The organism is Catenulispora sp. GP43, assembly GCF_041260665.1.
GTDB lineage: Bacteria > Actinomycetota > Actinomycetes > Streptomycetales > Catenulisporaceae > Catenulispora.
Window position 1 is genome coordinate 114,672 of the sequence record NZ_JBGCCT010000015.1, and the last position, 112,188, is coordinate 226,859.

Genomic DNA, 112,188 nt, shown 5'->3' on the forward strand with positions numbered 1-112,188 from the left:
CGAGCCAGTCCAGCGCGCTGCCGTGGGACCGGAAGCCCATCGCGAAACCGACGCCGATGATGGCCCCGACGGCGATCACCGCCCGGAAGGTGGTGGCGACCACGTGGCCGGTGAGCACCGCGCCCCGGGAGACGTCCATGGTCTTGAACCGGTTGATGATGCCCTTGGTCAGGTCGTCGTTCACCGAGGCCGCGGTCGGGCCCAGGCCGTAGGTGATGGCCATGACGATCAGGCCGGGCACCGCGTAGTCGACGTAACTGCCGGGGACCTTGAACGCGCCGCCGAAGACGTACACGAACATCAGCATCATGACGATGGGGAACAGGATGGCGTTGAAGACGGTGATCGGGTTGCGGACGGTGTGGCGGAAGTTGCGGCGGAGCATGATCGCGGAGTCGCCGAACGCGGTGGACACGCTGCTCATGATTACTTCTCCTCGCTGACCGCGGTCGCGGCGGTGTCGGTGTTGGTTGCGGTGGTGGCGTGGCCGGTCAGGGCCAGGAAGACGTCGTCGAGGTCCGGCGTGTGCACGGAGAACTCCTCGGAGTCGATCGAGTGCTCGTCGAGCCGGCCCAGCAGTGCCCGCAGGGAGCGCGAGGTGCCGTCGCTCGGCACCCGCAGGGACAGTTCGGCATCGTCGCGCGTGGCTCCGTCCAGGATCCGCGCCGCGCTGTCGAGCTCGGCGGCGGTCGCGAACCTCAGCCGCACGTGGGTGCCGGGGATCTGGCGCTTGAGCTCATCGGCGGTGCCCTGCGCGACGATGCGGCCGCCGTCGAGCACCGCTATCCGGTCGGCCAGGTGGTCGGCCTCCTCCAGGTACTGGGTGGTCAGGAAGATGGTGGTGCCCTCGGCGACCAGCTCGCGGACGATCTCCCACATGGTGCGCCGGCTGCGCGGGTCCAGCCCGGTGGTCGGCTCGTCGAGGAAGATGATCCGCGGGCTGCCGACCAGCGTCATGGCCAGGTCGAGCTTGCGGCGCATGCCGCCGGAGTAGGCCGAGGCCTGCTTGTCCGCGGCCTCGGTGAGCTCGAAGCGCTCCAGCAGCTGCGAGACCAGGTCGCCGGCGGAGCGGATCCGCTTCAGGTCGGCCATCATCCGCAGGTTCTCCCGGCCGGTCAGCAGTTCGTCGACCGCGGCGAACTGCCCGGTCACGCCGATGGCCGAGCGCACCTGCCTGGTTTGGGTGGCGACGTCGTAGCCCGCCACCCGCACGGTTCCGGCGTCCGCCTTCATCAGCGTCGTCAGCACGTTCACCGTGGTCGTCTTGCCGGCGCCGTTCGGGCCGAGCATCGAGAAGACCGATCCCTGGGCGACCTCGAAGCCGATGCCGTCGAGCACGACCTTGTCGCCGTACGTCTTGTGCAGTCCGGTGACTGCGATGGCTGCGTTTTCCATGGCCCCACCATCGCCAGCGGCCCTGACGCGCTCCTGACACGGGCCTGACACGGCCCCAACGGACCATCCCGCATGCCGCGAGACCTGGGGCGGCATAGGACTAGAACATGATCAGAACGGCGCGGACCGTCGCCCTCCTGACGGCCCTGGCCTTCGGCGCCGTCGCCGGCCCGATCGGCGCGGCCACCACGCCCCAGGCCCAGGCGGCGCTTCGCCCCGCGACCACCACCGCGCCCAGCAATCCCGGCCTCGTGGGCGAACTGCTCGAAGGGGTGCTGGCGCCCCTGGCTCCGGTCGTCGACGCCGTCCTCACCGGCTTCGACGAGGCGTTCACCGTCACCGGCAACGCGTTGATCCACATGTTCGTGCCAACCCAAGCCGGGCCCGGATCCTGAACAGGGATGGACCCGCCACACCCCGGCGCTAGTACGATCAACGAATGTCCGAAATGATCGAGACGACCCCGGGCTGGTTCGCCCCGGGCGAGCTGGAGCAGATCCGCGCCCACCTGCCGATCGTCTACGTCCAGGCGGTCCCGGTGCGCGTCGACGCGGCCGGCGAGGTGACCAGCGTCGGGCTGCTCCTGCGCATCTCCCCCGACGGGGAGATCACCCGCAGCCTGGTCTCCGGGCGCGTGCTGCACCACGAGCGGCTGCGCGACGCCCTGCTGCGCCACCTGGAGAAGGACCTCGGACCGGTCGCGCTGCCGAACGTGCCGGCGTCCCTGCAGCCCTTCACCGTCGCCGAGTACTTCCCCACCGCGGGCGTCACGCCGTACCACGACCCGCGGCAGCACGCGGTGGCGCTGGCGTACGTGGTGCCGGTGAACGGCGACTGCTCGCCCCGGCAGGACGCGCTCGACCTGGTGTGGCTCACGCCGCAGGAGGCGAGTTCGGACGCCATCCAGCACGACATGCACGGCGGGCAGGGGACGCTGCTGCGGCAGGCGCTGGCGCACGTCGGGTGTCTGAGCTGAGGCTGTGACACAGCGGGCCGGTGCCGGGACTGCGAATCCCGGCGCCGGCCTTCGCCGCGGCCGCCGGCACTACGGCAGCCGCGCCGCCATGCTCGCCAGGATCGCGGCGTCACCGCCGGTCGCGGTGTCGCCCTGCTCAAAGTTGATCATCATCCAGGCGACATGCGAGCCCTTGATCACGCAGTACAGGTGCTCGTAGCTGGGCCCCGGCGTGTCCGTGGCCAACAGCGAGAAACCGGTGTCGGTTGTGGCGCCGACCGTGAGCTTGCGCCTGGTCTGCCCGCCGGAGCCGTCCGCGAACTGGCAGCCGTGCAGGCCGATGACCACCCGGGCCGAGGTGAACGCCGCCTGCGCCTGCTCCGCGCCGCCCGGGAACGAGACGATGTGCTCGTCCGCGCTGGAGTACAGATAGTTCGAGCCCGGATAGACCGGCGTGGTCGACGGAGTCCCGTGGTAGCTGCGGGTCAGGACGTCGGCGCCGTCCTGGGCGACGAGATCCTCGCCGTCGTCGATCGCCGCGCAGAGGTTCGCCGGTTTCTTTCCCGAAGGGGCCTCCTGCTGGCCGCCAAACGGGACCCAGCCGTGGGAGCGGTCGGCCGTCGCGAACGGGATCTGCGAGGGATCCAGCCAAGCCGAGGCGGGCAGCGTGTTCGCGGGAGGGGCCGTGACCGGGTCCGGAACCGGGGTCCGGCCCTCGAGGCGGTCGGCCATGCGCTGGAGCGCGGCCTGGTCGTCGGAGCTGTCGTAGGGCTTGCCGCTGCCTTGGAAGGCGTAGAACCAGTAGGCGATGTCGCTGCCGGACAAGACGATCATCCTGTGCAGCGACGCCGTCCCCGAGCTGGCGTCCTGCCAGGCGGCGCCGTCGGTGACCGTCGCGGTCACGTGAGCGCTGGAGCAGGTGGCCAGGTCGGGCTTGAGGATGTCGTAGTCCGCGCGCGCCGCCGCGGCCGAGGCGTAGTGATAGATGCTCTCCGACGCGTCCGACTCGTCGGCGGCGGCGGAGTAGTCCGCGCTGTCCTCGGACTGCGAATGGACCTGCTGGAAGTTCTTCAAAGTCGGGTCGAAGCCGCAGACGGACGGTACGGTGCCGCCTGCCCTGGAGCCCAGGTGCGTCCCGACCGAGCTCCACTGGAACAGCGCCGGCTGCGGAAGCTCGGAGGGCTGCATGAGCGCGGACAGGCCGGTGCGGTTCGCCGAGACGACGGCCTGGTGCGGCCCCGATGCCGACCCTGATGCCGATGCCGATGCCGTCGCCGACGGCGGGCTCGGAACCGGCATGGTCGGCGCCGGACGCCCCGCGGCACCGCCGCCGACGCCCAGCGCGACCCCGGCGGCGAGCGCGCAGACCGCGACGGCCGAGGTGGCGGCGGTGAACCGGTGGCGGCGGCGCCGGGCCCGGCCCAGGGTCTCGATCACGGTGGCCGGTGCCGGGCGAGCCAGGCCGCGTCCCTCGGCGTCCAGGGCTTCGAGCAGGGAGGCGAAGTTCTCAGGCACCGGAGACCATTCCCTTCTTCGTGAGGGGCGCCGAGGGCCGGCTGTCGTCCTCGTCGTCGGCGAACTCTGAGACGTAAGGCGCGAGCGCCTTGCGGCCGCGCGAGAGCCGCGCCTTCACCGTGCCGGCCGGCGCGCCGGTCTCGGTGGCGATCTCGGTCACGGTCAGGCCCAGCATGTGGAACAGGACCAGGGCGCGCCGCTGCTCGGCGGGGATCCGGCGCAACGCGTCGACCACGACGAGCCGGTCCGGCGACAGGTCCGGGACGTGCGCGCCGGCACCGCCGCTCGTACGGTGCGCGCTGACCCGATTGCGCGTCTTGCGCCAGGCGCTCATCGCGACGCGGAAGCCGACCGTGCGGACCCACGCCTCGGGGTCGTCGTAGGCCCGGACCCGGGACCAGCGCAGCCAGGCCCGGGTATACGCCTCCTGCGCCGCGTCCTCGGCTTCGGCGACGCTGCCCAGCACCACGTAGAGGTACCCCACGACACGGGTCGCCGACGCCGTGTAGAACCCTGCGAAATCGTTCGATTCAGCCTCTTCGGCCACGGCACCCCTCGCTCCGGTCAGTCCGGCATCCGTACACCGGCTCGGGAAGACACTCCCGAGCCAGCGATCCGGTTGCACGCTCGGCGCCGCGGATCCGACGGCCCGGATCAGGCCTCGGCGGGAAGCGCCGCCGCCTCGGCCGGACGCGCCTGCCCCGCCCGGCGCCGGGCCAGTCTGCCGGAGAAGCGGTAGCCGGCCACCGTCACGGCCAGCACCGCGGCCGTCTCGGCGGTGCCCTCGACCCACGTCGAGGCCGACACATCCTTCTGCCCCAGCTTGGGCAGCGTGGTCGATCGTGGCCGGGTGCGGGCTGGCGGTCAGGCCGACGCTGGGCGGTCTGGCCGTCCAGACGCTGGGGTGGCAGTCGATCTTCTGGGTCAACGTGCCGATCAGCGCGGCCGCGCTCGCGCTCACGCTGCGCCACGTGCCGGAGTCCCGCAACCCGCGGGCCCGCACGCTGGACCCGCTGGGCCAGGTCCTGGCCGTCGTCTCGCTCGGACTGCTGACCTTCCTGGCCGTCCAGGGCCGCGAGCTGGGCTGGACCTCGCCGGCGGCGCTGCTGTGCGCGGCGGGCTGCGTGGCCGGGCCGCTCGCTTTCATCGCGGTCGAGCGGCGGCGGCGCGAGCCGATGGTCCCGCTGCGGCTGCTGCGGCGCGGGCAGCTGCCGGTGGCGGTGGTCGTCGCGGCGGCCATGACCTTCGGCATGTACGGCCTGTTCATGCTGGCCAGCCTGATGTTCCAGCAGGAACGCGGCGCCTCCGCGCTCGGCGCGGGCCTGGCGATGCTGCCGCTGGCGGTGGCCGCGACGGCCTTGTCGCCGCTGACCGGACGCCTGGTCACGCGGCACGGCCCGCGCCTGCCGATGACCGCCGGCATGGCCGCGATGGGATCGGGCGTCCTGATGTTCGCGGTCGCCGGGGCCGATGCGAACCTGCTGGTCCTGGAGATCGCCTTCACCGTCATCGGCGTCGGCCTGGCCCTGAACACGGGGCCCGTGGTCGGGGTCGCGGTGTCGGCGGTGGCGCCGGAGCTGGCCGGGCTGGCCTCGGGCATCGCCAACCTGGCGCGGATGTTCGGCGCCACGCTGGGCGTCGCGGTTCAGGGGACGGTCATGGCCATCGCGTCGGGCGGAACGGCGAGCGGCCCGCATTTCGTGCACGGCCTGCGGGCGGCGGTGACGATCGGGTGCGCTGTGGAGTTCGCCGGCGCCGTGGTCGCGTTCCGGTTCGTGCGCGACGCCCGCGCGAGTCAGTGATCGAGTACCAGCCGGCCGACCAGTGCAGCCGTCAGGGCTTCACTTGCAACCGTCAGCGCTTCACTCCGCGGAAGTCCGGTTGATCTGCTCGACGGTCTCGACCAGCGGCGCCAGCCGCGCATCAGCGCCGGCGGCGTCCAGCGCCTCGCGCAGCGCGGTGTCGTGTGTGGGCCGGGCCTCGGCCAGCAGCGCGAGGCCGGCGGGGGTGACGTTGGTGTAGATGCCGCGGCGGTCGGTGGGGCACAGGTAGCGCTCCAGCAGACCGCGGTCCTCCAGCCGGGTGACCAGCCGGGTCGTCGCGCTCTGGCTGAGCACGACCGCCTCGGCGACCGCGGTCATCCGCAGGTGGCCGCCCTCGCCGTCGTGCTGGTTGCTCAGCACGTCCAACAGGGAGTACTCGCGGGCGCTCAGGTCGTGCCGGGCCTGCAACGCGCGCTCGACGTGGGTCTCGATGCGGCCGTGCAGAAGCGAGAGCGCGTACCAGCCGTGGGCCAGTCCGATCGAGGTGGTGTCGGCGGCGGTCATGGCTCTGGCTCCTTCCGGTCCGGGGTTACCCGGTCTCACAGCGCAATATACCGCGCATGCAATCGTTGCGTTTGCAAGTACATGCGCTTGCAATTATTGTGGGAGCCCGTAAGCCGCTCGAACAACGCTCAACCGCCCGCTCAACCGCCTGGAGGGCCACCCATGCCTCTCGCGCTTCTCGCCCTGGCCATCGGGGCCTTCGGCATCGGCACCACCGAGTTCGTCCCGATGGGCCTGCTCCCGGAGATCGCCGGGGACTACGGCGTCTCGATCCCCTCGGCCGGGCTGCTGGTCACCGGCTACGCGCTCGGCGTGGTCGCCGGCGCCCCGGTGATGACCGCGCTGGGCACCCGGCTCGGCCGCAAGACCATGCTCATGCTGCTCATGGGGCTTTTCGTACTCGGCAACGTGCTCTCGGCGCTGGCGCCGTCCTTCGGGCTGATGCTCGTCGGGCGGATCGTGACCGCGCTGGCGCACGGTGCCTTCTTCGGGATCGGCTCGGTGGTCGCGGCCGAACTGGTCGCGCCGGAGAAGAAGGCCGGGGCGATAGCCGCCATGTTCACCGGGTTGACCGTGGCGAACATCGTCGGCGTGCCGCTGGGCACCTTCGTCGGGCAGGCCGTCGGGTGGCGCGTGACGTTCGGGATCGTGGCGGGGCTCGGCGTGGCCGGCCTGGTCGGCATCGCCAAGCTGGTCCCGCCGCTGCCCCGGCCGCAGGGCGCGCACCTGCGGCGCGAGCTGGCCGCCTTCCGCAATACGCAGGTCGTGCTGGCCATGGCGATGACCGTGCTCGGCTTCGGCGGGGTGTTCGCCGCCATCACCTACATCGCGCCGATGATGACCAAGGTCGCCGGCTACTCCGACGGCGCCGTGACCTGGCTGCTGGTGCTGTTCGGGATCGGTATGTTCCTCGGCAACCTGGTCGGCGGCCGGTACGCGGACCGCAAGCTGATGCCGATGCTGTTCACCGCGCTCGGCGGGCTGGCCGTGGTGCTGGCACTGTTCACCTTCACCGCGCACGACAAGATCCTCGCCGCGCTCACCATCCTGCTGATCGGCGCGCTGGGCTTCGCGACCGTCCCGCCGCTGCAGAAGCGGGTCCTGGACCAGGCGCACGGCGCCCCGACGCTGGCCTCGGCCGTCAACATCGGCGCCTTCAACCTGGGCAACGCGCTGTCGGCCTGGCTCGGCGGCGTCGTGATCTCCGCGGGGTTCGGATACACCGCGCCGAACTGGGTCGGGGCGGTGCTCGCCGGCTCCGCACTGCTCCTGGCGCTCTGGTCGGCCGCGCTGGAGCGCCGGGAGCAGGCGGCGTCCGGGTCGGCCGAGCCGATCGAGCCCGGAGAACTGCTGACCACCGCAGCCGGCTGAGATCAGAACTGCCCCGGCGTTCCACACAAACGCCGGGGCCCTGCTCTGTTACCCCCGTTTGCGCGTCCCGAAAATGCTCCGGGTGATCTCGCGCACCGCCGTGTTCACCGCCCGCTTCATCGTGGCCGACCCCAAGGCCTGGTCGATGAGGTTGGGCGGGGCCTTGGCGGTGCCGGCACGGCTCCGGGATTCCTCGCGCTCGGCCTTCGCCGCTTCCGCGTCGCGGCGCTGGTCCTCGGCGGCCGTCTGCGCCTGCAACTCGCGGGCCGCGAGGACCTCGTACGCCGACTCCCGGTCGATCGCCGGACCATAGGTCGCCAGCAGCGGCGAGGCGTTCACGATCCCCTGCACCACCGCCGGCTCCGCCTCGGCCATCAGCGATTCCGGGGCGCGCAGCCGGGTCCAGGCCACCGGGGTCGGCGCGCCGTTCTCGGACAGCACGGTCACCACGGCCTCGCCGATGCCGAGGTTCTGCAGCACGTCGCCGAGATCGTACGGCGACTTCGGGAACGTCGACACCGTCGCCTTCAGCGCCTTCGCGTCGTCGGGGGTGTAGGCGCGCAGCGCGTGCTGGACCCGGTTGCCGAGCTGGGAGAGCACGTCCCCGGGCACGTCCTTCGGCGTCTGCGTGACGAAGAAGATGCCGACGCCCTTGGACCGGATCAGCCGCACCGCCTGCGTGATCGCCGAGATGAAGTCCTTGGACGCACCGCCGAACAGCAGGTGCGCCTCGTCGAAGAAGAACACGAGCTTGGGCCGGTCCAGGTCCCCGACCTCCGGCAGCCGCTCGAACAGCTCGGCGACCAGCCACATCAGGAACGTGGAGAACAGCTCCGGCCGGCTGGCCACCCCGGGCAGCTCCAGCAGCGACACCACGCCGCGCCCGTCCGGCGTGGTGCGGATCAGATCGAGCGCGTTGAACTCGGTCTCGCCGAAGAACGGCTCGGCGCCCTTGGCCTCGAAGGCCGTCAGCTCCCGCAGGATGACGCCGACGGTCTGCGGCGAGAGCCCACCGATCGCCTTCAGCTCGGCCTTGCCCTCGTCGCCGGTCAGGTAGAGCAGCACGCTGCGCAGGTCCTTGAGGTCCAGCAGCAGCCAGCCCTTGGTGTCGGCGAAGTGGAAGACCAGGCCCAGCGACGACTCCTGGGTGGGATTCAGCCCGAGCACCTTGGCCAGCATCGTCGGCCCGAACGCGGAGACCGTCGCCCGGATCGGGACGCCGGTCCCCTCGCCGCCGAGGGTGTAGAACTCGCACGGGAACGCCTTCGCAGACCACTGCTGGCCCAGCGCCCGGGTCCGCGCGGCCAGCTTCTCGCCGCCCTCGCCGGGCGCGGCCATCCCGGACAGGTCGCCCTTCATGTCGGCCAGGAACACCGGCACGCCGGCCGCCGAGAGCTGTTCGGCGACGCCCTGCAGGGTCTTGGTCTTGCCGGTGCCGGTGGCCCCGGCGACCAGGCCGTGCCGGGTCAGCATGCCCAGCGGGATGCGGATCTGGACGCCGGGGTCCGGGGCACCGTCGACCATCAGGGCGCCGAGGTCCAGGGTCGGGCCGTCGAAGGCGTAGCCCGCGGCGACGGCCTGCGCCTGGTCTTTGTCGGTCTCGGTCTTCTCCATCGTCACCGCACCTCGCTCAGTGGGACAGGCATGTCTGCTCGAACCGCGTCTTCTCGGATTCCTTGAAGAACTTCGTGCCGTCCCCGCTGGCGCACCAGTAGTACCAACGCTCCGTCGCCGGGGTGAGGACCGCCGCGATCATGTCCTTGGAGGGGATGCTGACCGGGGTCGGCGGCAGGCCCTTGTGACCGCCTGTGGCGTAGGGGTCGGTCGGGTCGGAGACCTCCTTGGCGGTCACCGTGATCCGCTTGCCGGCCTGCAGGCTCAGCCAGTACTTGGTGGTCGCGTCCACGCCGACGAAGTCGCCCCGGCTCAGCCGGTTCTGGACCGCCTCGGACACCTCGCGGCCGTCCGGGGTGGCTTTGGTGACCTCGGCCTCGGCCAGCGAGGCGATGGTCAGGGCCTCCTCGGGGGTGCAGGCCCGCGCCGGAGCGCACTTGAGCGCGGCCGCCTTCGCGGGCAGGCCCAGCGCCGTCAGCTCGGCGACCCGGGTCTTGACCATCGCGGTCAGCACGCCCTGCGGGGTGTCGCTGCTGGTGAGGGTGTAGCGGCCGGGCTCCAGCATGCCCTCGGCGGTCCAGTGGCCGTCGGCGCTCTTGGACCAGGACGGCAGACCGATCTGGTTGGTGTCGATGAGCTGCTGCAGGTCGTCCAGGCTCCACTCCCGCTTCTTGGCCAGCTGCCGCACCGTCTCCCAGCTGTAGTCGCCGGGCCGGACCTCGACCAGCGAGTCCGGGGACAGGTTGGAGGACTTCAGCAGCTCGGTGATCGCGGTCGCCGCGCTGATCTTCGGGCAGACCCGGTACGTGCCGGTGCTGATGTCGCGCGCCGACTGGTTGTGCCCGGCGGCGTCGACGAAGGCCTGCGTGCTGCGCACGACGCCGGCGTTGAACAGGGCGTCGCCGATGTCCTTACCGGTCGCCCCGGTCTGGACCTCCACCAGGACCTTGTGCGGGTCGCTCGGGGAGCAGCTGCTCGCCGAGTAGTCCGGGGCGTGCGAGGTCCGGGCCAGGCCGGCGATCCCGGCGAACACGAACGCCGCGATACCGCCGAACACCACCACCGGCACCAGCAGCGGGCCCCAGGACCGCAGCCGGTCGCGGCGCGTCGGCGGCGGGTCCTCGTAGTCGTCCTCGTCGGGCACGGCGCAGCCGGTCCCCGTCTTCCCGCCTTCCGGGTTTCCCACGACGTCACTCCCGATGATCGATCGCTTACTCACAGGGATCATCGCGGGATCGGCGCCCGATCGCAGGTTGAGGGGGCCGGATGGGGATCGCCCGGGTGGCGCAACGAGCAGAGCGGCAGTCAGTATCCTGTTCCATTCCGACCATATAGCGGGGGTGTCGAGCTTCCATGGACGCGAGTGGGTCCCGTCCCGGTTACCAGAGCACCGGGCGCCAGGTGCGCGGACGCTCGCTGCACGACGTCCTGCACGACCCGGGGACGGGCATCGCGCAGCAGGCGGTCATCCCCCTGGACCCGAGCCGCGTGGCGCTGATCGCCCGCGCGATCCTCAACGCGCTGACGACCGGCGCGGTGCACGGGTACATCACCCCGCACACCATCGTGCTGACCGACGACGGGAACGCGCTGCTGGTCCGGGACCGCGTCGCGCCGGGGGCCACGCCGGCGAACGACCTCTTCGCCCTGGGGATGGCGCTGTTCGAGGCGGTGGAGGGCTATGCGCCGCATCCGGCGGAGGCGCTGCCGGCGATGCAGCGGGCCGGGGTGCTCGCGCCGGTCATCGAGGCGCTGACCCGGCAGGATCCGGGGCAGCGGCCCGATGCGGCGGCGGCGCTGGCGCTGCTGAAGGAGGTGACGGCTCCACCCTCGCCGGACGCCATCGAGACCAGGACGTTGCCGCAGGTGCCGGCCGCTGATTCGGCGGACACCTCGGTGCTGCCGCGGGTGGCGGCGACGCCGACGCCCACCGCGGTGGTCCCGGCGGTCGGGCCGGTGGGAGCGGTGGAAACGGGTCGACCGGGCGGATCGGGCGGACCTGGCGGACCTGGCGGACCGGGATCGCCGCCCGCTTCGGCTGCTTCGGTTGGGTCGGCTGCTTCCGCTACTTCGGCTGACTACAGCGCGTCCGGCTATGCGGCATACGACGACTACCCGCAGGCCAACCGCAGGGCACTGCTCATCGGCGGCGCCTTCGCGGCGGTCGTGGTCGTCGCCGGGGTCACACTCGGCGTGACCAGGCCTTGGCACCGGACGGACACCAGCAGTTCGACGGTCCCGGGCGTGCCGACGGCGACGTCCGTCCCGGCCACGCCGGCCGCCGCGGCGCCGTCCACCTCGGCCTCGGCCACGCCCTCCGCGACCACCAGCACGCCGAGCCCGACCCTGAGCCCGACTCCGACCACGACGACGACCTCCGCGCCGGCGGTCTCGAACCCGACCGCGCTGGTGTCCATGTCGCTGTGCCTGAGCGCGGCGGCCGACGGCGGCGGCGTGCACTCCGGCGCGACGGTCTCCGCCGGGAACTGCCAGGGGAGCCCGAACCAGACCTGGCAGATCCACAACGACGGGACGATCCACTCCGTGGCCGACCAGAGCCTGTGCCTGGACGCGGCCGCGCCGAACGGCAAGGTCTCGAACGGGGCGCAGGTCTCGGCGTGGAGCTGCCACGGCGGGCCGAACCAGGACTGGGTGTGGAACGCCAACGGGACGGTGTCGCCGGTGGCCGACACCGGGCTGTGCCTGGACGCCGCGGGGCCGGTGCCGATCAAGGCCGGGGCGAACGTCACGGCGTGGCCGTGCAACGGCGGGCCCAACGAGATGTGGGCGCCGCAGCAGTAGATCAGCGTGCTTGGGCAGTACAGCCGGCAAGCGCGGGGCCCGGCTCACCCCTGCGGAGTCGGGCCCGGCGCTCGTCCCCCGAATCCCCCGCTACTGCGGTGTATTGGCGCCCTGCATCGAGGCGACCGCGTCCGCGACGCCGGCCTCGTAGAGCCCCAGCTTCGGCTTGCCGACCGAGCCGCCGCCGAGCGGGAAGTTCCGGGTGGCCGCGTTCGGCATGGAGTCCGAGGCCAGCTGCGTGGCGGTGTTCTTCGCCGTCGGCCTGGCGAGCGTCTACTCGACGATCCTGAACCCGGTCTTCGTCAGGGCGGTCGACCCGGCCTACCGGGGCCGCGCGATGGGCGTCGCGGTCGCCGGCATCAACCTGGCGCAGGGCACCGCGGCGGTCACCGCGGGCCTGTTCGCCCGGACGTTCGGCGCCGCGCACACCGTCGGCCTGTACGGCGCGACCGGCGCGGCCGTGACGCTACTGGCCGGGGTGACCGTTTGGCGCCGCCGCGAGCGGTAGCCCGGGCAGCAAAAACAGCCGGAGAAAGTCAGGGCTTCACGATCAGGGCTTCACCATCCCGGCCACGGCGAACCGGCCCCACCCGGACCACGCCCCGTTCGCCACGGCCTCGAACCGGTTCCGCACCGACCCGTCGGCCAGCACCGCGAAGACCTCCATGCGACCGTCGGCATGCCGGGTCGCGCAGGCGGCGGTGACCGCGCCGTCCGGACCGAACCCGTCGCGCCACCCCGACCACGCGGCTCCAGGCGCGGCGCCGGGCGCGGTCTCGAACCGGTTCCGGATCCCGCCGCCCGGTGTGACGGCGAAGACCTCGACCCGGCCGTCCTGGTGCGCACCGGCCGTGACAGTGCCCGGAGTCCCGTACCCGTTCGCACCGCCGGTCGGGCCGTAGACGCTCCAGTCGGACCACGGACCGTTCGGCACCGTCTCGGACCGGTTCCGCATCGAGCCGTCGCTCATCACCGTGAACACCCCCAAGCGGCCGTCCGCGTGCCCGGCGGTGCTCAGGGTTTCCGTGACGCCGTCTGGTCCGAACTCGTTCCAGCCCGACCACGGACCGTTCAGGGCCGTCTCGACTCTGCTCATGACCGCGCCGGCCGGCGTCACCGCGAACAGCTCCAGGCGTCCGTCGGCATGCACCCCGACCGTCAGCGCCCTGGCGGTCTGCGACGCCGCGAACAGGTTCCAGCTCGACCACACGCCGTTCGCCGTGGTCTCGAAACGGTTCTGCACCGAGCCGTCGCTCATCACGGCGAAGACCTCCAGCCGGCCGTCCGCGTGCCGGCCGGTCGCCACCGAACTCGTCAGCGCGGCGAACCCGAAGCCCTTGGCCGGGCTGAAGTCGCCCCAGCCGGTCCACAGGCCGTTCGGGGCCGGCTCGAACCGGTTCGCGATCCCGCCGGCCGGCGTCACCGCGAACAGCTCGACCCGGCCGTCGCTGTGCACGCCGCCGGCGATCCGGCCCCCGCTCCCGGCCTGATAGACGAACGCGTCGGCGCCCCACTGCCCGAAGTCCGGCGCCAGCGCCTGGTCGCCGTCCACGTCAGCGCCGTCGAACGTGAACGGCGTCCGGTTCTGCCACAAGTGGATGCCCGGATAAGGCAGGCGGTTGCGGCCCTCGGAGAACGCGGTCGAGCACGACTGCCAGGCCCAGCGGATCCGGCCGGAGGCCAGCAGCCAGCCGAGCGCGTCGTAGCTGCTGTAGGCACCGGTGCGAGCGACGCCGATGACCGAGGCGACGCCGTCGAAGTACGCGGTGACCGCGTCCATGTCGGCGGCCTGCACGTCCCAGTCCACGCTGAAGTAGATCGGCCGGTCCGCCGGCATCCCGCACGCCGCGGCCTGCCGCTGCGCCTCGGCCGCGTCCGCGGCCCCCTGCCCGAAGCCCTGGCGCGGGCCGTCGGCGGCCGCCTCCCAGTTGCAGACCACTGCGATGCCCGCCGTGGTGAGCGCCCTGGCCTCGTCGGCGGTGAGGTTCTTCGCGGCACTGTGGCTGAGGTAACGGATCGCGAAGGTATAGCCGGCCGCGGTCATCGCGCCGACGGACGGATACGGCGCCCAGGCGTAGTCCAGACCGGTCGCGACCAGTGCCGGCGGATCCTGCGCCTGCCGGGGCGCGGGCACCGAATCCGCGCTCGCCGGCCGGACGCCCGCCGTGCTCACCAGCGTGGCGGCGCCGAAGGAGGTCAGCAGTCGGCGCCGCGACACACCGGGATCGTCAAGGTTCGCATTCGTCACGCGGACCATTTCATCCCGGTCACGCCCGATGAGCGATGATTTGGGCCCGCGCCGTCAGATCTCCAGCGCCCGCATGAAGGCGTCGGCGATCAGCGCGTGGCCCGCCAGGTTCGGGTGGATCCGGTCGTTCGCCCAGTCCTTCGACGCCGTGCTCTCCAGCGCCACGTCGAACACCCGCTGCGTGGGGATGTGCACCGCGTCGAACTCCTCGGCCAGGCCCGCGACCGCGGTCACGAACCTGTCGCTGGCGGCGCGCTGCGGCTCGGCGGGGTCCGGCTCGATGATGTAGGGATCGGCCAGGATCAGGCGGCAGCCGGTCTCCTCGACCGCCTGGCGCAGAAGCGTGCGCAGAGTCTGGATGTATTCCTCGAGCGGGACGGCGTTCTCCGGGTGGCCGTCGAAGGCGCGCCAGACGTCGTTGATCCCGATCATCACCGACAGCCAGTCCGGGCGCGGGGCCAGCGCGTCGGCCTCCCAGCGGCCGGCCATGTGGCGGACCGTGTTCCCGCTGACGCCCCGGTTGGTCCAGGTCAGGCGGGCTTCCGGGTGCCGGGCGGTGGTGAACGCCCGCAGCAGGCTGACGTATCCGTCGCCGTAGGGGGCATTCTCCTCGCGGCGCCCGCAGTCGGTGATGCTGTCGCCGATGAGAAGGATGTGCTGGCCGTCCTTGAAGAACACAGGTCTTGCCTTCCGATGCGCGCGCGGATTGGAACATCCGATCTTCTCCCGGCGTGACCCGATCAGGCGAGCGTGTCGATCCAGCCTTCGAGACGGCGGCCCTGCGTCGTCATCACTTCCGGGTCGCGCAGCGCGTTGGCCAGCACTGACATGCCCTGATAGGCCGCGACGAGCTCCACGGCCAGATCGTGCGCGTCGGCCCGGCCGAGCTCGGCGAACTGCGCCTCGGCCCAGTCGATGAGCGCGCGCAGCACGCCGGCGGCGGTCTGGTCCAGGCCGTCCTCCCGCTTGTCGAGCTCGGCGGCCAGGGTGCCGAACGGGCAGCCGTAACGGGCCGCGACCTCGCGCTGCGCCACCCAGCCGGCGATCAGGGCCTTGAGCCGGGCAGCTGGGTCGGGCAGCTGGTCGAGCTGCGCGGTGAGGTCGGCCAGCCGGCCGCGGTGCGCCCCGAGGGCGGCCTCGATCAGCTGGTCCTTGGTCTTGAAGTAGTAGTAGACGTTCCCGAGCGGGACGTCGGCGGCCTGCGCGATGTCGTTGAGCGTGGTGCGCTCCACGCCCTGCTGGTGGAAGACCTCCGCGGCCGCCGAGGCCAGCCGCTCGCGCTTGCCGCCCCGGGACGCCGTCTTCCGCGGCTCTGAGTCAGTCACCTGACTGAGGATAGACAACCCGCGCCGGGATCGGCTAGCGTTCAACTCAGTTAGCCAACTAACTCACCACTGCCTCACGCCGCGGAACGTGGTCTGAGCTGCTGAATTGGGGACGAGAAATGATCGTTGTGACAGGTGCCACCGGGAACGTCGGCCGGACTCTCGTGCGGACGCTGGCCACCGCCGGACACGCGGTGACCGCCGTCTCGCGGCATATTCAGGACGCCGACGTCCCGGCCGGCGTCCGCGCCGTCGCCGCCGACCTCGGCGAGCCGACCGGCCTGACGGACGCGCTGCGCGGCGCGAAAGCCCTGTTCCTGCTGGTCGCGGGCGACGACCCGGCCGGAGTGCTGGCGCAGGCCGAGGCCGCCGGAGTCACCCGGGTGGTGCTGGTCTCCTCGCAGGGCGTCGGCACCCGCCCCGGCGGCGCCTACGAGCACGCCGCGCGGTTCGAACAGGCCGTCGCCGCGTCAGGACTCGGCTACACCATCCTGCGCTCGGGCGGCCTGGACTCCAACGCCTTCGCCTGGATCGAGCCGATCCGCGCGCAGCGCATCGCGCCGGCCCCGTTCGCCGAGGTCGGGCTGCCGTTCGTGGACCCGGACGACGTGGCCGCGGTGGCCGCCGCGGTCCTCACCGAGGACGGCCACACCGGGGCCACCTACGTGCTCACCGGCCCGGCGCCGACCACCCCGCGGCAGCGCACGGCGGCCATCGCCGAGGCGATAGGCGCGCCGGTGACGTTCGTCGAGATGTCGCGCGAGGAGGCCGCCGCCCAGATGGCGCAGTTCATGCCGCCGGCGGTGGTCGAGGGGACCCTGACGATCCTCGGCGAGCCGACGGCCGCGGAGCAGGGCGTCAGCCCGGACGTGGAGCGGATCCTCGGGCGGCCGGCGGCGGCGTTCAGCGTGTGGGCTGAGCGGAACGCTGCGGCGTTCCGCTGATCAGCCTGGTCCCCGACATCGTCGATCAGTAGTCTGAGCTGCTGCGGCGTTCGCGAACACGTCGCAGAGGCGTGGGGACGACGGGGTGGAGGCACTGGCGCCGCAGATGATCGGCGGCCGCTACCGGCTGGATCGGGAACTGGCCGCTGGCGGATTCGGGGCGGTGTGGCAGGCCTACGACAGCGTGCTGCGGGTCGAGGTCGCGATCAAGCAGGTGCGGATCGATCCGTACGCCACCGGCGCCGATCGCGCGAAAGCCGTGGCCCGGGCCGAGCACGAGGCGCGGAACGCCGACTGCACGATCGACAGCCGCTCGGCGGCGCGGCCGAAGTGCAGCTCCTCGGCCACGGCGAGGAAGTACTTGAGTTGGCGCAGTTCCACAGTCCCCTGAGCGTACGCGGGTCGCGGTCGACAAGAAACCGGCCAGCCGGTATTTTTTGTCGAGCGGCATCAGCCGCGGCACCGACACGGGAGGGGACCCATCATGAAGGCCATCCAGTTCAGCGCACCCGGCGGCCCGGAGAACGTCGCAGAGGCCGACATCGCCGCGCCGGCCCCGGCTGCCGGGCAGCTCGCGATCGCCGTGCGCTTCGCCGGCTTGAACTTCGTGGACGTACTGGCGCGGCGCGGGGCGCCGGGGTACGCGAGCAGTTGGCCGTTCGTGCCGGGCATGGAGGTCGGCGGTGAGGTGACCGCGCTCGGGGAGGGCGTGAGCGGCTTCGCGGTCGGGGACGCCGTCGTGGCATTCACCGTGGACGGCGGCGGCCTGGCCGAGACCGTGGTCGCCGAGGCCGGGCTGGCCGCGCGGGTGCCGGACGGACTGGCCCTGGAAACCGCCACCACCGTCCCGCTCACCTGGGCCACCGCGGTCGGCCTGGCGCGGGCCGCGCACGTCGCCGCCGACGACCGGGTCCTGGTCACCGGCGGGGGCGGCGGCGTGGGCGAGGCGCTGGCCGCGGTCCTGGCGCTGCGGCAGCCGAAGGCGCTGGTCGGCGGCACCAGCGCGCGCTCGGCCGGCTCGCTGGCCGCCGCCTACCGGCCGGCGATCCGCGACGCCGAGTTCGTCGCCAACGCCCGCAAGGCCGCCGACGGCGCGCTGTTCGACGTGGTCCTGGAGTCCATCGGCGGCGACGTGTCCGCCGCGATGCCCGGCCTGCTCGCCCCCGGCGGCCGGCTGGTCAGCTACGGCGCCGCCGCCGGCCAGCCCGACCCGGACGCCCCGACGCTGGCCGAGCTGCGCCGCAACAACTGGACCACGGCCGGCTTCAGCATCATCAACCGGGCCCGGGGCGACGCGAGCGCGGTCGGCGGCCTCATCGCGGGGGTCTTCGCCCTCACCGCCGAGGGGCTGGCCATCCCGGCGCCGCGGGTCATCGGCTGGGACGAGGCGATCGAGGCCCACGTCGCGCAGGCCGAGAACCGCAGCCCGGGCAAGACCGTCGTCGCGGTCCGGGGCTGAGCACGTGACGCCGCCGCCGGCCGACCCCCGCTCCCGCTCCGACCACCGCTCGCGCGCCGAGCCCACCCAGGAGCGGGCCCGCCGCACCCGCCGGGCCATCGTGCTGGCCGCGGCGGAGTGCTTCGCAGAGGTCGGCTATGCGGCGGCTACCACCAGCGAGATCGCCGCGCGTGCCGGCGTCACCAAGGGCGCGCTGGCTTTCCACTTCCCGGCCAAGGCGAGTCTGGTCGTGGCGATCCTGCGCGAGTGCTACGAGCAGTGGCCCGCGGTGATCGCCGAAGCCCGGCCGGGCAACGACCGCGTGCTGGACCTGCTCGGCGAGATCTTCGCCCGGGTGGCGGCGCAGATCCGCGCGGACCCGGTCGTCCGCGCGACCGTCCGCCTGCAGGCCGAGCGCTCGCAGATCGCCGAGCCGGTGCCCCTGCCCTTCGTGGACTGGATCGCCACCGCGACAGGGCTCTTCCGCACCGCCGCCGAACAGGGCGAACTGCGCGCCGACGCCGATCCCGCGGCCCTGGCCCGGGCCTCGATCGCCGGCTTCCAGGGCGTCCAGCACGTGTCCGGCATCCTCGCGGGCCACGCCGACGTCGCCGACCGGGTCGCCGAGTGGTGGGCCGTGATGCGCACGGGCATCGCAGCCCCCGGCGATCACGATTCGTGATCCCAGCAAGTCCGACTCTCCCCTTGCCCGTTCCCGCACACCGCGTTGGAGTAGAGCCATGTCCGTCATCCCCGATTCCCACGCCGACCTGCTCGAGCGCCCGGTCTTCTGCCACCTGGCGACCATCCGCGCCGACGGCACCCCGCACGTGAACCCCATGTGGTTCCTGTGGGACGGCGAGTTCCTGTCCTTCACCACCTCGACCAAGCGCGCGAAGTACAAGGAGCTCAGCGAGCGCCCGAGCGCCGCGGTCTCCATCAACGACCCCGACGCGCCGTACCGCTACCTGGAGCTGCGCGGCACCGTGGAGCGCATCGAGCCGGACCCGGAGGGCGCGTTCTTCGGCGTGCTGGCCGACCGCTACTCGCTGCCGATGGACGGCACGGTGGGCGACGCGCCGACCCGCGTGCGGATCTACCTGCGGCCGGTGCACGCGACCTTCCAGTAGTCAGCCCGCTGATCGGCCCGTCGGTCAGCCGGTGACGGCGTAGCGCAGGAAGACGACGCCGCCGGCGAAGCGGCGCTCGTCCACGAGCTCGAGCCGCATGCGCACATCCTGGGGCAGGGCGGCCTTGCCGCCGCCCACCAGGATCGGGTTCAGCAGCAGCTGGATCTCGTCCACCAGGCCCGCGGCGATCGCCTGGCCGGCCAGCTCGGCGCCGCCGATGGTCAGGTCGGTCGGCGAGGTCTCCTTGAGCTGCTGGACGGCGCCGACGTCGAACTCCCGCTCCAGCCGCGTCCGGGCGGTCGGAACGGATGCGAGCGTCCGCGAGTAGACGATCTTCTCGGCCGCCCGCCAGATCCGTGCGTAGTCACTCGACACGGGACCGGCGTCGGGCCCGGCGCCCTCGGTCTCCCAGTACCGCATCGTCTCGTACATCCGGCGGCCGTAGAGGTAGGTGCCGATGCCGCGTTCGAGGTCGTTGACGAACGCGTGCACTTCCTCGTCGGGCGCGGCCCACTCGAAGGCGCCGCCGGCGTCCTCCACGTACCCGTCGAGCGAGGCGATCGCCGAATAGATCAACTTGGCCATGCTCCATCTTCGCAGAAGCCCTCTGACATACAGCATGTTGATTGGAGATTCCGACCCGCCACAAGATATGGTGTCCGACGCAGCTGGTTCGGCCACCACCCCAAGCAGGGCGGCGGCCGAGGCAAGAGGGAACCCGGTGGGAAACCGGGACTGCCCCGCAGCGGTGAGTGGGAACGACCGCCGTCGTGCACACTGGGCCACCGAACGCCTTCGGGCGGGCCTGGGAAGTGACGGCCAGTAGGGTCCCGGAGCGGATTCGCCCGCCCCCGGGAACGCCCGCGAGTCCGAAGACCTGCCAGCCGTGCCGTGCCCGGACGTGGGGCACGGCTGGTCCGAGGCCGCGTGGGACGGCTGACGGCGGAACGCGTCGCGGCTTTCGCGCGCCTTCCGGTGTCTGCTCGCCCTGGGTCCGGACCGGACCTACGACTGGCGAGGAGAAGGTTGTGACGGTCACCCAGGTCGGCCCCACGGAGCTCGGGCTGCCGGAATCGGGCCCTGGTCAGGGGACCGCGGCGGCACCGGTCGCCCTGGCAGCGGTCCCCACACCAGCGCGCGCGGGGGCGCAGCCGGCGTCGCAGGACCAGTCCGCCGAGCAGGCGCTGGAACAGCGGATCGCCGCCTGGTCCGCGGACCTCCCCGATGTCGACGCCGCCCGCGTCGCGCGCAAGACGTTCGCCGGCCTGCCGCCGGCCGCGACCGCCGGCCAGATCGCCGACCTCGCCGTCCAGAGCGCCGCCGAGCTGATCGGCGAGGAGCCGCAGTACTCGAAGCTCGCCGCCCGCCTGCTGTCCGGGGTCGTCGCCGGCGAGGCCGCGGGCCAGGGCGCGACCTCCTTCAGCGCGTCCATCGCCGTCGGGCATCGGGAGGGCCTGATCGGCGACGAGACCGCCGCCCTGGTCGCCGCCTCGGCCGCGGCGTTCGACGCGGCCATCGACCCCGACGGCGACCTGCGCTTCGAGTACTTCGGCCTGCGCACCGTCTACGACCGCTATCTGCTGCGCCACCCGGTGACCCGCCGCGTCATCGAGACGCCGCAGCACTTCCTGCTGCGCGTGGCCGCCGGGCTGTCGCAGGACCCGCAAGAGGCCGTCGGCTTCTACCGCCTGATGTCCTCGCTGGCCTACCTGCCCAGCTCCCCCACGCTGTTCAACTCCGGCACCCGGCACACCCAGATGTCGTCGTGCTACCTCGTGGACTCCCCGCGCGACGAGCTGGACTCCATCTACGACCGCTACCACCAGGTCGCACGGCTGTCGAAGTTCGCCGGCGGCATCGGCATCGGCTTCTCCCGGGTCCGCTCGCGCGGCGCGCTGATCCGCAGCACCAACGGCCGCTCGAACGGCATCGTCCCGTTCCTGCGCACGCTGGACTCCTCGGTCGCCGCGGTGAACCAGGGCGGCCGGCGCAAGGGCGCGGCGTGTGTGTACCTGGAGCCGTGGCACCCGGACATCGAGGAGTTCCTCCAGCTACGGGACAACACCGGCGAGGACGCGCGCCGCACGCACAACCTGAACCTGGCCAACTGGATCCCCGACGAGTTCATGCGGCGCGTCGAGGCCGACGGCCTGTGGTCCCTGATGGACCCCGACCAGGTACCGGAACTGCCGGACCTGTGGGGCGCGGAGTTCGACGCGGCGTACCGCGCGGCCGAGGCCGAGGGCCGCTACGTCCGGCAGGTCTCGGCGCGTGAGCTCTACGGCAAGATGATGCGCACGCTGGCGCAGACCGGCAACGGCTGGATGACGTTCAAAGACGCCTCGAACAAGCTCTGCAACCAGACCGGCGTCCCCGGCCCCGGCAAGAGCCAGAACACAGTGCACCTGTCGAATCTGTGCACTGAGATCATCGAGGTCTCCTCCGACGCCGAGACCGCGGTCTGCAACCTGGGCTCGATCAACCTGGCCGCGCACCTGACCCCGGCACGGGACGCGGTCGACTGGGACCGGCTGCGGGCCACGGTCCGCACCGCCGTGGTCTTCCTGGACCGCGTCATCGACATCAACTACTACCCGAGCGAGCAGACCGCGGCGTCGAACCCGCGCTGGCGTCCGGTCGGGCTGGGGCTGATGGGGCTGCAGGACGTGTTCTTCGCCCTGCGGCTGCCGTTCGACGACCCGCGGGCCCGGGAGCTGTCGACCCGGATCTCCGAGGAGATCTACCTGACGGCGCTGGAGACCTCGGCCGGGCTGGCCGAGGAGTTCGGCGCGCACCCGGCGTTCGCGGACACGCGGGCGGCGAAGGGCGACCTGCAGCCGGACCTGTGGAACGTCGCCACCTCGCCGGAGCTGGCCGCGCGCTGGAACGCGGTGCGCGGACGGGTCACCGCCACCGGCCTGCGCAACTCGCTGCTGGTGGCGATCGCCCCGACCGCGACCATCGCCTCCATCGCCGGCTGCTACGAGTGCATCGAGCCGCAGGTGTCGAACCTGTTCAAGCGCGAGACGCTCTCGGGTGAGTTCCTGCAGATCAACAGCGCGCTGGTCGGCGAGCTGAAGGCGCTGGGGCTGTGGACCCCGGCGGTGCGCGAGGCGATCAAGCGGGCCGAGGGGTCGGTGCAGGGCGTGGAGGCACTGCCGGCTGAGATCAGGGCCCTGTACCGGACGGCCTGGGAGCTGCCGCAGAAGGCGCTGATCGACCTGGCCGCCGCGCGCGGGCCGTTCGTCGACCAGTCGCAGTCGCTGAACCTGTTCCTGGCCGCGCCGACGATCGGGAAGCTGTCGTCGATGTACATGTACGCGTGGAAGGCCGGGCTGAAGTCGACGTACTACCTGCGCTCGCGGCCCGCGACGCGGATCCAGCAGGCGACGGTCGCCGCCACGGCCGCACCCGCCGACCTGCCGGTGATCGCCGATGACGACGCGATCGCCTGCTCGCTGGAGAACCCCGAAGCCTGCGAAGCCTGCCAGTAAAGGAAATCTGTCTCATGCTGCTCGACCCGGGTCTGGACCTGACCCTGCGCCCGATGCGCTACCCGCACTTCTTCGACCGCTACCGCGACGCGATCAAGAACACCTGGACCGTGGAGGAGGTGGACCTGCACAGCGACCTCACCGACCTGGACCGGCTCTCGCCGGCCGAGCGGCACCTGGTCTCCCGGCTGGTCGCGTTCTTCGCCACCGGCGACACGATCGTCGCGAACAACCTCGTGCTGAACCTGTACCAGCACGTCAACAGCCCCGAGGGCCGGCTGTACCTGTCGCGGCAGCTGTTCGAGGAGGCCGTGCACGTCCAGTTCTACCTGAACCTGCTCGACACCTACGTGCCCGACGAGGACGAGCGCACGGCGGCGTTCGCGGCCGTGGAGAACATCCCGTCGATCCGGCGCAAGGCAGAGTTCTGCTTCCGCTGGATCGACTCCCTGGGCGACCTGAAGCGCCTGGAGACGCGGGACGACCGCCGGGCGTTCCTGCTGAACCTGATCTGCTTCGCGGCGTGCATCGAGGGGCTGTTCTTCTACGGGGCCTTCGCCTACGTGTACTTCCTGCGCTCCCGGGGTCTGCTGCACGGCCTGGCCTCCGGCACCAACTGGGTGTTCCGCGACGAGTCGATGCACATGGCCTTCGCCTTCGACGTGGTGGAGACGGTGCGCGCCGAGGAGCCGGACTTGTTCGACGAGCAGATGGCGCAGCAGGTGCGCGAGATGCTCGCCGAGGCCGTGGAGTGCGAGACGCAGTTCGCCCAGGACCTGCTCGGCGCGGGGGTGTCGGGGCTGCCGGTGGCGGACATGCGCGCCTACCTGGAGCACGTCGCCGACCGGCGGCTGGAGCAGCTCGGGCTGGAGCCGGTGTACGGGACCGCGAACCCGCTGGGGTTCATGGAGCTCCAGGACGTGCAGGAACTGTCGAACTTCTTCGAGCGGCGGGTCTCGGCGTACCAGGTCGCGGTCGGCGGTAGCGTCTCGTTCGACGACGAGTTCTAGCAGGACGCGTTCTCAGCAGGACGCGTTCTAAAAGGAGGTCCGCATGCGGGTGGTATCCCTGGTGCCGTCGTTGACCGAGGCGATCACGGCGACGGCGCCGGGCCTGCTGGTCGGCGCGACGGCCTGGTGCACGCATCCGGCGGATCTGGACGTGGAGCGGATCGGCGGGACGAAGAACCCTGATGTCCCGCGGATCGTCACGCTGGCGCCGGATCTGGTGGTGGCGAACGAGGAGGAGAACCGGGAGGCCGACCTCGAGGCGTTGCGCGAGGCCGGGATCGCGGTGCTGCTGACCCGGATCCGGACCCTCGACGAGGCGTTCCGCGAACTGGACCGGATGCTGACCGATGGATGTGGGCTCGCCCGGCCGAGATGGCTGGACGAGGCGGAGGCCGCGTGGGCGGTGGCGACGGGGCTGGGGCCGACGCCACCGCCCGTCCCATCGGTCGTCCCGATCTGGCGGCGGCCGTGGATGGTGCTGGGGCGCGACACGTTCGCCGGCGACGTGCTGGCGCGGCTCGGCGTCCGGAACATCTACGCCGACCACGCCGAGCGCTACCCGAAGATCCCGTTGCCAGAGTTGGTCGCCGGCGGGGCCGAGCTCGTCGTGCTGCCCGACGAGCCCTATGCGTTCAGCGCCTCCGACGGCCCTGAAGCGTTCCCCGGCCTGCCCGCGGCCCTGGTCTCCGGACGGCATCTCACCTGGTACGGGCCCTCGCTCGTCACCGCCCCCGCCGTCCTGCGCCGCCAGCTTCGCCTTTCCGCTGCTGAGAGCTGATCCGCCCACAGCAGCAGCGCGTTCTCTGCCCGCCTTCCCCGGGGCACGGTGGAGGCATGGCAGAAGAAGAGAAGACGCCCCACTTCGGTTGGCGCACCCGCGAGCAGCTGTTCAGCCGGCGGATCGTGGTCCTGGACGGTGTGCTCGACGACGACAACGGGACGCTGCTGGCCACCCAGCTGCTGTCGCTGGCCACCGAGGACCCGGAGGCCGGGATCTCGCTGTGGATCCACTCCCCCGGCGGCTCGGTCCCGGCGATGCTGGCGATCCGCGACGTGATGCGGCTGGTGCCGTGCGAGGTCTCGACGCTCGCGCTGGGGCTGGCGTGCAGCGCCGGCCAGTTCCTGCTCTCGGCCGGCACGCCCGGCCGCCGCTTCGCCCTGCCGCATGCCAGGATCCTGATGCACCAGGGCTCGGCCGGCATCGGAGGCAGCGCGGTGGACGTCGAGGTGCAGGCCGACGATCTGCGGCACATGGTGAACACGGTGCTCGGCCTGATCGCCGCGGACACCGGCCAGCCCTACGACCGGGTCTTCGAGGACTCGCTGCACGACCGCTGGTTCACCGCGCAGCAGGCGAAGGACTACGGCTTCATCGACCACATCGTGGACTCGTTCGGACAGGTCGTGCCCGAACGCCGGCGGATCGGGATCTCGGCATGAGCAGCAGCGCGGCCACCATGAACTACGCCATCCCCTACGTGACCACCCAGCGCCCCGGCGGCGAGCGCGTCACGGACATCTACTCGCACCTGCTCTCAGAGCGCATCATCTACCTGGGCACGGCGATCGACGCCGGAGTGGCCAACGCCCTCATCGCCCAGCTCCTGCACCTGGAATCCGACGGCCCCGACCGCGAGATCAGCCTCTACGTGAACTGCGAAGGCGGCGACCTCACCTCAATGCTCGCGGTCTACGACACCATGCAGCACATCAAGGCCCCGATCCGCACCACCTGCGTCGGCCAGGCGATCGCCGTCGGCGCGGTCCTGCTGGCCGCCGGCACCCCGGGCCTGCGCTCGGTGCTCCCGCACGCCCGCGTGGTCCTGCACCAGCCGGCCGCCCGCGGCCAGGGCGCCATCCCCGACCTGATCATCCAGGCCGACGAACTGGTGCGCATGCGCAGCGAACTGGAGACCATCCTCACGCAGCACACCGGCCAGAGCGCCGAGCGGCTCCGCCACGACACCGACCGGGACCGGGTGTTCACGGCCGCGGCGGCGGTGGAGTACGGGCTCGCGGACCAGGTGCTGGGGCCTCGGGAGTAGAGCGGGGCGGCGGGGGGCTGGGGTCTGGGCGGGTCTCGGCGGCGGTCTCGCCGGCGCGGTGTCTCAGTCGGAGGACGGCGCGGCTTGCGTCCTCCCAAGAAACTGCTGGTGCCGCTGCTGCATCACGGCGAGGACTTCCTCCAGCGAGTCCGGCAGCGCCACGGCGGAGATCGTGACCGGCGAGAACCCCCAGCGCTCGTTCGTCCTGGCGAGCAGCTTCGCCGAGGCCGGACGACGGGCCAGATACCGGTCCGGATCGTGCAGGACCACTTCGATGACGGTCTTGGTCGTCGCCCGCACGGTGAAGCTCCGCATGGCGACGACTTCGACCTCACTCCAGGCGACACGGCCCAGCTGCCGGTGCTCGAACCCCTCGTCGGTCACCGTCAGCTCGGGCCCGCGCCGAACGAGCCGCAGGGCGGACAGCACCCCGGCATAGCCGAAGAACGGCACCGCGACGACAGCGACGGGCACCGTCCGGATCCCCGGATCCGCGACCGCCAGCCCTCCACTCACCACGACGAAGCCGAGCGCCCCGAGCGTCAGGAGCACCAGGCGCCCACGCGAAGGCAGAAAGATGGTAGGCGGCACAATCGCTCCCCCGGTCCGGGTGGAGGACCAGGGTAGCGTTCGAAGAAGAGCGCTGGAACACCCTCTGATCAGGCCGCCAGCGCCAGCATCACCGGCCCGCTCGCCGAACGGCGCGCCGCCAGCTCCCGCCGCACGGCCAACGCCTGGCGCGCCGCCGCATCCCGCTGCGCCACCATCACCGCAGCCTCCCGCCGCGCCCGCAGGTCATAGGCGACCGCCTCGGCGAGCCCGCCGAGCGTCGTCCCGAGCGCCCCGGCGACCGCCGCGATCATCTCGCTCGACGGCTCCTTGAGCCCGCGCTCCACCTCCGAGAGGTACTGCGGCGAGATCCCGGCCCGACGGGCCGTCTCGGCCAGACTCTCCCGATGCTGCCGCCGCAGCTCACGCAGCTGCTCGCCCAGCACCTCGCGCCACAGCGGCTCAGGCTTCGCCGGCTGCTCGGGCGTCGTCGGCTGCTTGGGCTTCGCCGGCTGATCGGCGCGGCCGCCTTGGATCACGTGCAGTCTCAGAGGCTCGGTCATACTTCGAGCGTACGGATCACAGGCGAGCGGAGTCCCGCTTGTCTGCTCTCAGCAGACACCGCTGCACAGAACGGGTGAGTTCAGGATGCGCGCATGACTCCCGAACCGGCAGAGCACGCCCGCTACCGCGGCTACCTGGAAGCCCTGTCGCAGGCGGCCGGCCCTGACGAGTCATCCGTGATCGCGGCGGTCTTGGGCGATCCCGACCAGGTCATGGCCGAGGCCGCAGTTCTCCGCCACCTGGATCTCAGGGCGGCGCGACTGGACGACGACGCCGCCTTCACAGCCTGGTCCCGACAGGTCGCCACCGCGATCCACGGACGCGAGCTGCTCGAGCGCCGGCTGCGCGAGTGGTCGCTGTCCGCGGACATCGACGCCGGGCGCCCCTGGAGCACAGCGGATCTGGGCGAAGCCTCGAACTGGCTTCAACTCCGAACCGCCGAGCACTCCAGGTCCCACCGCGCTCTGACGGTCCTCGCGTGCCAGGGGCGAACCCGTCGCATCAGGAGCGCGGCTCATGAGCGCCTCGATCGAGCCGATGAGCCACTCGCACGCCGATCGACCCAATGACGGTCCGCTGAGCTGCCCGCTGGCTGACTCGCTGGTCGACAAGCCAATCGGCCCGCTCAGCCACCCGCTGGCCGACTCGCCGACCGGCCCGCCGACCGCCCCGTCCCCTAACCCCCCAGCTTCTCCAGAATCCGATGCATCCCGCTCTCCCAGTTCCCCTTCAAAGCCGCCACCGCCCCCGCCACATCCCCGCCGACCAGGCACTCCGCGATCTTCTCGTGCTCCACCGCCGAGCGCTCCAGCACCTGGCGGTCGCCGACCACCACGCGCTCGTAGCGGTGCATCGTCAGCTTCAGGGTGGTGATCAGGTCCATCAGGCGGTCGTTGCGGCAGCCCGACAGGAGCTGGTCGTGCCACTCGTCGTCGTAGCGCTCTATCACGCCGAGCTCGGCCAGGGGCGCGGAGAAGGCGTGCGCCTCTTCCAGCAGGCGCGGCGCGATCTGCTTCAGGTGCTCGGGCGGCGAGAGTTCCAGGGCCAGGGACTCCAGGGTGGCGATGATCGTGGTCAGGTCGCGGAACTCCTGCGGGCTCATCGGGGCGAAGCGGAAGCCCTTGCCGCGCTCGCTGATGATGATGCCCTCGCGCTCCAGGCCGATCAGCGCCTCGCGCAGCGGGGTGCGGCTGACGCCCAGGTCGGCGGCCAGGTGCACCTCGTTGATCGGCTGGTCCGGGTCGAATTCGCCCCTGCCGAGGCGTTCCAGGAGCACGTCCTTGATCTGCTCGCGGAGCGGCCGCCGCTCGATCGCCATCCCGATGTCACCTCTCCCGCACAACCCGTCGCCCACATTGTTCCGCACCCCGTGCGGTTTTCCCTCACGCCGTCCCCGCGCCGTCCACGGTGATCACCGCCCCGCTCACGAAGGCCGCCGAGTCGGAGGCCAGGAACGCCACCATCTGCGCGATGTCCCGCGGCTGCCCGATGCGCCCCAGCGGCCGGTCGGCGGCGTCGGCGTAGAACGCGTCGACCGCCTCCCCGAGCTGGCGCGCCTCGTCGGCCAGCATCCCGGTGGCCGTGTCGCCGGGGCACACGCAGTTCACCCGGATGTTCTGCGGCCCGTGGTCGATGGCCATGGCCCGCGTCATGTTCACCACGGCCCCCTTCGACGCGCAGTACGAGATCGCGCTCGCCCCGCCCTTGATCCCCCACCCCGACCCGGTGTTGACGACGCTCCCGCCCCCGGCCGCCGCCATCAGCGGCACCACCCGCCGGCTCATCAGCAGGATCGACTTCACGTTGACCGCCATCACCAGATCCCAGTCGTCCTCGGCGATGTCCAGCACGGTCGAGCGCCGGATGATCCCGGCGTTGTTGAAGAGCACGTCGACACCCCCGTACGCGGCGACCGCCGCCGCCACGACAGCATCGCACTCCTCGGCGCGCGACACATCGCAGCGCACGAACACACCCCCGACCTCCTTCGCCGCCTCCTGCCCGCGCTCGGCGTCGAGGTCCGCGACCACCACCCCGGCGCCGAGCTCGGCGAGCACCGCGGCGGTGGCCCGCCCGATACCCGACGCGCCGCCGGTCACGATCGCGCTCCTACCGGTCAGGTCGATCATCATGACTGCCTTTCGCTCAGGGGATAAAGGATCGTACGGCGCCACCCCGTGACGACCCGCACATACCGGGGAAACTCCTGGTCAAGCGCATCATCGCCGGTGTCGACGAGCAGCGGACGCCCGCCGAGCGCCGCGACCTTCGCCTCGGTCGCGACGACGTGCAGCCGCTCCAGGCCCACCGCCCGCAGCACCTCGGGCGAGAGCTGCTGATTGCCCCGCCCGAGCAGGAACCCCTGCCCGCCGATGGGGGTCAGCGCGATGTGCGCGTGCGCCGGCCGGCCGGAGACGAGGTCGAGAAGCTGGTCCGCGCCGGCATCGGGGGCCAGGAGCTCATCCCCCTCGATGACGTTCACGCCGAGCACCGGGACCTCCAGGCCCCAGACGGCGGCGACCGCGCGGGTGGTCGTGCCCGGACCGAGGACGAGCAGGTCGCCCGGGCTCAGCAGCGCACGAAGCTCGGTGGCGATGCCGGCGACCGCATCGGGCGTGACACTGGAACTGCCGGTCTTGCGCTGCTGAACGCGCGCCGGAACGTCGGGCACCCGAAGGCAGCCGAACAGCCGCGGCGACCCGTCCACGCGATCGACGACTTCGGCGTCACGCAGCCCCGAGGCGATCGCCGCCACCTCCCCGGCCGCCCGAGGATTCACGGCGAACACCGCCGAGTGCATCTTCACACCGGTCGGAATGCCGAGCACCGGCACCGAATCGCCGACTGCTTCGAGGACATCGCGCGCCGTCCCGTCGCCACCGGCGAACAGCAGCAGATCGACGCGCGGCGCCAAAGCACGCGCCGCCGCGACAGTATCGGCGGCCGAAGTCGGCTCACCGGCGGCGAACACCACCTCGGGGACCAGTCCGGCAGCACGCGCCGCCTCCTCGCCCATAGCTCCGGCGACGGTCAACACTGCGACGTCCGGCCGCCGCGCCGCCAATTCGGTCAGCGCGACCGCCGCACGCTCCGCGGCCCGGGGCACCGCGCCCAACGCGAACGCCCGCGCCTGGACCTCCGCGCCGTCGCTGCCCTTGAGGCCGACCCGGCCGCCGACACCGGCGACCGGGTTCACCACCAGCCCCACTTTCACGAGCGGGCTCTCCGTGCCGGATGTGATCGACGGTTCACGCCGCACCCCCCACCTTCCGCCGATAAGCCCGCCACGTCACCGCCCACGTCCCCGGGTCCTCCAGCGAAGCGTCCCGCATCTGATGGATCGGCCCGTTGTGCGGCGCCGTGCGCACCACCTCAGGGTCCTCATAAGCCTCGCGCGCCACCGCCGCCAGGATCGCCGCGTACTCGTCCAGGTCCGCCTGCGAGTAGGACTCCGTCGGCTCCAGCGTCATCGGCTCCGGCACCAGGTACGGGTGGTGGCTCGTCCAGTAGTGCGTGCCGAAGTCCGAGACCCGGTACCCGATCTGCTCCGAGTGGACGCCGGTGTCCGCGTTCAGCTTCTCCCAGCTGTACCGGGCCTGCTCCACCCGCCGCCGCCCGCGCGCGTAGGGCAGCGACACCCCCTCGATCTCCAACACCTTCGAGATCAGGTAGTTGTTGTTCAGCACCGATGTCTCGGCGACCGCCCGCAGACCCTCCGCGCCGAGCGCCATGATCCAGGCGTAGGCCCGCACCAGGTTCGGGACCACACCGTAGAACGGCCGGATCTTGCCGATCGACTCCGGCCGGTCGTCGTCCAGCCGGTACCGGGCGCCGTCGAACTCGATCGTCGGCCGGGGCAGGAAGGGCGCCAGGGCCGAGGTCACCGCGGACGCGCCCGCCGCCGGGCCGCCGCACATGTGCGGCGTGGAGAACGTCTTGTGCAGGTTGAAGTGGCACAGGTCGAACCCGGCGTCGCGGGCCCGGGTGATCCCCAGGATCCCGTTGGCGTTGGCCTGGTCGTAGCAGCACAGCCCGCCGACGCCGTGCACCAGCCGCACGAACTCCTCGATCCGCGGGTTGAAGATCCCCGTGTCCTCGGGGTTCGTGATCAGCAGCGCGGCGGTACGCGGCCCGACCGCGGCCCGCAGCGCCTCGATGTCCGGGTACCCGTCTGCGTCCGGCATCAGGGTGATGACCTTGTAGCCGGCGGTCTTCGGCGCTGCGGCGTTCGTGGGGTGCGAGAACTGCGTCGTGATGATCTCGTCGCGCTGCTCACCCTCGCCGCGCGCGGCGTGGTACGCCCGGATCATCGACACGTTCGTGTAGATCGCCGAGGACCCGGACCCGGGCTGCAACGACACCCGGTCCATCCCGGATATCTCCTTCAGCAGCCCTTCCAGCCGGTACAGGATCTCCAGCACGCCCTGCACCGTTCCCTCGTCCTGCAACGGATGCAGCTCGGCGATCCGCGGATCCCGGACGAAGGAGTCGTTCACCTTCGGGCTGTACTTCATCGTGCACGTGCCCTGCCCGATGTCGACGTTCAGGTCGACGCCCAGCGTCTCCTGCGAGAGCCGCATGTAGTGCCGCAGCACGTGCGGCTGCGACATCTCCGGCAGCGCCGGCGCGGCGGCCCGCGCGAGCCCGGCGGGCAGCGTGGGCACCGGAAGGTCCGTGATGGGGACCTCCACACCCCGCTCCCCGGGGCTGTCCAGCTCGAAGATCAGCGGCTCGTCCCACCGGGCCTGGTGGAACCGCCGCAGCCGAGGCTTGGGTGCGATCCGCGCGTCGGCGGGCGAAACAGGGGTGTGCGGCGACGGCGCGCTCACTTGGCGATCTCCTCAAGAACGGCGGCGAGGCGGTCGATGTCCTCGCGGGTGTGAATCTCGGTCACGCAGAACAGCGCGTCGGTCTCGGACAGCACCTTGCCGCCCTGGATGCCCTGCTCCAGAAGCAGGGCGTTGACCTCCGACGCCGTGCGCGACCCGGTGAAGCGGACCACGAAGTCGGCGAACGACACCAACCCCGATCCGGCGTTCGGCACCGAGACGGACGGCACCGCCGCCAGCCGTTCCTGTGCGTAGGCCGTCAACGCGAGGATCGTCTCCCCGATCTCCCGCATCCCGCGCGGTCCCATCAACGCGAGGTAGACGCCGGCCATGATCCCGTTCAGGGCGGCCGCGGTCCCGACCCACTCCTTGCCCTGCTCGCGCAGCGCGAACGACGTCCGGTCGTAGTACACGTCGCCGAACCCGTACTCGCCCTCCACCACCGTCGGCACCACGCCGAACAGCCGTGACGGGAATTCCCGCACCAGACGCTGCTCGTCCCGCGTGGCGATGAACCCGGCGGCACCGCCGCCGAAGCTCATGCGGATGCCCAGCGGCTGGATGTCGCCGCAGACGATGTCCGCGCCGTAGGACGCCGGGGAGGCGACCACGCCCAGCGAGATCGGATTGCAGCCGACCACGAACAGCGCCCCGACCGCATGCGCGCGCTCGGCCAGCAGCGGCAGCGCCGGATCCAGCACACCGTGGTAGTTCGGGGCCTCGATGTAGACGGCGGCGACGTCGGCGCCGACCACCAGGTCGGCGGCCTGCCAGCCGTCGTGGGAGCCGTCCAGGACCTCGACGTCGTGGTCGGGGCGGACGAAGTCCTCGAGCTTCGACAGCTTGTCCGGGTCGACCGGCCCGACGATCAGCAGCCGCCGGCGGCGGGTGGCGCGGCCGGCCATGCGCAGCGCGGTGCCCGCGGCCTGGAAGCCGTCGTAGGTCGGGACGTTGACGACGTCCAGCTCCAGCAGTTCGCCCATCAGGGACTGGTACTCCCACAGCGCCTGGAAGCGGCCGTGGTCCTCGTACGGCTCGCCGGCGTAGGCGGTCAGGAACTCGCTGCGGTTGCCGACCTCCTCCACCACCGCCGGGACGTGGTGCCGGTAGCAGCCGGCGCCCAGGAAGCTGAGCTCGGCCGGCTTGTTGCGGGACAGCAGACGGTCCATGTGCCGGACCAGTTCGGCTTCCGAGCGCAGCGGCGCCGGCAGGTCCAGGGGGCGGTGCAGCCGGATCGCGTCGGGGATGTCGGCGTAGAACTCCTCGACACTCGACGCGCCGATCGCCGCCAGCATCCGGGCTCTGATCTCGGGGTCGCTGTTGGGGATGTACGGGTGGCCCACAGGTTGCCTCGCTCTTACCTCTTGACGGATGGCCGTCATACAGTGTGCTGTATACAGCATTCAGTATTGCGGCAAGGGAGGGCACGGTGTCAATGTCAATGCGGACAAGTCGGCGTTCGGTGCTGCGGGCGGGCGTCGGGGCCCTCGCGGTCGCGGTGACCGGCGGATGCGCGACCGGCGGCGGGAAGAAGACGCCCGCGCCGACGGTCAAGACCGGGGCGCAAGCCCAGGTCGGCGGAAGCATCACGGTCTGGTCCTGGGACGTGGCGGCCAAGGCCCTCAAGCGCCTGGCCCCGGCCTTCGAGCAGCAGCACCCGGGTGTGAAGGTGAACGTGGTCGACATCGGCTACGACAACGCCTACGACAAGATCACCGTCGGTCTGAAGTCGGGCGCCGGACTCCCGGACGTCCTCCAGGTCGAAGGACCGAAGATGCAGAGCTACATCGGCACCTTCCCCAGCGGCTTCTACGACCTGAGCACCCTGGCCGGCCCGCTGAAGTCCCAGTTCAACGCCGCCGCCTGGGCCACCGGCACCGACACCGCCGGCAAGGTCTACGCGCTCCCGTGGGACATCGGGCCCTGCGGCGTGTTCTACCGGATCGACATCTTCCAGCAGGCCGGCGTCGATCCGGCGTCGATCCAGACCTGGGACGACTACGTCGCGGCCGGTGTGCAGATCAAGGCCAAGACCGGCAAGAAGCTGCTGGTGATGGACCCCACCGGGGACAGCACGTTCCCGATGATGCTCCAGCAGGAGGGCCAGGGCTACTTCGTCGACGGCAAGATCGCGGTGGACACCCCGGCGGCCCTCAAGGCGATGGGCGTCCTGAAGGAGCTCAGCGACAAGGGCCTGGTCGACTTCGAGAAGGGCTGGGACGCGCTGGTCGCGGCCACCAAGGACGGCAAGGTCGCCACCACCCCGACCGCGGTCTGGTGGTCCGGCACCCTCACCGACGAGATGCCCGAGCTGAAGGGCAAGTTCGGCGCGATACCGCTGCCGGCCTTCACCGCCGGCGGCGTCCGCACCTCCAACAACGGCGGCTCCCTGCTGAACATCTCGGCGCAGAGCAAGAACTCGGCGACGGCCTGGGCCTTCATCCAGTTCTGTCTGGCGAACGCCGACAACCAGGTCTCGATGCTGAAGAACGAAGGCATCTTCCCCGCCTTCGAGCCGGCCCTCTCAGACCCCTACATCACCGGCCCCCAGGACTACTACGGCGGCCAGACCACCTTCAAGACCTTCGCCGACCTGGCCGAGGACATCGCCCCGGTGGAGTACACCGGGGACTACTCCAAGGCCGGCGACCTGGTCACCGACGCCACGAACTCGGTGCTGCAGGGCGGCAAGGACCCGAAGTCGGCACTGGACTCGGCCGCGCAGCAGATCGCCTCCGCGACCGGCCGGCAGATCGCGCAGTAGCACCATGGCCACCGCCACAGCCGCACCACAGCGCCGCCGCTCGCCGACCGAGCCCGCAACTAAGTGGGGAGTTCCCCACTTCCGGATCGTGCACTGGGCCTTCGCCGGCCCGGCAGCGGCCTTGTTCGTCTTCTTCTTCGCCTATCCCCTGGGCGCCAGCCTCTATCAGAGCTTCACCAGCGACGACGGCGGCGTTCAGACGTGGGCCGGCCTGGCCCAGTACCGCCGCATGCTGCACGACCCGGTCTTCTGGAAGTCGCTGTGGAACACCGGCCTGCTCCTGGTCTTCCAGGTCCCGCTGATGATCGGGCTGGCGCTGGTCCTGGCCTGCGTGCTGAACCAGTCCTGGCTGCGCTTCAAGGGGACCTGGCGCATCGCCTTCTTCCTGCCGTCGGTGACGATGCTGGTCGCCTACGCCGTCGTCTTCCGCGTCCTGCTCAAGACCGACGGCGGCATGGTCAACCAGGCCCTGGGCTGGTTCGGGGTGAGCCCGGTGGACTGGCTGAACAACCCTGTGTGGGCACGGGTGGCCCTGATCGGCACCATCACCTGGCGCTGGACCGGCTACAACGCGGTGATTCTGCTGGCCGGGCTGCAAGCCATCCCCAAGGAGCAGTACGAGGCCGCCGCGATCGACGGCGCCGGCGCGGTGACCACGTTCCGCAAGGTCGTCATACCGCAGCTGCGGCCGGTGATCCTGTTCTGCTCCATCACCTCGACCATCGGCACGCTCCAGTTGTTCGACGAGAACTTCGTCCTCACCAAGGGCGGGCCGGACAACGCCACCATGACCCCGGTCCTCTACCTCTACAAGGTCGGCTTCGACCAGATGGACTTCAGCTACGCCTCCGCCATCGCCTGGGCCGTGGTGCTGATCATCGGCGTGCTGTCCGTCATCCAGTTCAGGTTCTTCGGCCAGTCGGACAGAGCCGCGAGCACGGCCAGATCGGAAAGGAGGCGGGGATGACGCTCGATCCGAGGCTCCTGCGCCGCTGGGTCATCCTGCTGCTGCTGACGGTCGGCGCGCTGATCAGCATCCTGCCGTTCTACTGGATGGTGGTCGCCGCCACCCACAGCAACGACGAGCTCTTCCACTCCCCGCCGCCGTTCGTCCCCGGCGGGCACTTCATCAGCAACATCAAGGCCCTGGAACACTCGATCGGGTTCAGCCGGGTGATGCTGAACAGCGTCGGCATCGCCGTCGTCTACACCCTGGCCAGCGGCCTGATCTCGGCGATGGCCGGCTACGGCCTGGCCAAGTACCGGTTCCGGGGCCGCGGGCTGCTTCTCGGGCTGGTGCTGACCACCATGATGGTGCCGTTCCAGGTGCTGCTGGTCCCGCTGTTCCAGATGATGTCGAACCTGGGCTGGGTCAACAGCTACCAGGCGGTGATCGTGCCGTTCCTGGCCAACTCGTTCGGCATCTTCCTGATGCGCCAGGCCTTCCTGGACTTCCCCGACGAGCTGATCGAGTCGGCGCGCATCGACGGCTCCGGCGACATCCGGACCTTCTACCGGATCGTGCTCCCTGTGGTGAAGCCACAACTCGGGGCGCTGGCGATCTTCACCTTCATGAGCCAGTGGAACGCCTTCCTGTGGCCGCTGCTGATGCTGGACTCACAGGACAAATACACGGCACCGGTCGCGCTCTACACGTTGGTCGGCGGGACGCATGTGGACTATTCGGGCCTCATCCTCGGCAGTTTCCTGGCAACCCTGCCTCTGATGCTCATTTTCCTTATCTTCCAGAAGCAGTTCGTATCCGGCTTGTTGGGAGGAGCGGTCAAGGAATGATCACACGCGTAGAAGGTCTTTTGTATGGAGCGGACTACAACCCGGAGCAGTGGCCGGAGTCCGTCTGGACGCAGGACGTCAACCTGATGCGGGACGCCGGCGTCACGATGGTGACGCTCGGGGTGTTCTCCTGGGCCCGCCTGCAGCCCGCGGAGAACGAGTGGGACTTCGCCTGGCTGGACCGGCTGATGGACCTGTTCGACAGCCGCGGCATCGCGGTGGACCTGGCCACGGCCAGCGCCTCGCCGCCGGCCTGGTTCGTCCGCCGGTACCCGGAGACGCTGCCGGTCACGGCCGACGGCGTGCGCCTGGAGTTCGGCTCGCGGCAGCACTACTGCCCGTCGTCCCCGGTCTACCGCGAGGCGGCGACCAAGCTGGCCCGCGCGATCGCCGAGCGGTACGGCGAGCACCCGGCGCTGGCGCTGTGGCACATCCACAACGAGTACGGCGACCACGTCACCGAGTGCTTCTGCGACGTCTCGGCCGCGGACTTCCGCCGCTGGCTGCGCGAGCGCTACGGCGACGACATCGCGCAGCTGAACTTCGCCTGGGGCGCGGAGTTCTGGTCCCAGCGGTACTCGGACTTCGCGCAGATCGAGCCGCCGCGCAAGGCCCCCGGCCCGATCAATCCGGGACAACTGCTGGACTGGCGCCGGTTCAGCTCCGACGCCCTGCTGGCCTGCTTCCTCGCCGAGCGCTCGGTCCTGAAGGAGGTGACCCCGGAGATCCCGGTGACGACCAACTTCATGTCGATGATGAAGGACCTCGACTACTGGAAGTGGGCCGCGCACGAGGAAGTGGTCTCCGACGACGCCTACCCGGACCCGGCGGACTCCACCGCCCACGTCCAGGCCGCGATGAACTACGACCTGATGCGCTCGCTCGGCGGCGGCAAGCCCTGGCTGCTGATGGAGCAGGCGCCCTCGGCGGTGAGCTGGCGCGACGTGAACGTGCCCAAGACCCCGGAGCAGCGGCGGCTGTGGTCGTTGCAGACCGTCGCACGCGGCGCGGACGGCGTCATGCACTTCCAGTGGCGGGCCTCGCGCGCCGGCGCGGAGAAGTTCCACAGCGCCCTGCTCCCGCACGGCGGCACCCAGTCGCGGGGGTGGCGGGAGACGGTGCGGTTCGGCGAGGAACTGGCCAAGCTCGGGGAGGTCGCCGGGAGCCGGATCGAGAGCACGGTCGCGATCGTCCTGGACTGGAACTCGTGGTGGGCGCTGGAGGCGGAGGACCACCCCTCGGCGCGGGTGCGGCTCAAGGAGCAGATCCTGAGCTGGTACTCGGTGCTGCACCGGTGGAACCACGTGGTCGACTTCGTGCCGCCGGACGCGGATCTGAGCCCTTATAAGGTGGTGCTGGCACCGAACCTGTATTCGGTGAGCACCGAGAACGCTTCCCGGCTGTCCGACTACGTGTACGGCGGAGGGTACCTCGTCGTCGGCTACTTCAGCGGGATCGTCGACGAGCTCGACCACATCCATCAGGGTGTCGACGGATCCGGCGGCGGCTACCCCGGGCCGCTGAGGGAGGTGCTCGGGGTCACCGTGGACGAGTGGTGGCCGATCCCGGCCGGCCGCTCGGTGGAGGTCGCGTTCGTCGCCGACGAGGAGTCCACACAGGCGAAGAAGAAGCACCGCCACAGCTACAGCGCCGGTTATCACCGCACGCCCGTGGCATTGGGCTGGAGCGAGTGGCTCAGCACGACCACGGCCCGGGCCGTCGCGCACTACACCGACGGCGCGCTGAAGGGCCGTCCGGCGGTGGCCTGCAACGACTTCGGCGACGGCCGGGCCTGGTACGTCAGCTGCGATCTGGGCGGGGACATCGAGAAGGTCCTCGCCGAGGCCGTGCGCCCGGCCGTGGTGTGGCCGTCCCTGGCCTCGTCGCTGGCGTTCAGCGGGGTCGAGGTCGTCTGCCGCAGCTCGGAGTCGCACCACTACTACTTCCTTCTCAACCACGGCGACAAGCAGGTCGACCTGGGCTCGGCCGTGCCGTACAGCGCGGTGAACCTGCTGACCGGCAGTCGTCCCACCCATCTGGCCGCGCAGGGTGTCGCGGTCCTGAAGGTAGGAAGGTGATCATGTCCCGAACGCTTCGGGCCCTGGCCGGGCTGGCGCTCGGCGTGGGTCTCGTGCTGCCCGTAACGGCCGCTTCGGCCGCGCCGCCCAAACCCGACTCCCCGGCGTCCTTCGCCAACGTGCTGGACCTTCAGGGGGTGCCGAACGTGGCGCTGCCCGGGGATCCGGCGACCGACGTGAACCCGATCGGCGTGTTCGCCGACCGCGGTGCGTGGCACGCCTACGCCCTGCCGAAGGCCGGCGACACGTCCTCGTACGGGGCCTTCACCGGACCGCTGTACATCACGCAGGAATACCCGTGGTGGCTGAGCAAGGGAATCAGCCATCTGATGCTCTCGGAGAACGGCCGCGCCATCGACCTGGCCTCGGCGACGGACCCGGTGTTCACGTCGCTGCCGGGGATGTTGCAGCAGAGCTTCGACGTGGACGGCCTGCACGTGGTGATGCAACTGCGCTACGCGAGCGACCGGACGGCGCTGGTGCAGGCGTTCGTGGAGAACACCAGCGGCCGCGCCCGGCAGGTCGGCGCGGGCTGGACCGGCTCGCTGCTGCGCCCGGACACCGAGCCGATGAAGAGCGCGCCCTCGCTGCACGCGACGTCCACCGGCATCTCGGTGGGCTTCGCGAAGGTGCGGCAGACCTGGGACTACCTGACCGACGGGACCGAGAAGTTCCAGGTGGCGCACGCCGAGCCGGTGACCACCTCGGTGGCCGGCGACGCGTACACGACCGCGCTGGACGCCCCGCTGAAGCTGGGCCCGCACGGCCGGCAGACGCTGACCTGGACCGAGTCCTACACCTTCACCGGCACCGACTACGCCGCCGAGCAGCCGGTGATCGCCAGGACGCTGCGCTCCCCCGGCGCCGTCGTGGCGGCCGACGAGCAGCGCTGGCGCGGCTACGTGGCTTCCGCGGTCCGCGGCGTCCCGGCCGCGCGCCGTGCGCTGGCGGTGAAGTCGGTGGAGACGCTGACCACGAACTGGCGCAGCGCCGCCGGATCGTTGCGACACGACGGGATCACGCCGTCGATCTCCAACAAGTGGTTCAGCGGGTTCTGGGCCTGGGACACCTGGAAACAGGCGGTCGGCACGGCGGTCTTCGACCCGGCCCTGGCCGAGTCGCAGATCCGCTCGATGTTCGACTACCAGGTCACCAGCACCTCGGCGGACCGGCCCCAGGACGCCGGCATGATCCCGGACTGCATCTTCTACAACGATCCGGCGCAGGGCGGCGGCAACTGGAACGAGCGCAACTCCAAGCCGCCGCTGGCCGCGTGGGCGGTGTGGGCGGTGTACGAGCGCAGCGGGGACGTCAGCTTCCTGAAGGAGATGTACCCGAAGCTGGTGGCGTACCACGACTGGTGGTACCGGAACCGCGACCACAACAACGACGGCCTCGCGGAGTACGGCGCGACGGTCGACCCGCAGAACGTCACCGCGGAGGACAAGCGCCAGGCCGCGGCGTGGGAGAGCGGCATGGACGACGCGCCGCGCTTCGACGCCGCCCTCGGCGCCGGCGTGGTGGACAACACCGACGCGGCGGGGAACGTGGTCGGCTACTCGCTGACCCAGGATTCGGTGGACCTGAACTCCTACCTGGCCGCCGAGGACGGCATCCTCGCGCAGATGGCCGCGCGCCTGGGCCACCCCGCCGACGCCGCGCGCTATCAGGCTTCGGAGAAGCAGGTCGCGACGGCCGTGCAGCAGAAGATGTACGACCCGGCAACCGGCTGGTTCTACGACGCCTCCCTCACCACCGGCCAACCGCTGACGGCGCGCGGCCGGGGCATCGAGGGCGCGATCCCGCTGTGGGCGGGCATCGCGACCCCGGCGCAGGCGGCGGCGGTGCGGGCGAAGCTGGTGTCGCCGACCGAGTTCGACACGCGGCTGCCGTTCCCGACGGTCGCGGCGAGTTCGCCGTACTACGACCCGACGGGCTACTGGCGCGGCGCGGTGTGGCTGGACCAGGCGTACTTCGCCCTGGAGGGCCTGAAGCGCTACGGCTACACCGCGGACGCGACGGCGCTGGCGGCGAAGCTGCGCACCAACGCCGAGGGCATGATGGGCGACGGCCCGCTGATGGAGAACTACGACCCGGCGAACGGCTCGGCGATGAACTCGCGCGGGTTCAGCTGGTCGGCGTCGCTGCTGCTGGAGTTGGATCACCAGAGCTAGACGGTCCGGTCGTCGAGCCGCGGATTCCCACCTCGGGAGTCCGCGGCTCGGTGCTTTCGCGAGCGGGGCGTTCGCTGTGGCGAACGTGGCGTTTTCGGCGGCGGCGGCGCGCCGGAATACTCCCCGGCCCCCTCCGGTTATACCCTGCGGGGTATCCGACCGAGACCCCTTCGAGCAGCGAGGAGGCACGGCTGTGGCCGTCGTGGAACTGACCAAGGACACCTTCACCGAGACGATCGCCGGCGAGGGCATCAAGCTCGTGGACTTCTGGGCCGACTGGTGCGGACCGTGTCGGTCGTTCGCGCCGGTGTACAAGAAGGCCGCCGACAAGCATGAGGACATCGTGTTCGGCAAGGTCGACACCGAGGCCGAGCAGGAGTTGGCGATGGCGTTCGACATCCGGTCGATCCCCACGCTGATGATCGTGCGCGACGGCGTCACCCTCTACCAGCACCCGGGCGCGCTGCCTGAGGCGGCGCTGGAGGACCTGATCGCTCAGGCCCGCGCGCTGGACATGGACGAGGTGCGCAAGGCACTGGCCGAGCGGGCCGCCGAGGCTGAGGCCGCCAACACCGAGAGCACCGACGCCGAGAGCGCCACCGTCTGATGACCGCCGTCGAGGGCCGCGGACAGTGGGAGCGGTACTACGACCAGGCCCAGTCCGTGTGGGGCTGGGCTCCGAACCGCTTCGTGGCCGAGGTCCTCGGCCCGCTGCCGGCCGGCCGGGCGCTGGACCTGGGCGCCGGGGAGGGCCGCAACGCGCTGTGGCTGGCCGGCCTCGGCTGGCGCGCCACGGCCGTCGACTTCGCCGAGAACGCTTTGGCGCGCGGCCGGGCGCAGGCCGCCGAGCACGGCCTGGACGTCGAGTGGGTCCTGGCCGACGTGCTGGAGCACCGGCCCGAGCCCGGCGCCTACGACGCCGTCGTGGTCGCGTACCTGCACCTCGACGCCGAGCCGCTGGCCGCCGTGCTGCGCGGCGCGGCGAACGCCCTGGCGCCCGGCGGCACGCTGGTCGTCGTCGGCCACGACCTCACCAACATCGCCGACGGCGTCGGCGGCCCGCAGGACCCCGCGATCCTCTACACCCCCGACCGCGTGGTCGGTGCGCTGGAGCTCGTCGGCGACCTGAAGATCACCCGCGCCGAGCGCGTCCACCGGCAGACCGACCGCGCCCCGCAGCCGGCGATCGACACGCTGGTAGTGGCCCAGGCGGCAGAGTCGCGGGCCTCGGCGGGCGACAGCTAGTCCTCCACAACGCACAGCAGTGCGGCCGGCGCGGCGTCGGGTCCACCATCCGCAACCGCACCGACCGCACTGCCGGCTTGAAGGGCGCCACGCCGCCCCGGAACCGGGCGGACCGCGCCGTGTGCCCCCGCACACCAGGCACCGCCGCCTCGGGTTCCCATTTCAACACATTGACTACGGCACACTGCGGACGAGCGGCAGCGGCCGCGTGTCGACGAGCGCCGCCGTCCACGCGCCGCCCCCGTTTCCGCCCCATCGCAACCTCCCGCACGCGCCGTCTCGTCCTCCAGGAAACGGGGGCGGCACCGGCCGAGTCCACGCATTCGAACGGGTTCGAAGATGATCAGGATCCAGTTGGGCTCGGACGGCCTGGCCCGCTCGCGGTTCGCGCTGTCGCCGGTCGCCGGTCGCCGGTCGCCGAAACCATCAATATGCTGATAGCGGCGACGGCCGGCACCCTCCCGCCGGCGCTGCGCGCGCCGCTGCGCCAGACGTTCGCCACCCGCCGCCTGGACCTGCTGGCGGCGCTGGTCCGCGTGGACCGCGACGCCGGCCACTACATCCCCGACTTCCTCACGCCCCTGCCGCCCGGCTTCGAGAGCCGGACGGCCGAGGAGCTCCACGCCGTCGCCACCACGCCGACCTGGCGCATCGCCGGCGAGCTGAACGTCGCGGCCTGCGGCGAGCTGGCCAACACGGTGGGCCGCACGCTGCCCCGCGGCCTCATCGAGACCGACGAACAGCAGACGGCCGAGCGGCTGGCCACCGAGCTGGAGCAGGTCTGGCTGCACGTGCTGGCGCCGCGGTGGCCGCGCATCAGGGCCCGGTTGGAGGCCGACGTCGCCGACCGGCTCCAGACGGTCGGGAGACAGGGCTTCGCGGCGGCGATCGAATCGCTCGACCCGCGCATCGACTGGCACGACGGCGCGGTGCGGCTGCACGGCCGGTTCGAGGTCGAGGTCCGCGAGGCCGCCGTGACGTTCCTGCCCAGCGTGTTCATCACCGGCGCGGCGACGGTCATCGATCCGGTGCCGCAGCGGGCCGTCCCCGGCTACGACCCCGAGCAGCCGGGCCCGTGGCCGTATCCGCAGCGCCGCCCGCCGATGTTCGTCTACCCGGTGGCGCCCCGCAAGCCCGGCACGCCGGCTCAGGCGGCGCGCGAGGCCGAGCTCATCGGCCGGACCCGCGCCCGGATCCTGGCCGCCGTGGCGGACCCGGCGACGACCGGCGAGGTGGCGGGCCGACTCCGGCCGAGCCCGTCAACCGTGTCGTACCATGTGCAGATTCTGCACCGGGCCGGGTTGGTGCGGCGGACGCGGGACGTTCGCAGGGTCCTGTATCAGTCGACACGTGGTGCCGGATAACCGCCGAGGAGGACGGCAAACGCGGCGCTGGTGAGGGCAGGTGGAAACGCCGGCCGGCGCCGGCACCCCGCCACTCCCCCGATCAGTCAGCAGGCCCCGGCCGCAGCTCGTAGATCGGGTTGTACACCGAGCGCTGCCCGCCGGTCGTCGTGATCCGGCCGCGCACCATGATCCGCCGCCCGGGCGCGATCCCCGGTATCTGGCGGCGTCCCAGCCAGCTGACCGTCACCGAGCCGGTGCCGTCCCACAGGTCGGCCTCCAGCACCGGCACACCCGCGCGCGGCCGCAGCCGCACCGTGCGCAGCGTGCCGGCCAGGACCACCGGTTCGCGGTCCGGGCAGTCGGCGATGGCCGTCGCGCCGCAGGGGACCACCTCCTGCGACAGTTCGGCGGCCTCCAGTTCCTCGTTCTCCAGCGTCAGGTTCTGCAGGCGGGTCCTCTGGCGCGGCGGTTTGGGCTCGGTCATGGTGCTCCCCTGATACGCGCTCTGCGCCTTCGCCGCCTCGATGCGGGCCGTCGCCGACTGGAGCTGGTACGGCACCGCCGCGACCACGACCCGGCGCTGGAACAGCAGCCGGCTCTTCAGGCGCAGCGCGGATTGGTTGTGCAGTACCTGCTCCCACCAGTGGCCGAGCACGTACTGCGGGATGTAGACGGTCACCACGTCGTCGGGGTTCTCGGTGCGGACCCGTTTGACGTACTCGATGATCGGGCGGGTGATCTCCCGGTAGGGCGAGGCGATCACGGTCAGCGGGACCGGGATCGAGCGCCGCTCCCACTCCGCCTTGAGGGCCTCGACTTCGGCGTCGTCCAGGTTCACCGTGACCGCTTCCAGGCTGCTGGGGCGGGTGGCGCTGGCGTAGCCGATCGCGCGCAGGGTCGGCAGGTGCAGCTTGGAGACCAGGACGATGGCGTGGTTGTTGGCGGGCAGGCTGAACACGGCGTCGTCCGACGGCGTCAGCTCGCGGGCCACCGCGGCGTAGTGGCGGTTGATGGCGCGCATCACCAGCCAGATGATCGGCATCGCCAGCACCACGATCCAGGCGCCCTTGGCGAACTTCGTCACCAGCACGATCACCAGCACCGCGGCGGTCACGCCGGCGCCGACGGCGTTGATGACCCGCGACTGCATCATCCGGCGGCGCTCCACCGGGTCGGCGGTGTCCCGCAGCAGCCGGTTCCAGTGCCGGATCATGCCGGTCTGCGAACAGACGAAGGACACGAACACCCCGACGATGTACAGCTGGATCAGCCGGGTCGGCGAGGCGTTGAACGCCACCACCAGCAAGGTGGCGAAGCCGGCCAGCAGCAGGATGCCGTTGGAGAAGGCGAGCCGGTCGCCACGGGTGTGCAGCTGGCGCGGCAGGTAGCCGTCCTTGGCCAGGATCGAGCCGAGGACCGGGAAGCCGTTGAAGGCGGTGTTCGCGGCCAGCACCAGGATCAGTGCCGTGACGAACTGCAGGATGAAGAAGAACGGCGAGGATCCGCCGAACACCGACCGCGCCACCTGGGCGATGACCGTGCGCGGCTGCTGCCCGGCCGGCAGGCCGGACAGGTTCGCCGCGTCCGCCGCGTGGACGTGGCCGGCCAGCGCCAGCGCGGTGACGCCGGCGAACATCGCGACCGCGATGCCGCCGAGCAGCGCCAGGGTCGTCGCGGCGTTCTTGCTCTTCGGCGGCTTGAACGCCGGGACGCCGTTGCTGATCGCCTCGACGCCGGTCAGCGCGGTGCAGCCGGAGGCGAAGGCGCGCAGCAGCAGGAAGACCAGCAGGACGCCGTTGTAGTGCCCGGCGTTGGTGATCGTGTAGTGCTCGCTCTCGGCGTGCAGGCCGTGACCGGAGACCACGCGGATCAGCCCGGTCACGATCATCACGCCGACCGCGGCGACGAAGCAGTACGTGGGGATGGCGAACGCCGTGCCCGACTCGCGGACGCCGCGCAGGTTCAGCAGCGTGATCACGGCGATCACGACCACCGCGATCAGCACCACGTGCGAGTTCAGCGCCGGGAAGGCCGAGGCCAGGTTCGCGACACCGGAGGACACCGACACCGCGACGGTGAGGATGTAGTCGACCATCAGGGCACTGGCGACGGTGAGCCCGACCTTCGGGCCCAGGTTCGTCGTGGCGACCTCGTAGTCGCCGCCGCCGGAGGGGTAGGCGTGCACGTTCTGCCGGTAGGAGGCGACCACGACGAGCATCAGCAGCCCGACGGCCGCCGCGATCCACCACGTGAAGTGCAGCAGCGCCAGCCCCCCGGCGGAGAGCACCAGCAGGATCTCCTCGGTGGCGTAGGCGACCGACGACAGCGCGTCGGAGGCGAACACCGGCAGCGCGATCTTCTTCGGCAGCAAGGTCTCGCCGAGCATCTCGCTATGCATCGGCCGGCCGACCATGACCCGTTTTGCGATCCCCAGAGCACTTGGCACGATCGCGAGCCTACGGCCGGGCCACCCGGAAATCACTAGCGTTCGGCGGATTATTTCTCACGTGCTGCTCACGCCGCACATGCCGGCTACCACGCCTCACTCACGAGTTTCCAACGGTTGGAAGCGATAGCCCATCCCCGGCTCGGTCAGCAGCTGCCGCGGGCTGGAGGGCTCGGGTTCCAGCTTCTGCCGCAGCCGCGCGAGGTAGAACCGCAGGTAGCTGCTCTCCGGCTCGTGCTCGGTCCCCCACACGTGGGCCAGCAGCTGCTTGCTGGAGACCAGGCGGCCGGAATGGCGCAGCAGCGTTTCCAACACCGCCCACTCGGTGCGGGTCAGGCGCACCGACTCCGGCACGTCCGAGGGCGCTCCGGGGGCGCGCGTCACCGTGCGCGCCGCGAGGTCCACGAGGTGGTGGCCGACGGGGATCACCGGCCCGGTCGTGTTCTCCGGCTCCGAGCGCCGCAGCAGGGACCGCACGCGCGCGGCCAGCTCGTCCATGTCGAAGGGCTTGGTGACGAAGTCGTCGGCGCCGGCGTCCAGCGCCTCCACCTTGTCCCAGGACTCGGTGCGGCCGGAGAGCACCAGGATCGGCACCGTGGTCCAGCCGCGCAGGCCGTTGATGACCCGGACGCCGTCCATGTCCGGCAGGCCCAGGTCCAGGACCACCAGGTCCGGGGGCCGGCGGGCGGCGGCGGCCAGGCCCGCGGTGCCGTCGGCGGCGACCGTCACGTCGTAGCCGCGCGCCGAGAGGTTGATGCGCACGGCCAGCAGCAGCTGGGCCTCGTCGTCCACGACCAGCAGGCGCTTCACCGGACAGACTCCTTCACCGGACAGCCTCCTTCGCCGGGCCGGCCGCCTCACGGGCCGGCACCGCAACCACCATCGTCAGCCCGCCGCCGGGGGTGGCCTCGGGGCGCAGCTCCCCGCCCATCGCCTCGACCAGCCCGCGGGCCAGGGCCAGGCCGAGGCCGACGCCGGCGGTGTTGTCGTGGTCGCCGAGCCGTTGGAAGGGACGGAAGACCCGTTCGTGGTCGGCGGCCGGGATGCCGGGGCCGTGGTCGATCACGCGGATCTCCACTTTGTCGCCGTGCGCGCGGTCCGGATCACCGGTACCGCTCGCGTCACGGGGAAGGGTCATGCTGGGAACGGTCGTGCTGGTCCCGCCGTGCACCCCGTGCACGCCATGCACCCCGCGCGCCGTCAGCTCGATGCGCGAGGCGGTGTGCTTGGCCGCGTTGCCGATCAGGTTGGCGACCACGCGCTCCAACAGCGCGCCGTCGGCCAGCGCCGGCGGTACGCCGCCGGGGCTCGCGGCGTACGTGACCCGGCCGGCGGCGGCCGGCACGTCGTCCAGGGCGCGCGGGATCACCTCGTCGACCGAGACCGCCTCCAGCCGCGGCTTCAGCGCGCCGGACTGCAACCGCGACATGTCCAGCAGATCCTCCACCAGCCGCGAAAGCCGGCCCAGCGAGGTGTGCGCGGCGCCGAGCAGCTCGCCGCGCTCGTCCTCGGTCAGGGCGAAGCGCGGGTCGCGCAGCGTGTCCACGGAGGCCAGGGCGGCCGCCAGCGGGGCCCGCAGATCGTGCGAGACCGCGTTGAGCAGCGCGGTGCGCATCCGGTCGGCCGCCTCCAGCTGCGCGGCCTCGGCGGCGGCGCGGGTGGCGCGGCGGAACTGTTTGCCGGAGTACTCGACCACCGAGGCCACCGTCACCGCGACGATGACGAAGGCCAGGAACGCGATCACGTCGTTGGCCACCGCGATGCGGAAGGTGTGGATCGGCGAGATGAAGTAGTAGTCGAGCAGCATCGCGGCCCACACCGCGGCCACCAGCGCCGGCACCATCCCGCACACCCGCGCGATCGCGACCAGGGCGACCAGGTAGATGAGGACCTGGCTGCTCAGGTTCAGGCGCTCGTTGAAGGTCGTCAGCACGGCCGTCAGCAGCGGGGGCACGACGAGCGCCGCGGCCAGCCCGCGCCACCGGCGTCCGAAGTCCGGCATGGTCCTCCCTGGCTCCTCGCCTCGCCGCTGCGCCCCGGGCCGACGTGCCCGGGGATATCGTGAGCAGCATATTGCGAGCGCGGTATCACGCGCGATCATGTGCTTCTGGCGTGAAGCGGGGGGATCATGGGACGCGGTGCGGCGATATCGGTCACGATCAACCGGATCCAGTCCGCCACCGTATCCGCAGGGCAATCCCGCGAGCGCGCGAACCCCCGGTCGGGGCCTCAGAGTCGGTCAGCCGGTCCCACGCGCATCAGGGTGCCATCGGGGTCGGCGACGGCGAAGACCGTCGGCCCGAACACCGCCGGGACCGGCACGTCCGGGCACTCCACCCCGTCGTGGGACCACTTCTCCCGCAGTTCCTCGGGCTCCTCGACCCGCAGGTACCAGCCGGAGGGGTTCTCGGCGGGGTCGGTGTCGGGGGCCGGGTAGAAGTGGACCTCCGCGTCGTCGTAGCGCAGGCGCAGGTACTCGTCGGCGGCGTCCACGACGGTGAAGCCCAGGAAGCAGTAGAACGCGCGGGTCCGTTCGAGGTCGGCGCTGGGCAGGATCGGGACGCTTGTCGCCACGTATTCCAGCGAAGTCCCTGTTCGGCGCGGTGACCATGGCTTCTCACGGAGCTCTCACGCTCAGCTGCCGCATCCTCACATTGCGCCAATGTCCAGTCCGTCGGGCGTTCGCCGTAACCTGCGTCCATGAGCAAAGGCGCGTCCATGAGCATCCGCGCAGTGCGTCCGACCACCGGCGTCACCGCTGCCACGCTCCGGGAGATGAACATCCGGACCGTGTGGTCGGTGATCGAGGGCGGCCACCCGATCTCCCGCGCCGAGATAGCCCGGCTCACCGGGATCTCCAAGCCGACGGTGTCGGTGCTGCTGGAGGAACTGCTGGCCACCGGCCTGGTGACGCAGTCCCCGGACTCGGCGCGCGACCCCTCGCACGGCGCGGTGTTCTTCGGCCCCAAGCCCGACGGCGTGCACGCGCTGGCCCTGGACCTCGGCGCGCACCGGCTGCGCGGCGTGCTGGCCGGGCCCGGCGCGGCGATCGCGGCCCGGCAGGACGTGGACGTGCACGGCCTGGACGCCCCGCGCATGGTCGCGGCGGCGGCGCGGCTGGCCGGCGAGCTGGTCGAGGCGGCCGGGGTGGACGCCGCGACGGTCCGGCACGCGGTGGCCGGCGTGCCGGGTGTCGTGGACCGGCACACCGGCCGGGTCTGGCAGGCGCTGAACATCCCCGCCCTCAACGGTTTCGCGATCGCCACCGAACTGGAGGCGGCGCTGGGCTTCCCCTTCACCGTCGAGAACGACATCGACCTCGCGGCCCTCGGCGAGAACACCCACGGCACCGGCGCCGCCGCCGAGAGCTTCGCCTTCCTGTCGGTGGGCACCGGGGTCGGCGCGGGCCTGGTCCTGCACGGCCACCTGCACCGCGGCCACTCCGGCGCGGCCGGCGAACTGGACAGCGCCTTCGACGCCGCGGCGTTCGCCGCGAACGATCCCTGCGCCGCGTCGATCGTCGAGTTCGCAGCGCCGTTCGCGGCCGAGCTCACGGCCGGCGGCGCGCCGCTGACCACCGAGCTGATCTTCGACCGCGCCCGGGCCGGGCACGCGCGGGCCATCGAGGTCGTCGAGGAGGTGGCCCGGCGCATCAGCGCCTATATAGGGGTGCTCGCTGCCGTCGCGGATGTGGAGCTGGTCATTCTCGGCGGCGGGATCGGGCTGAACGGCGACCTCTTATTGGAGCGCGTCGCACATCGCCTGCAGGAGCGGCTGCCGTATCCGCCGCGGCTGGAGGTGTCGGCGCTCGGGGACAGCGCGGTGCTGACCGGGGCGGCGGCCGTGGCCGCGTCCGTGGCGGTCGAGCAGGTGATCCGGGAGCGGACCGGCTGAGTGCCGTACCGGGTGTCCGGCTACCGCTTCCCCTCCTCGCCGAACATCGCGAAGCCGATCGCCGCCAGCGTCACGAAGATCAGCCCCGCCACTCCGACGGTCCGCCACGGACCGGAGCCGAGGACGACCATCAGCACCTGCGTCGCCGCCACCATCGCGCCGGCCGCCCACGGCAGCCATCCGTACCCGGCCAGGCGGGCACGCGAGGGTGCGGCGGCGGGGTCTGGCCCGCCGCCGGCCTCGTCGGGTCCGGGGACCGGGTGGTCCGTACTGCTCACTCCACTGAAGGACCCGGGCCGACGGGGCCGGGGCGCGGCGACAACTGGTTGAGCTGCCGATCCTAGCCGTCGGTGACGGCGAAGGGCGGATCCGTCACCCCTTCGCCGCGCCGGCGAACCGGAACGCGCCTCCCATCGCCCGCGAGACGATCAGGTACAGCACCACGACGGGCATCGAGTACAGCACCGAGTACGCCGCCAGCTGGCCGTAGGCCACCGCCCCGTACTGCCCGAAGAAGGTGAACACGGTCACCGAGGCGGGCAGCTTCTCAGGGCTCTGCAGCAGGATGAAGGGCACGAAGAAGTTGCCCCAGGCCTGGATGAAGGTGAAGATCAGCACCACCGACATGCCCGGCGCGATCAGCGGCACCACGATGTGCCGCAGCGCGACCATGGGCGTCGCGCCGTCCACCCACGAGGCCTCTTCCAAACTGATCGGGACGTTGTCGATGAAGCCCTTGATCAGCCAGATCGCGAACGGCAGCGAGGTGGTCGCCAGGAAGACGGCCGTGGCCGGCATCGAGTCGATCAGCTGCAGCCGCACGAACAGGCCGTAGACCGGGACCATGATCGCGGTGATCGGCAGGCCGGTCGCGAACAGCACGGTGTACAGGAACGGCTTGCGGAAGCGCGTCTGGTACCGGGACAACGGGTACGCCGCCAGGGTCGCGATCACCACCGTGATCAGCGCCGAGCCGCCGCACAGCAGCAGCCCGTTCCACAGCGGCCGCCACAACATGTCGGTGTTCGTCACGGCGCTGAAGTTGTCGAAGCTGAAATGGTCCGGCAGCTTCACCGAGGTCTGCGCCGCGGTGTCGAAGCACGACAGCACCAGCCACACCAGCGGCGCCAGGAACGCCACCGCGACGAGCACCAGGATGCCCGCGGCGACCAGGCCGGCCGCGCGCCGGCGCGGCGTGTCGATCCCCATCGCCGCCATCTCAAGCCTCCGGTTTCAACACGCGCACGTACACGAACGAGAACACCGCGCCGATCGCCAGCAGCAGCAACGAGATCGCGGTGCCGTAGCCGACCTCGGAGAACTTGAAGGCCTGCTGGTACATCAGCACCGGCAGCGTCGAGCTGGCGAAGCCGGGGCCGCCGGCGGTCATCACGTAGATCAGCGTGAACACCGACAGCGTCTGCAGCGTGATCAGCATCAGGTTGGTCACGATCGAGGGCCGGATCAGCGGCAGGATCACCGACCACAGCCGGCGCACGCCGGTCGCGCCGTCCAGCTCGGCGGCCTCCTGGACGTCGGCGGGCACGTCGTCCAGCGCCGCGTTGTACACGAGCATCGAGAACGCGGTGCCGCGCCAGGTGTTCGCGATGATCACGGCGAGCATCGGGCTGCTGTAGAGCCAGTCCTGCCCGCCGAGCCCGAAGGCCTTCAGCACCTGGTTCAACGTCCCGTCCGGCCCGAGGAACGCGTACCAGATGAACGCGCTGACCACCTCCGGCAGCACCCAGGCCGACACCACGATCGCCCCGACCGTCCCGCGCAGCCAGCGGTTCCGGCCGCGCATCAGCAGCGCGATCGCCAGGCCCAGCAGGTTCTGGCCGATCACCGCCGAGCCCAGCACGAACACCACGGTGAGCCAGATCCCGTTGGTGACGTTGGGGTCGGAGAACAGCCGCCGGAAGTTGTCCAGCCCGACCCACTGCGGGTTCTGCGCGCCGTCGCCGGTCAGCGCGGCGTTCGTGAACGAGCTGTAGATGCTCCACAGGACCGGGCCGAGGAAGAACAGGAAGAGCATGATCAGGGCCGGCGCCAGCGGCAGCTGCCGGGTGGCCCGGACCGCTCGGGCCGCCCTGTCCCCACGGCCGCGGCCGCGGCGGGGGGAGTCCATCCGCCCCGCCGCGACTGCCAAGTCCTCGCCGGCGATTGACGTGCGGAAGCCCATCAGCTGGAGCCCGCCGCCACGTTGCTGGAGCCGACGATGCCCTTCAGCGTGCTGGTGTAGGCCTTCATGGCGTCCGCCGGCGACGACTGTCCGGTGATCACCGCCTCCATCGCCACCTGGATCGCGTCGGACACCTTCGGGTAGTCGGGGTAGGCCGGGCGGTAGTTGGTGACCGGGACCAGGCCGGTGAAGAAGGCCGTGGTGGGGTTCGAGTTCTGGTACGCCGGATCGGCGGCGACGTCGTCGCGCACCGCGATCTGGCCGTCGGCGTCGTCGTAGGACGCGGAGTTGTCCTTGTTCAGCGCCAGCTCGACGAACTGCGCGGCCAGGTCCTTGTTCTTGGACTTCGCGGTCACCGACAGCGTCCAGCCGCCGGACATGCTGGTCGTGCCCTTGCCGCCGCCGTCCTGGGTCGGCATCGCGGCCTCGCCGAGCGCGCTGGACCACTCGGGCCAGGGCTTGGCGCCGGTCGCGGTCCAGGTGCTGGTGACCCAGGAGCCGTCCAGGTCGATGGCGAGTTTGTCCTGCGGCAGCAGCTGCCCGCCGACCACGTTTCCGACGTTCGGGTCCAGCTCCTGCTGCGGCGGGAGGGTCAGGCCGCCGCTGTAGGCGTCCTTGAGGAACTGCAGCGAGTCGGAGAAGCCCTTGCTGGGGGCGATCCACTTCTTGCTGGAGCTGTCGTAGAGCGTGTCCTGGGTGCCGTACAGCAGCATCTCGAAGCCCTGCATGGTGCTGCCCTCGCCGTCGGGCTTGCCGGCGTAGACGTTGAGCGGGGTCACGCCCGGATCGGCCGCCTTGATCGCTTTAGCCGCCGCCAGGACGTCGGCCCAGGACTTCGGCTGCCACGGCACCGTGATCCCGGCCTTGGTCAGCAGCGCCTTGTTGTAGTAGAGCGCCCGGGTGTCGGTCCCCATCGGGACGCCGTAGGTCCTGCCGTCCAGGCCGCGCGCCGCGGCCTTGGCGGTGTCCGGGAACTGGGACCAGTCGCTCCAGGCCGACAGGTACGCGTCCAGCGGCGTCAGGTAGCCGGCCTGGATGTCGGAGTTGATCAGGAAGGTGTCCTCGTACACCACGTCGGGCGCCGTGGAACCGGAGCCCATCATCAGGTCGATCTTGGTGTAGTAGTCGTTCTCGGCCACGTTGATCGGGTCCAGTTTGACCGTGACCCCGGGATGCGCCGCCTCGAACTGCTCCTTCACCTTCTGCATGTGCGCGTCGACGTGGATCTCGTTGCCGAACTTCTGATAGGCGACCTTGAGCGTTTTACCGCCGCTGCCGCCACTGGAGGAGGACGACGAGCAGGCGGTCAGGGCGAGCGCGGCGGCCGCGCCGGCGCACGCGATACGTATACCCGTGGACAACATCCTGACTCCTTCGCGACAGAGTCTCCGCCGCGTGGGCGCGCGGTGGAGGGGGAGGAGGGAGAGGCGCCGTGCTTTGAGAAAACGTTATTTTCGCGTTAATCTAGGCGCGTGGTCCGGGGCATCGTCAAGCCCTGCGAATGTCTCGATCAGGTCACGGCGGTCCGTGGAGCGGATATTCCATGACGAAGGCTTCAGGGCGCCGGTCCAGACGCCCGACAATGGTGGACGTCGCCCGCGAGGCCGGCGTCGCGGTGAGCACCGTCTCCCGCGTGGTCAACCAGGACCCGACGGTCGGCCCGGAGTTCGCCCGCCGGGTGCAGACGGCCATCGACACCCTGGGCTACCGCCCCGACGAGCAGGCGCAGCAACTGCGCCGCGGCACGAGCCGCACCATCGGCGTGGCGGCCCGCGAGATGTCGGCCCGCAACCCGCTGCTGGCCGAGTTCGAGCGCGGCGCGTACGCCGCTGGCCTGACCGTCTTCGCCGCGTCCACCGCGGACGACGTCGAGCGCGAGCGCACGGTGGTGCTGTCGATGGCCCGGCGCGGCTTCGACGGCGTGGTGGTCGAACCGATCGGCCCGGACCACTCCTACCTCGCCCCGGAGATCGCGACCGGCCTGGCGGTGGTGGCGGTGGACCGCCCGGTCGCCGGCCCCGAGACCGACGCGGTTTTAGCCGACAACACCGCCGGCATCCGCATGGCCTACCGCCAACTCACCGCCCACGGCCACACCCGGATCGCGTACATCGGCGACCACGAGCGCATCTTCACCGGCCGGGAACGCGCAGCGGCGTTCCGCGCCTGCCTGAGCGCCGACGGCCGCGCGGTGACCGGGCTGGTCCACACCGGCGAGACCGTGCAGAGCCGCATCAGCGCGGCGATGCGCGCCGTCCTGTCGGCGGACCCCCCGGTCACCGCACTGGTCACCGGCAACGTCACGACGACCCTCGGAGTCCTGACCCACCTGGCCGCCGAGGTCCCGCCCGAACACCGCCCGGCCCTGGTCGGCTTCGACGACTTCCCGCTGGCCGGCCTGCTCGACCCGCCGGTGACGGTGATCTCCCAGGACAGCATGGCCATGGCGCACGCCGCCCTGCACCTGATGACCGCCCGCCTGGCGGAACCGGAACGAGCCCCCGAGACGATCACGGTGCCGGTGACCCTGACAGCCCGCGGATCGGGAGAACGACCGCCCCGGCCACCCGGGCCGCCCGGGCCGCCCCACTAAACGGAGCCACAGTGCCGTTAAAATACCCCCGATGACCACCGAACCCCCACCCCCCGGCACCCTCCGCCCCGGCGGCCGCACCGCCCGCACCCGCACCGCGGCCCTGCACGCCGCCGAGGACGCCCTCATCGAGCACGGCTTCGACGCCCTGGACCTGGCCGACATCGCCCGCCGCGCGGACATCGGCAAGACCACCGTCTACCGCCGCTGGGGCACCCCCGCCGCCCTGGTCGCGGACCTCCTCATCGACATGGCGGAACAATCCCTGCCCCGCACCGAGACCGGCACCCTCGACGGAGACCTCCGCGCCAACGCAGCCCTGGTCCACAAGACCCTGACCGAACCCCGCTCCAGCGCTCTGTTCAAGGCGGTGATCACGGCAGCGGCCGGCGACCCGGCCACCGCCGCCGCCCTGCACAGGTTCTACGCGACACGGATCGCGGAGTGGGCGCCGTGCGTCGAGCAGGCAGCCGCCCGCGGCGAGGTCCCGCAGGACACTGACGCGGCGGAGGTGATCCGCGCGGTCTCGGCGCCGCTGTACTACCGCTTCCTGGTCAGCGGCGACGCGCTGGACGCGGCGAGCGCCGAGCGGGCCGCGGCGGCTGCGGCGGCGGCTGCGCGGGCGGGGGCTTTTGTGGTGCGGGGCGGGGGTAGCGGCGGGGGTGGCGGCCGGGGAGGGTCCGGCTGATCATTCGGCCTGCCTGCCTCGCGCGACAGCCAGCCTCAGCGCTCGCCGCCGCCGATCGGAACCGAGCCAGCGCCGCCAGCCAGATCGGCCAGCCGCCAGCCACCAGCCACCAGCTTCAGCCTGCGTTACTGCTAGCCGGCGCAGATCGGAACCCTGCCTCGCCGACTTTCGGCCACCCTCACCGCTCCCCGTCCTCGCCATCCCCCTGCGCCAGCGAAGCGACCTGCCCCCGATCCACCTCGAACGCCAGGCTCAGCTCCGCCACATGCCGCGGGTCCGAAAGCGTCCGGCCGGTCCGCTCCTCCAGCCGCCGCAGTCGGTACCGCACCGTGTTCGGGTGCACGTACAGCCGCCGCGCGGCCTCGTCGGCGGAGCCGCCGTGGTCCAGCCAGGCGCCGAAGGTGTCCAACAGGATGGCGCGGTCCTCCGCCGTCATGCCCTCCAGGCCGGACAGGATCCCGCGCGACAGCCGCGCCATCACGTCCGGTGCGCTCGCCGCCGCCACTGACAGGGAGTCGCGGCCGAAGACCACCACCTTGCCGGGGCTGGCCGCGCCGCGCAGGGCGATGCGGGCCAGGCGCAGGGCCTGGGAGGTGCCGGTGAGGTCGTCGAACAGGGGGCTGATGCCGACGCGGCCCACGCTGTCGGCGGCCAGGGCGTCGATGAGGACGTCCAGTTGGTCGGCGGGGTGCGGGAGGCTGGCCAGGCCGATCTCGACGTCGTGCAGCAGCCGCCAAGCCGAGGTGATGCTGCGGCGTTGCAGTCCCTCCTCCATGCCGCGGGTCAGGCCGTGTTCGCCGACGCCGGCGACGCGGGCGGCGATCACCACGTACGGGCCCTGGTGCGGCAGCCGCAGCGCGTCGGCGGCCTCCCACACCTGGGCGTCGGACAGGTGCCCCTCCAGCAGGGCCTGGATCAGCGCCGAGCGGCGCTGCTCCTCGCTGCGGATCCGGGCCGCGAGTTCGGTGCGGTAGCTGTCCGACATCACGTCGGTGAAGCCCGACAGGCGGCGCCACAGGGCGGAGGCGGCGCGCAGGGCGACCCGCGGGGCGACCTCGTCGCGTTCGGCGGCCTCGGCCAGGTGCTCCCAGATGTACGCCAGCGAGATCTGATACGCCTCGAACACCGCCGACATCGGCACGCCCTCAGCGGCCCGGGCGCGGCCGGCGAGGTCGGCCGGGGCGTTGCCGTCCAGGGCCGGGTCCAGCAGCCCGTCGAAGATCACCCGGAAGTGTTCGACGACCGAGCGGTGCAGGTCGGCCGGGGACACCCGTTCGGCGTAGACCGGAACCAGGGCGGTGATCCGGGCGGCGACGCCCGCCGCGAACTCCTCGGTGCGCTCGAGCATCCGGTTGGCCAGCGCTTCGGCCCCGGCGTCAACCTGGTCGTCGTCCGCCATAGCTACGCATCGTAGCGATCCGGGTATCTCCCGGAATGGGTTTTCCCAGTTCCGGGAGTTCCCACTTCGATCACCGCGCTCCGGGGTCGGCGTCGATCAGCCACCGCGTCGCGGCCCGCGGCCGCAGATACAGCACCCAGTACAGCGCAGCCACGGCGGTCGCGCCGAGCGTCCAGTAAAGATCCGAGGGCTGGGTGCGCCAGAGTTCGAACAGCACGCCGGCCAGGCTGCCCACGACCAGGATCGGCACCGCCGGCCACAACGGCATCCGCCACGCGCTCTTCGCCTTGTGCGCCCCGCGCCGTCCGACCAGCGCGGCGACCGCGACGATCAGGTACAGCCCGGTCACCGCGACGCCGGTGATCCCGTTGAGCGTGTCGACCGGTGCGAAGCACAGCGCCGTACCGGGCGCGCCGACCGCCAGCGTGGCGACCCACGGCGCCCCGAAGCGCCCGGACACCGTGCCGAGCGCCCGGTTCACCGGCTCCGGCCACGCCTTGTCCCGCGCCGAGGCGAACAGGATCCGCGAGTTCTGGATCACCATCACGATCGCGGCGTTCACGATGGCCGCGGCGATGCACAGCGCGACGAAGGCGCCGACCGCCGAATCGCTCCAGCCCTTGACCATCCCGATCAGGTCGAAGTTGTCGCCGGTCAGCGCACTGGCACCGCTGGCGCCCAAGGTGATGGCCACCGTCGGCACCACGACCACGACCGCACCGAGCCCGAGCGTCCACAGCACCGCGCGCGAGACGTTGCGCCGCGGCTCCTGGATCTCCTCCGACAGGTAGACGGCGGTCGCGAAACCCTGCAGGGCGAACAAGGCGACGGCCAGACCGACCATCACGGTCGCGAACGGCAACGCCCCGGTGTGGTGCCCGTCGGAGACCACCGGATGGATCAGGACGCCGGCCCCCTGGTGCGTGTGCGCGAAACCGAGCACCGCCACCACCCCGGCCGCGATCACCTCCAGGACCAGGAACACGCCGGTGATCCAGGCGTTGGCACGCAGGTCGAAGACGCCCATGATGGTCGACGCCGCCATCACGAACGCCCCGGAGTACGCCCCGCTGACCGGCAGCGCCGGGATCGCGGCGTGCAGGTACTCACCGGTCCCGATCGCGATGATCGGCGGGATGATGAACGCCGCGACCCCGGCCAGGAAGAACGTCAGCCAGCCCGAGACCCGGCCCAGCAGCGACCCGACCATGGCGTACTCGCCGCCGGCCGAGGGGATCAGGGTGCCCAGTTCGGAGTAGCAGAAGGCGACGCCGACGCACAGCACCCCGGCGATCGCCAGCGTGAGCGCGGTCCCGGTGCCCTGCGTGGCGAACAGGCCCGGCACGATGACGAACAGCGAGCTCGCCGGGGTCAGGCAGGACAGGGTGAGCAGGACCGCGCCGACCAGGCCCAGCGAGCGGGCCAGTTCGGGCTTGCCGGCTGTGGCAGTGGCAGTGGCAGTGGCAGTGGCAGGAGTACTCGATGTCGCACTCTCGGAAGTCGAGGGCCGGGCCAGGATCTCGGTCATACTCGACTACCGCCTCCACACCGATCGGCCACGGGTCATGAGCGACCCGTGTGTTCGGGCTATGAAAAGTGATGGACGTAACGGGCGTCAAGGCTGGTCAGCCGCGGAATCCGCAGTAAAAGCGGACATAGCGAAGCCCACGCCGACGCTATTTGATCAAGAGCGGTCAGAGATCTTCTCCAACAGCGGCCACCGCCATCACATTCGCAGGCACACCGACCCCAGAGCCTTGGATCACCAGGCGACGGAAACACGCGCGCTCCACAGAAAATCGACGCCGCGCACCGGTACGGTGGTCCGTCATGGAGGGGTCCGAAGCATGGCCGCGCGTGACTCGGCGTCGTGAGACGAGCACCTTCAGTGCCCGATCACTGTTGATGACGCTCCTCGGCGAATACGTTCTCCCCCGCGAACGCCCACCATGGACCTCGACCATCGTGGAAGCACTCAGCGCGGACGGCGTCGAGGAGAAGGCCGCCCGCCAGGCACTCGCCCGCACCGCCGCGGAAGGCTGGATCGCCTCGGAACGCCTCGGCCGCCGCGTGCGCTGGACACTCACCCCCGAGGGGCGCCGGCTGCTGACCGAAGGCGCCGAGCGCATCTTCGGCTTCGGACGCACCACGCCCGCCTGGGACGGCCGCTGGCTCATGCTCCTGGTGACGGTCCCGGAGACCCGCCGCGATCTGCGCCAGCGCCTGCGCACCCGGCTCACCTGGGCCGGCTTCGGCACCCCCGACCCCGGCGTCTGGATCAACCCGGACCCGGCCCGCGAGGACGAGGCCCGGCAGGTCCTGCACGACCTGGACCTGGAGCAGGCCGCGATGTCGTTCACCGCGGCCCACGGCACCGTCGGCAGCCAGACCGCGATGGTCGCGCGCGCCTGGGACCTGCGCACCCTGGAAGCCGAATACGAAGCATTCGTCACGGCTTTCGGCGCCCTCGCCCCCGACACCGACACCAACACCGACGCGGCCGCCCTGCGCGCCCAGAGCCGCCTGGTCCACGAGTGGCGCCGCTTCCCGTTCCTCGACCCGCACCTGCCGCGCGAGCTGTTGCCCGCCGACTGGTCCGGCGTGAAAGCAGTCGAGGTCTTCCATGCGCGGCACGCCGAATGGAACGAGGCGGCGCAACGGGGATGGGACACCCTGGACGGCGAGTGAGGACGCCACCCCCGGTCACACCCGCCGATGATCGAACTCCGCCGCCACCCCCGAGCCGTATCGCGACAGCGCACCGTCCGGGCCCGAGGCGTTCGGCCGCACGAACACCCAGTTCTGCCATGCGGCCAGCCGGCCGAAGATCTTCGTCTCCATGGTCTCGGGCCCGGGGAAGCGGAGATTCGCCTCCATCCCGGTCAACGCGTCCGGCGACAGCGCGGCCCGTTCTTGCAGCGCAAGGCGGAGCTCGTCCTCGAAGTCCAGATCGTCGTGCGCGTAGGTCACCAGCCCCAGTTCCACCGCCACGTCGGCGTTCAGCCGTTCCCCCACGTACGCCGCGGCTTCCAGGCCGCCGTCGTGGCCCCAGAAGCGCATCGCCAGGCGGCTCAGCCCGTTCGCCGTCGGCCACGCGGCCAGGTTCGCGGCCGTCACCATCAGCACGGCGGGCTCGGCGTCCGGATCGATGTCCTCGAACACGCCGTCCAGCATGTACTGCCGGTCCGCGGCCAGCGCGGTCTCGAGCAGCAGGCCGGCGAAGCAGCTTCCCGGGTCGATCACCGCCACCAGGCTTCGGCTCGTCATGTCCAGCCGCTTCAACGTCCGCTTGCAGTAGTGCCGCACCTCGTTCACGAACCAGTCGTCGGCCAGGGTGGTCAGCTGCGCGTCGTACGCCGAGACCATGTCCACCGAGCCGCGGGTGCGCAGGACCCACGTCCCGATCTCCGGCTCGTTCGTACGCAGCCGCAGTATCGCGTCGTCGAGCGCGCGGGTCAGGGCCAGCGGCCAGTAATCAGCACCCTGAGTGTGGACGTCGGCGGGCGGCGCTTCGCCGGGTCCGAACAGGGTGAGGTCCGCACGCCGTGCGGCACGGTCGATCCGCACCGCCAGAAACGGATACGTCAGCGAGTCCTCGGTCACGACCCGCGCCAACGGCGTCAACGCGATGCCTTTCTCAGCCCCGGCGCCGATCCCCTCGGCCCGGCGTGACCGGCGCACCGCCTCCTCGGCCACGCGTGCGACGTCCGCCGTGAACCGCGCCGGCGCGGCGATCGTGTCGACCAGTCCCCAGTCCAGCGCGGTCGTCCCGCGGAAGCCCTCGGTCTTGGTGGCGAAGACGTCCGCGCGGTCGCGGCGCACGTGCCGCTTGTCCGTCAGCCTGGTCAGCCCGCCGGTGCCCGGCAGCACGCCCAGCAGCGCCACCTCGGGCAGCGACACGGTCGTGGAACCGTCGTCGACCAGCACGATGTGCTCGCACGCCAGCGCCAGCTCGTAGCCGCCGCCGGCCGCCGGGCCGTTCACCGCGGCGATCCAGGTCTGCCCGGAATGCGCGCTCGCGTCCTCGATCCCGCAGCGGGTCTCGTTGGTGAACTTGCAGAAGTTCACCTTCCACGCGTGCGAGGACTGAGCCAGCATCCTGATGTTCGCGCCGGCGCAGAACATCCTCTCCAAGCCGCCGGTGAGCACTACGGCGCGGACCTCCGGATGCTCGAAGCGCAGCCGCTGCACGGCGTCGTAGAGCTCGATGTCGACGCCGAGGTCGTAGGAGTTCAGCTTCAGCGCGTAGCCCGGCACCAGGCCGCCGTCCTCGGCGACGGCCAGCCGGAGCGTGGCGACCGCGCCGTCGATCTGCAGCGTCCAGTGCCGGTACCGGTCCGGCGCGGTGTCGAAGTCCACGCCGGTCATCCGATGCCCTCCTCGGCCAGGTGCACGTAGTCGAACTCGACCGGCTGCTCGTTGATGCCGGTGCGCGGCGGCGTGATCCAGGCCGCGAAGCGTCCCGGCTCGTACTCCGGCTGCATCAGCGAGGCCACCGCCGCGCGGTCCTCCGGCGTCGGCAGCCAGTCCTTCGACCGTGCGTCCCAGGTGGCGGCGTCGAGGACTTCGCCGTCCGGGCTGATGTGATGACCCGCGTAGGCGCCGACCTTGCGGTGGAATCCTTCGTGCGGCAGGGACAAGCGCCGCGGAAGCCCGGCCTCGGCGAGTACTTGGTTCCAGCGCTTCACCCCGCGTGCGCAGTCGGCGATGTACTCGTCGCGGAGGTCCAGATTCAGGGCGTTGAGCAATGGGACCGGCTTCGACGTCAGGCGGCCATCCTCGACCACTGTCATCGAGCGTTCGGCGCCGATCAGGACGTGGTCGTCGTCACGGCGTGCCTCCTGCCAGCGGCCTTTCACCCCGGCGCTGAAGTAGGTGCCGGCGTTCGTGGACTGCTCGGAGCCGAACAGGTCCAGCGACACCGATAGTTGAAAGTTCAGATAACGTTGGATGATCGGCAAGGGTATGGCGCCGTACGGGAGGACGTCCTCGGTGTCGTGCGCGGCCATCTGCTGCGCGGTCCGTTCCACCACCCGCTGCACGCCGGTCGTGCCGACGAACATGTGGTGCGCCTCTTCCTTGAGCATGAACTCGCAGGTGCGGGCCAGGGGGTCGAAGCCCGATTCCTTCAGGGTGCCGAGCTGGTACTTGCCGTCCCGGTCAGTGAAGTAGGTGAACATGAAGAACTGGAGCCAGTCGGTGGTCGCCTCGTTGAAGGCTCCGAGTATCCGGGGGCTGTCGTGGTCGCCGGAGTGCCTGAGCAGCAGCTGGTCGGCCTCTTCGCGGCCCTCGCGCCCGAAGAAGGCGTGCAGCAGGTAGACCATCGCCCACAGGTGCCGGCCTTCCTCGACGTTGACCTGGAAGAGGTTGCGCAGGTCGTACAGGCTCGGCGCGGTCCGGCCGAGGACCCGCTGCTGCTCGACCGAGGCCGGCTCGGTGTCGCCCTGGATGACGATCAGGCGCTGCAGGACGGCCCGGTGCTCGCCGGGGACCTGCTGCCACGCCGGTTCGCCCTTGTGGCGTCCGAAGCCGATGACCCGGTCCGGGTCACGTTCGGCCAGGAAGATGCCCCAGCGGTACTGCTCCATCGGGACGTGCGCGAAGTGGGCCCAGCCGTCCCGGCCGACAGCTGTGGCAGTGCGCAGATAGACGTCCTTCGTGGGCAGGGCCGGGCCGAGGTCGCGCCACCAGTCCAGGAACCGGGGCTGCCAGCCCTCCAAGGCGCGCTGCAGGCGCCGGTCGCCGGCCAGGCCGACGTTGTTGGGGATGCGTTCGCTGTAGTCGATCGGCACGGGCATGGGCCCTCCTTGCGCTGCGCGAAGCCGCCGGGCTCTTCGGCGGTGTGTCGGAGCCCTGCTAACGTTCTACACTTGCCGCGCGCGACTGCCAATACGCTGTCGAATATCATCGTCCACTACTATTCTCCAGATCTTTATGTTCGGGGGGACTGGGGCGGCTGCGATGACGATCGTTCAGAACACGGCCAAGATCCTGGTCGCCGGCGGGTTCGGCGTGGGCAAGACCACGCTGGTCGGCACGGTGTCCGAGATCGAGCCGCTGACCACCGAGGCCGAGATGACCTCGGTGGGGCGCGGCATCGACGACACGGTCGGCGTGCCCGCGAAGACCGCGACCACCGTCGCGTTCGACTTCGGGCGCCTCACCCTGGCCGAGGACCTGATCCTGTACCTGTTCGGCACCCCCGGCCAGGAACGCTTCTGGTTCCTGTGGGAGGAACTGGCCCGCGGCGCCATCGGCGCGGTGGTCCTGGCGGACGTGCGCCGCCTGGCCGACGCCTTCGCCGCCATCGACTTCTTCGAGCACCGCGGCCTGCCGCACGTGGTGGCGGTGAACCAGTTCGACGGCGCCCGCAGCTACAGCCAGGACGCCCTGCGCGAAGCCCTCGCCATCCCGGCCTCGACCCCGGTCCTGATCTGCGACGCCCGTGACCGCACCTCCACCGTCACCGTCCTGCTGGCCCTGGTCGAACACGCGGTGAAGTGGCACGCCGACGAGGCGTGAGCACCCGATCGCCCCGAACCTGTCGGACCCCGCGCCTACGATGGGCCCCGTGCAAGATCTGGTGACTGGCGAAGACGGCCTCCCCCGCTGCGGCTGGGCCGGCACGGGCGGCGACTACGCGGCGTACCACGACACGGAGTGGGGCCGCACCCTGCACGGCGACGACGCGATGTTCGAGCGCCTGAGCCTGGAGGGCTTCCAGGCCGGCCTGGCCTGGATCACGGTCCTGCGCAAACGCGAGGCCTTCCGCAAGGCGTTCCACGGCTTCAGCATCGACGCCGTGGCCGCTCTGACCGAGGCCGACGTCGAGCGCCTGCTGACCGACCCCGGCATCATCCGCAGCCGCGCCAAGATCGAGTCCGCGATCCACAACGCCCGCATCGTCCGCGACCTCCCCGAGGGCCTCGACGCCTACCTGTGGAGCTTCGCCCCGGCCACCCACCGCCGCCCGAAGTCCTTCACCGAGACCCCGACCGAGACCCCGGAGTCCAAGGCCATGGCCAAGGCCCTGAAGAAGACCGGCGTGAAGTTTGTCGGCCCCACCTCCGCCTACGCCCTGATGCAGGCCACCGGCATGGTCGACGACCACCTGAAGGGCTGTTTCCGCGCCGCGGGGTGAGGGCGCCGGGGCCGCGGATACGTGGTCAACAAGGCCCCGGAGATCTGCTAATGTTTCACCCGTCAACGCGACACCAGCAAGATCAAGCGCCGCTAGCTCAATAGGCAGAGCAGCGGACTCTTAATCCGCGGGTTCGGGGTTCAAGTCCCTGGCGGCGCACCCGTAGCAAGACCCCTGGCAGCTCAACTGGCCAGGGGTTTTCTGTGTTTCCTCCGACCTTGCCAGGCGCTTCGATGTCCGACACACTGGGAGCAGCGCTTCTGATTTCGAAGCGATCCGGGAACACAGGAGGTTCCATGGCCAAGGGCTACTGGGTCAGCGTCTACCGCACCATCTCAGACCCCGACAAACTGGCTGCCTACGACGAGCTGGCCCGTCCGGCCGTCCAAGCCGGAGGCGGACGAGTCCTCTCCCGTGGCGAACGCGTCGTCGGATACGACGCCGGCATCGCCGAGCGCACCATCCTGATCGAGTTCGACAGCTTTGAGCAGGCCGTCGCGGCACGTGAGAGCGAGGCCTACCAGAAGGCGCTGGTCGCTCTCGGAGACGGCGTCGAGCGCGACTTCCGCGTCATCGAAGGCCTCGACTGACCGGGGGCTCACCCCTGGTCGAACGCGATACCCCCCGGGCCGAACAGCTCCCCCGCCGAAGTGTTGTTCCCGGTCGTCGCGGCGCACGCCATCGCGGCGGCCGCGGCCTGCCCGGCCGTGCGGGGAGGCACGACGAGCAGGAGCCGCTGGTCCAGGATCCCCAGTCTGAGACTTATGGTCTCCGCGCTGGCGGTCAGCCCGCCGATCCTGACGATCTCCCCGTTCACCGTGATCGAGCGCGGCACGTCCGCCCAGCACGCGGTGTCGAGGGCGACCCGGCGGATCTGGCCCAGATGCGCGCCGAGCGCCGTGATCAGGTCCGGCAGCTCGGCCGCCAGGGCGTAGGACCGGGGCCACCAGGCGCCGTCGAAGAGCCCGGTTCCCGCCATCGTCGGTTCCAGGGCCAGACGCGGCAGACAGCCGGAGGCGAAGTGCCGGAGTTCTGGTTCTGGTTCTCGTTCATGGGTTGCGGGGATGAAGTGCTCCGACATACCGGAGGCCGCCCGTCTGATCCGATGAGAGATCGGTTGTGACCCCAGGCAGACACCGATTCGGATATCGGTGTACGGAAATAGCCTCGGCCACCCCCATGCTACGCCCGGTCGCCGCCTTACCGGGTGCGTTTTTTTCGTCCTCTTACCGCCAGAGTGAAGACCGCACGGGTCGGCGAGAGCTGAATCGCGCGTGGGAGGCGTACTGTTCGTCACAGCGGAACGGTTCGCTCAGCTGAGCTCAGAGCCGGCCGCGGCAAAGGAGGCTCCAAAATATGGGACGTAGCGGGATACGCGGGAGCAGAATAGGCGCAGGCCCCAGCGGCGAGAACGAACGCGGCGCGTCAGTCGCACAGGTCAGGGTGACCTTCTGGTGCGCGATCGGCCATTCGACCAGTCCGATCTTCGCGGCTTCAGCGGATACCCCCACGACTTGGGACTGCCGCGATTGTCACCGTCCCGCCGGCTTGGACCCCGACAGCCCTCCGGCTCTGGCGCCGGCGGTCCCGTTCAAATCCCACCTGGCCTACGTCCGCGACCGGCGCAGCGACGCCGATGCCGAGGCGATCCTCGCCGAGGCGCTCACCAAACTCCGTACCGCCGCCTGACGCAAAAGTGCGGCCCGACACCTGGAACAGGTGTCGGGCCGCACTTGAGAATCACCCGGAATCCCGGGAGATCCGTTCGGCTATCGGGCCGGAACGATGTTCACAGCCTGCGGGCCCTTCTGGCCCTGCGTGATCTCGAAGCTGACCCGCTGGCCCTCCTGGAGCTCGCGGTAGCCGTCGGCGGCGATGTTCGAGAAATGCGCGAAGACGTCGGGGCCGCCGCCGTCCTGCTCGATGAACCCGAAGCCCTTTTCCGCGTTGAACCACTTCACGGTACCGTCAGTCATGATTTCCTCCTCGGTGTGGGGAACGATGGGGTCTCCGCACCGCGCGGAGTCCCGGTCGCCGAAATGACCCCAACCGGATGACTCCGGAAAAACAAAAGGCGCCTGGGGCCGCAAAGCATCAGGCGCACACTAAGTTCATGGGTACCACTACTGCAACAAGATCACTGTAGCACGGATTCGAACGCCGCCAAAACGCGTCACGAATCCGGGCCGGTCGATCCGCCGTCGAGAAGTCCCTTCCCCTGCCTTCGGCCGTGCTGGAATGTCGAGATCAGCGCGAGGGTCGATTCCGCGCCCTGGTTCTCGTTGCGTCCGCCGTTCTCCAGGCCGTCGCAGCAGCCGCCGGTGGCCTGGTCCGCGAGCGGGACGCCCGAGTCGTTCATCCCCAGGAACCAGGCCATCGTGCTGGCCAGACCCGACTCCCAGCGGTCGGCACCGGTGACGGCGAACGCCCGGGCACACGCGTCGGCCAGCGCGGCGGCCTCGATCGGCTGCTGGTCGAAGCCCGGGCCGGTCCAGCCCCGGCCGCGGCCGCCGGCCGGGGTCGGGGACAGGTGCCCGTCCCGGGTCTGCTCGTCCAGCAGCCAGCCCAGCAAAGTCAGACCGTCGGCGAGCAGCCGCTCGTCCGCCAGGAGATGCCCGGCGGCGATGAGGACCTCGACGGGAGCGGCGTTCGCGTAGCTGAGCCACGGCTCGGGCCACGGCCACGCGGGGTCCGGCCGCGGCGCTCCGATGAGTCCGGCGGCGTCGGCGAGCAGGGCCCGCGCGGCTTCGTGCCCGGGATCGGCGGCCAGGATCTCCGCGGCGCCCAGCGCCGCGAAGGTGTTGCTGCGCGACCAGGGCGAGCGCAGCGCCGCACCGCCCTCGAACAACTCCAGGGCCGCACTGCGGATCCACGGCCGCGGGCCACGGCCCGCGGCGGTGCCCAGACCCCACAGCGCGCGTCCCCACCAGTCGCCCACGCCGGGTTCGTCGTGCCAGAGCCGGTCCAGGCCGAGCCGGTTGTGGAACGCGCCATCAGGGTCCTGAGCGTGAGCGATGAAGGCCAGGTAGGTCTCGGCCAGCGCGATCAGGCCGGCGTCCGGTTCGGGTTCGCGGCAGATGACGAGCAGGCCGCGGGCGACGTCGTCGAGACAGTACCCGTGCTCCCGGCGCGGCACGGTGCCGCGGGCGTGCTCGAACAGGCCGGTGTCGTCGCTGAGCCGGTGGAGGTGGGCGAAGGAGACTCCGGGCCTCATGCCGTGGCCGTGGCCGGGGCTGTAGCTGTGGCAGTGGTCGTAGCCGTAGCCGTAGCCGGGGCCGTGACCGGGGCATCGAGCAGCGACTCGGCCAGGGCCCGGTACGCGTCCGCGACGGAGGACCAGGCCAGGTCGGGCGCGATCCGGCCGCAGGCCTCGGTCATGGACGCGGCCAGGGCCGGCTGGGTGAGGACCGCCCGTAGCGCCTCGGTCATGGCCGGGATGTCATCGTGGGCCACCAGCAGACCGGTGCCCCCGTCGAGCATTTCCACGGCGTGCGGGAACCGGGTCGCGATGATCGGCCGGCCGGCGGCCACCGCCTCGACGAGCACACCGGAGGTCGCCTGCTCGGTGGAGTCGTAGGGCAGGAGCACCACGTCGGCGCTGCGCACCAGGTCCATCAGGACATCGGGATTGCGGTATCCGGGATGGAATTCGACGTCTGCCGAGATACCGAGTTCCTCCGCCCGCGCGCGCAAAGAGCCCCGGTAGGTCTCGCCCTCCCGTGCCAGGACCTTGGGATGCGTCTGGCCGGCGATCACATACCGCGGCGCCGGATCCATGCTGCCGAGCCCGGCGAAGGCCTCGATCGCCCGCTCGATGCCCTTTCCCGGCCCGAGCAGACCCCAGGTGAGCACTATCGGGCGTCGCGCGGCGGCGGCCGGCGCCGGCGGGGCGAACGGATCGTGGGACGCCACCGGCGACAGGCGCCGGCTGCTGTGCACACCGTGCGGGATGACCGAGACCTTGGCGGTGTCGACCAGGTACCCCTCGCGCAGCCGATCGGCGGCGGTCCGGGACATCACCACGACCGCGGCGGCCGCGTCGGCGATCCGCTCCAGCAACTGGCGCTGGTGCGCGGTGGGGGCGGCCAGGACGGTGTGCAGCACCACGATCATCGGGACCTTCGTCTCGTCCAGGACGCGCAGCACGTCCTCGCCGTCCCGGCCGCCGTAGATGCCGTACTCGTGGTGCACCACGGCGACGTCGCAGCGGTTCAGCACCGCCGCGGCCGTGGCCGGACCGCCCGCCGAGCCGTTGACCAGTTGGGCGACGACGTCCGGATAGACGGCCGGCTGCACGGTCTCGACGACCCGGACCACACCGGCCCGGTCACCGGATTCCTGGCCGGTCAGCTGGCGCAGCAGGGCCGCGCTGAAGGTGGCCAGGCCGCATTGGGTGGGCGGGTAGGTGCTCAGAAAGCCGAAACTGGTCATGGGGAGCCCTCACTTCGTCGATCGGCTGAAGGGCGAGCACGGCGTATCGTCGCTGCTCGCGGTTGAGCATTTCGAGGCGATCGCGTTTTCGAAGGGCGACCACGACCCTGACCGGAGACCAAGACGCGGAGCACGATGCTGCGCTGTGCCGGTGGGCTGCACCGCCGCTGGAGGACGGTGTCTCTACCGAGGGTACCAGCAGGAAAACTCGCGGCCCCGTTGCTCAATCCGCCACAGTGAATAAGAGCTCGGATTCACGGACTCACGGATTCACGGAGCCGGCGCCGTCACCGCAACAGTTCGGCGGCGGTCGCGCGGTTGCCGCGCTCGGCGGCTTCGGCCATGGCCGTCCTCGCCGTTCCCGCACCCGTCCACGACGGGACGACCAAGAGCAGGAAGTGGTTCTGGAAGCCGAGGCTGACGCTGATGGTCCGGTCATTGCCCGGGAACCAGCTGATCCTGATCACCCGGCCGTCCACGGTGACGCTGCGCGGCACGTCGTCCCACCCCTCGGCATCGAGACCGACCCGCACGACCCGGCCCAGGTGGGCGGTCAGCGCCGTGATCAGGTCCGGCAGCTCGGCGCGGATGTGGTTCGAGCGCGGCCACCAGGCGCCGTCGAAAACGCCGGTCTGCGACAGAGTCGGCTCCAGGACCAGCCGCGGCAGCAGCGGGGCTCCGCAGGTATCGCCCCGCAGGGGTGGGGAAAGGAGGGTGGGAAGCGCCATAGTGGCCGCCCGTCCGGTCCACGAGGGACCTGTTAAGGCCCAGGGGCGACACCAGCTCGGACGTCAGTGAGAAAACGCTTCCGTGGACATTTCGAATTCTACTCCTATCGCTGAAAAAGGCGCTAATAGTGTGATTTGCGTTTATCCGCTCGCCGGTCGGGCCGGAGGTGGAAGGGCGACGAGATCCCAGGGCCTAATGGGGGAAATCCTAGTCAATCAGTCATCTACTGCCAGGCGCGGGGAATCCGTCTGAAATGATCAAAGGACTATTGCCCAGAGCCGGTGCCCTCGCCGTCACGGCCGTCCTCGGTCTGCTCGGCGTCACGCTTTCGGCGGCACCCGCCGCCGCGGCGAGCAAGAAGGTCGTCTCCATCACCTTCGACGACGGTCCCAGCCTCTACACCCCGCAGGTCCTCAAAGTCCTGGCGCAGTACGGAGTCCACGCGACGTTCTTCGAAGTGGGCCAGAACGTGGCCGCGCACCCCTCGCTGACCTCCCTGGTGTACCGCCGGGGCAACAGCGTGCAGAACCACAGCTGGTCCCATCCCGACCTGCGGCACCTGTCGGCGGCCCAGTTCCAGTACCAGGTGAGCGCCACCGACCGGCAGATCCAGGCGCACACCGGCCACCGCCCCTGCTGCCTCCGGCCGCCGTACGGCGCGGTGGACGCCACCGTGCGGGACCGGGCCGCGGCGCTCGGCAAGAAGATCGCGCTGTGGACGGTCGACCCGCGCGACTGGTCGCGGCCCGGTACGGCCGCGATCCGGGACCGGGTGCTCGGCCATGTCCGGCCGGGGTCGGTGGTGCTGCTCCACGACGGCGGCGGCGACCGCAGCCAGACCGTCGCGGCACTCGGCGGGATCCTCAAGGCCCTGAAGGCACGGGGGTACACGTTCGCGACGTGGGCCCGGTGACCGGCGGCGCGGACGTCCGGCCGGCGGGGGCGTCAGAAGGCCCGAATACTGTGGGCCCATGACTCCGAACGAGCTGAAGACGGCGTGCCTCGCCCTCCACGAAGCCGTCGAGGACTTCCCCTTCGGGGCCGACGTCTCAGTATTCAAGGTCGCCGGGAAGGTGTTCGCGATCAGCCGCCTGGACGGCACGCCGCTGTCGGTGAGCCTGAAATGCGATCCGGAGCTCGCCCTGAGCCTGCGGGCCGCGCACCCCGCGATCCGCCCCGGCTACCACCTGAACAAGCGGCACTGGAACACGGTGACGATCGACGGCTCCCTGAGCGACCAGATGGTCCTGGAGATGATCGAGGATTCCTACGACCTGGTCGTGAAGACGCTCACCCGGGCCCAGCGCGCCGCCCTGGAGGCGTAGCGGCCGACATATCCTGCGCACGTGTCGAATTCAGATCTGTGGAGCCCCATCAACGGCCCCGGCTCCGAGGCCACTGTCGTCGAGGTCTTCTCGGCCTGGCTCGCAGAGCGGGGCTGGACGCTCACGAAGCTCCCGGCGCACGGGAACCACCCGGACATCGAGGCGCGGCATCCCGACGGCCGGCGGCTCGTCGGGGAGGCGAAGGGGTTCAGCCGCGATTCCGGCACCGACCTCGACACCGGCTACGGACAGCTTCTGCGGCGGATGAAGGACGAAGCGGACACCATCTACGTACTGGTGGTGGCCAAGACGGTTGTCCGGTTCGCGCAGCGAGTGCCGTCCGAGGTGCGCAGCAGGCTGGGGATCGCGCTGTACACGGTCGACGCGCAGGGGAAGGTTGAGCACGTCGACGGTCCGGCGCTGGGGTGACTTCCACTATGAGTTCGTTCGAGACACTCAGCTCCTACCGGCAGCGGGTGGTGGCCGGCCTGGCCGCCTACCGCGTGGGCGTGCTCGCCGAGTAACAATGTCCGGCGGCGCCGTCGGACCGGGCACCTACGGCAGATCCCGCAGCCTCGACACCGGCGACAGCGCGACCGGCAGCAGCATGACCGCGGATCCGATCGCGACCGCCGTGATCGCGGTGTGCGCGCCGAGCGTCTGGGCCAGCAGGCCGCCGAGCAGGCCGCCCAGCGAGCCGCCGCCGAACAGCAGTGTCCGGAAGGCCGCCGTCATCCGCCCGCGCAACTGCGGCGGCGTGGCGTTCATGCGCAGGCTGACGCCGACCACGTTGGCGACGCCGAGCCCGAGGTAGGACACGAAGAACGCCGCGGTGAAGCAGCCGAACACCGCGGCCCGGGGCCCGCCGGCGACCGCGATCAGCAGCGGGCCGGCGAACAGCGCCGACATCGACACCGCCCAGACCGGGCCGAGCGGCAGGCGCGCCAGCAGCTTGCGGGACAGCGCGGCGCCGATCAGGCCGCCGATCGAGGAGACCGAGAACACCACGCCGATCAGCCCCGGGCTCAGACCGCGGTCGCGGGAGGCGTAGACGAGGAACATCGTCCAGACGGACACCATGGAGAAGTTCGTGAACGGGCCGATCAGCGCCAGCGATCGCAGCAGCCGGTGTCCGAGGACGAAGCGCAGGCCTTCAGCGATCTCGCCCGGGATGCTGCGCCGCTTGCCGGCCGAGGCTCCCGCGTCGGCATCGGCGCCGGCCGGCTTGGGCTCCGGCGTGCGGATCCACAGCAGCGTCGCCAACGACACCGCATACGAGGCGGCATCGACGGCCAGGGCGATCGGCGCGGTCAGCGCACCGATGATCGCGCCGGCCAAGCCCGGCCCGGCGACGTCCGCGCTGGAGGCCGTCACGCCGGTCTTCTGGTTCGCCTCCAGGTAGCGCGCGGGATCGCCGACCAGCGTCGGGACGAACGACATCCAGCTGACGTCGAACAGCACCGAGAACACCCCGATCGCGCACGCCAGCGTCAGCAGCAGCGGCAAGGTCAGCGCCCCGGTCGCCGACAGCACCGGTATCGCGCCGACCAGCAGCATCCGCGCCGCGTTGGCCACCATCATCACGCGCTTGCGGCGCATCCGGTCCGCCAGCGCGCCGAACACCAGCGCCAGCACCAGATACGGCACCAGTTGCAGGAACCGCAGCACGCCGACCATCCCGGCGCCGGCGTGGAAGGACAGGATCGCGGTGAGCGGCAGCGCGAGGTTGGTGACCTGGGTGCCGAACAGCGACAGGGTCTCGCCGGACCAGAACTTCAGGAAGTCGGCGTTGCGCCACAGGGTGTCGGCGTCACCTGGGGTTCTAACAGGAGTTATGGTCGTCATGCGTGAGAAGAGTGGCAGAGACTTCTAACGGATGCAAGTGTCGAGTACCATAAGAAACATGGAAGCCGGACCCTCGCTCGCCCTCGACCTGGCCAACACGCTCCACATGGTGCGCGGCAAGACCCGCGACGCCCTGCCGGCGTGGCTGGCGGCCCACAGCAATGGGACCGACGCGACCGAAGCGCCCGAGGCACCCGAGGCACCCGACGTGATCCCGCAGACCCGAACGGCCCGGTTCACCGAGCTGCGCGACGGCATCCGGACCCTGATCAGCGCGGCTATCGCCGAGAAGCCGTATCCGGCCGAGGCGCTGCGGGTGGTCAACACGGCCTCGGCAGGCGCGCCCTTCTGGCTCGAACTCGACGGCAGCGGACACGTCGAAGAGAAGGCGGGGGCGGACGGCCCGGAGGCCCTGTTCGGAACCATCGCCCGCCACACCATCACGCTGCTCGGTGGGGCCGAGCGTGAGGCACTACGCGCGTGCCAGGCACCGGGCTGCGTGCAGTTCTTCGCGCGGACCCACCCGCGCCAGGAATTCTGCGGCCCCGCCTGCGGAAATCGGGCGCGGGCGGCGCGACACTACGCTCGGCACAAGGACAACGCTTAAGCCTTGCCTCAGCCGCTCTTCTCCCCCTGATTACCGATGATCCGCGGCAACTCCCCCCGCGACGAGACCCCCAGCCGCCGATACACCCGCCCCAGATGCGCCTCGACCGTCCGAGGGCTGAGGAACAGCCGCTGCGCGATCTCCCGCGACCGCATCCCCTCGGCGGCGAGCGCCGCGATCTCGCGTTCCCGGTCGCTCAGCATGCCCAGCGGCCCGTTGCCTTGCGCCCGCGCCGCGTCGCCGCCGTCCGTACCATCGCCGTCCGTGCCGCCGCCGGCATCCGCGTCCCCGTCGCTCCGGCCGGTCTCCAACTCGGCCCGCGCGCGGGCCGTGTCCTCCTGCACCCACAGCGCGCCGAGCGCGTCCGCTGCGGCCGAAGCCGCGTCCAGCCACACCAGCGCCGCGTCGTGACCCTGCACGGCGTCGGCCGCGGCGGCGCCCATCGCCTGGGTCCAGGCCCGCTGGATCGGTGCGCCGGCGCGGTCGAAGCGGTCCGCGGCCCGTTCGAAGAGGTCCATGGCCAGTTCGGGGCGGCCGTCGGCGAGGTGGAGTGCGGCGCGGGCGCGCATGGCGCTCGCGGTCTGGCCGGGCAGGGCGAGCCGGGCCGCGGCGGACTCCGCGTCCTCGGTCCAGTGGCGTGCCGCCGCCAGGTCGCCGCAGCGGAGGGCGGCCATGGCCATCACGCCCTTGAGCGACGGTTCCAGTGCGGGCTGCGCCGCCGCCACGTCCTGTCCGTCCGCGCGCTCCAGCATGGTCCGCAGGGCGCCCTCGGGGTCGCCGCCGAGCAGCTGCACCTGTGCCGCCAAGCCGAGTGCGCTCAGGGCCCACCAGCTGCGGTGCGATTCGACGTCGGCGATCGCGGACTCGGCGAGCGCCAGGATCTCCCGGACGTCGCGCTGCCCGCGGGTCCAGATCATCGCCGACGCCCGGACCGCCTTGGCCAGACCGACGCCCTCCTCGGATCCGATGGCGGTGGCGAGCCGTTCGGCCTGCACCGCCCACTCCGTGCTTGTGCCCAAGCGGCCGGTGAACAGGTCCACGGAGGCCAGGGCGAGCAGCAGGTGCAGCACCACGTGCAGCTGGGTGCCGCCGCTGGCGACCTTCAGGCCGCGCTTCAGGTGCCGGGAGGCGTCGCCGAAACGTTCGAGGTAGAGCTCGGCGATGCCGAGGGTGGCGAACATCTCAGGGGACTGGCCGGCCTGGGGATCGGCCAGCGCGTCCACGGCGTTCGCGCACTGCCGCATCGCGAGCACGGCGGTCTCGACGTCGCCCAGATACGAGTCCTGACACAGCGCCAGGCAGCGGATCGCGACCTCGGTCGGGTGCACGGGCCGGGCGGTGGTGTCCACCGCCGCGCGGATCATCTCGCGGGCCTGGACGTGGTCCCCATTCAGGGTCTGCACCAGCGCGTACTCGTAGACCATCATGACGGCCTCCAGCGGCAGCGACCCGCCGGGCCCGGGGTCCGGCAGCAGGCTGAGCGCGGTGGCGGCGATGGCCTCGGCCTCGGCGTAGCGGCACAGCAGCCGCTCGACGTCCGCGGCGGCCCCGTACGCGCGCAGCGCCAGCTGCCACGGCAGGTCCGCGACGTGTCCCAGCACGCGGTGGACCAGCGTCCGGGCCTCGTCGAGCCGGCCCACGGCGATGAGGGCCCGGCAGAGCAGGATCTCGAGCTCCGAGCGCGCCGGACCGCCGTGCGGAATGTATTCGAGCGCCAGGCGCGACCAGTGCGCTGCGGCGGCCGGGTCGCGCGCCACCACCTCGGCGGCGGCCCGGGCCAGGATCGGCGCGGCGGTCTCCGAGGCGGTGCCCAGCAGGTTCTCCGCGTGCCGGGCCTGCGCAGTCGCGGCGGCTTCGCGCTTGACGAGCAGGTCCAGCGCACGCCGGTGTCCCGCCGACTGTTCGGAGAAGCTGGAGTGCTCATGGGCGACGTGTCCCAGCACCGGATCGCGGAAGACGAACTCACCGTCGCCGCGCGCCCGCACCAGATCGGCCCGCGCCAGTTCGCCGAGCGCGACCAGGACGCGGTCGGCGGGCAGCCCGCACACCTCGGTGACGTCCTCGGGCCGGAACGGGTCGCCGAGGATGGCGGCGCCGCGCAGGACCACGCCGGCCTCCGGCGACACCAGGTCGAGTTCGGAGGTCAGCGCGGCGGCCTCCCGCAGCAGCCCGCCCGGGTCGCCGCCGGCCTGGAACGGCCACAGCACCGGGTCCCAGCCGCCGGCCAGCAGGATCCTGAGATTGCGCGGGCTGCCGCCGGCCGCCTCGCCCAACCGGTGGTCGCAGACCTCGTCCGCGGCCGTGCCGGAAGTCCCAGCACCCCTGGCCGCCGAACCGCCGGCCCAGCGGACAGCCAGCTCGCACAGGGCGTCGGCGGCCAGCGGCGCGGCCTCGATCCGGGTCACGGTCCCGATCCGGACGCCGTCGTCCAGCGCGGCCAGCAGCGCCGGACTCGTCTGCCGCGGACGGTGGGCCAGCGCCAGCAGGAACGGACCCGGCACGGGATTGCGGACCAGCCCCACGGCGATCTCGACGGACCGCGGGTCGCACCACTGCACGTCGTCGAGCAACACCGCACCGCCGGCCCCGACGGCCCAGCCGGCCGCCAGGGATCTGGCCGACTGCGGATCCAACGCGGCCTCGCGGTCCAGCGTGCCCGGCCCCAGGAGTTCCTCCCACGCGCTGGCGAAGATCTGGCCGGGCGCCGCGTCGCCGCGGACCGCATGACCGCGGGCCAGCCGCGTACCGCTCTCGGACACCAGCGCCGCCAGCGCGGTCAGCAGGCTGGTCTTGCCCATTCCGGGATCGCCGACGATCTCCACGACGGCGCCGTGCCCCGATCGCAGCATGCTGACGGCCTGTTCCAGGCGCACGCTTTCCGCGTCCCGTCCCACAAGGGGCCCGTCGAACCGCGAGGGGCTTATCAGTGGCATCGACACACCATAAGACTCTCCAATCCCGAGAGCCGATATGCCAGAGTGCCTATTTCCCCTTCTGGCGCATGGCAATGACTTCCCGACGGATGAACAGTCACTACGGCGCGATGAACGTGACGTAACGTCGTCGGTGGGCCCGCCACGACGGGCGCACCGACCAGAACCGCCCAGAACCGCCCCGCACCAACCTGCACCAACCCGCACCAAGGAGTCACGCCATGACCCGCGACCTGGCCTCCCTCCACGCAGACCTGCCCGTCTGGGCCGCCCCGATGGCCGGCGGACCCAGCACCCCCGCGATGGTCGTCGCGGCAGCGAAGGCTGGCGGGCTGGGGCTGCTGGCCGCCGGCTACAAGACCCCCGAGGCGCTGGCCGCGCAGATCGCCGAGGTCCGCGGGTCCGGGGCGGTGTTCGGCGTCAACCTCTTCGCGCCGAACCCGGTGCCGGTCGCCGTGCCGGACTACCGCGATTATGGCCGGTCCTTGCAACCCGAAGCCGATCGCTACGGCCTCATCCTGCCGAGCGAGCAGCCCCGGAACGAGGACGACGACTCCTGGGCGGACAAGCTCGACCTGCTCCTGCGCGATCCGGTCCCCCTGGCGTCGTTCACCTTCGGGCTGCCGGGCGCCGACACCGTGAAGGCGTTGCAGGACGCGGGCACCGTGGTCGCGCAGACCGTCACCACGCGCGCCGAAGCCCTTGCCGCCGCCCAGATCGGCGCCGATGTGCTGATCGTGCAGGCCCCGGCCGCCGGCGGCCACTCCGCGACCTTCTCCCCCGCTCAGCCTCTCGTCCCCATCCCGCTTCCCGACCTGGTCAGCGACGTGCGGCAGGCGATCGGGCTACCGGTCGTGGCCGCGGGCGGCATCGCCACCGGCGCGGACGTCGCGGACGCCCTGCGCGCCGGAGCGCAGGCCACGATGGTCGGCACCGTTCTGCTGCGCGCCCACGAAAGCGGCACCTCCACCGCACACCGGGCCGCCCTGGCCGACCCGGCGTTCACGGAGACCACGCTGACCCACGCGTTCACCGGCCGTCCCGCGCGGGCTCTGCGCAACCGCTTCATCGACGCCTACGAAGCCCGCGCCCCGCTCGGCTACCCGGCGCTGCACCACCTCACCACCGGACTGCGCAAGGCGGCCGCCGCGGCCGGCGACACGGACCTGGTCCACCTGTGGGCCGGCACCGGCTGGCGGCAGGCCCGCGAGGAGAGTGTCGCCGACGCCCTCACTCGTCTGGCCGCAGAAGCAGCGGCGTCTTAGCCGCCGAGGAGCCGTCGACCTCGCCGACGAAACTCCGGATCTCCGCCGCGAGCCGGGCCGGCTGGTCAAGCGGGACCAAGGTGTATGAGTCCTCGACCTCGACCAGGCGGGCGCCGGGAATCAGTTCGGCGAGCCGGCGGCCGTGCTCCGGCGGCATCACCCGATCGCGCTGTGCCCACACGATCAACGTCGGACGGTCGAACCGGTCCAGCTTTCCGGCCGCGACGGTGAGCACGTCCCGGTCCGCGGCTGCCGCACGCAGAACCCGAACCGTGTCGCGACGGATCTCCCGCTGCCGCCAGATGGGCCGCATCCACCGCTTGACGACCGTGTCGCCGCGCTTGGTGAGCCAGCCGAACGCCAGCGGGAGACGGCGCACCAGCTTGAGGCGCATCTGCTGCATGAACATCCCGAACAACGCCGGCGGGAGTTTGCCGGTGAGGAACAGCGTGCGTCCGGTCAGCCCCGGCGGGAAGTTGCCGAACGCGTCGCACGACACCAGGACCGCGCCGCCGATCCGCTCCGCCGGCCCGTCTGCCATGAGCAGTTGCACCAGCATCCCGCCGGTGTCGTTGCCGACCAGGATGACGTCGCGGAGGTCGAGGGCTGCCAGGAACTCGGCGACCAGCGCGGCGATGCCGTGCGGCGACAGGTCGGCGTCGGGGTGCATCCCCGTGCGGTGCGCGCCCATCGGCAGGACCGGGATCACGCAGCGCCGACCCGGCGCCAGGTCGTCGGCGACGGCGGTCCACAGCGTCTCGTCCATCAGCAGGCCGTGGAGGAAGACGAGGGCGGGGCCGGGGCCGGCGCGGTCTTCGTACTCGATGACTCCTGCGGAAAGCTCTATCGAGTTCATATCTAAAGTGAACCACATGGTTCACAACTGCGCGCGGCGAGCGGCCGTCAGTCGGCGTCTTCCTCCCGCTCCAGCATCCGCAACAGCGCCGCGAGCCCGGCCTCGCCGCCGCTGCCGCCGTCCGAACCTCCTGTTCGGCGCTGCACCAGGAAGCCGCGCAACGCGGCGAACACCACCTCGGCGATCTCGTCCTTACGCTGGTCGCTCCACTGCGGCGGGCACATGGCCCGCAGCGCCGGCAGAAAGTGGCCCGCGGCGTCGACGGCCAGCGCCGCGTGCCGGTCGGGGTCGTACATCGCCAGGCCGAGCGCCTGGTCCAGCGCCCGCTGTCCCTCGCCGGAGCCGGTCAGCACCGGCCAGACGGCGCGGACCCGGCCGGCCAGCGTCGGGGCCTGGTCCGGGGCGTAGGCGGCGGCCAGCGAGGAGGCCAGGCGCCGCTCCCGCAGCACTTCGACGGCCTCGCGCAACAGGTCCTCGGCGCCGTCAAAGTGGTAGAGCAGCACCTTGTGCGTGGTCCCGGCCGCCTTGGCCGCCCGCCGCAGCGAGAAGTCGACCAGGCCGTGCTCGGCCAGGTCGTCGGTGACGCGGTCGAGCAGTTCGCGCCGGCGCGCCTGGGCACGGGGCGTGCCGGCCGAGCGCCGGTAGCCGGCCGGGGCGGCGGCGGTGTCGGGGCCGGAGTCGGAGTCGGAGTCGGAGTCGGAGTCAGTAGCGCTGTCGGAGTCTTCGTTCACGGCTCAAGCTTCCCTGATCCCGGCGGTGATGCCGGATCATGATGCCGGGATCAGGGAAGCGTGTGAGCTAACTCAGCGTGAGCGTCACGGGCCCGGCCAGGACCGAGTACCCGTCGTTGCTGAAGTAGTAGACCTTGTAGGTGCCCGCGCCGTAGTTCGCGGTGAACGTGGCGCTGCCGCTGGTTCCGGGCGTGTACTGCCAAGCAGTGGAGGCCTGGCTGCCGGGGGTGTCACTCGGCTTGTAGACGCCGATCCAGTTCTTCGCGCTGTTCGTCGCCGGCGGCGTGGTGTAGGAGAACGTCACCGACGAGCCGTTCGCCACATTCGGCGTCGAGGTCGTCAGCGTCGGGCCGGTGTTGGTGGTCCCGCCCCAGGCGTCGTTGACGGTGGCCGCGTAGGCGTCGTTGTTGGTCAGCGGCGCCAGGCCCAGGGCCTTGTCGACGGTGCGCAGCAGGCCGTACTGGTCGGTGCGCTGCGAGCTGGTGTAGCCGGCCTTCACCGAGTTCTGCGATCCGAGCAGCAGGGCCGGGATGCGGTTGGGGTAGCTCGGGCCGTAGGCCTTGGTCGCGCCCTCGTCCCAGGTGAGGATCAGCAGGGACTTCTGCTGGGTCCAGGCCGGGGAGTTGAAGATCGTGGGCAGCGTGGCCTTGAGCCAGTTGTCGCCGGCCGTGACCCCGCAGGACTCCATGTCGTCGCAGTCGTCCGGCTCGAACCAGACGAAGTTCGGGGTGGTCGCGGCCGACTTCAGGTCGGTGGTCATCTGGGTGAGCGGCTGGTCGTGCTGGGCGCAGTAGCCGGTCGAGGACTCGTCGGACTTGAAGTTCTGGAAGAAGGTGAACGGCACGTCGTCCGGGGAGTAGTAGCCGTGCGAGCCGTAGTCGCAGTTCCCGTTCTCGTTCTCCACGTACGTCTTCCACGTCTTGCCGGCCGCCTCGACGCTGTTGCCGACATGCGGGGCGTTGATCGTGGTGGTGGCGATGCTGTTGTCGTGCAGGCCGTACAGGCCGCCGCCGGCCAGGGCGACGTAGTTCGGGTCGGACGGGTGCGTGGTGGCGTAGGCCTGGCTCAGCGACGTGCCCTGGGAGAGCAGGCTGTTGATGTACGGGGCCTGCGAGGTGTTGCCGACGATGCCGGAGTAGTCCTCGTTCTCCATGTACACCACGAAGACGTGGTCGAAGCCCGGCACCGAGGACGGCGGGGCGGTGAGCGCCGGCGTGGGCACGTTCGCGCCGACGGTCAGCGACACGTCGTCGGCGTAGCCGTCAGTGGTGTCCCCGGCGGTCCAGATGAAGCCCAGGTCGACCTTGATCGAGCGGGTTCCGGCCGGCAGCGTCCCGGTGGCCGAGCGCTGCAGGAACTTGGTGACCAGGCCACGGTCGGTACTGGTCACCGGAGCGATGGCGGCGGTCCCGACCGAGGCGCCGGCCGCGTTGAGGAACGTCGCGGTCATCCCCACGCGGTCGTTCTGGCCGGCGTACCCGCCGAGCCAGCCGGACAGGTTGAACGGCACGCCCCCGGCGTCGATCGCCGACGCGGCCGAGGACACGTCGACGGTCTGTGCCAGATCCGAGTTCCCGGTCCCCCCGCCGGCAAAGAACTGGTTCCCGCGCGTGGGCGAACCCGGAGTGCTCGCGTCCGGATAGCCGGACGCGCCGTAGCAGACGGCGTTCGGATCGCCGGAGACGATCGTCCAGCCGGGCATCGTCATGTCGTCCAGGCCGTTGGACGAGCACTGGGCCGCGCTCTCGGCTCCGGAGTCGACGAGCAGGTTGCCGCTCATGGTGGCGGCGTGCGCGGGCCGGGCCGCGGTCACGGACATCACGCCGGAAAGCAGGGCCAGCGCGGCGGTCGAGGCGAGCAGGGCTGTTCTGCCGCCTCCGGCGACGCGGCGCGGGGACAGAGAAGTCATACGGGATCCTCTTCCGTTCAGCGAGTGTGGGCAGGCTACGGACCTGGACTACGTGCAGTAGGACTATGGGTACGCAAGGTTGACGGGAGATCCTTGCCCGATGAACGGATCGAACTTGTATAGCCAACAGATAGTTGTCTGGCCAACTTTGCGCACGGGGGCACCGTAGCTCCGACTGGGGCGGTCGGCCAGGGCCGGGGACGCACTAATCCACCGGCACGAAGATGTCCTCGCATGTCGGCAGCCGCCTCGAAAGACCCTGCTCGTAGTGGTACCTGAGGAAGGTGTCGACGGCCGTGCGATTGGCGTCCACATCTGGTCTTCGAACCGGTCCGGCGCCTGGCCGATGCCACGGCCGCGCCGACCGTCGCCGACCTGGTGGCAGCCTCGCTGGCGACGATCGAGCAGGACACGGTGACCGACGCGGCGGGCCGGACCGTGCCGGTCGAGGAACTGCTGCGCTGCGTGGTCCAGACCTGGTCGGAAATCCTTCGCAGCGAAGAGGTCCGCGACGGCGCGACGGCGGGCTTCGAGGGCGTGCGCCGCAGCATCGCCGACGCGCTGCGGCGCGGTCAGGGTGCCGGCGCGATCCCCCCGGGCGCGGACCCGGACCTCGCGGCCCGCGCGGCGATGGGGCTGCTGCACGGACTGATGCTGCAACGGGTCGCCTTCGGCACCACCGATACCACCGGCCTGGCCGAAGGGATCCGGGCGGTTCTGGGCGGCGGTACGAAGCATGCGGCCGGACGGGCTTGAGAAATACGAAGGCGCTGGCCCCGCCTGGTGGCCGCAAACGACCGGGCCGCCTCAGCCCGCATCGCCCCGCAACTCCGCCGCGACCACACCAAGCGCTTCGTGCCCGGCGACCGGGCCGCCTCAGCCCGCATCGCCCCGCAACTCCGCCGTGATCGCCGCGAGCGCGTCGTGGTCGGCGATGCCCAGCCGCCGCGTGGTGGCCGCGAACGACCGGGCCGCCTCGGTCAGCAGGCGGCGGGTGTCGGCGGCGGTGCGGTCGTCGGGTTCGTGCGGGGCGCGGGGAGCGACCACCGTGCCGGTGCGCACCCGGCTGGCGACCAGGTTCGCGGCCTCCAGTTCGCGGTAGGCGCGCGCCACGGTGTTCACCGCGAGGCCCAGATCGCCGGCGAGTTGGCGGATCGGGGGCAGGCGGGTTCCCGGCGGCAGCGCGCCGGAGCCGATCATCGCGGCCACCTGGGCGCGGATCTGCTCGTAGGGCGGGACCGGGCTGGTGTCGTCGAGTTCGACGATCATGCCGGTTCCGGAGCGGCCGACCCCGGCGAGGCGGTCTCGCGCGCGGGCCGGGGCCAGTAGGCCAGGATCCGTCCGGCGATCGGGAAGCCGATGGCGAGCAGCGCGCCGACGATGCCGGTCTGGTGATTGCGGCCCAGGACGCCGGCCGCGTCGAGCTGCGCGCCGATGCACGAGCCGACCAGCACCATCCCCGCTGCGGCCAGCACGTGCAGCGAGCGCGAGCGGATCGCGTCATCGGCGGCCATCCGGTCGGGCTCGGCCAGCGGCTGCGGGCGGCGCAGGACGTGGCGCTGCGCCGCCAGCGCGACCGCGCCGAGCGCCAGGCCGATCACCGTGCACAGCGCCATGGCCCTGAGATTTCCGTCGGGGTTCGAGCGATGGCGGACGACGCACACCACGGCGGTGAGCACGCACACCGCCATCGTGCCGGGCACGGCCCAGCGTCCGGCCCACGGCAGGTAGTCGGCGGCCCGGCGCGACGCCAGCGAGGCCGACGCCCGCGGCCCGCGGTCCAGGTGCGCGACCCGGAGTTCGGCCACGGCGGCGCCGCCGAACCAGCCGGCCAGCGCCCACTGGAAGTCGACGAAGAAGGACCAGGTGACGACCGCCGAGCCCAGCACCCCCACGGCGAAACCGATCGCGCGCCACCTCCGGGTGGTCGCCCGGTAGGCGATGATCTGGTTCCCGTTGCCCGGGGTCACCCGCAGCGAGTGCAGGCGTGCGAACTCCTCGACGCGCCGGCGCGGCACCGCGCCGACCACGGCGTTCGCCGTCATCAGGAGCAGGAGGGCCGCGCACAGGCCGACGATTGCGATCAAGGACACTGACATGGTGGTCAATGTAGCGAGACATTGCTACATTGTCCACGCCGAGAACGGCTCGGCCGGTTGTGTCAGGGGGCAGACATGAAACCAGGGGCGGTCCTGAAGCAGGGCACCGGCGTCAAGCAGTGGGTCGACGACGATGTGTGGCAGCAGCTCGACCCACACGCCGGCGGCCTGAGCCGACGCCAGCGCAGGCGCGCGGCGGCGGCAGCCACGGCCGCCGCCGTCGTCCTGGTGGCCGGTTTCGCGATCGACCGCTCCGGCCTGGTACGGGCGCAGATCACGTACGACCCCGACACGGGACTGCAGAGCTCGGCGACGGTGAACCCGAAGGTCTTCACACAGCAGGTCCCCGTGAAGAACAACGGCTGGACCACCGTCCGCGTGACCGGCATCGGGCATGACGGCCCGGGCCTGCGCCTGGTCGGCCCGACGGACACCGGGGAACTGAAGCAGGCCTCGGAGATGGGCGGCAGGCAGCCTCCGTTCGACCTGCGCCCGGGCCAGACGGCAATCATGGTCGTCGCCTATCGGGTCACCGACTGCGCGGCCGTCCCGGCCGGACCGCTCCTGATCCCCGTCCGCGTGGAACGACCCTGGGGGACGGAGACGATCAGCCTCTCGTCCGAGGTGCCGATGGACCAGGCGTGCCCTCCGCAGCACTGAGCAGCCGCACGCGATACCGCGAAGGTCCACACCATCGACCACGGCTCGTATGACGACACCGGCACGCGGGCACAACCATCAATCACGACCCGCCAGTCACGACACTGAAGACATCTCAACTAGAACGCGTTACATTCCCGCCATGAGCCTGCCGCCTTCGGTCACCTCTGAACTGCTCGCGAAGCTCACCGGCATGGTCGTGGCCACCAGCGGACGCGTCCACGCGGTGACCGAGGTCTACACCGGCGACGAGGTCGTGGACCTGCCGCAGTCCGATCCCGCCGATGTCCGGACCGCCTATGCCGCAGCCCGAGCGGCGCAGGCGGTCTGGGCTTCCTGGCCGCTCAAGCGCCGGCTGGGGGTGATGAAGCGGTTCCACGCGCTGCTGCTGGAGCGCGGGCTGGTGGTCGCCGACCTGATGCAGGTCGAGACCGGCAAGGCGCGGCGGATGGCCTTCGAGGAGACCTGCGACGTGCTGATGGTGACCAGCCACTACATCAAGGCGGCGCCGCGCATCCTGAAGGAGCGCAAGCACGGCGGGGTGGTGCCGCTGGTCTCCACCTCGACCGAGGTCCGGATCCCCAAGGGGGTCGTCGGCCTGATCTCGCCGTGGAACTTCCCGTTCGCGACCAGCCTGTCCGACGCGATGCCCGCGCTGATCGCCGGGAACGGCGTGGTGCTGAAGCCGGACAACAAGTCCACCCTGAACGTCGCCTACGGCGTCGGCCTGCTCTACGAGGCCGGGATGCCCGCCGGCCTGGTGCAGATCGTCTGCGGTGCGGGCCCTGACATCGGCGCCGCGCTGATCGAGGGCGCCGACTACGTCATGTTCACCGGCTCGACCGCGACCGGCCGGGTGATCGGGGCGCAGGCCGGGCAGCAGCTGATCGGCTGCACGCTCGAACTCGGCGGCAAGAACCCGCTGATCGTCCTGGACGACGCGAACCTCGACGAGGTGATCGCCGGCACCGTCACCGCCACGTTCCTGAACACCGGCCAGGCGTGCATGCACATCGAGCGCATCTACGTCTCGGAGCGGCGCAGGGAGGAGTTCACCAAGCGCTTCGTCGAAGCCGTGCAGGCGATCCGGGTCGCCGCCGCCTACGACTTCTCGCCGGACATGGGCTCGCTGGTCTCGGTCGCGCAGCGGGAGCGGGTGCAGGCGCACGTCGACGACGCGGTCGCGAAGGGCGCCACCGTCCTGACCGGCGGCAAGCCCCGCCCCGATCTGGGCCCGGCCTTCTTCGAGCCGACCGTGCTCACCGACGTCACCCCGGACATGGCCCTGGCCAAGGCCGAGACGTTCGGGCCGGTCACCGCGATCTACCCGTACGCCTCCGTCGAGGCGGCCGTGGCGATGGCCAACGACACCGAGTACGGCCTGAACGCCAGCGTCTGGGGCGGCGACCGCAAGGCCGCCGAGGCCGTCGGCCGCCGGATCGAGGCCGGCAACATCAACGTCAACGACGGCCTGGCCGCCTCCTACGCCTCGAAGAAGAGCACCTCCGGCGGGTTCAAGGCCTCCGGGGTCGGCAGCCGCCACGGCGACGCCGGCATGCTGAAGTACACCGACGTGCAGAACGTCGCCGTGCTCAAGAAGCAGGTGCTGACGAACCCGCCGGACACCGACTGGACCAAGCAGGTCGAGAAGACCATCAAGGGCCTGCGATTCATGCGTAAGCTCGGCATCCGCTGAGCGGAGCGGTTACAGCCAAGGGAGCGGTCAGAGCCGAAGCAGCCGTCGGGCGTTGCCGAAGGCGACCTTCTCCTTGTCGGCAAAGGGAATCGCCGCTTGTTCGAGGGCTGCGACCGCCGCGCTCGTCGACTCGTAGGGGTAGTCGACGGCGAACAACACCGCGTCCGGGCCGAGGACGTCGACCAACGCCTTGACCGCGGCAGGGGCAAGGATGCCGCTGGTGGTGACCTGAACGTTCTCCCCGAAGTACGCCGAGGGCTCGCGGCGCAGCGGTGCGGGGACCGTCAGGGTCGCGTACCGGGAGTCGAACCGGGACAGCTGGAACGGCAGGAACTCACCGGCGTGTCCGAGGATCATCCGGGCCTCCGGATGCCGGTCGAACACCCCCGAGAGCACCACGCGCATCGCGTGCCCGCCGGTCTCGGCCTGCCAGCTCCACAGCGCCCCGTACATCTCCGGATGCCCCGCCAGGACGTGCCACGCGTCGGCCGGCGGCATCCCCGGGTGCAGATACAGCGGCACGCCGAGTTCGGCCAGCGCGGCCCACACCTGGTCGAAGGCCGGATCGTCGAGGTAGCGGCCCTGAACGTGGTCGTTGACCAGGGCGCCCCGAAGACCGAGTTCGCCGACGGCCCGTTGGAGCTCCCGCACCGCCGCATCAGGGTCCTGCAACGGTAGGGCGGCGAAGGCCGCGAACCGATCGGGGTGGTCACGGACGACATCGGCGAGGTAGTCGTTGACGAACCCGGCGTTGGCGACCGCCCGGGCCGCGTTCTCGTCGGCCTCGATCCCCGGGACGGTGAGCGAGAGCACCTGCATGGCGATGCCGTTGGCGTCCATCTCCGGCAGGCGCCACCGGGTGACGTCGGGGAGCCGGGCCAGCATGTCCGCGACGAACTCGGGCTTGACGTTGCCCGGCAACGGGATCGGCGGACGGCGCTCGGCCAGCCCGGGGACCGCGATGGCCTCTTCGATGGCGATGTGACCGCGAAGCTCACTCATGCCTTGCCCACCGCCACCACGATCTCGGCTCCGTGCCCGCCGAGCTGTGCTCCATGCCTGCCAGTCTCCGCCTCGTCGAGGAGGACAGCGGCGGCGGTGGCGCGGGAGATCCTCGGGATCATCAGGGGACGTGGATAGTCGGCGAGTCGGACGGCGCCGCGTCGCGGGCTGAGCGGACCGTTTCCGAGGTCCGGGGCGTGCACGACCGTGGCCCCGGCCCGCATGGCGATGGCGTCCGCCTCGGCCTTCTCAGCGAGTTCCGCGCCGACGAACATGCGCATCACCGTCTGGTAGAAGACGCCGCCCGCGCCGGTGGACCCGCCGGATCCCAGCGCGCCCAGCCACACCGTGCGCACGCCCGTCGCGGCCAGAGCCCGGGCCCCGGCGACCAGCACACCGGGTCCGTCGGCCTTCCTGATGCCGAGGGTGGACACGACCACGTCGAGATCGCCGAGGTCGGGAAACGTCCGCGGGTCCGTGACGTCCGCCCGCCGGACCTCGACCTTCTGGGCGGCCGGCGATGAGGCGGCGAACCGGTCCGGCTCGCGGACGAGGGCCACGACCTGGTGCCCCCGTCCGCCCGCCTGGTCGACCAGCAGGCGGCCGACCCTCCCGGAGGCGCCGAGCACTGCGATGCGCATGGATCCACTCCCTAACTGAACAAGTGTTGGCTAAGTAAGTGAACAACTGTTGGTTAGCGGCTGTCAACCGCGGCGGACCGGGCCCGACCCCGCCCGGCCTGTAGGCTGGACCGTCGTCGCGCACCGTTCACGCTGGCCGGAAAGGGTGGTAATGAGCTCTGCCGGCCAGGAACCGGCCCGCCGCCGTAATCCGCGCGGCCAGGGGCAGGTACTCAGGGACCAGCTCATCGAGGCCGCGGCGCGGCTGCTGGCCACCCTGGACCAGCCCGAGACGATCACCCTGCGGCAGGTGGCCCGCGAGGTCGGCGTCGCTCCGGCCAGCATCTACAGCCACTTCCCGGATCTCAGTGCCCTGATCGAACACGTCCTGCGGCTGCGCTACGAGGAACTGGCGCGGGTCATGGAGCAGGCCGCGGCATCGGCCGCCGACCCGCTCGCCGACCTCGTCGCCCGGTGCGCGGCGTATATACACTGGGGCGTCGACCAGCCCGGTCACTACCGGACCCTGCTCGGCGGGAGGATGCCGGCGGACCTGGTCCCCCGGACCGCGCACGGCGCCGGGGCCGAACTGCTCGACTCCGTCATCACGGCCCTGGCCGCCGTCAAGGGTTCCGACGGTCCGCGCTCCGACGACAAGAGCCAGTGGCAGGCCGGGCTCATGCTCTGGACGGCGATGCACGGCCTGATCAGCGTCTACAACGACCACGGGGACATCCCCTGGCCCCCGCTCGACGAGCTGATCGCGGACCTGCTCAGCCTGCACACCGGGCGCCCCGCCGCCGAGATCGCGGCACTTCTGCCCGAGCGTTAGGACCTGTTCAAGGGCTCTGTCATGTGCACTAAGGTCGCTCCTGTCTGCCACGATCGTGACCGAGGAGACGGGCCTCCTCGGGGCGCGGGGCGTGAGGGGAGCAGGTCGGGCATGGAGCAGCTGAGAGCGGACGATCCGCAGTGGATCGGCGGGTACCGGTTGGTGCGCCGCCTGGGTTCGGGCGGGATGGGCCTGGTCTATCTCGGGCGGACGGCCGGCGGCCGGACCGTCGCGGTCAAGCGGGTGCACGCCGACTTGGCCAACGACAGCGAGTTCCGGGCCCGCTTCCGGCAGGAGGTCGCCGCCGCGCGGCGGGTCGGCGGGCGGTGGACGGCGCCGGTGTTCGACGCCGACACCGAGGGTCCGCAGCCGTGGGTCGCGACCGGGTACGTGGCCGGGCCCTCGCTGCAGGCGGCGGTGCGGGAGTTCGGGCCGCTGCCGCCGGCATCGGTGCGCGCGCTGGGAGCCGGCTTGGCCGAGGCACTCAGCGCGGTCCACGGGCTCGGCCTGGTGCACCGGGACGTGAAGCCCTCGAATGTGCTGCTCGCGCTCGACGGGCCCCGGCTGATCGACTTCGGCATCACCCGGGCCCTGGACGCCGCGGTGCAGCTCACCCGCACCGGCCTGCTCGTCGGCTCGCCGGGGTATCTGTCGCCGGAGCAGGCGCAGGGCACGGCGGCCGGGCGGGCCAGCGACGTGTTCTCGCTCGGCGCGGTGCTGGCGTTCGCCGCGGCCGGGACGCCGCCGTTCGGCGAGAACCAGGCTGTCGCGACGCTGCTGTACCGGGTGCTTCATGAGGCCCCTGATCTGGGGCGGCTCGACCCCGGACTGCGCGCGCTCGTCGCGGCGTGCATGGCGAAGAACCCCGCTGAGCGCCCCACCACCGAGCAGGTGCGGGCCGGGCTGGAGGCCGACGGGGAGACGGCCCGGCTCGGCGCCGCCGGCTGGCTGCCGCCGGCCATCTCGGCCTCGGTCGGGCGGCTGGCCGTGGAGCTGTTGGACCTCGAAGCCGATGCCGGGCACGGCACGGCGCCGGCCGATCCAGTATCCCCGCAGGGATTCGCGACGCCTGTCTACCAACCGCCGCCCCAGACCTTCGCTCCCCCGATTTCGCAGGCACCGCTGACCGCCGTGGCGACGATGACCGGGCCGATACAGACCGGGCCGATGCAGCCTTCCTGGCAGACCGCACCGCTCCCACCGGCAAGTCCCAAACGTCGCGGACCCCTCCTGGCCGCGCTCGGCGCTGGTGCGGTCGTGGTGGTAGCGGCAATCGCGATAGCGATCGCATCTTCTTCTTCGTCCACGGGAACGCCGAGCTCGACCGCGAATGGCACGGCGCCCATCACCTCGATACCCAGCCGCTCAGCTCCGATCAGCTCCTCCCCCAGCCGCTCGGCTGCCAGCGGCTCGATTCCGGGCAAGTACCTCGGGTCCTGGCAGGGCACCGCCACCGGCCCGCTGCTCCCCACGCCTTTGGCCATCGCCGTCACCGTCGCCCAGGGGCATCCCGGCGACGCGGTCGGCACGGTCACCAACGACGGCGGCGACGGCCAGATCTGCCGGATCAAGACGTCCCTGGTGTCCGCCGACGCCGCGCGCATGGTGCTGCGCGTCATCCCGAACACCGCCAGCCTCGGCTGTGTGCCGATCACGGACGACGAGGTCTACACGCTGAACCAGGACGGTTCCATGCAGCTGGCCCTCGGGTCCTTCCAGGCGGAGTTGACCAAGCAGTAACGCGAGGAACGGTTTTCCGCCACCCGAAGCAGCCTCCTGATGTCAGGCCTTGCTCATCGGCTGACGGTCTGTTAAATGCCTATTACAACGTTGTATTCAGCGTTGTCACAGCCACCGGATGGAGCTGAGCAGGCATGAAACCACGCGCTCCCGGCAAGGACTTCCGCGTTCCACCGCCCCGCGGCGCCCGGCGCCGACGACGCGCGGGCCGACTGGCGGCCGCCGTCGGCCTGCTCGCCCTGGCGGGCTCGGCCCTGTACGCACCGGCCGCCGCGACCGCCGCCAGCAGCACCAAAACGCAGGCGACGGCGGCGTCGACGGCCGTCCTGGACGGCAGCGCCCGCTTCGAAGTGCTCACCCCGACCTTGATCCGCATGGAGTACGCCGGGGACAACCAGTTCCAGGACTCCGAGACTTTCAACGCTGTAAACCGCTCGTTCCCCGCGGTGTCCTTCACGACGTCGGTGAGCGGCGGCTACCGCGTCATCACCACCAGCTCGATCACCTTGCGCTACAAGGAGGGGAGCGGGCCGTTCACCGCCGCGAACACCTCGATCACGGTCGCCGGGACCAATACGACGGCCGCGCCGTCGTTCCCGTCCTACTGCGCGTTCGGCACCGCCTGCGAAGCCGAGGACGGACTGCTCAGCTGGGGCGCGATGGCCGCCTACGACCACAACAACTACACCGGGTCCGGCTTCGTCGCCGGCTTCACCCAGGTGCACAGCGCGGTCCAACAGGACGTCTCGGCCGTCCCGTCCGGCGGGACCTACCAGCTCAGCGTGCGCTACGCGAACGCCGCCGGCGGCGACGGCCAGAGCATCACCCGCACCCTGTCGACCACCGTCAACGGCGCGCCGGGTCCGACGCTCAGCATGCCCGTCACCGGTTCCTGGGACACCTGGTCCACGGTGTCCGTCCCGGTCACGCTGAACGCCGGCGTCAACACGATCGGCATCGTGCAGAACGCCTCGGACAGCGCCAACGTGAACGTCGACAGCCTGGCGGTGACCGCCTCCGGCGCCGCCTACCCCGCGCCCGGCGCCTCCAGCGCACTGCTGACCACCGCCTACGGCGCCGGCCCCACCGACACCCTCGGCGGATGGTCCGGCTCGCTGGACAACCAGAACCCGGCCACCGCGACCGAGCGGCCGGGCATCCTGGACCGTGACGGCTGGTACCTGCTGGACGACTCCCGCTCGGCGCTGCTGAACGCGAACGGCACCGTCACCGACCGGCCCGGCCACGGCGGCCAGCCCTATCAGGACGGCTACTTCTTCGGCTACGGCAGCGACTACAAGCAAGGCCTGTCCGATCTCAATGCCCTGACCGGCAGTGCGAACCTGCTGCCGGAATCCGCCTACGGCGTCTGGTACTCGCGCTACTACGCCTACAGCACCTCCGACTACGAGAACACGCTGCTTCCCACGTTCCGCAGCACGCACACGCCGCTGGACTGGCTGGTCGTCGACACCGACTGGAAGTCCCCCAACCAGTGGGACGGCTGGAACTGGAACACCTCCCTGTTCCCCGATCCCAACGCGTTCATGACCTGGACCCAGCAACAAGGCCTGCAGACGGCTCTCAACATCCATACCGCCATCTCCGGCTCGGACCCGCAGTTCTCCGCCGCGAACAGCACCGCCGGAGGCCTGTCCCCCGACGTCACGCGCTCCGGCGACTACGAGTTCGACTGGTCGAACCCGAACCAGCTGGCGGCGTACTTCAACCTGCACAAGCCCTTCGAACAGCAGGGTGTGCGCGAGTGGTGGCTGGACTACTGCGGCGGATGCGGCAACTCCACGGCCAGCGACCCGCACGTCGCCCCCGGCAACTTCATCAACCAGGCCTACGCCCAGGACGGCACCGCCCGCGGCCTGCGCGGCTTCTCCTTCGGCCGCATCGGCTCCTCCTCGCAGGCCGGCGACAACGGCAACTACGCGCTGGGACCGTGGTCGGAGCGGCGCAACACCATGCAGTTCACCGGCGACACCGAGGCCACCTGGGCCATGATGGCGCTGGAGGCGCAGTTCGCCGGGGACGAGGCCGCGGCCGGGATCTCCAACGTCAGCAACGACATCGGCAGCTTCCACGGAGACCACCTGGCCGACGACATGTACGCCCGCTGGGTGCAGCTGGGTGCCTTCCAGCCCATCGACCGCCTGCACTCCGACCACGGCGACCGGCTGCCCTGGAACTACGGCACGGCCGCGGACGCCAGCGCCGAACGGTTCCTGCGGCTGCGCGAGGCGCTCGTGCCGTACACGTACACGCTGGCCGCGCAGGCGCACACCACCGGCGTGCCGATCATCAGGCCCCTGTATCTGGACTACCCCTCGAACAACGAGGCGTACACGTTCAAGCAGGAGTACCTGTACGGCGACAACGTGCTCGTGGCCCCGATCACCACCGCGAGCGACGCCAACGGAAACGGCTCCGTCAGCGCGTGGGTCCCGCCGGGCACCTGGACCGACTACTTCACCGGCACCAGCTACACCGGCCCGACCACGGTGACCATCACCGACCCGCTCAACGAGATGCCCGTCCTGATCAAGAGCGGCGGCATCATGCCCCAGCGCACCAACTACGTGAACGACAGCAACGCCTCGCCGCTGACCCTGGTCACGCTCTCCGTCGCGGCCGGCGCCGACGGCTCGTTCCCGCTCTACCAGGACGCCGGGGAGGGCAACGGCTACCAGAGCGGCCAGTCGACCACGACGCCGCTCTCCTGGAGCGACGCCTCGCGCACGCTGACCATCGGCGCCGACACCGGCGGCTTCACCGGCGCCGCGACTCAGCGCTCGTACACCCTGCGGCTGTCGAACACGGCCGCCCCGACCGCCGTCTTCGTCGACGGCACCCAGGTCCCCGAGACCGCGTGGGCCTACAACCCGAACGAGCGCACGACGACCGTGACCACCGGCGCGCTCCCGGTCGGCGCGCAGCACACGATCAGCCTGACCGGCAGCGCCACCGCCAACCCGACCAGCGGGGAGGTCGTCGGCGACGCCGGCCTGTGCCTGGACACCCGCGGCGGCACCAGCACCGACGGCACGGCCATGCAGCTCTACACCTGCAACCACAGCACCGCGCAGCAGTTCACCCACACCGCCGGCAGCACCCTTCAGGTCCTCGGCAAGTGCGTGGACGCCTCCAACGCCGGCACCGCCAACGGAACCCCGATCCAGCTCTACACCTGCAACACCACCGGCTCGCAGAACTGGGTCACACAGAGCAACGGCGAACTGATCAACCCGCAATCAGGACGCTGTCTCACGGTCACCGGCGGCAACACAACGCCTGGCGCGGTCCAACTGACACTCCAGGACTGCACCGACGCCGCGTCCCAAGTCTGGAAGCTCCCGCCCGGCCCGGTCGTCGGCCCCGGCGGCCTATGCGTGGACGTGGCCGGCGCCGATCCGTCGTACGCGACCGCCACTCAACTGTGGGGCTGCAACCAGACCGACGCCCAGCGCTGGTACACCCCGGGCGACAGCACGATCCGCGTGTTCGGCAAGTGCCTGGACGTCGACAACGGCGGGACCGCCAACGGCACGCAGGTCCAGCTGTACGACTGCAACGGCACCGGCTCGCAGACGTGGGTGACGCAGTCGAACGGGTCGCTGCTCAACCCGCAGTCGGGGCGCTGCCTCGACGATCCCGACAACAACGAGAAGGCGGGCGACCTGTTGCAGATCTACGACTGCAACAGCACCGCGGCGCAGCAGTTCAGCCTCGGGGGCTGATGCGGCGACGGCTCGTACAGCGCGATGACGTGATGGCGTGACGCTGGTCGGCGTCACGCCATCACGCGCGTTCGGCGGTCAGGAGAGCCTGCTCCGGATCCGCCAGAAGCACAGACCCGCCAGCACCACGCCGAACAAGGCGAAGATGCCCGTCTCGTACCACTGGAACGACCAGAAACGGTCGGCAGGCTGGAGTGTCACGTCGACGTGGGCGTTCTCCTTGGCGACACAGTCCGGCAGTTGCGCCGGGGATGCCACGTTCACGCAGTTCGACCACCATGCGGTGTGGCCGACGTCCTTGCCGGAGGCGTCGAGCACCGCGCTGGTCGAGACGATCCACGGGCCGCCGTGGACGCTGACGCCGCCGACCGTGCCGTACTCGCCGAAGAATGACAGGCCGCTGACTTCGGCCTTGGTCAGGGGGACCGTCTGGCTGACCGGGGCGACGTAGTCCGGGCGGACCATCGTCGGTATGACGCCCTGCACGACCGCGAAGACGACCAGGACCGCGGCCATCGCGGGGACCGTGCGCCGGACGAACAAGCCGAAGGTCGTGGCGAGCAGGAAGGCGAAGGCGCCGTAGGCGACCGGGACGATGTCGCGCGCGTCGAAGACCAGCGGGGTGAAGCGGTTGTCGTGCACCTTGTCGATCGGGCTCGCGGCCCAGGTGAGGAGCAGGCTGCACAGGCCGGTGAACGCCACCACGGCCAGGCCGACGAATCCCAGCTTCACCGCCAGCCAGCGGCCGCGCGTCACCGACTGGTTCCAGGCCAGCCGATGCGTGCCCGCCTCTAGCTCCCTGGTGATCAGCGGTACGCCCCAGAACATGCCGACGAGCACCGGGACCACGATCAGCGCGTACCCGAGGACGTCGACCTGGGTGTCGTACCGGTCGGTGAACTCGTTCATCACGCCCGCGCAGGCGCCCTTCGCGCACTGCGCGGCGTCCGCGTCGTACGTGTGGCGGATCTGCTCGCCGAGGATCACGAGGTAGGCCGCCAGCAGTACCAGGGCGCTGATACCGATGATCGCCTGGGTGCGGAACTGGCGCCAGGTCATCCAGATCATCGTCCGGCCTCCCGCGTCATGTAGGCCAGCACGAGTGTCTCGAGGTCGAGGTCCTCGACGTGCCACGGCCCGGTCGGCGGCGCCTGGCCGGCGCGGACGATCGCGCTGCTGCCGGCCGGCGTGTGGTCGATGTGGACGATCCGCGATCCCGGCGGCATGGCCTCGAAATCGGTGCGGCGCCCGGTGAATCGGCGATGGTCCGCCAGCAGCTGTGCCACGTCCCCCGCGATCTGGACCCGGGAATCGGTGAGCACGATCAGGTGGTCGCAGACCCGTTGGACGTCAGAGAGCGCGTGCGAGGACAGGATCGCGCTCGCGCCGAGATCGGCGATGAACTCGATCAGGTTCTCCAGGAACCCGCGCCGGGCCAGCGGGTCGAGCGCGGCGGCCGGCTCGTCGAAGATCAGCAGCTCCGGCCGCTTGGCCACGGCGACGGTGAGCGCCAGCTGCGCGCGCTGGCCGCCGGACAGCCGTCCGGCCCTCTGGTCCGGGTCCAGGCCGATCTGCGCGAGCCGGCGCTGCGCGAGCCGGTCGTCCCAGCCGGGGTTCAGCCGCGCTCCCATCTTCAGGTGGTCGGCGACGGACAGCGCGGCGTACACCGGCGTGTCCTGCGCGACGAAGCCGACCTTGGCCAGCTGCGCGGCATCGGTGCCGGGCCGCTCGCCGAGCACGGTGATGGTGCCCGAACTCGGCTTGATCAGACCGCAGGCCAGTTGCAACAGCGTGGATTTGCCGGCGCCGTTGGGGCCGACCAGCCCGATCACGCGGCCCTGCGGGATGCTCAGGTCGCAGTCGGTCAGGGCGTGGCGGCGGCCGTAGCGCTTGCCGAGGCCCCTGGCTTCCAGAACGGGTGTCATGGTTCTGCCGGCCCCTTCAGCCGCGGGAGCGGCGGTCGATCAGCCTGAGCACGAAGCGCACGATCGTGAAGAACACGATCAGCACCGCGATCACGTCGATCATGATCAGGGTGTAGAAGAGCGGGCTGTAGTGGTTGGGGTCGGCGAGCACGGCACCGGATGCCGGGGAGTTCGAGATCATGCCTCAACGGTGCTGGCCGCAGGCGTCGGCCGGCATCGACCGAAAGCACGGTTCGGCCGCCGCGGGATCGTCCTTTCGGCCGGTTCTGCGCCGGGGGCGGCGTCCCGTAGCGTGGCCGGCGTGAGCGTACAAGATCGGCAACGGCCGACGGGGCGGGCCGGGGCCGCGGCGGACGTCCTGTTCGCACTGCTGGGCGCGGCGGTGCTGGCGTTCACCGCCGACCGCTTCGCGCACGACGGCCGCGCCTGGGTCTTCGACACGGTGGCCGACGGCACGGTGTGCGCGGCCGCGCTGGCCCGGCGGCGTCACCCGCTGGCGGCGGCGATCGCCGGACTCGCGGTGAGCACCGTCGCGGCAGTCGTCGCGACGCTCGCCGGGCTGCCCAGCGAACCGGGCGCGGCCGCGATCCTCGCGCTGGCGGTGCTGGCGATCACGGCGGTCAGGGTGCTGCCATCGGTGCCGGCCACGGCGATCGCGCTGTGCGGCGTGTTCGTCGCCGGAGCCGGCCGGCTCGGCACGGCCCTGGGGTATCAGACCTCGCACGCGGCGTACCGGGTCGGCGCCGAGACCTGGCTGGCCGCGGTCGCGCTGGGCCTGTGGCTCCGCTACCTGGACCGCCGCCGGCACGACACCGCCGAGCGCGTGCGCCGCGACGAGCGGCTGGCGATGGCCCGGGAGCTGCACGACGTGGTCGCGCACCACATCACGGGCATCGTGCTCCAGACGCAGGCGGCGAGGATCACCGCGCGCAGAGGTCAGGACCCTGAGGATCTCGACGACGCGCTGACCGAGATCGAAGCGGCCGGCACCGAGGCCCTGACGGCGATGCGCCGCGTGGTCGCCCTGCTGCGCGATACCGACGACGCGGTCACCACCGCCGCCGGCACCGGCCCGGAGGACCTGGCCGAGCTGGTCGCGCGCTTCGCCGGCCACGGCCCCGCGGTGACCCTGAGCATGCCGCAGCGGAACGAGACGCAGTGGCCGCCGGAGATCGCCTCGACGGTCTACCGCGTGGTGCAGGAGTCGCTGACGAACATCGCCCGCCACGCGATGAACGCCCGCTCGGCCACCATCGCGATCACGCAGGGCGCGGACGGCATCCGCGTCGAGGTCGCCGACGACGCCCCGGCCACGCCGCCCCGCCACCTGCACCGCCCCGGCTTCGGCCTGATCGGCATGCGCGAGCGGGTCGAGGCGCTGGGCGGGACGCTTGAGGCGGGGCAGCGGGCGGGCGGCGGCGGGGCGGGGTGGGTGGTGAGTGCGGTGCTGCCGGTTTCGCGCTCGGGCCCGGACTCGGCTTCGTGCTCTGATTCATCCTCGGACTCGGCTGCCTCGCTCTCCACCCCAACCTCGACCTCCGCCCCAGGAGCCCCCCGTTGACCATCACCGTCCTGCTCGCCGACGACCAGGCCATGGTCCGCCGCGGCCTGCGCCTGATCCTCGAGGACCAGCCCGACATCACCGTGGTCGCCGAGGCCACCGACGGTGCCGAGGCGGTCGGGCTCGCGCGGCGGCTGCGGCCTGATGTGTGCCTGGTGGACATCCGCATGCCGCGCCTGGACGGCATCGAGGTGACCCGCGCGCTCGCCGGGCCCGGGGTGGCCGATCCGCTGCGGGTCGTCGTCGTGACCACCTTCGATCTCGACGAGTACGTCTACGGCGCGCTTCAGGCCGGGGCGCTCGGGTTCGTGCTCAAGGACGCGGGGCCCGCGCTGCTCGCCGAGGCGGTGCGGGCGGCGAGTTCGGGCGATGCGCTCATCTCGCCGTCGGTGACGGTGCGGCTGCTCAAGCACATCGCGCCGCCGCGGGCCAAGAAGGCGGGGCGGCAGCCGGCCCAGCCGTTGTCCGTGCGGGAGGTCGAGGTGGTGAAGTCCATCGCGGCCGGGCGGACCAATCAGGAGATCGCCGCGGAGCTGTTCATCTCGCTGAGTACCGTCAAAAGCCATCTGGCGAGCATCCAGGGGAAGCTGGGGGTCCGGAACCGGGTCGGGGTGGCGGCGTGGGCTTGGGAGAACCGGCTGATGGATCCGGGTCTCTAGCCCTGCCGTACCCTGCCGTACAACACCGCCGGGGCGGCCACTGCCGGTATTTCTACTGACCCCGCTCAGGGGTCCGGATCCGTAACGTGTCTCTATGCTTGCTCGGCTCACAGGTCCCCTACTGGCCGACGCGGACGCTGAGTCCCACCGCGCCGCCCTTCAAGCGTTGGCAGCCCTCGCCGGGGAGCATCCCGAGCAGCGGCAGCCGATCGCCGACGCCGTGTGCCGCTACCTGCGCGAGCCCGCCGAGCAGGCGCCTGCCGGGGAGCAGGCCGTCGCGCTGCTGGCGGCGCTGGCACGTCAGCATCCTGACGCCGACGGGGCCGCGGCGGACGCGCCGTGCGCCGCCGGCTGCGAGCAGTGCCTCGACCTGGTGCTGGACGGTGCCATCCTGCCGGACGTCGACTTCGGCGAGTGCCGCCTGGGCGCCGTCAGCCTCACCGACACCCACTTCCACGGCGACTCCGTCTTCGCCGGCGCCCGCTTCGCCGACCAGGCGCTGTTCCAGCGGTCGGTCTTCGAGGGCGACGCGTCCTTCGCCGGTGCGCGCTTCAACCGCGCGGCGGACTTCGGGCGGGCCAGGTTCCGGGCGGACGCCGACTTCTCGCGCGCCCGCTTCCACAGCATCGCCTGGTTCGGCCGGGGCGAGGAGTCCCTGGACGAGGAGGACGAGGCCTGGGAGGAGATCGAGACGCGGCGCACCGTCGCCTGGGACGAGCTCAACGAGGACGACCCGAACTGGCCGATCGCCGAACTCACCGACGAGTACCAGATGTGGGAGGAGGGCGGCGACGGCACGCGCTTCAACCACGGCGTGTCCTTCGCCGACGCGGCGTTCGCCCGCGAGGCCTGGTTCTGGAAGGCACGCTTCGGCAGCGCGGTGTCCTTCCAGCGCTGTGTGTTCGGCGGACGGGTCCACCTCATCCAGCCCGCGGTCGACCTCACCGGCGCCCGGCTGACCGCGGCCGCCCAGGAGAAGGGGCAGGAGTGGCCGGAGGGCCAGGACTGGCCCCTGGGCTGGACGACCGCCGCGGGCCTGGAAGACGACGGCGCCGCGCTCGTGGTCCTGGACACCTCGCTCACGCCCTACCACCTGCACCTCGCCGATCCCGATCCCGAGGTCCGGCTGGCCGGGCTCCGGATCCTCGGCGACCTCGGCGACGCCGAGCCGGATCTGCGGGAACGCATCGCCGACACGGTCTGCGCCTACCTGCGCACTCCCCTGTCGTTCGCCGTGGCCACCGACCTGTTCGACCTCGCCCCGGCGCAGTTCACCGAGCTGCGGGCCCGCCGCGCCGCCCAGCGCCTGCTCACCGAGCGGACGCGGCCCCGTCCCGGCCGGCCGCTGTGGGAGGACATCGACCTCCAGCTCTCCGGCGCCACCCTGATCGACTTCGACGCCTCCGACTGCCGCCTGGCCCGCGCCGACTTCAGCGGCGCCCAGTTCTACGGCACGACGAGCTTCGCCGGCGCGACGTTCGGCGGCAAGCAGTCCGTGGCCGGCACGGAGGTCAGCTTCGCGCTGAACTCCGGCGGGCAGCAGGGCCGCGCCACCTTCCACGGCACCGCCGACTTCACCGGCGTCGCGCTGCGCTCCTCCGGCCTCATGCGCTGCCGCTTCCACGCCGACAGCTCGGTCCGCGCCTCGGGCACCGACCAGGACCTGATCAGGGTCCTGCTGGGCGCCCGGCTCGCCGGCGACGTGGCGGAGGTGACCGCCGACTTCCGCGAGGCGCTGCGCTCGTTCAGCGAGAACGCGCCGTACAAGCTGAGCCGGGAGGCCTGCGACGAGCTCGTCCAGAACGTGGAGTACGGGACCGTCCCGGGCCCGCCGGACGCCCCGTGGGAGGGCCGGACCGGACTGAAGATCACCGGCACCGACATGCTGCTCACCGACCTGGCGCGACCTCCGGCCGGCGCCGACTGCCTCCCGCTGGTCGGACCCGGGCAGCGGGAGGCGGCGAAGAGCGTCATCAGGGTTCTGCTGGAGGCGCTGGAGGCGGACTAGCCGGTCGCATCGGAAAGCGGCCTCTTTCGCGCCGGGTCGAAACCGGGTCAGAACCAGGTCGGTGCGAAGGGTTGCGTCGGGGTCTTGAACATCCGGTCGGCGACGGCCAGGGCGCCGTGACGCTCCTCCGTCACCAGATCCGCCGACACCAACAGGGAAGGCGCGTACCCGCCCAGGAGCATCGACCCGAGGCTCTGTACCGGAAGCGTCAGATCAGGGCTCTCAGTCGTGCGCTTCACCGTCGCGCCGGCCGGGCCGCCTTCCAGCGCGTAGACGCCGTCGGCGGGGCCGCCCTCGTCGCGGACGGACAGGACGATCCGGCCCTCGCTCTGGTACGTCCGCGCCGACAAGGCAGCGGAGGCATCGAGAACGCGCAGCCACAGCGTGTCGTAGCGGTCGGACTGGCGTGCCGCGCGCGGATTGCTCATGAACAGCCGCCAGGCGGCGTCGGCGCGCTCGGTCTCGACATCGACGCGGACGACCCAGTCCTGCTCCCACAGGAACTGCATCAGCCGCGCCCGCACCGCCGGGGTCTCGGCCAGGACCGACGCGCTGAGGGTCGTGTTCGGGGTGAAGCCGACGCGTTCGCCGGCGGACTTCGCCTGGTAGCTCGCCGAGCCGCGGATGATGCCGGCCTCGTCGCGCAGGACCGCGAACATCGTGCTCTTGTCCTCGGGCCGGCCCGCCGGGCGGACCAGACCGGCGTCCATCCGCCACCGCCACAGCGGCCGCTCGATCGCGCCGGGGGTCGTCGTGCGGATGCGGTCGTAGACGGCGGGCATCTCCTCGCACCACTGCTCGGCGCCGATCAGTTCGACCGTGCCGGGCAACGGGGCCCGCAGGGCGGCCGCGGTGGCGTCGATCTGGACCATGGCCTCTTCGGTCGCCGGGCCGTAGCCGAAGCGTCCGTAGATCGGCCATTCCGAGGGGATCAGGATGGAGGCGGCCTCGCCGCGCTCCGCCGACTGCCGGAGGCCGAGCGCCATCAGGCCTTTGAGGATGCCGCGGCGGCGATGCGTCGCCTGAACGGTCACCGCTGTGACGGCACCAACGCCGAGAGCCGCGCCGCCAGGGACTGTGAGGTCCGTGTGAAAAGTCGCGTGCGTGCCGACGATCTGCTCGCCATCGAAACCCCCGAGTACGCGTCCCTGGGAGATCCCCTCCTCCCACATGAGGCGGCGGAAGTCGCCTTGGCCGCGCTTCTCGTAGTGCAGGAACCCGACGCTGACCGCGTCGGACCAGGTGTCGAACTCCGAGTCGGAGACGGACTTGACGGCTATGGGCATGCTTGGTCCTCCCTGAGTGATCACTCCATGATCACTCAGGGTGCGGGCCCGCGCCCGGATTTTCGCTCAGCCCTGTTCGGCCAGCAGTTCCAGGTCCTCGGCGCTCAGCGTCACCGTCTTGACCAGCTCCCTGATCAGGTTCACGCTCAGCGTCGAGCCGACCGGCTCCCCCACCTCGTCGCGCATCAGCCCGCGCACGCCGCGGCGGTGCAGCCGTTCGCGCACCTCCTCGACCGTGTTCGCGACGGTGCGGAAGTTCCAGGACTTGGTCGTGTACGGCGAGGCGTTCGCCGTCTGGGCGGTGTCCTCCCAGGTCAGCGGGAGCGGGAAGGGCTCTTGGCCTTCCAGGTAGCGGCGGGCCAGCGCGGTGAGGACCAGGCGCTCGGCCGGGGACAGTTCGTAGACGGTCTCCGGGTCGACGGTCGCGGCCTTGGTCGTCGAGCGGGGGTGGCGGTCGTCGTCGTCCACCAGGCGGACCTCCACCAGGTGGGAGCGCTGCTTGGAGGAGTTGATGACCAGCGGGGTGTATCCGGGTTCGATGACGCGGCGGTGGCCGGTGAGCATCAGGGCGCCGTTGGGGAGTTCGATCGGGAGGTGGCCGGTGTTCGTGAGCCACCAGCCGCCGTCCGGGCCGGTGCAGGTGAAGACGCCGTGCCGGCGGCTGACCGTCGGGTCGTCGACGCCGACCGGGACGTGCACGTCCTCGCGGTCGCGGCCGAACAGCAGGGTGTACCGGCGCGCCGGGACCGCGTAGCCGCCTTCCGGGCCCAGCACGAAGATCGTGCCGGGGGGCGCCGCGGGGACTCCCTCGGAGGGACTGCCGGGCGGCAGCATCCGCGGGGGGAAGTGGGCGTTCGCCATGTCAGGGGCCTCCTTTCAGCTGGCGCCAGTGTAGGCGGACGGCGCGAGGACCGGTCCTCAACGATCATCAACAAATTGCCCTCGCACGACAGTGCTCGCTAACCTACGCAGCGTGAGTGCACGAAGCGGCGGGGGCGCCGATGGACACTGACGTCGCCGATCCGGTGGGTCCGGGCGACCCGCGCGAGATAGGCCAGTTCACCATCATCGGCGTGCTCGGCGCCGGCGGCATGGGCGAGGTCTTCCTCGGCACCCGCGAAGGACGCTACGTCGCGGTGAAGCGGGTGAAGCCGCGCCTGGTCTCCGGCGAGCGCTTCAACCGCGAGGTCGCGATCCTGCACCGGGTCCCCTTCGGCGTCGCGCCGTCGCTGCTGGCCAGCGACAGCACCGCGCCGGAGCCCTGGTTCGCGACCGAGTACGTGCCCGGCCTGACCGTGGAGGACGCCGTCCGCGCCTTCGGGCCGCTGGCCGCCGACGCCCTGTGGCTGCTGCTGGCCGAGACCGCCGCGCACCTGCAGGCCGTCCACGAGGCCGGGATCGTGCACCGCGACCTCAAGCCCGGCAACATCATGATGGTGCGCGACGGCGTGAAGCTCATCGACTTCGGCATCGCGCTGGCCGGCGACCAGTCCCGGCTGACGCGCAGCGGCTCGAGTTCGGGCACGCGCGGCTTCACCGCCCCGGAGCAGGAATCCGGCGACCGGGATGTGGCCGCGCCCGCGGACGTGTACTCGCTGGCCGCCACCCTGGTCTACGCGGCCTCGGTCCGGCTGCCCGGCGCCCAGCCCGACATCGCCCCGATCCGCGCCCTGGACGCCGCCCTGACGGGAATCGTCGAACGCTGTCTCGCCGCCGATCCCGACGCCCGGCCGACCGCCGCGGACCTGGTGGCCGCGGCCCGCGCGCACGCCGACTCCGTGAGCCCGTCCTGGCCGGCGGCAGTGACCGAGCGCATCGCGAAGCGCCGGACCTTCGCCTCAACGCCGGTGAGCGTGATCGACACCGTTCTGCCGCCGGAACCGGACGTGGACACGGAGCCGGAACCCGGCCCCCTGCAAGAGACAGCCGCCGGCACCAAGCCGGAACGACGCCGTCCCCGCTTCCTGATACCGCTCGCGGCGGTCACGGCGTTCTGCGCGGTCGTGGCCGGCGCGCTGGCGCTGCTGGCCTCGTCTCATCGGGGCGGTGCGGCACACGCGTCCTCCCCGACATCAGGTATCGGCATCGTGCCGATCGCCGGGACCCAGTCCTCGTCGGCGGGGAGCGGCGGCACTACCCCGCGCCCGCCGACACCGACCACACCCGGCGCGACCACCCCGTCGGCGGGGACGTCGTCGAACACCGCCACCGGGCCCGGCTCCGGGACCACGACCCCGCAGGGGCCCGGCTCGTCGTCGAAGAACGGCGGCGGTGGCAGCAGCTCGGCGGGACGGCCCGTGACCACCGGCACGGCTCCGAGCACTCCCCCGAGTTCGCCCCCGGCTCCCAAGCCCGGCCCCAGCCCGACCGCCTCGTCGATCCCGGGCATCAACAGCGCCGACGATCCGGCACGCGTCTCGAACTCCGAGGTGGACGTCAACTACGTCGCCAACGACGCCGAGTGCTCAGCCTGGCTGGACACCGACGGGTCGGGCAACCTGGCGGGAGTGCTCAACACTTCGCTGTACCAGTCCTGTGTGGCCGAAGTGATCCGCAGTGACGGACTGACCCTCACCTTCAGCGCGTCGCAGTATGCCGAGAAGACGAGCTTCATCGCGGACCAGGGCTACACCATGCAGGTCTGCGTGTGGCACGCGGACGAGAAGAGCAACGAGAAGTGCTCGCCGCTCTACGCCATGAGCGGCACCACCCCGGTCCAGCGCTAAAGCTCACTCTGTTCGGCGGCGACCAGGGCGTCGACGTCTTGCCGGGTGTCCGCGCGCGCCTGGAATCGCAGGTCCACGCTGACGTTCAGGCCGTCGCCGCCGCCGAGCTCCCGCACCACCGAAACGGCGTCAGGGTCCTGACATCGGAACGTCTCGGGCTGGTCCAGCGGGAGCTCGGCGACCACCTCGCACTGGCCCGCCGGCCGGCCGTTCACGCGCACGCTCGCGGTCACGTCGGCGACGACGGATCCGGTCGGGTCCGCGCCCGAGGCGACGACGCCGTCCGCCTCGACCGAGCACGCGTTCTGGGCGCAATTCAGCTTCGGTTCTTGGCCGTAGCGGAAGACGATGCCGAAGTCGAGCGCGCCGGCGAGCGCCTTGGTCTGGTCGACCAGGCCGCCGAGGACGTCCTTCGCAGCGCTCTGTGACACGGTCTCGACATCGGCCGGCTGCCCCGGGCCGGTCGTCGCGGGAACGAGGCGGAGCACGCGGTAGGGCTGCGTCGTCGAGATGTACAGCACGCCCGCCGACGTAGCCACCGGCACCGCCGCATCGCCGTTCACCAGCGTGGTCGGGACGGTCGGCGACGGGAAGCCGGCGTCCGGCGCGGGCAGTGCGGACCGCAGCGAGGCCGCCAGGTCCCCCGCCGAGGCCAGGCCGGACGGCAGCAGCGCTTCCAAGGCGCCCTCGCCGGTGACCCACTCGCCCCGCACCGAATCCGCCGTCACGCCGGACGGCAGCTCCCCCAGGAGACCGGCCGAAGCCGGGTCGTCGGCCTTGAAGTAGGTCCGGCCGCCGACCTGGAGGACGCCGAGCTTCCCGTCGCCGAGATCGAGGTCGCCCTGGGCCTGGCCGCCGGGGGCGATCGTGAGCTGCCAGGAGGCGCGGCCGTCGGGCGAGAGTCCGGAGTAGCGCAGCAGCTGCTGGCCGGACAGGTTAGCGAGGGCTTGCGACAGGAGGCTGGATGCGGCCGGCGGCTTCGGTGCGCTCGACACCGGCGGTCCGCCCACCGCCGGCGGCAAGCTCGACGCTGGCGGCAAGCTCGACACCGGCGGCAAGCTCGGCATGCTGGTCGAAGCCGGAGTGCCCGACCGCATCGCTATCGCCGTCGCAGCGAACGCCACAATGGCGACCAGCGCTCCGGCTCCGATCACGAAGCGACCGCGCTGATGGGCCGGCGATCGCCCAGCGGGAGAATGGCTGACCGGGATAGTCGGCATTCGGGTGTCGCCCCCCGCCGACCGCTGCGCACCGGAGACCCTTCCGGTCGCGACCGATCGGCCGTGCCCGTTCGCCGGATTCGCTCCCCACAGCGTCCGGGGCTGGGGCGCCACCGCCGTCATCGATCCCTGATCCACCCGCGCCCCGATCCGGGCCGGCCGCGTGGACCCGACCGGCGGCGGCGCCCCCAGCGGTGGCGGCACGGAGCGCGGCGTCCGTTCCCAGAGCGGCAGTGGGCGCTCCATCGCACCTCCCAGTCGGCAGTGCACGCGAACTCTGACGGCGAGCGTAGGTCGGCGCGCTCAGGACCGGTCCTCTGCCGGTTTGCCTAGCCTGCTCCCCAGCGACGCCCGTGCGGCGGGCGAGAGGGAGGCGATCGGGATGTCCGAGGCAAGAGGTGTGCTGCTGCCGGCCTACGTGCTGGTCGACGAATCGGCGTCGATGGGTCCCTACGTGGACGACCTCTCCGCCGGGCTGGTCTCGCTGTGCGAGGAGCTGCGGGCCGCGCCGATGCTGGCGGCCAAGCTGCGGTTGGCCGTGCTGGGGTTCTCCGACGACGTCCGGGTGCACCTCGCCGTGGCCGACATGCGGCAGGAGACGAGCCTGCCGCGGGTGACGGTGCGCGGCAGCACCAACTACGGCGCGGCGTTCTCCGATCTGGCCGGCCGCATCCCGACCGATGTGCGCTTCCTTCGCGACGAGGGCTACAAGGTGCACCGTCCGGTGGTGTTCTTCCTCAGCGACGGCCAGCCCACCGACTTCGGCTGGAAGCGGGCGCTGGGCAGGCTGACCGACCGGCAGCGGATGCCGGCCGCGCCGAACATCATCGCCTGCGGCATGGGCTCGGCCGAGCGCCAGACCATCGCCGAGGTGGCCTCCCGGCCGGAGTTCGGGTTCATCGCGCAGCGCGGCGCCGATCTCGGGAAGGCGATCTCAGAGTTCTTCCACGCGCTGACCGCCAGCCTGATCGCCTCCAGCCAGGCGCTGAACTCCGACCACCCGCAGCTGGTGGTGACCAAGCCGGAGGGCTTCTCGATCGTGCTGGACGAGGTCACGCCGTGAGCCCGAGCGTCCTGGCCGCCGGCGACGACACCGCGCCGTGGCCCCGGATCACCGTGGACACCCCCGGCGCCGAGTTCGAGCCGCGACCGCCCGGCCAGTTCGCGTTCGACTTCCCGGACACCGAGTGCGACGGGTGGTCGACCCCTGATTTCACGGTCCGCTCCGCCTCGGTGCGCGGGGCGAGCCACCGCTTCTACCGCAAGCCGCGGCAGGACTGCGCGCGCATCGCCGTGCACGAGGCCTCCGGCACGGTGGTGTTCGCGGTCGCCGACGGCGTCTCCGGCGCCACCGACTCCCAGCTCGGCGCGGTGGAGGCCTGCCGGGCCGCGGTGGAGCGGCTGCTGCACGTGCTGTCGCAGGGCGGGCCGCTGGACCTCGACGGTGTCGCGCACCACGCCGCCGAGCGCCTGAGGCAGCTGGTGGCGTGGCGGCTCGGCAGCACCGATCCGCAGTCCTCGGCGGTGGCCGCGCAGTGGTACGCCACGACGCTGGTCGCCGGGATCGTCCAGCCGGACTCGTCCGGGCCGCACGTCCAGCTGTTCCGGATCGGCGATTCCGGCGCCTGGCTGCTGGACCGCGCGACCGGTTCCTACCACGCGCTGTTCGGGTCGAAGACGGGCGCGGCGGCCGACCTGGTGTCCACCGCGGTCGTGCCGCTGCCGCACGTGCCCGAGGCCGTCGAGGCGGTCGCCGAGCACCTGACGCCCAGCGAGGTGCTGCTCGTCGGCACCGACGGCTTCGGGGACCCGCTGGGCGACGGGGACGGCCGGGTCGGCGCGCTGTTCGCGCGCCACCTCGCGGTGCCGCCGAGCCCGCTGCGGCTGGCGCACGTCCTGGACTTCTCCCGCGAGACCTTCGACGACGACCGGACCCTGGTGGCGGTCTGGCCCGGACCCGCTGGAGCGGCGCCATGACCGGCAGCACAGGCAACACCGGCAGCACCGGCAGCACCGGTAGCACCGGTAGCACCCGGACCGTCGACCACGGCGGCCTCGCCCTCGGCGCCGAGCTGGGCCGCGGCGGCCAGGGCACGGTCTACGCGGTCACCAACCGGCGGATCAACGAGGCGGTCGACGGCGGCTGGGAGGTCGTCTACAAGGAGTACAACGCCGCCACGCTCGCCCAGCTCGACGCCGACGCCCTGCGTGCCATGGTCGATCTGCTCGGCGATCTGGACGCCGACGACGCGCGCTGGCTGTGCGAGAAGACGGCGTGGCCGGTCGCGGTGGTCGAGCGGTCCGGCCGGGTCTGCGGCTTCCTGATGCGCGCCGTCCCCGACCGCTTCCGCTTCAGCGTGCGCAGCCTGTCCGGCGCAGCTTCGCCGAAGCAGGTCCTGGCCACCTTGGAGTTCCTACTCAACGACGAGGCCTACATCGCCGGCATCGGGCTGGCCATCAGCCCGCGCGACCGGCTGGAACTGCTGGCCGACCTGGCCGCGAGCCTGGACCGGCTGCACCGCATGGGCATCGCGGTCGGCGACCTGTCGCCGAAGAACCTGCTGTTCGCTACCGGCCGGGACCCGGGATTCTTCCTCATCGACTGCGACGCCATGCGCCTGCACGGTGTCAGCGCCCTGCCACAGGTCGAGACCCCGGACTGGCAGGCACCGGCCGGCGAGGAGAAGGCGACCCGCGCGACCGACGTCTACAAGTTCGGGCTGCTCGCGGTCCGCATGGCGGCCGGCGACCAGACGACGACGGACACCCTGCGGCTCGAGGCGATCAGCGGCGACCTGGGAGATCTGGCGCGCGCGAGCCTGGATGCGGACTCCGCGCGGCGGCCGACGACGCCGGCGAGCTGGATCGCGCAGCTGAACGCCGCCGCGCACGTCGCGCCTCCGGTTCCGCAGCTTCCGCCGCCAGTACCGTCGCCATCACCATCACCATCGACATCGCCGACACCGGGGACGGCGCCGCAGTACACGGCGCAGAAGGCGGTCGGGAAGATCCTCGCCCGGATCGGCGGGCTGGCGACCGCCCTGGCGATCGTGCTGGCGATCGTCTTGACAAGCAGCCACAACGCGAAGGTCGCGAGCGGCAGCAGCGGCAGCAGCGGCAGCAGCGGCAGCAGCAGCGGCAGCAGCAGCGGCAGCAGCGGGAGCACGTACACGACGTCGACCTCGGGCGGCTACGGTTCGACGGGTGGTTCGAGTGGGTCGAGCGGCACGGGTGGCTCCAGCGGCACAAGCGGTACCGGCGGGGACAGCTCCACCGGGGGCGACAGCACAACCGGCTCCAGCGGCGGCGACAGTTCGAGCGGGGGCGACAGTTCGAGCGGCGGAACCGCCTCGGGCGACACCGGCGGCTTCACCCCGCAACCACCCCCGCCGGACCTCGTCAAGACCCTGCAGATCGGCGACTGCGTCAACGACAGCGACCCGTCGACCTCATCGAGCGCGAACTTGTCCTCGTCCAGCTGTATCCCGGGCTCCTTCAAAATCGTCGGCGCCTTCGACGACACCACGGACATGAAATCCTGCAACAGCGTCGACGACGTCTCACAAAGCGTCGCCTCCCCCTCGGACAACCGTGTGGTGTGCCTGAGCTACCAGGCCGACGGCACCGCCTACTGGGCCAAGCCGGGACAGTGCGTCTACGGCCTGAACAGCTCGGGCAGCACCTGGGACGTCGAGGACTGCCAGACCGGCAACTTCAAGGTCGTGGGCCGCTATCCCCAGACCGTGGACAAGAGCCGCTGCCCGGCCTGGCCGCAGAGCAACGAGGACTACACCTACTCCAACAGCGACTCGGGCCTACAGGTCCTGCTGTGCTTGGTGATGAACTACCCCGACGCCCTGGGCACCGCCACACAGAACGAGTGCCTCGTGAAGAACGGCGACACCTTCACCAACGTCGACTCCTGCCCGAACTCGAACGTCGTGGTCTCCGGCCGCACCGGCACGTATGACGACCCCGGCTTCTGCGGCAACGACGGTGCGCAGTGGTGGCGTCCGACCGACTTCCCCGATCTGGGGTACACCGTGTGCTGGCGCTGGAAGCAGTGAACGACGTCGGCGCCTCGTCACCAAGCGGGACGAGGCGCCACCGTGAGCAAGTGCGACTTCAGCGGACAGGAGAGGACATATGGCTTATGAACATTGCATTCTCGACGTTGTGGTGCGACTTCGCGCCGGCCAGGCCGACGCCGAGAACAGCGGCCACGGACAGCAACGCTGCTGCCGCGATGAACTTGCGCATGCGCTCTCATTTCTCACGGGACATCAGGATTTCGGGACGACCCTCGCCGAGCGTCCATCAATGCGACCGTAGCTTCCGACTCGGCTTCGACTCGGTACCGACGCAGTGCTGCAGATTCGGCGCAGGCGTGCAGTATGTACCCTGAGACCCGTCCGGAACCAATCCTGCTGTTAACAGTTCCGGCACACCCCGGTCACTGAGCGATCAACTCACCATGGTGCCCCGCCCGCGCGCACGGTCGTTCCGGTCGCCCACCCAGCCGGCGCCGCAAACGTCCGGGCCCAGTTCGCATCCGCTTGAATACTCAGACATAGGTATGTATGGTTTCGTACCGTCTTCGAGCGGGAAGATGTGCCACAGTGCTCTTTCGTGACCTTTCGCCCAAATCGGCGCTTCTTGAGCGGATGTCGGCGGTGCGGACATGCGAGGTATGGAATGGAACCGCGGGGCAGCACGGGGGCGCGGCGACGACTGAACGAGATCCAGTCGCAGTTGCTCTCCGCCAGGCACGACGCAGGCCTTACCCAGTTGACCCTCAGTGCCCTCGTCGGCGTCGCGAGCCGGTCCCTGCGGGACTGGGAGAAGGGCCGCGACACACCCAGCCTCAGGCATTTGATCAACTGGGCCAATGCCCTGGAATTCCGCTTGGCCATCGTGGATCCGCTCACGAACACACCGCATTCGCCGGTCGCGTCGCAGGACGACGATCCCTTTGAGATTCACGAACTGCGACGATTAACAATGCCGCTGGAGAGCATCCGGAGACAGCGAGAGCTGTCGCAGGGCGACCTGGCGCTGCTGCTCGGAGTAAGCAGATCGTCTGTGCAGCGCTGGGAAGACGCGGAGAAGTTCCCCCGTCCGGCCACGCTGATCGCCTGGGCCGGCCGGCTGAAGTGTGCCGTCAGGCTGGACCACGTCGGATCAGCGGATTGACGTTGATTTCGCGCCAGTCTGCCTTCCCCCGCCCTTATTTTTTGGCGTGAAATAGCTCTGGAGCCCGATTACAGCAGGTGCAACCATGGATGCTGAGCAACGTCCTGCAGTGCGTGAGGGGAGCACCCATGCAGTACACCGTGCTCGGCCCCGTCGGCATCATCAGGAGCCAAGATTCTTTCCAGACCGCCGGCACCGCCAAGGAACAGGGAGTCCTGGCGATCTTGTTGATGGAGCGCGGGCATGCCGTGTCCGCGGAGACGCTCGCCGATCGTTTGTGGGATGAGCATCCGCCTCAGCAATTCCGTGCCACATTGCAAGCCCATATTTCTCGGCTGAGGAGGCGGTTGCGGGAGAGCGGGCAGGCGGCTGAGGTCATCGCCAACAATCAGGCCGGTTATCGCATCGATGTTCCCGCCGATCAGGTCGACGTGCATCATTTCGATCTGCTGGTATCGAAGGCTCGGGCGCATGCCGCGGTGGATCCGCTTTCGGCGCGCACGTTGCTGCGGCAGGCCGAGGGGTTGTGGAGGGGGGAGCCTCTTGCCGGCCTGGCCGGGAGTTGGGTGGAGACGATTCGGCGCGTCCTCAATGACAAGCTGCGCAGTGTGCTGCTCAAGCGGCTGGAGCTGGATCTGCAGACCGGTGGCAGTGCCGACGACGCCGTCGCGGAGCTGACCGGGCTGGCCGCCGGCAGCCGGATCGACCAGCGCGTCATCGAGATGCTCATGATCGCCCTGGACCGTGCCGGGCGCCCCGGCGACGCCCTGGCCCTCTACCAGGACGTCCAGACCCGGCTTCGCGAAGAGACCGGCACGTATCCACGTGCCGAACTGCGGATGCTGCACCAGCGTCTTCTCAACGGCTCCGCGCAGCACCAGCCGGCCGCCCCGTCCGCCCAGCCGGTCACGCCGCGGGCCGTCGACACCCTCGACCCCGATCCGCCTTACGTGGCCGGACGGGAAGAAGAACTTTCAAGCATTCTCACTGCCGTGACAGAGGATCTGCGTTCCGGGAATCGGGGAGCGATGGTCCTTATCGACGGATTGCCGGGCATCGGCAAGACAACGCTCGCCCTCCAGGCAGCCCACCGATTGCGCGCGCGATGTCCGGATGGCGCTTTGCAACTCAACCTGCATTCGCACGACCCCCATATGCCGCCGCTGGATCCGCGGCAGGCGTTGACCCAACTGCTCGACGCGCTCGGCACGCCCTACCGCGACCTGGCGCGTGCCGACACCGTGCCGGCCCTGGGCGCGCTCTGGCGTAAGCGCACCAACGGCAAACGCCTGCTGATCCTGCTCGACGACGTCCTGAACACCGCACAGATCGAGCTGCTGCTGCCTGCGACCACGGGCACCGTCATGGTCATCACCTCGCGCCGCCGCCTGACCATGACGCCCGGCAACCGCCAGCACACCTTGGGCCCGCTGCCCGATTCCGCCGCCACCGCGCTGCTGGCGCACATCACCGACAGGACCCTGCCGGACGACGAGGACCTCGTCCGGTTCACCCGCTGCTGCGGCGGCCTGGCCCTGGCGATCACAGTGGCCGCGGGCCATCTGCGCAGCCGGCCGGTCTGGACGGTCGGGGATCTGGTCTCCCGCCTGTCCACGACCTCCCAGTCGCTCGCCGACGACCCCCTGACCAGCCCGATCCACACCGCGTTCGCGATGTCCTACCAGACACTGAACAGCACGCTGCGCGACCTGCTCCGCTACATCGCGGCCCACCCCGGTCCCGATATCGGCTTGCCGGCGGCGGCCGCGATGTCCGGCGTGACGCTCACCGACACCGACGTCAGGCTGGACGCGCTGGTGGATCACCGCCTTCTGAATCTCGCCAGCGCGCACCGCTACCGCCTGCACAACCTGCTCCGCCAGTACATCCTGGCCCAGGCCGATGAGCAACAGAACCTTGACAACCATCAGGGAGTCGGGCGCGCCATAACGTTCTACGCGTCCGCCGCCGCGCGTGCCGATCACGCCTTGCACCCACGTCGGCGGGAGCTGGCGTACCCGGCGCCTTCGGCCCAGGTCGAGGGCGTCCGCCTGGACACCGCCGAGCAGGCGCGCACCTGGCTCGACGCCGAGCACCTCAATCTGTCCGCGGTCACCACCTGGTCGGTGCAGCTCGGCCGTGGAAGACAGGTCGGGCTGCTCCCCCACGTCCTCGTTCAGCACCTGGACCGGCGCGGCCGCTGGCCTCAGGCGCTTGAGCACGTCAACGAACTGCTCGGTGCGACTGATCCCCGCTCCCCCGGCGACGGCGACGGCGACAAGCCGGACACCGTCACAGCATGCCTGCTCACGGACCAGGCCGGACTTCTCGTCCGCGCCAACGAGGTCGACAAAGCGTTGGAAGCCGCTGACGCAGCGCTCGCCATATGGGAAGCCGGCGACGACCGCTACGGACAAGCAGACGCACACATCCAGATCGGACGCGCCCACGACGCCTTCGAGCGCCACAATGAAGCCGTCCAAGCCTTCAGCACGGCGGCCGCCCTCTACGAGAGCCTCGGCGACCAGGGCCGGGTGGCGGTGGCCGAAGACCAGTGGGCCGTCTCGGCGTTTCAGCAAGGCCACCGGGACGAAGCCTTCGCCCTCAGCCGCCACGCGCTGGAGATCGCCAGACAGGACAACAACCTGGCGAGCATCTGCGACATCCTCACCAATTTGGGAGAGATGCACCGCAGAGCGGACCAGAATGACGAGGCTCTCGTCTGCTTCCACGAAGCCAGCACTCTGTCGACGACGCTCGGCGACCCGCTCAACAGCGCCGTCCTCGGCCACAACATCGGCGCCATCTACGAAAACGCCGGAGACCACCGCCGAGCCCTGGCATCGACGCGCGCCGCGCTGGTGCAGTTCCGGGAACTCGGCTCGTCTCGCGGAGAGATCGATTGCCTCCTTCTGCTGGCCACCGCGCACACCAACCTCGCGGAGCATGACGCGGCGCGCCAAGAGATCCAACGCGCTGTCGATCTCGCCGAGCAGACCCACGATCAGCGGCGGCTGTCGCAGATCCACCTCGCGCGGGGAGCAGCGCATACGGCTGCAGGGGATTCCCAGGGAGCTATCGACGCCTACGAGTCGGCCCTCCGCATCGCCGAACAGATCGGCGCTGCACCCGAGGTGAGCCAGGCACGAGCCGCTCTGGCCCGTTGGAAGCAGTGAAGCAAGGCGCTGACAAAAATTGTTGACCCAAAGGTGAACCCTTTTATAGATCGACAGCGTCGTAGGGTTCGTGAGAACCATGAGAAGCCATGTCCAGCCGGGCCTGTGG

At 71.0% G+C, this 112,188-nt stretch carries 106 protein-coding genes, 1 tRNA gene, 1 pseudogene and 1 riboswitch (2 of these 109 running past the window's edge); of the genes and pseudogenes, 54 read left to right on the forward strand and 54 right to left on the reverse strand.

What is annotated here, in order from left to right:
• Positions 1-424: the 5' portion of an ABC transporter permease gene (locus ABH926_RS28320; RefSeq protein ID WP_370368862.1), read on the reverse strand. Its footprint begins 341 nt before the window's first position; 424 of the gene's 765 nt are visible here — the first part of the coding sequence; it begins with the start codon at positions 422-424; the stop codon falls past the left edge of the window.
• A gap of 2 nt (positions 425-426) precedes the next feature.
• The gene (locus tag ABH926_RS28325) at positions 427-1,395 is read right to left on the reverse strand and encodes an ATP-binding cassette domain-containing protein (RefSeq protein WP_370368863.1); all 969 of its coding nucleotides are present in this window, start codon (positions 1,393-1,395) and stop codon (positions 427-429) included.
• Between the two features lie 107 nt (positions 1,396-1,502).
• Here ABH926_RS28325 and ABH926_RS28330 point away from each other — a divergent pair, with 107 nt between their 5' ends.
• Entirely contained in the window at positions 1,503-1,790 is a 288-nt protein-coding gene (locus tag ABH926_RS28330; protein WP_370368864.1) for a hypothetical protein, read from the forward strand.
• 53 nt (positions 1,791-1,843) lie between these two features.
• Positions 1,844-2,371 carry an NUDIX hydrolase family protein gene (locus tag ABH926_RS28335; protein WP_370369015.1) on the forward strand — a complete coding sequence of 176 codons (528 nt, stop codon included), beginning with the start codon at positions 1,844-1,846 and terminating at the stop codon, positions 2,369-2,371.
• A 69-nt stretch (positions 2,372-2,440) separates the two neighbouring features.
• On the opposite strand, the gene ABH926_RS28340 is transcribed toward ABH926_RS28335, so the two are convergent.
• The 3 genes from ABH926_RS28340 to ABH926_RS28350 form a co-directional block, all read right to left on the reverse strand.
• A complete protein-coding gene (locus ABH926_RS28340) occupies positions 2,441-3,865 on the reverse strand; it encodes a hypothetical protein (RefSeq protein ID WP_370368865.1) in 1,425 nt (474 codons plus the stop codon).
• Positions 3,858-4,412, reverse strand: coding sequence for a sigma-70 family RNA polymerase sigma factor (locus ABH926_RS28345; protein WP_370368866.1), 555 nt, complete (start codon positions 4,410-4,412; stop codon positions 3,858-3,860). Before ABH926_RS28345 ends, ABH926_RS28340 begins: the two co-directional genes overlap by 8 nt.
• A 107-nt stretch (positions 4,413-4,519) precedes the next feature.
• The gene (locus ABH926_RS28350; protein WP_370368867.1) at positions 4,520-4,672 is read right to left on the reverse strand and encodes a hypothetical protein; all 153 of its coding nucleotides are present in this window, start codon (positions 4,670-4,672) and stop codon (positions 4,520-4,522) included.
• 35 nt (positions 4,673-4,707) lie between these two features.
• Between ABH926_RS28350 and ABH926_RS28355 the strand changes: the two genes are divergently transcribed.
• Positions 4,708-5,667: an MFS transporter gene (locus ABH926_RS28355; protein WP_370368868.1), complete on the forward strand. Its 960-nt coding sequence runs from the start codon at positions 4,708-4,710 to the stop codon at positions 5,665-5,667.
• Between the two features lie 60 nt (positions 5,668-5,727).
• Here the strand turns inward: ABH926_RS28355 and ABH926_RS28360 are convergent, their stop codons facing one another.
• Positions 5,728-6,192 carry a MarR family winged helix-turn-helix transcriptional regulator gene (locus tag ABH926_RS28360; protein ID WP_370368869.1) on the reverse strand — a complete coding sequence of 155 codons (465 nt, stop codon included), beginning with the start codon at positions 6,190-6,192 and terminating at the stop codon, positions 5,728-5,730.
• A gap of 162 nt (positions 6,193-6,354) precedes the next feature.
• Here ABH926_RS28360 and ABH926_RS28365 point away from each other — a divergent pair, with 162 nt between their 5' ends.
• Positions 6,355-7,563 (forward strand): MFS transporter, encoded by a 1,209-nt coding sequence (locus ABH926_RS28365; protein ID WP_370368870.1) that lies wholly within the window; start codon positions 6,355-6,357, stop codon positions 7,561-7,563.
• A 48-nt stretch (positions 7,564-7,611) separates the two neighbouring features.
• Here ABH926_RS28365 and ABH926_RS28370 read toward each other — a convergent pair whose 3' ends face one another.
• A complete protein-coding gene (locus ABH926_RS28370; protein ID WP_370368871.1) occupies positions 7,612-9,177 on the reverse strand; it encodes a helicase HerA-like domain-containing protein in 1,566 nt (521 codons plus the stop codon).
• A 16-nt stretch (positions 9,178-9,193) separates the two neighbouring features.
• Complete coding sequence (mltG, locus tag ABH926_RS28375; RefSeq protein ID WP_370368872.1) at positions 9,194-10,363, reverse strand: endolytic transglycosylase MltG; 1,170 nt, start codon at positions 10,361-10,363, stop codon at positions 9,194-9,196.
• A gap of 167 nt (positions 10,364-10,530) precedes the next feature.
• Here mltG and ABH926_RS28380 point away from each other — a divergent pair, with 167 nt between their 5' ends.
• Positions 10,531-11,979 (forward strand): ricin-type beta-trefoil lectin domain protein, encoded by a 1,449-nt coding sequence (locus ABH926_RS28380; RefSeq protein ID WP_370368873.1) that lies wholly within the window; start codon positions 10,531-10,533, stop codon positions 11,977-11,979.
• Between the two features lie 90 nt (positions 11,980-12,069).
• On the opposite strand, the gene ABH926_RS28385 is transcribed toward ABH926_RS28380, so the two are convergent.
• On the reverse strand, positions 12,070-12,198 hold the full coding sequence (locus ABH926_RS28385) for a hypothetical protein (RefSeq protein ID WP_370368874.1): 129 nt from the start codon (positions 12,196-12,198) through the stop codon (positions 12,070-12,072).
• Between ABH926_RS28385 and ABH926_RS28390 the strand changes: the two genes are divergently transcribed.
• Positions 12,197-12,487: a hypothetical protein gene (locus tag ABH926_RS28390; RefSeq protein WP_370368875.1), complete on the forward strand. Its 291-nt coding sequence runs from the start codon at positions 12,197-12,199 to the stop codon at positions 12,485-12,487. The genes ABH926_RS28385 and ABH926_RS28390 overlap by 2 nt on opposite strands.
• A 42-nt stretch (positions 12,488-12,529) precedes the next feature.
• Here ABH926_RS28390 and ABH926_RS28395 read toward each other — a convergent pair whose 3' ends face one another.
• The 3 genes from ABH926_RS28395 to ABH926_RS28405 form a co-directional block, all read right to left on the reverse strand.
• Positions 12,530-14,227 (reverse strand): glycoside hydrolase domain-containing protein, encoded by a 1,698-nt coding sequence (locus ABH926_RS28395; RefSeq protein WP_370368876.1) that lies wholly within the window; start codon positions 14,225-14,227, stop codon positions 12,530-12,532.
• A 54-nt stretch (positions 14,228-14,281) separates the two neighbouring features.
• The gene (locus ABH926_RS28400; RefSeq protein ID WP_370368877.1) at positions 14,282-14,905 is read right to left on the reverse strand and encodes an SGNH/GDSL hydrolase family protein; all 624 of its coding nucleotides are present in this window, start codon (positions 14,903-14,905) and stop codon (positions 14,282-14,284) included.
• Positions 14,906-14,967: 62 nt separating this feature from the next.
• Positions 14,968-15,552, reverse strand: a complete 585-nt coding sequence (locus ABH926_RS28405) for a TetR/AcrR family transcriptional regulator (RefSeq protein ID WP_370368878.1) — start codon at positions 15,550-15,552, stop codon at positions 14,968-14,970.
• 119 nt (positions 15,553-15,671) lie between these two features.
• Between ABH926_RS28405 and ABH926_RS28410 the strand changes: the two genes are divergently transcribed.
• A complete protein-coding gene (locus ABH926_RS28410; RefSeq protein WP_370368880.1) occupies positions 15,672-16,496 on the forward strand; it encodes an SDR family oxidoreductase in 825 nt (274 codons plus the stop codon).
• A gap of 294 nt (positions 16,497-16,790) precedes the next feature.
• Here ABH926_RS28410 and ABH926_RS28415 read toward each other — a convergent pair.
• Positions 16,791-16,877 (reverse strand): annotated as a pseudogene (locus ABH926_RS28415) (LysR family transcriptional regulator); the annotation flags it as partial.
• Between the two features lie 103 nt (positions 16,878-16,980).
• Between ABH926_RS28415 and ABH926_RS28420 the strand changes: the two are divergent.
• Genes ABH926_RS28420 through ABH926_RS28430 form a run of 3 tightly spaced genes read left to right on the forward strand, consistent with a single transcriptional unit; the run spans position 16,981 to position 19,064 of the window.
• Positions 16,981-17,955 carry a zinc-binding alcohol dehydrogenase family protein gene (locus ABH926_RS28420; RefSeq protein WP_370368881.1) on the forward strand — a complete coding sequence of 325 codons (975 nt, stop codon included), beginning with the start codon at positions 16,981-16,983 and terminating at the stop codon, positions 17,953-17,955.
• Between the two features lie 4 nt (positions 17,956-17,959).
• On the forward strand, positions 17,960-18,616 hold the full coding sequence (locus tag ABH926_RS28425; protein WP_370368882.1) for a ScbR family autoregulator-binding transcription factor: 657 nt from the start codon (positions 17,960-17,962) through the stop codon (positions 18,614-18,616).
• Between the two features lie 58 nt (positions 18,617-18,674).
• A complete protein-coding gene (locus ABH926_RS28430) occupies positions 18,675-19,064 on the forward strand; it encodes a PPOX class F420-dependent oxidoreductase (protein WP_370368883.1) in 390 nt (129 codons plus the stop codon).
• Positions 19,065-19,088: 24 nt separating this feature from the next.
• Here the strand turns inward: ABH926_RS28430 and ABH926_RS28435 are convergent, their stop codons facing one another.
• A complete protein-coding gene (locus ABH926_RS28435; RefSeq protein ID WP_370368884.1) occupies positions 19,089-19,649 on the reverse strand; it encodes a dihydrofolate reductase family protein in 561 nt (186 codons plus the stop codon).
• Between the two features lie 67 nt (positions 19,650-19,716).
• Positions 19,717-19,964, forward strand: a riboswitch (cobalamin riboswitch).
• A 128-nt stretch (positions 19,965-20,092) separates the two neighbouring features.
• On the opposite strand from ABH926_RS28435, the gene ABH926_RS28440 reads away from it, so the two are divergent.
• The 5 genes from ABH926_RS28440 to ABH926_RS28460 are packed head-to-tail and all read left to right on the forward strand — an operon-like array spanning position 20,093 to position 25,613.
• Positions 20,093-22,558 (forward strand): ribonucleoside-diphosphate reductase subunit alpha, encoded by a 2,466-nt coding sequence (locus ABH926_RS28440; protein WP_370368885.1) that lies wholly within the window; start codon positions 20,093-20,095, stop codon positions 22,556-22,558.
• 14 nt (positions 22,559-22,572) lie between these two features.
• Positions 22,573-23,568, forward strand: a complete 996-nt coding sequence (locus ABH926_RS28445) for a ribonucleotide-diphosphate reductase subunit beta (RefSeq protein WP_370368886.1) — start codon at positions 22,573-22,575, stop codon at positions 23,566-23,568.
• A gap of 43 nt (positions 23,569-23,611) precedes the next feature.
• Entirely contained in the window at positions 23,612-24,346 is a 735-nt protein-coding gene (locus ABH926_RS28450) for a helical backbone metal receptor (RefSeq protein WP_370368888.1), read from the forward strand.
• 56 nt (positions 24,347-24,402) lie between these two features.
• A complete protein-coding gene (locus ABH926_RS28455; protein ID WP_370368890.1) occupies positions 24,403-25,008 on the forward strand; it encodes a ClpP family protease in 606 nt (201 codons plus the stop codon).
• Positions 25,005-25,613 carry a ClpP family protease gene (locus ABH926_RS28460; RefSeq protein WP_370368891.1) on the forward strand — a complete coding sequence of 203 codons (609 nt, stop codon included), beginning with the start codon at positions 25,005-25,007 and terminating at the stop codon, positions 25,611-25,613. The genes ABH926_RS28455 and ABH926_RS28460 overlap by 4 nt, the downstream gene beginning before the upstream one ends.
• A gap of 63 nt (positions 25,614-25,676) precedes the next feature.
• Here ABH926_RS28460 and ABH926_RS28465 read toward each other — a convergent pair whose 3' ends face one another.
• Both ABH926_RS28465 and ABH926_RS28470 read right to left on the reverse strand, forming a co-directional pair.
• Positions 25,677-26,204, reverse strand: a complete 528-nt coding sequence (locus tag ABH926_RS28465) for an STM3941 family protein (RefSeq protein ID WP_370368892.1) — start codon at positions 26,202-26,204, stop codon at positions 25,677-25,679.
• A 68-nt stretch (positions 26,205-26,272) separates the two neighbouring features.
• The gene (locus tag ABH926_RS28470) at positions 26,273-26,725 is read right to left on the reverse strand and encodes a helix-turn-helix domain-containing protein (RefSeq protein WP_370368893.1); all 453 of its coding nucleotides are present in this window, start codon (positions 26,723-26,725) and stop codon (positions 26,273-26,275) included.
• Positions 26,726-26,818: 93 nt separating this feature from the next.
• Between ABH926_RS28470 and ABH926_RS28475 the strand changes: the two genes are divergently transcribed.
• Entirely contained in the window at positions 26,819-27,295 is a 477-nt protein-coding gene (locus tag ABH926_RS28475; RefSeq protein WP_370368894.1) for a hypothetical protein, read from the forward strand.
• Between the two features lie 107 nt (positions 27,296-27,402).
• Here ABH926_RS28475 and ABH926_RS28480 read toward each other — a convergent pair whose 3' ends face one another.
• The 5 genes from ABH926_RS28480 to gcvPA all read right to left on the reverse strand — a co-directional run bounded on the left by ABH926_RS28480 (position 27,403) and on the right by gcvPA (position 32,898).
• Entirely contained in the window at positions 27,403-28,044 is a 642-nt protein-coding gene (locus ABH926_RS28480; protein ID WP_370368895.1) for a GntR family transcriptional regulator, read from the reverse strand.
• A 64-nt stretch (positions 28,045-28,108) separates the two neighbouring features.
• A complete protein-coding gene (locus tag ABH926_RS28485; protein ID WP_370369016.1) occupies positions 28,109-28,855 on the reverse strand; it encodes an SDR family NAD(P)-dependent oxidoreductase in 747 nt (248 codons plus the stop codon).
• Positions 28,855-29,940, reverse strand: a complete 1,086-nt coding sequence (locus tag ABH926_RS28490) for an ATP-NAD kinase family protein (RefSeq protein ID WP_370368896.1) — start codon at positions 29,938-29,940, stop codon at positions 28,855-28,857. The genes ABH926_RS28485 and ABH926_RS28490 overlap by 1 nt, the downstream gene beginning before the upstream one ends.
• Before the next feature lie 34 nt (positions 29,941-29,974).
• Positions 29,975-31,555 carry an aminomethyl-transferring glycine dehydrogenase subunit GcvPB gene (gene gcvPB, locus ABH926_RS28495; protein WP_370368897.1) on the reverse strand — a complete coding sequence of 527 codons (1,581 nt, stop codon included), beginning with the start codon at positions 31,553-31,555 and terminating at the stop codon, positions 29,975-29,977.
• The gene (gene gcvPA / locus ABH926_RS28500) at positions 31,552-32,898 is read right to left on the reverse strand and encodes an aminomethyl-transferring glycine dehydrogenase subunit GcvPA (RefSeq protein WP_370368898.1); all 1,347 of its coding nucleotides are present in this window, start codon (positions 32,896-32,898) and stop codon (positions 31,552-31,554) included. Before gcvPA ends, gcvPB begins: the two co-directional genes overlap by 4 nt.
• Before the next feature lie 92 nt (positions 32,899-32,990).
• On the opposite strand from gcvPA, the gene ABH926_RS28505 reads away from it, so the two are divergent.
• The 8 genes from ABH926_RS28505 (at position 32,991) to ABH926_RS28540 (ending at position 42,974) form a co-directional block, all read left to right on the forward strand.
• On the forward strand, positions 32,991-34,319 hold the full coding sequence (locus tag ABH926_RS28505; RefSeq protein WP_370368899.1) for a sugar ABC transporter substrate-binding protein: 1,329 nt from the start codon (positions 32,991-32,993) through the stop codon (positions 34,317-34,319).
• 4 nt (positions 34,320-34,323) lie between these two features.
• Entirely contained in the window at positions 34,324-35,286 is a 963-nt protein-coding gene (locus ABH926_RS28510; RefSeq protein ID WP_370368900.1) for a carbohydrate ABC transporter permease, read from the forward strand.
• Positions 35,283-36,113, forward strand: a complete 831-nt coding sequence (locus ABH926_RS28515) for a carbohydrate ABC transporter permease (RefSeq protein ID WP_370368901.1) — start codon at positions 35,283-35,285, stop codon at positions 36,111-36,113. The genes ABH926_RS28510 and ABH926_RS28515 overlap by 4 nt, the downstream gene beginning before the upstream one ends.
• Entirely contained in the window at positions 36,110-38,191 is a 2,082-nt protein-coding gene (locus tag ABH926_RS28520) for a beta-galactosidase (protein ID WP_370368902.1), read from the forward strand. The genes ABH926_RS28515 and ABH926_RS28520 overlap by 4 nt, the downstream gene beginning before the upstream one ends.
• A gap of 2 nt (positions 38,192-38,193) precedes the next feature.
• Entirely contained in the window at positions 38,194-40,365 is a 2,172-nt protein-coding gene (locus tag ABH926_RS28525; RefSeq protein WP_370368903.1) for a trehalase family glycosidase, read from the forward strand.
• 193 nt (positions 40,366-40,558) lie between these two features.
• Entirely contained in the window at positions 40,559-40,972 is a 414-nt protein-coding gene (gene trxA, locus ABH926_RS28530) for a thioredoxin (protein WP_370368904.1), read from the forward strand.
• Positions 40,972-41,610, forward strand: coding sequence for a class I SAM-dependent methyltransferase (locus tag ABH926_RS28535; RefSeq protein WP_370368905.1), 639 nt, complete (start codon positions 40,972-40,974; stop codon positions 41,608-41,610). Before trxA ends, ABH926_RS28535 begins: the two co-directional genes overlap by 1 nt.
• A gap of 431 nt (positions 41,611-42,041) precedes the next feature.
• On the forward strand, positions 42,042-42,974 hold the full coding sequence (locus ABH926_RS28540; protein WP_370368906.1) for a helix-turn-helix domain-containing protein: 933 nt from the start codon (positions 42,042-42,044) through the stop codon (positions 42,972-42,974).
• An 82-nt stretch (positions 42,975-43,056) separates the two neighbouring features.
• On the opposite strand, the gene ABH926_RS28545 is transcribed toward ABH926_RS28540, so the two are convergent.
• From ABH926_RS28545 to ABH926_RS28560, 4 genes are all read right to left on the reverse strand, one after another.
• Positions 43,057-45,369, reverse strand: coding sequence for an amino acid permease (locus ABH926_RS28545; RefSeq protein ID WP_370369018.1), 2,313 nt, complete (start codon positions 45,367-45,369; stop codon positions 43,057-43,059).
• Positions 45,370-45,498: 129 nt separating this feature from the next.
• A complete protein-coding gene (locus ABH926_RS28550) occupies positions 45,499-46,212 on the reverse strand; it encodes a response regulator transcription factor (RefSeq protein ID WP_370368907.1) in 714 nt (237 codons plus the stop codon).
• A 13-nt stretch (positions 46,213-46,225) separates the two neighbouring features.
• The gene (locus tag ABH926_RS28555; RefSeq protein ID WP_370368908.1) at positions 46,226-47,404 is read right to left on the reverse strand and encodes an ATP-binding protein; all 1,179 of its coding nucleotides are present in this window, start codon (positions 47,402-47,404) and stop codon (positions 46,226-46,228) included.
• 227 nt (positions 47,405-47,631) lie between these two features.
• Positions 47,632-47,976, reverse strand: a complete 345-nt coding sequence (locus tag ABH926_RS28560) for a VOC family protein (protein ID WP_370368909.1) — start codon at positions 47,974-47,976, stop codon at positions 47,632-47,634.
• A gap of 144 nt (positions 47,977-48,120) precedes the next feature.
• Here ABH926_RS28560 and ABH926_RS28565 point away from each other — a divergent pair, with 144 nt between their 5' ends.
• Entirely contained in the window at positions 48,121-49,296 is a 1,176-nt protein-coding gene (locus tag ABH926_RS28565) for an ROK family protein (protein WP_370368910.1), read from the forward strand.
• A 20-nt stretch (positions 49,297-49,316) separates the two neighbouring features.
• On the opposite strand, the gene ABH926_RS28570 is transcribed toward ABH926_RS28565, so the two are convergent.
• The 4 genes from ABH926_RS28570 to ABH926_RS28585 all read right to left on the reverse strand — a co-directional run bounded on the left by ABH926_RS28570 (position 49,317) and on the right by ABH926_RS28585 (position 52,842).
• Positions 49,317-49,574, reverse strand: coding sequence for a hypothetical protein (locus ABH926_RS28570; protein WP_370368911.1), 258 nt, complete (start codon positions 49,572-49,574; stop codon positions 49,317-49,319).
• Positions 49,575-49,668: 94 nt separating this feature from the next.
• Complete coding sequence (locus ABH926_RS28575; protein WP_370368912.1) at positions 49,669-50,514, reverse strand: carbohydrate ABC transporter permease; 846 nt, start codon at positions 50,512-50,514, stop codon at positions 49,669-49,671.
• A 1-nt stretch (position 50,515) separates the two neighbouring features.
• Positions 50,516-51,424 (reverse strand): carbohydrate ABC transporter permease, encoded by a 909-nt coding sequence (locus ABH926_RS28580; protein ID WP_370368913.1) that lies wholly within the window; start codon positions 51,422-51,424, stop codon positions 50,516-50,518.
• 53 nt (positions 51,425-51,477) lie between these two features.
• Positions 51,478-52,842, reverse strand: a complete 1,365-nt coding sequence (locus tag ABH926_RS28585; protein WP_370368914.1) for an extracellular solute-binding protein — start codon at positions 52,840-52,842, stop codon at positions 51,478-51,480.
• Between the two features lie 218 nt (positions 52,843-53,060).
• Between ABH926_RS28585 and ABH926_RS28590 the strand changes: the two genes are divergently transcribed.
• The gene (locus tag ABH926_RS28590) at positions 53,061-54,071 is read left to right on the forward strand and encodes a LacI family DNA-binding transcriptional regulator (protein ID WP_370368915.1); all 1,011 of its coding nucleotides are present in this window, start codon (positions 53,061-53,063) and stop codon (positions 54,069-54,071) included.
• Between the two features lie 31 nt (positions 54,072-54,102).
• On the forward strand, positions 54,103-54,759 hold the full coding sequence (locus tag ABH926_RS28595) for a TetR/AcrR family transcriptional regulator (RefSeq protein WP_370368916.1): 657 nt from the start codon (positions 54,103-54,105) through the stop codon (positions 54,757-54,759).
• 178 nt (positions 54,760-54,937) lie between these two features.
• Here ABH926_RS28595 and ABH926_RS28600 read toward each other — a convergent pair whose 3' ends face one another.
• Both ABH926_RS28600 and ABH926_RS28605 read right to left on the reverse strand, forming a co-directional pair.
• Positions 54,938-56,158: a PucR family transcriptional regulator gene (locus tag ABH926_RS28600; RefSeq protein ID WP_370368917.1), complete on the reverse strand. Its 1,221-nt coding sequence runs from the start codon at positions 56,156-56,158 to the stop codon at positions 54,938-54,940.
• A gap of 70 nt (positions 56,159-56,228) precedes the next feature.
• Complete coding sequence (locus ABH926_RS28605; protein WP_370368918.1) at positions 56,229-57,686, reverse strand: APC family permease; 1,458 nt, start codon at positions 57,684-57,686, stop codon at positions 56,229-56,231.
• 302 nt (positions 57,687-57,988) lie between these two features.
• Between ABH926_RS28605 and ABH926_RS28610 the strand changes: the two genes are divergently transcribed.
• Positions 57,989-58,846 (forward strand): PaaX family transcriptional regulator C-terminal domain-containing protein, encoded by an 858-nt coding sequence (locus tag ABH926_RS28610; protein ID WP_370368919.1) that lies wholly within the window; start codon positions 57,989-57,991, stop codon positions 58,844-58,846.
• A 15-nt stretch (positions 58,847-58,861) separates the two neighbouring features.
• Here the strand turns inward: ABH926_RS28610 and boxC are convergent, their stop codons facing one another.
• Both boxC and boxB read right to left on the reverse strand, forming a co-directional pair.
• On the reverse strand, positions 58,862-60,526 hold the full coding sequence (gene boxC, locus ABH926_RS28615; RefSeq protein ID WP_370368920.1) for a 2,3-epoxybenzoyl-CoA dihydrolase: 1,665 nt from the start codon (positions 60,524-60,526) through the stop codon (positions 58,862-58,864).
• Positions 60,523-61,956 (reverse strand): benzoyl-CoA 2,3-epoxidase subunit BoxB, encoded by a 1,434-nt coding sequence (boxB, locus tag ABH926_RS28620; RefSeq protein ID WP_370368921.1) that lies wholly within the window; start codon positions 61,954-61,956, stop codon positions 60,523-60,525. Before boxB ends, boxC begins: the two co-directional genes overlap by 4 nt.
• Positions 61,957-62,119: 163 nt before the next feature.
• Here boxB and ABH926_RS28625 point away from each other — a divergent pair, with 163 nt between their 5' ends.
• From ABH926_RS28625 to ABH926_RS28640, 4 genes are all read left to right on the forward strand, one after another.
• The gene (locus ABH926_RS28625) at positions 62,120-62,680 is read left to right on the forward strand and encodes an ATP/GTP-binding protein (protein WP_370368922.1); all 561 of its coding nucleotides are present in this window, start codon (positions 62,120-62,122) and stop codon (positions 62,678-62,680) included.
• A gap of 49 nt (positions 62,681-62,729) precedes the next feature.
• Positions 62,730-63,299, forward strand: coding sequence for a DNA-3-methyladenine glycosylase I (locus tag ABH926_RS28630; RefSeq protein WP_370368923.1), 570 nt, complete (start codon positions 62,730-62,732; stop codon positions 63,297-63,299).
• An 86-nt stretch (positions 63,300-63,385) separates the two neighbouring features.
• Positions 63,386-63,458 (forward strand) — tRNA-Lys (locus ABH926_RS28635).
• Between the two features lie 137 nt (positions 63,459-63,595).
• Positions 63,596-63,889 carry a DUF1330 domain-containing protein gene (locus ABH926_RS28640; protein WP_370368924.1) on the forward strand — a complete coding sequence of 98 codons (294 nt, stop codon included), beginning with the start codon at positions 63,596-63,598 and terminating at the stop codon, positions 63,887-63,889.
• Positions 63,890-63,897: 8 nt separating this feature from the next.
• Here ABH926_RS28640 and ABH926_RS28645 read toward each other — a convergent pair whose 3' ends face one another.
• Positions 63,898-64,380, reverse strand: a complete 483-nt coding sequence (locus tag ABH926_RS28645; RefSeq protein ID WP_370368925.1) for a DUF5994 family protein — start codon at positions 64,378-64,380, stop codon at positions 63,898-63,900.
• Between the two features lie 275 nt (positions 64,381-64,655).
• On the opposite strand from ABH926_RS28645, the gene ABH926_RS28650 reads away from it, so the two are divergent.
• The gene (locus ABH926_RS28650) at positions 64,656-64,988 is read left to right on the forward strand and encodes an RNA polymerase-binding protein RbpA (protein WP_370368926.1); all 333 of its coding nucleotides are present in this window, start codon (positions 64,656-64,658) and stop codon (positions 64,986-64,988) included.
• Between the two features lie 80 nt (positions 64,989-65,068).
• Here ABH926_RS28650 and ABH926_RS28655 read toward each other — a convergent pair whose 3' ends face one another.
• The 4 genes from ABH926_RS28655 to ABH926_RS28670 all read right to left on the reverse strand — a co-directional run bounded on the left by ABH926_RS28655 (position 65,069) and on the right by ABH926_RS28670 (position 68,458).
• Positions 65,069-65,275 (reverse strand): cold-shock protein, encoded by a 207-nt coding sequence (locus ABH926_RS28655; RefSeq protein WP_370368927.1) that lies wholly within the window; start codon positions 65,273-65,275, stop codon positions 65,069-65,071.
• Between the two features lie 197 nt (positions 65,276-65,472).
• A complete protein-coding gene (locus tag ABH926_RS28660) occupies positions 65,473-66,513 on the reverse strand; it encodes a glycosyltransferase (protein WP_370368929.1) in 1,041 nt (346 codons plus the stop codon).
• Positions 66,510-67,730 carry a glycosyltransferase gene (locus ABH926_RS28665; protein WP_370368930.1) on the reverse strand — a complete coding sequence of 407 codons (1,221 nt, stop codon included), beginning with the start codon at positions 67,728-67,730 and terminating at the stop codon, positions 66,510-66,512. Before ABH926_RS28665 ends, ABH926_RS28660 begins: the two co-directional genes overlap by 4 nt.
• Positions 67,731-68,017: 287 nt before the next feature.
• A complete protein-coding gene (locus ABH926_RS28670; protein ID WP_370368931.1) occupies positions 68,018-68,458 on the reverse strand; it encodes a DUF5994 family protein in 441 nt (146 codons plus the stop codon).
• A gap of 269 nt (positions 68,459-68,727) precedes the next feature.
• Between ABH926_RS28670 and ABH926_RS28675 the strand changes: the two genes are divergently transcribed.
• Genes ABH926_RS28675 through ABH926_RS28685 form a run of 3 tightly spaced genes read left to right on the forward strand, consistent with a single transcriptional unit; the run spans position 68,728 to position 70,213 of the window.
• Positions 68,728-69,372: a polysaccharide deacetylase family protein gene (locus tag ABH926_RS28675; RefSeq protein WP_370368932.1), complete on the forward strand. Its 645-nt coding sequence runs from the start codon at positions 68,728-68,730 to the stop codon at positions 69,370-69,372.
• A 58-nt stretch (positions 69,373-69,430) separates the two neighbouring features.
• A complete protein-coding gene (locus ABH926_RS28680) occupies positions 69,431-69,784 on the forward strand; it encodes an MmcQ/YjbR family DNA-binding protein (RefSeq protein WP_370368933.1) in 354 nt (117 codons plus the stop codon).
• A gap of 21 nt (positions 69,785-69,805) precedes the next feature.
• Positions 69,806-70,213, forward strand: coding sequence for a hypothetical protein (locus ABH926_RS28685; RefSeq protein ID WP_370368934.1), 408 nt, complete (start codon positions 69,806-69,808; stop codon positions 70,211-70,213).
• Between the two features lie 126 nt (positions 70,214-70,339).
• On the opposite strand, the gene ABH926_RS28690 is transcribed toward ABH926_RS28685, so the two are convergent.
• Positions 70,340-71,629, reverse strand: coding sequence for an MFS transporter (locus ABH926_RS28690; RefSeq protein WP_370368935.1), 1,290 nt, complete (start codon positions 71,627-71,629; stop codon positions 70,340-70,342).
• Between the two features lie 58 nt (positions 71,630-71,687).
• Here ABH926_RS28690 and ABH926_RS28695 point away from each other — a divergent pair, with 58 nt between their 5' ends.
• Entirely contained in the window at positions 71,688-72,236 is a 549-nt protein-coding gene (locus ABH926_RS28695) for an ABATE domain-containing protein (protein ID WP_370368936.1), read from the forward strand.
• Between the two features lie 8 nt (positions 72,237-72,244).
• Here the strand turns inward: ABH926_RS28695 and ABH926_RS28700 are convergent, their stop codons facing one another.
• Positions 72,245-75,169, reverse strand: coding sequence for a LuxR C-terminal-related transcriptional regulator (locus ABH926_RS28700; RefSeq protein ID WP_370368937.1), 2,925 nt, complete (start codon positions 75,167-75,169; stop codon positions 72,245-72,247).
• Between the two features lie 221 nt (positions 75,170-75,390).
• Between ABH926_RS28700 and ABH926_RS28705 the strand changes: the two genes are divergently transcribed.
• Positions 75,391-76,434: an NAD(P)H-dependent flavin oxidoreductase gene (locus ABH926_RS28705; protein ID WP_370368938.1), complete on the forward strand. Its 1,044-nt coding sequence runs from the start codon at positions 75,391-75,393 to the stop codon at positions 76,432-76,434.
• On the opposite strand, the gene ABH926_RS28710 is transcribed toward ABH926_RS28705, so the two are convergent.
• From ABH926_RS28710 to ABH926_RS28720, 3 genes are all read right to left on the reverse strand, one after another.
• On the reverse strand, positions 76,400-77,290 hold the full coding sequence (locus tag ABH926_RS28710) for an alpha/beta fold hydrolase (protein ID WP_370368939.1): 891 nt from the start codon (positions 77,288-77,290) through the stop codon (positions 76,400-76,402). The two genes, ABH926_RS28705 and ABH926_RS28710, sit on opposite strands and share 35 nt — an antisense overlap.
• 47 nt (positions 77,291-77,337) lie before the next feature.
• A complete protein-coding gene (locus tag ABH926_RS28715; RefSeq protein WP_370368940.1) occupies positions 77,338-78,021 on the reverse strand; it encodes a TetR/AcrR family transcriptional regulator in 684 nt (227 codons plus the stop codon).
• 67 nt (positions 78,022-78,088) lie between these two features.
• A complete protein-coding gene (locus ABH926_RS28720; protein WP_370368941.1) occupies positions 78,089-79,930 on the reverse strand; it encodes an alkaline phosphatase family protein in 1,842 nt (613 codons plus the stop codon).
• A gap of 378 nt (positions 79,931-80,308) precedes the next feature.
• On the opposite strand from ABH926_RS28720, the gene ABH926_RS28725 reads away from it, so the two are divergent.
• Complete coding sequence (locus tag ABH926_RS28725; RefSeq protein WP_370368942.1) at positions 80,309-80,686, forward strand: TetR family transcriptional regulator C-terminal domain-containing protein; 378 nt, start codon at positions 80,309-80,311, stop codon at positions 80,684-80,686.
• 120 nt (positions 80,687-80,806) lie between these two features.
• Here ABH926_RS28725 and ABH926_RS28730 read toward each other — a convergent pair whose 3' ends face one another.
• Both ABH926_RS28730 and ABH926_RS28735 read right to left on the reverse strand, forming a co-directional pair.
• Complete coding sequence (locus tag ABH926_RS28730; protein ID WP_370368943.1) at positions 80,807-81,199, reverse strand: GntR family transcriptional regulator; 393 nt, start codon at positions 81,197-81,199, stop codon at positions 80,807-80,809.
• Positions 81,196-82,029, reverse strand: coding sequence for a hypothetical protein (locus ABH926_RS28735; RefSeq protein WP_370368944.1), 834 nt, complete (start codon positions 82,027-82,029; stop codon positions 81,196-81,198). The genes ABH926_RS28730 and ABH926_RS28735 overlap by 4 nt, the downstream gene beginning before the upstream one ends.
• Before the next feature lie 75 nt (positions 82,030-82,104).
• On the opposite strand from ABH926_RS28735, the gene ABH926_RS28740 reads away from it, so the two are divergent.
• Both ABH926_RS28740 and ABH926_RS28745 read left to right on the forward strand, forming a co-directional pair.
• Positions 82,105-82,689, forward strand: a complete 585-nt coding sequence (locus ABH926_RS28740; RefSeq protein ID WP_370368945.1) for a hypothetical protein — start codon at positions 82,105-82,107, stop codon at positions 82,687-82,689.
• A gap of 142 nt (positions 82,690-82,831) precedes the next feature.
• On the forward strand, positions 82,832-84,385 hold the full coding sequence (locus tag ABH926_RS28745; RefSeq protein ID WP_370368946.1) for a succinic semialdehyde dehydrogenase: 1,554 nt from the start codon (positions 82,832-82,834) through the stop codon (positions 84,383-84,385).
• Positions 84,386-84,412: 27 nt separating this feature from the next.
• Here ABH926_RS28745 and ABH926_RS28750 read toward each other — a convergent pair whose 3' ends face one another.
• Both ABH926_RS28750 and ABH926_RS28755 read right to left on the reverse strand, forming a co-directional pair.
• Positions 84,413-85,387, reverse strand: coding sequence for an amidohydrolase family protein (locus ABH926_RS28750; protein ID WP_370368947.1), 975 nt, complete (start codon positions 85,385-85,387; stop codon positions 84,413-84,415).
• Positions 85,384-86,028 (reverse strand): NAD(P)-dependent oxidoreductase, encoded by a 645-nt coding sequence (locus ABH926_RS28755; protein WP_370368948.1) that lies wholly within the window; start codon positions 86,026-86,028, stop codon positions 85,384-85,386. Before ABH926_RS28755 ends, ABH926_RS28750 begins: the two co-directional genes overlap by 4 nt.
• A gap of 151 nt (positions 86,029-86,179) precedes the next feature.
• On the opposite strand from ABH926_RS28755, the gene ABH926_RS28760 reads away from it, so the two are divergent.
• The 3 genes from ABH926_RS28760 to ABH926_RS28770 all read left to right on the forward strand — a co-directional run bounded on the left by ABH926_RS28760 (position 86,180) and on the right by ABH926_RS28770 (position 92,325).
• On the forward strand, positions 86,180-86,839 hold the full coding sequence (locus ABH926_RS28760) for a TetR/AcrR family transcriptional regulator (protein WP_370368949.1): 660 nt from the start codon (positions 86,180-86,182) through the stop codon (positions 86,837-86,839).
• 111 nt (positions 86,840-86,950) lie between these two features.
• Positions 86,951-88,579: a serine/threonine-protein kinase gene (locus ABH926_RS28765; protein ID WP_370368950.1), complete on the forward strand. Its 1,629-nt coding sequence runs from the start codon at positions 86,951-86,953 to the stop codon at positions 88,577-88,579.
• Positions 88,580-88,713: 134 nt separating this feature from the next.
• Positions 88,714-92,325, forward strand: coding sequence for a ricin-type beta-trefoil lectin domain protein (locus ABH926_RS28770; RefSeq protein ID WP_370368951.1), 3,612 nt, complete (start codon positions 88,714-88,716; stop codon positions 92,323-92,325).
• Positions 92,326-92,403: 78 nt separating this feature from the next.
• On the opposite strand, the gene ABH926_RS28775 is transcribed toward ABH926_RS28770, so the two are convergent.
• The 3 genes from ABH926_RS28775 to ABH926_RS28785 are packed head-to-tail and all read right to left on the reverse strand — an operon-like array spanning position 92,404 to position 94,431.
• Positions 92,404-93,384, reverse strand: coding sequence for an ABC transporter permease subunit (locus ABH926_RS28775; protein WP_370368952.1), 981 nt, complete (start codon positions 93,382-93,384; stop codon positions 92,404-92,406).
• A 5-nt stretch (positions 93,385-93,389) separates the two neighbouring features.
• The gene (locus ABH926_RS28780; protein ID WP_370368953.1) at positions 93,390-94,250 is read right to left on the reverse strand and encodes an ABC transporter ATP-binding protein; all 861 of its coding nucleotides are present in this window, start codon (positions 94,248-94,250) and stop codon (positions 93,390-93,392) included.
• Between the two features lie 16 nt (positions 94,251-94,266).
• Positions 94,267-94,431: a hypothetical protein gene (locus tag ABH926_RS28785; RefSeq protein WP_370368954.1), complete on the reverse strand. Its 165-nt coding sequence runs from the start codon at positions 94,429-94,431 to the stop codon at positions 94,267-94,269.
• Positions 94,432-94,551: 120 nt separating this feature from the next.
• Between ABH926_RS28785 and ABH926_RS28790 the strand changes: the two genes are divergently transcribed.
• The 3 genes from ABH926_RS28790 to ABH926_RS28800 all read left to right on the forward strand — a co-directional run bounded on the left by ABH926_RS28790 (position 94,552) and on the right by ABH926_RS28800 (position 98,478).
• Entirely contained in the window at positions 94,552-95,811 is a 1,260-nt protein-coding gene (locus tag ABH926_RS28790) for a sensor histidine kinase (protein WP_370368955.1), read from the forward strand.
• The gene (locus tag ABH926_RS28795; RefSeq protein ID WP_370368956.1) at positions 95,808-96,470 is read left to right on the forward strand and encodes a response regulator; all 663 of its coding nucleotides are present in this window, start codon (positions 95,808-95,810) and stop codon (positions 96,468-96,470) included. Before ABH926_RS28790 ends, ABH926_RS28795 begins: the two co-directional genes overlap by 4 nt.
• A gap of 94 nt (positions 96,471-96,564) precedes the next feature.
• The gene (locus tag ABH926_RS28800) at positions 96,565-98,478 is read left to right on the forward strand and encodes a pentapeptide repeat-containing protein (protein WP_370368957.1); all 1,914 of its coding nucleotides are present in this window, start codon (positions 96,565-96,567) and stop codon (positions 98,476-98,478) included.
• Positions 98,479-98,525: 47 nt separating this feature from the next.
• On the opposite strand, the gene ABH926_RS28805 is transcribed toward ABH926_RS28800, so the two are convergent.
• Positions 98,526-99,764, reverse strand: coding sequence for a GNAT family N-acetyltransferase (locus tag ABH926_RS28805; RefSeq protein ID WP_370368958.1), 1,239 nt, complete (start codon positions 99,762-99,764; stop codon positions 98,526-98,528).
• 66 nt (positions 99,765-99,830) lie between these two features.
• A complete protein-coding gene (locus ABH926_RS28810; RefSeq protein WP_370368959.1) occupies positions 99,831-100,625 on the reverse strand; it encodes an FHA domain-containing protein in 795 nt (264 codons plus the stop codon).
• A gap of 140 nt (positions 100,626-100,765) precedes the next feature.
• Between ABH926_RS28810 and ABH926_RS28815 the strand changes: the two genes are divergently transcribed.
• The gene (locus ABH926_RS28815) at positions 100,766-102,490 is read left to right on the forward strand and encodes a serine/threonine-protein kinase (protein ID WP_370368960.1); all 1,725 of its coding nucleotides are present in this window, start codon (positions 100,766-100,768) and stop codon (positions 102,488-102,490) included.
• Here the strand turns inward: ABH926_RS28815 and ABH926_RS28820 are convergent.
• On the reverse strand, positions 102,487-103,485 hold the full coding sequence (locus ABH926_RS28820; RefSeq protein WP_370368961.1) for a hypothetical protein: 999 nt from the start codon (positions 103,483-103,485) through the stop codon (positions 102,487-102,489). The genes ABH926_RS28815 and ABH926_RS28820 overlap by 4 nt on opposite strands.
• Before the next feature lie 607 nt (positions 103,486-104,092).
• On the opposite strand from ABH926_RS28820, the gene ABH926_RS28825 reads away from it, so the two are divergent.
• Genes ABH926_RS28825 through ABH926_RS28835 form a run of 3 tightly spaced genes read left to right on the forward strand, consistent with a single transcriptional unit; the run spans position 104,093 to position 107,777 of the window.
• Complete coding sequence (locus ABH926_RS28825) at positions 104,093-104,773, forward strand: VWA domain-containing protein (protein WP_370368962.1); 681 nt, start codon at positions 104,093-104,095, stop codon at positions 104,771-104,773.
• Entirely contained in the window at positions 104,770-105,687 is a 918-nt protein-coding gene (locus tag ABH926_RS28830; protein ID WP_370368963.1) for a protein phosphatase 2C domain-containing protein, read from the forward strand. The genes ABH926_RS28825 and ABH926_RS28830 overlap by 4 nt, the downstream gene beginning before the upstream one ends.
• On the forward strand, positions 105,684-107,777 hold the full coding sequence (locus tag ABH926_RS28835; RefSeq protein WP_370368964.1) for a hypothetical protein: 2,094 nt from the start codon (positions 105,684-105,686) through the stop codon (positions 107,775-107,777). Before ABH926_RS28830 ends, ABH926_RS28835 begins: the two co-directional genes overlap by 4 nt.
• A gap of 58 nt (positions 107,778-107,835) precedes the next feature.
• On the opposite strand, the gene ABH926_RS28840 is transcribed toward ABH926_RS28835, so the two are convergent.
• The gene (locus ABH926_RS28840; RefSeq protein ID WP_370368965.1) at positions 107,836-107,970 is read right to left on the reverse strand and encodes a hypothetical protein; all 135 of its coding nucleotides are present in this window, start codon (positions 107,968-107,970) and stop codon (positions 107,836-107,838) included.
• 435 nt (positions 107,971-108,405) lie between these two features.
• On the opposite strand from ABH926_RS28840, the gene ABH926_RS28845 reads away from it, so the two are divergent.
• The 3 genes from ABH926_RS28845 to ABH926_RS28855 form a co-directional block, all read left to right on the forward strand.
• Positions 108,406-108,903: a helix-turn-helix domain-containing protein gene (locus ABH926_RS28845; RefSeq protein ID WP_370368966.1), complete on the forward strand. Its 498-nt coding sequence runs from the start codon at positions 108,406-108,408 to the stop codon at positions 108,901-108,903.
• 128 nt (positions 108,904-109,031) lie between these two features.
• The gene (locus ABH926_RS28850; RefSeq protein WP_370368967.1) at positions 109,032-112,079 is read left to right on the forward strand and encodes a BTAD domain-containing putative transcriptional regulator; all 3,048 of its coding nucleotides are present in this window, start codon (positions 109,032-109,034) and stop codon (positions 112,077-112,079) included.
• A gap of 79 nt (positions 112,080-112,158) precedes the next feature.
• Positions 112,159-112,188: the 5' portion of an N-acetylmuramoyl-L-alanine amidase gene (locus tag ABH926_RS28855; RefSeq protein WP_370368968.1), read on the forward strand. Its footprint extends 1,998 nt past the window's final position; 30 of the gene's 2,028 nt are visible here — the first part of the coding sequence; its start codon is at positions 112,159-112,161; its stop codon lies off the right edge, out of view.

Excerpts from the sequence above, each read along its gene's own strand:
- ABH926_RS28325 (WP_370368863.1), bottom strand. The coding sequence starts at position 1,395 with ATGGAAAACGCAGCCATCGCAGTCACCGGACTGCACAAGACGTACGGC.
- ABH926_RS28330 (WP_370368864.1), top strand. The coding sequence starts at position 1,503 with ATGATCAGAACGGCGCGGACCGTCGCCCTCCTGACGGCCCTGGCCTTC.
- ABH926_RS28335 (WP_370369015.1), top strand. The coding sequence starts at position 1,844 with ATGATCGAGACGACCCCGGGCTGGTTCGCCCCGGGCGAGCTGGAGCAG.
- ABH926_RS28360 (WP_370368869.1), bottom strand. The coding sequence starts at position 6,192 with ATGACCGCCGCCGACACCACCTCGATCGGACTGGCCCACGGCTGGTAC.
- ABH926_RS28365 (WP_370368870.1), top strand. The coding sequence starts at position 6,355 with ATGCCTCTCGCGCTTCTCGCCCTGGCCATCGGGGCCTTCGGCATCGGC.
- ABH926_RS28370 (WP_370368871.1), bottom strand. The coding sequence starts at position 9,177 with ATGGAGAAGACCGAGACCGACAAAGACCAGGCGCAGGCCGTCGCCGCG.
- ABH926_RS28380 (WP_370368873.1), top strand. The coding sequence starts at position 10,531 with ATGGACGCGAGTGGGTCCCGTCCCGGTTACCAGAGCACCGGGCGCCAG.
- ABH926_RS28390 (WP_370368875.1), top strand. The coding sequence starts at position 12,197 with ATGGAGTCCGAGGCCAGCTGCGTGGCGGTGTTCTTCGCCGTCGGCCTG.
- ABH926_RS28385 (WP_370368874.1), bottom strand. The coding sequence starts at position 12,198 with ATGCCGAACGCGGCCACCCGGAACTTCCCGCTCGGCGGCGGCTCGGTC.
- ABH926_RS28410 (WP_370368880.1), top strand. The coding sequence starts at position 15,672 with ATGATCGTTGTGACAGGTGCCACCGGGAACGTCGGCCGGACTCTCGTG.
- ABH926_RS28420 (WP_370368881.1), top strand. The coding sequence starts at position 16,981 with ATGAAGGCCATCCAGTTCAGCGCACCCGGCGGCCCGGAGAACGTCGCA.
- ABH926_RS28430 (WP_370368883.1), top strand. The coding sequence starts at position 18,675 with ATGTCCGTCATCCCCGATTCCCACGCCGACCTGCTCGAGCGCCCGGTC.
- ABH926_RS28435 (WP_370368884.1), bottom strand. The coding sequence starts at position 19,649 with ATGGCCAAGTTGATCTATTCGGCGATCGCCTCGCTCGACGGGTACGTG.
- ABH926_RS28445 (WP_370368886.1), top strand. The coding sequence starts at position 22,573 with ATGCTGCTCGACCCGGGTCTGGACCTGACCCTGCGCCCGATGCGCTAC.
- ABH926_RS28450 (WP_370368888.1), top strand. The coding sequence starts at position 23,612 with ATGCGGGTGGTATCCCTGGTGCCGTCGTTGACCGAGGCGATCACGGCG.
- ABH926_RS28455 (WP_370368890.1), top strand. The coding sequence starts at position 24,403 with ATGGCAGAAGAAGAGAAGACGCCCCACTTCGGTTGGCGCACCCGCGAG.
- ABH926_RS28460 (WP_370368891.1), top strand. The coding sequence starts at position 25,005 with ATGAGCAGCAGCGCGGCCACCATGAACTACGCCATCCCCTACGTGACC.
- ABH926_RS28470 (WP_370368893.1), bottom strand. The coding sequence starts at position 26,725 with ATGACCGAGCCTCTGAGACTGCACGTGATCCAAGGCGGCCGCGCCGAT.
- ABH926_RS28475 (WP_370368894.1), top strand. The coding sequence starts at position 26,819 with ATGACTCCCGAACCGGCAGAGCACGCCCGCTACCGCGGCTACCTGGAA.
- ABH926_RS28480 (WP_370368895.1), bottom strand. The coding sequence starts at position 28,044 with ATGGCGATCGAGCGGCGGCCGCTCCGCGAGCAGATCAAGGACGTGCTC.
- ABH926_RS28485 (WP_370369016.1), bottom strand. The coding sequence starts at position 28,855 with ATGATCGACCTGACCGGTAGGAGCGCGATCGTGACCGGCGGCGCGTCG.
- ABH926_RS28505 (WP_370368899.1), top strand. The coding sequence starts at position 32,991 with ATGTCAATGCGGACAAGTCGGCGTTCGGTGCTGCGGGCGGGCGTCGGG.
- ABH926_RS28510 (WP_370368900.1), top strand. The coding sequence starts at position 34,324 with ATGGCCACCGCCACAGCCGCACCACAGCGCCGCCGCTCGCCGACCGAG.
- ABH926_RS28515 (WP_370368901.1), top strand. The coding sequence starts at position 35,283 with ATGACGCTCGATCCGAGGCTCCTGCGCCGCTGGGTCATCCTGCTGCTG.
- ABH926_RS28520 (WP_370368902.1), top strand. The coding sequence starts at position 36,110 with ATGATCACACGCGTAGAAGGTCTTTTGTATGGAGCGGACTACAACCCG.
- ABH926_RS28525 (WP_370368903.1), top strand. The coding sequence starts at position 38,194 with ATGTCCCGAACGCTTCGGGCCCTGGCCGGGCTGGCGCTCGGCGTGGGT.
- ABH926_RS28535 (WP_370368905.1), top strand. The coding sequence starts at position 40,972 with ATGACCGCCGTCGAGGGCCGCGGACAGTGGGAGCGGTACTACGACCAG.
- ABH926_RS28540 (WP_370368906.1), top strand. The coding sequence starts at position 42,042 with ATGCTGATAGCGGCGACGGCCGGCACCCTCCCGCCGGCGCTGCGCGCG.
- ABH926_RS28545 (WP_370369018.1), bottom strand. The coding sequence starts at position 45,369 with ATGGTCGGCCGGCCGATGCATAGCGAGATGCTCGGCGAGACCTTGCTG.
- ABH926_RS28555 (WP_370368908.1), bottom strand. The coding sequence starts at position 47,404 with ATGCCGGACTTCGGACGCCGGTGGCGCGGGCTGGCCGCGGCGCTCGTC.
- ABH926_RS28565 (WP_370368910.1), top strand. The coding sequence starts at position 48,121 with ATGAGCATCCGCGCAGTGCGTCCGACCACCGGCGTCACCGCTGCCACG.
- ABH926_RS28575 (WP_370368912.1), bottom strand. The coding sequence starts at position 50,514 with ATGGCGGCGATGGGGATCGACACGCCGCGCCGGCGCGCGGCCGGCCTG.
- ABH926_RS28580 (WP_370368913.1), bottom strand. The coding sequence starts at position 51,424 with ATGGACTCCCCCCGCCGCGGCCGCGGCCGTGGGGACAGGGCGGCCCGA.
- ABH926_RS28585 (WP_370368914.1), bottom strand. The coding sequence starts at position 52,842 with ATGTTGTCCACGGGTATACGTATCGCGTGCGCCGGCGCGGCCGCCGCG.
- ABH926_RS28590 (WP_370368915.1), top strand. The coding sequence starts at position 53,061 with ATGGTGGACGTCGCCCGCGAGGCCGGCGTCGCGGTGAGCACCGTCTCC.
- ABH926_RS28595 (WP_370368916.1), top strand. The coding sequence starts at position 54,103 with ATGACCACCGAACCCCCACCCCCCGGCACCCTCCGCCCCGGCGGCCGC.
- ABH926_RS28600 (WP_370368917.1), bottom strand. The coding sequence starts at position 56,158 with ATGGCGGACGACGACCAGGTTGACGCCGGGGCCGAAGCGCTGGCCAAC.
- ABH926_RS28605 (WP_370368918.1), bottom strand. The coding sequence starts at position 57,686 with ATGACCGAGATCCTGGCCCGGCCCTCGACTTCCGAGAGTGCGACATCG.
- ABH926_RS28610 (WP_370368919.1), top strand. The coding sequence starts at position 57,989 with ATGGAGGGGTCCGAAGCATGGCCGCGCGTGACTCGGCGTCGTGAGACG.
- boxC (WP_370368920.1), bottom strand. The coding sequence starts at position 60,526 with ATGACCGGCGTGGACTTCGACACCGCGCCGGACCGGTACCGGCACTGG.
- boxB (WP_370368921.1), bottom strand. The coding sequence starts at position 61,956 with ATGCCCGTGCCGATCGACTACAGCGAACGCATCCCCAACAACGTCGGC.
- ABH926_RS28625 (WP_370368922.1), top strand. The coding sequence starts at position 62,120 with ATGACGATCGTTCAGAACACGGCCAAGATCCTGGTCGCCGGCGGGTTC.
- ABH926_RS28640 (WP_370368924.1), top strand. The coding sequence starts at position 63,596 with ATGGCCAAGGGCTACTGGGTCAGCGTCTACCGCACCATCTCAGACCCC.
- ABH926_RS28645 (WP_370368925.1), bottom strand. The coding sequence starts at position 64,380 with ATGTCGGAGCACTTCATCCCCGCAACCCATGAACGAGAACCAGAACCA.
- ABH926_RS28650 (WP_370368926.1), top strand. The coding sequence starts at position 64,656 with ATGGGACGTAGCGGGATACGCGGGAGCAGAATAGGCGCAGGCCCCAGC.
- ABH926_RS28655 (WP_370368927.1), bottom strand. The coding sequence starts at position 65,275 with ATGACTGACGGTACCGTGAAGTGGTTCAACGCGGAAAAGGGCTTCGGG.
- ABH926_RS28660 (WP_370368929.1), bottom strand. The coding sequence starts at position 66,513 with ATGAGGCCCGGAGTCTCCTTCGCCCACCTCCACCGGCTCAGCGACGAC.
- ABH926_RS28665 (WP_370368930.1), bottom strand. The coding sequence starts at position 67,730 with ATGACCAGTTTCGGCTTTCTGAGCACCTACCCGCCCACCCAATGCGGC.
- ABH926_RS28670 (WP_370368931.1), bottom strand. The coding sequence starts at position 68,458 with ATGGCGCTTCCCACCCTCCTTTCCCCACCCCTGCGGGGCGATACCTGC.
- ABH926_RS28680 (WP_370368933.1), top strand. The coding sequence starts at position 69,431 with ATGACTCCGAACGAGCTGAAGACGGCGTGCCTCGCCCTCCACGAAGCC.
- ABH926_RS28690 (WP_370368935.1), bottom strand. The coding sequence starts at position 71,629 with ATGACGACCATAACTCCTGTTAGAACCCCAGGTGACGCCGACACCCTG.
- ABH926_RS28695 (WP_370368936.1), top strand. The coding sequence starts at position 71,688 with ATGGAAGCCGGACCCTCGCTCGCCCTCGACCTGGCCAACACGCTCCAC.
- ABH926_RS28700 (WP_370368937.1), bottom strand. The coding sequence starts at position 75,169 with ATGCCACTGATAAGCCCCTCGCGGTTCGACGGGCCCCTTGTGGGACGG.
- ABH926_RS28705 (WP_370368938.1), top strand. The coding sequence starts at position 75,391 with ATGACCCGCGACCTGGCCTCCCTCCACGCAGACCTGCCCGTCTGGGCC.
- ABH926_RS28710 (WP_370368939.1), bottom strand. The coding sequence starts at position 77,290 with ATGAACTCGATAGAGCTTTCCGCAGGAGTCATCGAGTACGAAGACCGC.
- ABH926_RS28720 (WP_370368941.1), bottom strand. The coding sequence starts at position 79,930 with ATGACTTCTCTGTCCCCGCGCCGCGTCGCCGGAGGCGGCAGAACAGCC.
- ABH926_RS28730 (WP_370368943.1), bottom strand. The coding sequence starts at position 81,199 with ATGATCGTCGAACTCGACGACACCAGCCCGGTCCCGCCCTACGAGCAG.
- ABH926_RS28735 (WP_370368944.1), bottom strand. The coding sequence starts at position 82,029 with ATGTCAGTGTCCTTGATCGCAATCGTCGGCCTGTGCGCGGCCCTCCTG.
- ABH926_RS28740 (WP_370368945.1), top strand. The coding sequence starts at position 82,105 with ATGAAACCAGGGGCGGTCCTGAAGCAGGGCACCGGCGTCAAGCAGTGG.
- ABH926_RS28745 (WP_370368946.1), top strand. The coding sequence starts at position 82,832 with ATGAGCCTGCCGCCTTCGGTCACCTCTGAACTGCTCGCGAAGCTCACC.
- ABH926_RS28750 (WP_370368947.1), bottom strand. The coding sequence starts at position 85,387 with ATGAGTGAGCTTCGCGGTCACATCGCCATCGAAGAGGCCATCGCGGTC.
- ABH926_RS28755 (WP_370368948.1), bottom strand. The coding sequence starts at position 86,028 with ATGCGCATCGCAGTGCTCGGCGCCTCCGGGAGGGTCGGCCGCCTGCTG.
- ABH926_RS28760 (WP_370368949.1), top strand. The coding sequence starts at position 86,180 with ATGAGCTCTGCCGGCCAGGAACCGGCCCGCCGCCGTAATCCGCGCGGC.
- ABH926_RS28765 (WP_370368950.1), top strand. The coding sequence starts at position 86,951 with ATGGAGCAGCTGAGAGCGGACGATCCGCAGTGGATCGGCGGGTACCGG.
- ABH926_RS28770 (WP_370368951.1), top strand. The coding sequence starts at position 88,714 with ATGAAACCACGCGCTCCCGGCAAGGACTTCCGCGTTCCACCGCCCCGC.
- ABH926_RS28775 (WP_370368952.1), bottom strand. The coding sequence starts at position 93,384 with ATGACCTGGCGCCAGTTCCGCACCCAGGCGATCATCGGTATCAGCGCC.
- ABH926_RS28780 (WP_370368953.1), bottom strand. The coding sequence starts at position 94,250 with ATGACACCCGTTCTGGAAGCCAGGGGCCTCGGCAAGCGCTACGGCCGC.
- ABH926_RS28785 (WP_370368954.1), bottom strand. The coding sequence starts at position 94,431 with ATGATCTCGAACTCCCCGGCATCCGGTGCCGTGCTCGCCGACCCCAAC.
- ABH926_RS28800 (WP_370368957.1), top strand. The coding sequence starts at position 96,565 with ATGCTTGCTCGGCTCACAGGTCCCCTACTGGCCGACGCGGACGCTGAG.
- ABH926_RS28805 (WP_370368958.1), bottom strand. The coding sequence starts at position 99,764 with ATGCCCATAGCCGTCAAGTCCGTCTCCGACTCGGAGTTCGACACCTGG.
- ABH926_RS28810 (WP_370368959.1), bottom strand. The coding sequence starts at position 100,625 with ATGGCGAACGCCCACTTCCCCCCGCGGATGCTGCCGCCCGGCAGTCCC.
- ABH926_RS28815 (WP_370368960.1), top strand. The coding sequence starts at position 100,766 with ATGGACACTGACGTCGCCGATCCGGTGGGTCCGGGCGACCCGCGCGAG.
- ABH926_RS28825 (WP_370368962.1), top strand. The coding sequence starts at position 104,093 with ATGTCCGAGGCAAGAGGTGTGCTGCTGCCGGCCTACGTGCTGGTCGAC.
- ABH926_RS28835 (WP_370368964.1), top strand. The coding sequence starts at position 105,684 with ATGACCGGCAGCACAGGCAACACCGGCAGCACCGGCAGCACCGGTAGC.
- ABH926_RS28840 (WP_370368965.1), bottom strand. The coding sequence starts at position 107,970 with ATGCGCAAGTTCATCGCGGCAGCAGCGTTGCTGTCCGTGGCCGCTGTT.
- ABH926_RS28845 (WP_370368966.1), top strand. The coding sequence starts at position 108,406 with ATGGAACCGCGGGGCAGCACGGGGGCGCGGCGACGACTGAACGAGATC.
- ABH926_RS28850 (WP_370368967.1), top strand. The coding sequence starts at position 109,032 with ATGCAGTACACCGTGCTCGGCCCCGTCGGCATCATCAGGAGCCAAGAT.